Origin of the sequence: Allobosea sp. MMO-172, from assembly GCF_037147855.1 — a bacterium.
Classification (GTDB): domain Bacteria; phylum Pseudomonadota; class Alphaproteobacteria; order Rhizobiales; family Beijerinckiaceae; genus Allobosea.
This window is the reverse complement of the sequence record NZ_JBBCUM010000011.1, coordinates 57,045-172,387: the sequence shown is the minus strand read 5'-3', so window position 1 is coordinate 172,387 and position 115,343 is coordinate 57,045. Positions and strand designations below refer to the sequence as shown.

Annotated in this window: 99 protein-coding genes, 5 pseudogenes and 1 riboswitch (2 of these 105 cut by a window edge); of the genes and pseudogenes, 38 read left to right on the top strand and 66 right to left on the bottom strand. The window is 65.9% G+C overall.

The window, feature by feature from the left end; genetic code table 11:
• A protein-coding gene (locus WFK61_RS17435) for a hypothetical protein (protein ID WP_336813344.1) crosses the window boundary here: on the top strand, positions 1-525 show its end. 768 nt of this gene lie to the left of the window's left edge; the window shows 525 of its 1,293 coding nt (coding positions 769-1,293); the start codon falls outside the window, past its left edge; its stop codon occupies positions 523-525.
• On the opposite strand, the pseudogene WFK61_RS17430 reads toward WFK61_RS17435, so the two are convergent.
• Positions 486-1,031, bottom strand: a pseudogene (locus tag WFK61_RS17430) (IS3 family transposase); the annotation flags it as partial. The gene WFK61_RS17435 and the pseudogene WFK61_RS17430 overlap by 40 nt on opposite strands.
• Before the next feature lie 25 nt (positions 1,032-1,056).
• On the opposite strand from WFK61_RS17430, the gene WFK61_RS17425 reads away from it, so the two are divergent.
• Positions 1,057-1,329, top strand: coding sequence for a site-specific integrase (locus tag WFK61_RS17425; RefSeq protein ID WP_336813343.1), 273 nt, complete (start codon positions 1,057-1,059; stop codon positions 1,327-1,329).
• Positions 1,330-1,419: 90 nt separating this feature from the next.
• On the opposite strand, the pseudogene WFK61_RS17420 reads toward WFK61_RS17425, so the two are convergent.
• From WFK61_RS17420 to WFK61_RS17385, 8 genes and pseudogenes are all read right to left on the bottom strand, one after another.
• Positions 1,420-2,115, bottom strand: a pseudogene (locus WFK61_RS17420) (transposase); the annotation flags it as partial.
• Between the two features lie 73 nt (positions 2,116-2,188).
• Complete coding sequence (locus tag WFK61_RS17415; protein ID WP_336813342.1) at positions 2,189-3,400, bottom strand: pyridoxal phosphate-dependent aminotransferase; 1,212 nt, start codon at positions 3,398-3,400, stop codon at positions 2,189-2,191.
• A gap of 53 nt (positions 3,401-3,453) precedes the next feature.
• Positions 3,454-4,431, bottom strand: a complete 978-nt coding sequence (locus WFK61_RS17410) for a threonine/serine dehydratase family protein (protein WP_336813341.1) — start codon at positions 4,429-4,431, stop codon at positions 3,454-3,456.
• A 1-nt stretch (position 4,432) separates the two neighbouring features.
• Positions 4,433-5,161: an amino acid ABC transporter ATP-binding protein gene (locus tag WFK61_RS17405; RefSeq protein WP_336813377.1), complete on the bottom strand. Its 729-nt coding sequence runs from the start codon at positions 5,159-5,161 to the stop codon at positions 4,433-4,435.
• A gap of 56 nt (positions 5,162-5,217) precedes the next feature.
• On the bottom strand, positions 5,218-5,880 hold the full coding sequence (locus WFK61_RS17400) for an amino acid ABC transporter permease (protein WP_336813340.1): 663 nt from the start codon (positions 5,878-5,880) through the stop codon (positions 5,218-5,220).
• A gap of 3 nt (positions 5,881-5,883) precedes the next feature.
• Entirely contained in the window at positions 5,884-6,600 is a 717-nt protein-coding gene (locus tag WFK61_RS17395) for an amino acid ABC transporter permease (RefSeq protein ID WP_336813339.1), read from the bottom strand.
• Between the two features lie 43 nt (positions 6,601-6,643).
• Entirely contained in the window at positions 6,644-7,519 is an 876-nt protein-coding gene (locus tag WFK61_RS17390) for an amino acid ABC transporter substrate-binding protein (protein WP_336813338.1), read from the bottom strand.
• Positions 7,520-7,558: 39 nt separating this feature from the next.
• Positions 7,559-8,263: an HAD-IA family hydrolase gene (locus tag WFK61_RS17385; RefSeq protein ID WP_336813337.1), complete on the bottom strand. Its 705-nt coding sequence runs from the start codon at positions 8,261-8,263 to the stop codon at positions 7,559-7,561.
• Positions 8,264-8,467: 204 nt separating this feature from the next.
• Between WFK61_RS17385 and WFK61_RS17380 the strand changes: the two genes are divergently transcribed.
• A complete protein-coding gene (locus WFK61_RS17380) occupies positions 8,468-9,142 on the top strand; it encodes a GntR family transcriptional regulator (protein ID WP_336813336.1) in 675 nt (224 codons plus the stop codon).
• A gap of 111 nt (positions 9,143-9,253) precedes the next feature.
• Positions 9,254-10,024: an aspartate dehydrogenase domain-containing protein gene (locus WFK61_RS17375; RefSeq protein WP_336813335.1), complete on the top strand. Its 771-nt coding sequence runs from the start codon at positions 9,254-9,256 to the stop codon at positions 10,022-10,024.
• 203 nt (positions 10,025-10,227) lie between these two features.
• Here WFK61_RS17375 and WFK61_RS17370 read toward each other — a convergent pair whose 3' ends face one another.
• The 8 genes and pseudogenes from WFK61_RS17370 to WFK61_RS17335 all read right to left on the bottom strand — a co-directional run bounded on the left by WFK61_RS17370 (position 10,228) and on the right by WFK61_RS17335 (position 19,468).
• Positions 10,228-10,992 carry an aspartate/glutamate racemase family protein gene (locus WFK61_RS17370; RefSeq protein ID WP_336813334.1) on the bottom strand — a complete coding sequence of 255 codons (765 nt, stop codon included), beginning with the start codon at positions 10,990-10,992 and terminating at the stop codon, positions 10,228-10,230.
• Between the two features lie 16 nt (positions 10,993-11,008).
• Entirely contained in the window at positions 11,009-11,923 is a 915-nt protein-coding gene (locus tag WFK61_RS17365; RefSeq protein WP_336813333.1) for an N-carbamoyl-D-amino-acid hydrolase, read from the bottom strand.
• A gap of 28 nt (positions 11,924-11,951) precedes the next feature.
• A pseudogene (hydA, locus tag WFK61_RS17360) lies at positions 11,952-13,373 on the bottom strand (dihydropyrimidinase); the annotation flags it as partial.
• Between the two features lie 15 nt (positions 13,374-13,388).
• Positions 13,389-14,234 carry an ABC transporter permease gene (locus tag WFK61_RS17355; protein WP_442896318.1) on the bottom strand — a complete coding sequence of 282 codons (846 nt, stop codon included), beginning with the start codon at positions 14,232-14,234 and terminating at the stop codon, positions 13,389-13,391.
• Entirely contained in the window at positions 14,231-15,199 is a 969-nt protein-coding gene (locus tag WFK61_RS17350) for an ABC transporter permease (protein ID WP_336813375.1), read from the bottom strand. Before WFK61_RS17350 ends, WFK61_RS17355 begins: the two co-directional genes overlap by 4 nt.
• 26 nt (positions 15,200-15,225) lie before the next feature.
• Positions 15,226-16,845, bottom strand: coding sequence for an ABC transporter substrate-binding protein (locus WFK61_RS17345; protein WP_336813332.1), 1,620 nt, complete (start codon positions 16,843-16,845; stop codon positions 15,226-15,228).
• A 226-nt stretch (positions 16,846-17,071) separates the two neighbouring features.
• Positions 17,072-17,851, bottom strand: coding sequence for an FCD domain-containing protein (locus WFK61_RS17340; protein WP_336813331.1), 780 nt, complete (start codon positions 17,849-17,851; stop codon positions 17,072-17,074).
• Between the two features lie 186 nt (positions 17,852-18,037).
• A complete protein-coding gene (locus WFK61_RS17335) occupies positions 18,038-19,468 on the bottom strand; it encodes a chlorohydrolase family protein (protein WP_336813330.1) in 1,431 nt (476 codons plus the stop codon).
• Between the two features lie 254 nt (positions 19,469-19,722).
• Here WFK61_RS17335 and WFK61_RS17330 point away from each other — a divergent pair, with 254 nt between their 5' ends.
• A complete protein-coding gene (locus WFK61_RS17330) occupies positions 19,723-20,130 on the top strand; it encodes a hypothetical protein (RefSeq protein WP_336813329.1) in 408 nt (135 codons plus the stop codon).
• Between the two features lie 383 nt (positions 20,131-20,513).
• On the opposite strand, the gene WFK61_RS17325 is transcribed toward WFK61_RS17330, so the two are convergent.
• Together WFK61_RS17325 and WFK61_RS17320 are read right to left on the bottom strand one after the other, a co-directional pair.
• Positions 20,514-21,035, bottom strand: coding sequence for an invasion associated locus B family protein (locus tag WFK61_RS17325; RefSeq protein WP_336813328.1), 522 nt, complete (start codon positions 21,033-21,035; stop codon positions 20,514-20,516).
• A gap of 4 nt (positions 21,036-21,039) precedes the next feature.
• The gene (locus tag WFK61_RS17320; protein WP_336813327.1) at positions 21,040-24,423 is read right to left on the bottom strand and encodes an autotransporter outer membrane beta-barrel domain-containing protein; all 3,384 of its coding nucleotides are present in this window, start codon (positions 24,421-24,423) and stop codon (positions 21,040-21,042) included.
• A gap of 168 nt (positions 24,424-24,591) precedes the next feature.
• Between WFK61_RS17320 and WFK61_RS17315 the strand changes: the two genes are divergently transcribed.
• Positions 24,592-25,599: a helix-turn-helix domain-containing protein gene (locus WFK61_RS17315; RefSeq protein WP_336813326.1), complete on the top strand. Its 1,008-nt coding sequence runs from the start codon at positions 24,592-24,594 to the stop codon at positions 25,597-25,599.
• Positions 25,600-25,813: 214 nt separating this feature from the next.
• Here WFK61_RS17315 and WFK61_RS17310 read toward each other — a convergent pair.
• Both WFK61_RS17310 and WFK61_RS17305 read right to left on the bottom strand, forming a co-directional pair.
• A pseudogene (locus WFK61_RS17310) lies at positions 25,814-25,980 on the bottom strand (IS5/IS1182 family transposase); the annotation flags it as partial.
• Positions 25,981-26,464: 484 nt separating this feature from the next.
• On the bottom strand, positions 26,465-26,602 hold the full coding sequence (locus tag WFK61_RS17305) for a hypothetical protein (protein WP_336813325.1): 138 nt from the start codon (positions 26,600-26,602) through the stop codon (positions 26,465-26,467).
• 109 nt (positions 26,603-26,711) lie between these two features.
• On the opposite strand from WFK61_RS17305, the gene WFK61_RS17300 reads away from it, so the two are divergent.
• The 6 genes from WFK61_RS17300 to WFK61_RS17275 all read left to right on the top strand — a co-directional run bounded on the left by WFK61_RS17300 (position 26,712) and on the right by WFK61_RS17275 (position 32,005).
• Positions 26,712-27,479 (top strand): DeoR/GlpR family DNA-binding transcription regulator, encoded by a 768-nt coding sequence (locus tag WFK61_RS17300; RefSeq protein ID WP_336813324.1) that lies wholly within the window; start codon positions 26,712-26,714, stop codon positions 27,477-27,479.
• 115 nt (positions 27,480-27,594) lie between these two features.
• A complete protein-coding gene (phnD, locus tag WFK61_RS17295) occupies positions 27,595-28,584 on the top strand; it encodes a phosphate/phosphite/phosphonate ABC transporter substrate-binding protein (RefSeq protein ID WP_336813323.1) in 990 nt (329 codons plus the stop codon).
• 38 nt (positions 28,585-28,622) lie between these two features.
• Entirely contained in the window at positions 28,623-29,438 is an 816-nt protein-coding gene (gene phnC / locus WFK61_RS17290) for a phosphonate ABC transporter ATP-binding protein (RefSeq protein ID WP_336813374.1), read from the top strand.
• Positions 29,435-30,241: a phosphonate ABC transporter, permease protein PhnE gene (gene phnE, locus WFK61_RS17285; protein WP_336813322.1), complete on the top strand. Its 807-nt coding sequence runs from the start codon at positions 29,435-29,437 to the stop codon at positions 30,239-30,241. Before phnC ends, phnE (WFK61_RS17285) begins: the two co-directional genes overlap by 4 nt.
• Positions 30,238-31,068, top strand: coding sequence for a phosphonate ABC transporter, permease protein PhnE (gene phnE, locus WFK61_RS17280; RefSeq protein WP_336813321.1), 831 nt, complete (start codon positions 30,238-30,240; stop codon positions 31,066-31,068). Before phnE (WFK61_RS17285) ends, phnE (WFK61_RS17280) begins: the two co-directional genes overlap by 4 nt.
• A 31-nt stretch (positions 31,069-31,099) precedes the next feature.
• Entirely contained in the window at positions 31,100-32,005 is a 906-nt protein-coding gene (locus WFK61_RS17275; protein ID WP_336813320.1) for a TIGR01459 family HAD-type hydrolase, read from the top strand.
• A gap of 231 nt (positions 32,006-32,236) precedes the next feature.
• Here WFK61_RS17275 and WFK61_RS17270 read toward each other — a convergent pair whose 3' ends face one another.
• Positions 32,237-33,691, bottom strand: coding sequence for an aromatic amino acid ammonia-lyase (locus WFK61_RS17270; RefSeq protein ID WP_336813319.1), 1,455 nt, complete (start codon positions 33,689-33,691; stop codon positions 32,237-32,239).
• Positions 33,692-33,894: 203 nt separating this feature from the next.
• Here WFK61_RS17270 and WFK61_RS17265 point away from each other — a divergent pair, with 203 nt between their 5' ends.
• Positions 33,895-34,614 carry a GntR family transcriptional regulator gene (locus WFK61_RS17265; protein ID WP_336813318.1) on the top strand — a complete coding sequence of 240 codons (720 nt, stop codon included), beginning with the start codon at positions 33,895-33,897 and terminating at the stop codon, positions 34,612-34,614.
• A gap of 3 nt (positions 34,615-34,617) precedes the next feature.
• On the opposite strand, the gene WFK61_RS17260 is transcribed toward WFK61_RS17265, so the two are convergent.
• The 6 genes from WFK61_RS17260 to WFK61_RS17235 are packed head-to-tail and all read right to left on the bottom strand — an operon-like array spanning position 34,618 to position 39,527.
• Positions 34,618-35,397, bottom strand: coding sequence for an enoyl-CoA hydratase-related protein (locus WFK61_RS17260; RefSeq protein WP_336813317.1), 780 nt, complete (start codon positions 35,395-35,397; stop codon positions 34,618-34,620).
• A complete protein-coding gene (locus WFK61_RS17255; RefSeq protein ID WP_336813316.1) occupies positions 35,398-36,177 on the bottom strand; it encodes an enoyl-CoA hydratase/isomerase family protein in 780 nt (259 codons plus the stop codon).
• Between the two features lie 40 nt (positions 36,178-36,217).
• Positions 36,218-37,093: an amidohydrolase family protein gene (locus tag WFK61_RS17250; RefSeq protein WP_336813315.1), complete on the bottom strand. Its 876-nt coding sequence runs from the start codon at positions 37,091-37,093 to the stop codon at positions 36,218-36,220.
• A complete protein-coding gene (locus tag WFK61_RS17245; protein WP_336813314.1) occupies positions 37,086-37,700 on the bottom strand; it encodes a carboxymuconolactone decarboxylase family protein in 615 nt (204 codons plus the stop codon). The genes WFK61_RS17250 and WFK61_RS17245 overlap by 8 nt, the downstream gene beginning before the upstream one ends.
• An 11-nt stretch (positions 37,701-37,711) precedes the next feature.
• On the bottom strand, positions 37,712-38,917 hold the full coding sequence (locus tag WFK61_RS17240) for a CaiB/BaiF CoA transferase family protein (RefSeq protein WP_336813313.1): 1,206 nt from the start codon (positions 38,915-38,917) through the stop codon (positions 37,712-37,714).
• Positions 38,910-39,527 (bottom strand): glutathione S-transferase family protein, encoded by a 618-nt coding sequence (locus WFK61_RS17235; protein ID WP_336813373.1) that lies wholly within the window; start codon positions 39,525-39,527, stop codon positions 38,910-38,912. Before WFK61_RS17235 ends, WFK61_RS17240 begins: the two co-directional genes overlap by 8 nt.
• 256 nt (positions 39,528-39,783) lie before the next feature.
• On the opposite strand from WFK61_RS17235, the gene WFK61_RS17230 reads away from it, so the two are divergent.
• Positions 39,784-40,797 (top strand): amino acid ABC transporter substrate-binding protein, encoded by a 1,014-nt coding sequence (locus tag WFK61_RS17230; RefSeq protein ID WP_336813312.1) that lies wholly within the window; start codon positions 39,784-39,786, stop codon positions 40,795-40,797.
• Positions 40,798-40,942: 145 nt separating this feature from the next.
• Entirely contained in the window at positions 40,943-41,914 is a 972-nt protein-coding gene (locus WFK61_RS17225; protein ID WP_336813311.1) for a Bug family tripartite tricarboxylate transporter substrate binding protein, read from the top strand.
• A gap of 12 nt (positions 41,915-41,926) precedes the next feature.
• Here the strand turns inward: WFK61_RS17225 and WFK61_RS17220 are convergent, their stop codons facing one another.
• Positions 41,927-42,994 carry a mandelate racemase/muconate lactonizing enzyme family protein gene (locus WFK61_RS17220; RefSeq protein ID WP_336813310.1) on the bottom strand — a complete coding sequence of 356 codons (1,068 nt, stop codon included), beginning with the start codon at positions 42,992-42,994 and terminating at the stop codon, positions 41,927-41,929.
• 123 nt (positions 42,995-43,117) lie between these two features.
• On the opposite strand from WFK61_RS17220, the gene WFK61_RS17215 reads away from it, so the two are divergent.
• From WFK61_RS17215 to WFK61_RS17200, 4 genes are all read left to right on the top strand, one after another.
• On the top strand, positions 43,118-43,612 hold the full coding sequence (locus WFK61_RS17215; protein WP_336813309.1) for a tripartite tricarboxylate transporter TctB family protein: 495 nt from the start codon (positions 43,118-43,120) through the stop codon (positions 43,610-43,612).
• Positions 43,609-45,108, top strand: coding sequence for a tripartite tricarboxylate transporter permease (locus WFK61_RS17210; RefSeq protein ID WP_336813308.1), 1,500 nt, complete (start codon positions 43,609-43,611; stop codon positions 45,106-45,108). The genes WFK61_RS17215 and WFK61_RS17210 overlap by 4 nt, the downstream gene beginning before the upstream one ends.
• A gap of 135 nt (positions 45,109-45,243) precedes the next feature.
• Positions 45,244-45,873: a protocatechuate 3,4-dioxygenase subunit alpha gene (gene pcaG / locus WFK61_RS17205; protein WP_336813307.1), complete on the top strand. Its 630-nt coding sequence runs from the start codon at positions 45,244-45,246 to the stop codon at positions 45,871-45,873.
• A gap of 19 nt (positions 45,874-45,892) precedes the next feature.
• Positions 45,893-46,564, top strand: a complete 672-nt coding sequence (locus WFK61_RS17200; protein ID WP_336813306.1) for a dioxygenase family protein — start codon at positions 45,893-45,895, stop codon at positions 46,562-46,564.
• A 36-nt stretch (positions 46,565-46,600) separates the two neighbouring features.
• Here the strand turns inward: WFK61_RS17200 and WFK61_RS17195 are convergent, their stop codons facing one another.
• The 4 genes from WFK61_RS17195 to WFK61_RS17180 form a co-directional block, all read right to left on the bottom strand.
• Positions 46,601-47,473 (bottom strand): ABC transporter permease, encoded by an 873-nt coding sequence (locus WFK61_RS17195; protein WP_336813372.1) that lies wholly within the window; start codon positions 47,471-47,473, stop codon positions 46,601-46,603.
• Positions 47,474-47,485: 12 nt separating this feature from the next.
• Complete coding sequence (locus WFK61_RS17190; RefSeq protein WP_336813305.1) at positions 47,486-48,427, bottom strand: ABC transporter permease; 942 nt, start codon at positions 48,425-48,427, stop codon at positions 47,486-47,488.
• Between the two features lie 192 nt (positions 48,428-48,619).
• Positions 48,620-50,140: an ABC transporter substrate-binding protein gene (locus WFK61_RS17185; RefSeq protein WP_336813304.1), complete on the bottom strand. Its 1,521-nt coding sequence runs from the start codon at positions 50,138-50,140 to the stop codon at positions 48,620-48,622.
• 50 nt (positions 50,141-50,190) lie between these two features.
• The gene (locus WFK61_RS17180) at positions 50,191-52,020 is read right to left on the bottom strand and encodes a gamma-glutamyltransferase family protein (protein ID WP_336813303.1); all 1,830 of its coding nucleotides are present in this window, start codon (positions 52,018-52,020) and stop codon (positions 50,191-50,193) included.
• Positions 52,021-52,248: 228 nt separating this feature from the next.
• Here WFK61_RS17180 and WFK61_RS17175 point away from each other — a divergent pair, with 228 nt between their 5' ends.
• From WFK61_RS17175 to WFK61_RS17160, 4 genes are all read left to right on the top strand, one after another.
• Positions 52,249-52,941 (top strand): GntR family transcriptional regulator, encoded by a 693-nt coding sequence (locus tag WFK61_RS17175; protein ID WP_336813302.1) that lies wholly within the window; start codon positions 52,249-52,251, stop codon positions 52,939-52,941.
• Positions 52,942-52,955: 14 nt separating this feature from the next.
• Positions 52,956-53,375 carry an SgcJ/EcaC family oxidoreductase gene (locus WFK61_RS17170; RefSeq protein WP_336813301.1) on the top strand — a complete coding sequence of 140 codons (420 nt, stop codon included), beginning with the start codon at positions 52,956-52,958 and terminating at the stop codon, positions 53,373-53,375.
• Between the two features lie 257 nt (positions 53,376-53,632).
• Entirely contained in the window at positions 53,633-54,844 is a 1,212-nt protein-coding gene (locus WFK61_RS17165) for a M24 family metallopeptidase (RefSeq protein WP_336813300.1), read from the top strand.
• Positions 54,845-55,071: 227 nt separating this feature from the next.
• A complete protein-coding gene (locus tag WFK61_RS17160) occupies positions 55,072-55,632 on the top strand; it encodes a polysaccharide biosynthesis/export family protein (RefSeq protein WP_336813299.1) in 561 nt (186 codons plus the stop codon).
• A 25-nt stretch (positions 55,633-55,657) separates the two neighbouring features.
• Here the strand turns inward: WFK61_RS17160 and WFK61_RS17155 are convergent, their stop codons facing one another.
• The 4 genes from WFK61_RS17155 to WFK61_RS17140 are packed head-to-tail and all read right to left on the bottom strand — an operon-like array spanning position 55,658 to position 61,328.
• The gene (locus WFK61_RS17155; protein ID WP_442896322.1) at positions 55,658-57,826 is read right to left on the bottom strand and encodes a glycoside hydrolase; all 2,169 of its coding nucleotides are present in this window, start codon (positions 57,824-57,826) and stop codon (positions 55,658-55,660) included.
• 5 nt (positions 57,827-57,831) lie between these two features.
• Positions 57,832-58,830, bottom strand: a complete 999-nt coding sequence (locus WFK61_RS17150) for a glycosyltransferase family 2 protein (RefSeq protein WP_336813298.1) — start codon at positions 58,828-58,830, stop codon at positions 57,832-57,834.
• A 37-nt stretch (positions 58,831-58,867) separates the two neighbouring features.
• Complete coding sequence (locus WFK61_RS17145) at positions 58,868-60,016, bottom strand: GNAT family N-acetyltransferase (protein ID WP_442896317.1); 1,149 nt, start codon at positions 60,014-60,016, stop codon at positions 58,868-58,870.
• Positions 60,006-61,328: a lipopolysaccharide biosynthesis protein gene (locus WFK61_RS17140; protein WP_336813297.1), complete on the bottom strand. Its 1,323-nt coding sequence runs from the start codon at positions 61,326-61,328 to the stop codon at positions 60,006-60,008. Before WFK61_RS17140 ends, WFK61_RS17145 begins: the two co-directional genes overlap by 11 nt.
• A 181-nt stretch (positions 61,329-61,509) precedes the next feature.
• Between WFK61_RS17140 and WFK61_RS17135 the strand changes: the two genes are divergently transcribed.
• On the top strand, positions 61,510-62,235 hold the full coding sequence (locus WFK61_RS17135) for a N5-glutamine methyltransferase family protein (protein WP_336813296.1): 726 nt from the start codon (positions 61,510-61,512) through the stop codon (positions 62,233-62,235).
• On the top strand, positions 62,232-63,347 hold the full coding sequence (locus tag WFK61_RS17130) for a hypothetical protein (protein WP_336813295.1): 1,116 nt from the start codon (positions 62,232-62,234) through the stop codon (positions 63,345-63,347). The genes WFK61_RS17135 and WFK61_RS17130 overlap by 4 nt, the downstream gene beginning before the upstream one ends.
• Positions 63,348-63,392: 45 nt before the next feature.
• On the opposite strand, the gene nadE is transcribed toward WFK61_RS17130, so the two are convergent.
• From nadE to asnB, 4 genes are read right to left on the bottom strand one after another with little or no spacing between them, the layout of a single operon-like run.
• The gene (gene nadE, locus WFK61_RS17125; protein WP_336813294.1) at positions 63,393-64,400 is read right to left on the bottom strand and encodes an NAD(+) synthase; all 1,008 of its coding nucleotides are present in this window, start codon (positions 64,398-64,400) and stop codon (positions 63,393-63,395) included.
• Positions 64,397-65,944 carry a class I adenylate-forming enzyme family protein gene (locus WFK61_RS17120; protein WP_336813293.1) on the bottom strand — a complete coding sequence of 516 codons (1,548 nt, stop codon included), beginning with the start codon at positions 65,942-65,944 and terminating at the stop codon, positions 64,397-64,399. The genes nadE and WFK61_RS17120 overlap by 4 nt, the downstream gene beginning before the upstream one ends.
• Before the next feature lie 22 nt (positions 65,945-65,966).
• Complete coding sequence (locus WFK61_RS17115; protein ID WP_336813292.1) at positions 65,967-66,233, bottom strand: acyl carrier protein; 267 nt, start codon at positions 66,231-66,233, stop codon at positions 65,967-65,969.
• A gap of 24 nt (positions 66,234-66,257) precedes the next feature.
• Positions 66,258-68,195, bottom strand: a complete 1,938-nt coding sequence (asnB, locus tag WFK61_RS17110) for an asparagine synthase (glutamine-hydrolyzing) (protein ID WP_336813291.1) — start codon at positions 68,193-68,195, stop codon at positions 66,258-66,260.
• 460 nt (positions 68,196-68,655) lie between these two features.
• On the opposite strand from asnB, the gene WFK61_RS17105 reads away from it, so the two are divergent.
• From WFK61_RS17105 to WFK61_RS17080, 6 genes are all read left to right on the top strand, one after another.
• Positions 68,656-70,044: a GumC family protein gene (locus WFK61_RS17105; protein WP_336813290.1), complete on the top strand. Its 1,389-nt coding sequence runs from the start codon at positions 68,656-68,658 to the stop codon at positions 70,042-70,044.
• 14 nt (positions 70,045-70,058) lie between these two features.
• Positions 70,059-71,393 (top strand): O-antigen ligase family protein, encoded by a 1,335-nt coding sequence (locus WFK61_RS17100; protein ID WP_336813289.1) that lies wholly within the window; start codon positions 70,059-70,061, stop codon positions 71,391-71,393.
• Positions 71,386-72,156 carry a polysaccharide deacetylase family protein gene (locus tag WFK61_RS17095; protein WP_442896316.1) on the top strand — a complete coding sequence of 257 codons (771 nt, stop codon included), beginning with the start codon at positions 71,386-71,388 and terminating at the stop codon, positions 72,154-72,156. The genes WFK61_RS17100 and WFK61_RS17095 overlap by 8 nt, the downstream gene beginning before the upstream one ends.
• Positions 72,157-72,166: 10 nt before the next feature.
• Positions 72,167-73,408, top strand: a complete 1,242-nt coding sequence (locus WFK61_RS17090; RefSeq protein ID WP_336813288.1) for a glycosyltransferase family 4 protein — start codon at positions 72,167-72,169, stop codon at positions 73,406-73,408.
• A 250-nt stretch (positions 73,409-73,658) separates the two neighbouring features.
• Positions 73,659-74,828, top strand: coding sequence for a glycosyltransferase family 4 protein (locus tag WFK61_RS17085; protein ID WP_336813368.1), 1,170 nt, complete (start codon positions 73,659-73,661; stop codon positions 74,826-74,828).
• Positions 74,829-74,894: 66 nt separating this feature from the next.
• Positions 74,895-75,257 (top strand): VanZ family protein, encoded by a 363-nt coding sequence (locus WFK61_RS17080; RefSeq protein ID WP_336813287.1) that lies wholly within the window; start codon positions 74,895-74,897, stop codon positions 75,255-75,257.
• A 93-nt stretch (positions 75,258-75,350) separates the two neighbouring features.
• Here WFK61_RS17080 and WFK61_RS17075 read toward each other — a convergent pair whose 3' ends face one another.
• From WFK61_RS17075 to WFK61_RS17050, 6 genes are all read right to left on the bottom strand, one after another.
• Positions 75,351-76,259: a LysR family transcriptional regulator gene (locus WFK61_RS17075; protein WP_336813286.1), complete on the bottom strand. Its 909-nt coding sequence runs from the start codon at positions 76,257-76,259 to the stop codon at positions 75,351-75,353.
• A gap of 110 nt (positions 76,260-76,369) precedes the next feature.
• The gene (locus WFK61_RS17070) at positions 76,370-77,140 is read right to left on the bottom strand and encodes an ABC transporter ATP-binding protein (RefSeq protein WP_336813285.1); all 771 of its coding nucleotides are present in this window, start codon (positions 77,138-77,140) and stop codon (positions 76,370-76,372) included.
• Positions 77,137-78,000: an ABC transporter ATP-binding protein gene (locus WFK61_RS17065; protein ID WP_336813284.1), complete on the bottom strand. Its 864-nt coding sequence runs from the start codon at positions 77,998-78,000 to the stop codon at positions 77,137-77,139. The genes WFK61_RS17070 and WFK61_RS17065 overlap by 4 nt, the downstream gene beginning before the upstream one ends.
• Positions 78,001-78,011: 11 nt before the next feature.
• Entirely contained in the window at positions 78,012-78,929 is a 918-nt protein-coding gene (nikC, locus tag WFK61_RS17060) for a nickel transporter permease (protein WP_336813283.1), read from the bottom strand.
• The gene (locus WFK61_RS17055; RefSeq protein WP_336813367.1) at positions 78,926-79,939 is read right to left on the bottom strand and encodes an ABC transporter permease; all 1,014 of its coding nucleotides are present in this window, start codon (positions 79,937-79,939) and stop codon (positions 78,926-78,928) included. The genes nikC and WFK61_RS17055 overlap by 4 nt, the downstream gene beginning before the upstream one ends.
• Positions 79,940-79,990: 51 nt before the next feature.
• Positions 79,991-81,586 carry an ABC transporter substrate-binding protein gene (locus WFK61_RS17050; RefSeq protein WP_336813282.1) on the bottom strand — a complete coding sequence of 532 codons (1,596 nt, stop codon included), beginning with the start codon at positions 81,584-81,586 and terminating at the stop codon, positions 79,991-79,993.
• A gap of 246 nt (positions 81,587-81,832) precedes the next feature.
• On the opposite strand from WFK61_RS17050, the gene WFK61_RS17045 reads away from it, so the two are divergent.
• Positions 81,833-82,813, top strand: a complete 981-nt coding sequence (locus WFK61_RS17045; RefSeq protein ID WP_336813281.1) for an alpha/beta hydrolase family protein — start codon at positions 81,833-81,835, stop codon at positions 82,811-82,813.
• Between the two features lie 128 nt (positions 82,814-82,941).
• A riboswitch (glycine riboswitch) is annotated at positions 82,942-83,037 on the top strand.
• 134 nt (positions 83,038-83,171) lie between these two features.
• Complete coding sequence (locus WFK61_RS17040) at positions 83,172-84,431, top strand: D-amino acid dehydrogenase (RefSeq protein WP_336813280.1); 1,260 nt, start codon at positions 83,172-83,174, stop codon at positions 84,429-84,431.
• Positions 84,432-84,562: 131 nt separating this feature from the next.
• Here the strand turns inward: WFK61_RS17040 and WFK61_RS17035 are convergent, their stop codons facing one another.
• Entirely contained in the window at positions 84,563-85,750 is a 1,188-nt protein-coding gene (locus tag WFK61_RS17035) for an amidohydrolase (protein WP_336813279.1), read from the bottom strand.
• A gap of 288 nt (positions 85,751-86,038) precedes the next feature.
• Here WFK61_RS17035 and WFK61_RS17030 point away from each other — a divergent pair, with 288 nt between their 5' ends.
• A complete protein-coding gene (locus tag WFK61_RS17030; protein ID WP_336813278.1) occupies positions 86,039-87,388 on the top strand; it encodes a MalY/PatB family protein in 1,350 nt (449 codons plus the stop codon).
• Entirely contained in the window at positions 87,385-88,404 is a 1,020-nt protein-coding gene (locus WFK61_RS17025; RefSeq protein WP_336813277.1) for a LacI family DNA-binding transcriptional regulator, read from the top strand. The genes WFK61_RS17030 and WFK61_RS17025 overlap by 4 nt, the downstream gene beginning before the upstream one ends.
• Here the strand turns inward: WFK61_RS17025 and WFK61_RS17020 are convergent.
• The 9 genes from WFK61_RS17020 to WFK61_RS16980 all read right to left on the bottom strand — a co-directional run bounded on the left by WFK61_RS17020 (position 88,391) and on the right by WFK61_RS16980 (position 98,692).
• Positions 88,391-90,070 (bottom strand): metallophosphoesterase family protein, encoded by a 1,680-nt coding sequence (locus WFK61_RS17020; RefSeq protein ID WP_336813276.1) that lies wholly within the window; start codon positions 90,068-90,070, stop codon positions 88,391-88,393. The two genes, WFK61_RS17025 and WFK61_RS17020, sit on opposite strands and share 14 nt — an antisense overlap.
• Positions 90,067-90,684 carry a dual specificity protein phosphatase family protein gene (locus WFK61_RS17015; RefSeq protein WP_336813275.1) on the bottom strand — a complete coding sequence of 206 codons (618 nt, stop codon included), beginning with the start codon at positions 90,682-90,684 and terminating at the stop codon, positions 90,067-90,069. The genes WFK61_RS17020 and WFK61_RS17015 overlap by 4 nt, the downstream gene beginning before the upstream one ends.
• 17 nt (positions 90,685-90,701) lie before the next feature.
• A complete protein-coding gene (locus WFK61_RS17010; protein WP_336813274.1) occupies positions 90,702-91,535 on the bottom strand; it encodes an inositol monophosphatase family protein in 834 nt (277 codons plus the stop codon).
• A gap of 93 nt (positions 91,536-91,628) precedes the next feature.
• On the bottom strand, positions 91,629-92,495 hold the full coding sequence (locus WFK61_RS17005; protein ID WP_336813273.1) for an inositol monophosphatase family protein: 867 nt from the start codon (positions 92,493-92,495) through the stop codon (positions 91,629-91,631).
• Positions 92,482-93,288, bottom strand: coding sequence for an HAD family hydrolase (locus WFK61_RS17000; RefSeq protein WP_336813272.1), 807 nt, complete (start codon positions 93,286-93,288; stop codon positions 92,482-92,484). The genes WFK61_RS17005 and WFK61_RS17000 overlap by 14 nt, the downstream gene beginning before the upstream one ends.
• Positions 93,289-93,363: 75 nt before the next feature.
• Positions 93,364-94,506: an ABC transporter substrate-binding protein gene (locus WFK61_RS16995; protein ID WP_336813271.1), complete on the bottom strand. Its 1,143-nt coding sequence runs from the start codon at positions 94,504-94,506 to the stop codon at positions 93,364-93,366.
• Between the two features lie 48 nt (positions 94,507-94,554).
• Positions 94,555-95,688 (bottom strand): ABC transporter substrate-binding protein, encoded by a 1,134-nt coding sequence (locus WFK61_RS16990; protein ID WP_336813270.1) that lies wholly within the window; start codon positions 95,686-95,688, stop codon positions 94,555-94,557.
• A 22-nt stretch (positions 95,689-95,710) separates the two neighbouring features.
• Positions 95,711-96,835 (bottom strand): ABC transporter ATP-binding protein, encoded by a 1,125-nt coding sequence (locus WFK61_RS16985; RefSeq protein WP_336813269.1) that lies wholly within the window; start codon positions 96,833-96,835, stop codon positions 95,711-95,713.
• Between the two features lie 3 nt (positions 96,836-96,838).
• Entirely contained in the window at positions 96,839-98,692 is a 1,854-nt protein-coding gene (locus tag WFK61_RS16980; protein WP_336813268.1) for an ABC transporter permease, read from the bottom strand.
• 553 nt (positions 98,693-99,245) lie between these two features.
• On the opposite strand from WFK61_RS16980, the gene WFK61_RS16975 reads away from it, so the two are divergent.
• The 3 genes from WFK61_RS16975 (at position 99,246) to WFK61_RS16965 (ending at position 104,163) form a co-directional block, all read left to right on the top strand.
• Positions 99,246-100,262 (top strand): amino acid ABC transporter substrate-binding protein, encoded by a 1,017-nt coding sequence (locus WFK61_RS16975; RefSeq protein WP_336813366.1) that lies wholly within the window; start codon positions 99,246-99,248, stop codon positions 100,260-100,262.
• A 181-nt stretch (positions 100,263-100,443) separates the two neighbouring features.
• A complete protein-coding gene (locus WFK61_RS16970) occupies positions 100,444-102,792 on the top strand; it encodes a molybdopterin guanine dinucleotide-containing S/N-oxide reductase (RefSeq protein ID WP_336813267.1) in 2,349 nt (782 codons plus the stop codon).
• A 93-nt stretch (positions 102,793-102,885) separates the two neighbouring features.
• The gene (locus WFK61_RS16965; RefSeq protein WP_336813266.1) at positions 102,886-104,163 is read left to right on the top strand and encodes an NAD(P)/FAD-dependent oxidoreductase; all 1,278 of its coding nucleotides are present in this window, start codon (positions 102,886-102,888) and stop codon (positions 104,161-104,163) included.
• A gap of 24 nt (positions 104,164-104,187) precedes the next feature.
• Here the strand turns inward: WFK61_RS16965 and WFK61_RS16960 are convergent, their stop codons facing one another.
• From WFK61_RS16960 to WFK61_RS16920, 9 genes and pseudogenes are all read right to left on the bottom strand, one after another.
• A complete protein-coding gene (locus tag WFK61_RS16960; RefSeq protein ID WP_336813265.1) occupies positions 104,188-106,047 on the bottom strand; it encodes an ABC transporter ATP-binding protein in 1,860 nt (619 codons plus the stop codon).
• A 38-nt stretch (positions 106,048-106,085) separates the two neighbouring features.
• Complete coding sequence (locus WFK61_RS16955) at positions 106,086-107,825, bottom strand: ABC transporter ATP-binding protein/permease (RefSeq protein ID WP_336813264.1); 1,740 nt, start codon at positions 107,823-107,825, stop codon at positions 106,086-106,088.
• Complete coding sequence (locus WFK61_RS16950) at positions 107,822-108,715, bottom strand: ChaN family lipoprotein (RefSeq protein WP_336813263.1); 894 nt, start codon at positions 108,713-108,715, stop codon at positions 107,822-107,824. The genes WFK61_RS16955 and WFK61_RS16950 overlap by 4 nt, the downstream gene beginning before the upstream one ends.
• Positions 108,699-109,451, bottom strand: coding sequence for a ChuX/HutX family heme-like substrate-binding protein (locus WFK61_RS16945; RefSeq protein ID WP_336813262.1), 753 nt, complete (start codon positions 109,449-109,451; stop codon positions 108,699-108,701). The genes WFK61_RS16950 and WFK61_RS16945 overlap by 17 nt, the downstream gene beginning before the upstream one ends.
• A 90-nt stretch (positions 109,452-109,541) precedes the next feature.
• Positions 109,542-111,812, bottom strand: a complete 2,271-nt coding sequence (locus WFK61_RS16940) for a TonB-dependent hemoglobin/transferrin/lactoferrin family receptor (protein ID WP_336813261.1) — start codon at positions 111,810-111,812, stop codon at positions 109,542-109,544.
• Positions 111,813-112,054: 242 nt separating this feature from the next.
• Entirely contained in the window at positions 112,055-112,591 is a 537-nt protein-coding gene (locus WFK61_RS16935; RefSeq protein WP_336813260.1) for a chromate transporter, read from the bottom strand.
• A gap of 8 nt (positions 112,592-112,599) precedes the next feature.
• Positions 112,600-113,148, bottom strand: a complete 549-nt coding sequence (locus WFK61_RS16930; RefSeq protein ID WP_336813259.1) for a chromate transporter — start codon at positions 113,146-113,148, stop codon at positions 112,600-112,602.
• 312 nt (positions 113,149-113,460) lie between these two features.
• Positions 113,461-114,258: pseudogene (locus tag WFK61_RS16925) on the bottom strand (endonuclease/exonuclease/phosphatase family protein); the annotation flags it as partial.
• An 88-nt stretch (positions 114,259-114,346) separates the two neighbouring features.
• Positions 114,347-115,343: the 3' portion of a phospholipase D-like domain-containing protein gene (locus WFK61_RS16920; RefSeq protein ID WP_336813258.1), read on the bottom strand. 449 nt of this gene lie beyond the right edge of the window; the window shows 997 of its 1,446 coding nt (coding positions 450-1,446); its start codon lies beyond the right edge, outside the window; its stop codon occupies positions 114,347-114,349.

Below are 115,343 nucleotides of genomic sequence, written 5' to 3'. Positions count from 1 at the left end.
GAGGTCAGTGCAGAGGACGCACGGGATTGGAAGGACGTTCCTGTAACTCCCGAGCGCTCAGCCGTGGTCGTCAACGACATCTGGCTGCGAGCGTCGCGGGTCGTATTTGGCTGGGCGCTGGACAATAAGAGGGTCACCGCGAACCCCTTCGATGGAGTCCGTGTAGCCGTGCCGAAAGCAGCTCCGAAGGTCCGCGAGAGGGAGTTCATGGAGGAGGAGTGGAAGATCATTCTCCGGGGCACCTTGGCCAAGCCTCCTGCTCAGATGGCGCATTACAACGCTGCCGCCCGGCGCTGGGTCCCATGGCTTTGCGCCTATACGGGTAGCCGCCCCGGTGAGATGACGCAGCTGCGCGGCGATGATGTAAAGCGACATAAGGATGGCTTCTGGCTGATTAGGATCACCCCAGAGGCGGGCACTGTTAAGGGCGGTAAGGCGCGCACTGTTGAACCGCCCCGGGTTGGCCGGAGGTCGTTTGGTTTGAGTCAGGCTGCGATGGCTGGCTCGTCCAGCATCGTGCAATAGCGCTCCTCGGCCTCGGCCGGCGGGATGTTACCGATCGGTTCCAGCAGCCGGCGATGATTGAACCAGTCGACCCAGGTCGGCGTGGCGAACTCGACTGCCTCGGAGCTTCGCCAAGGTCCGCGCCGATGGATCAGTTCGGCCTTGTAGAGTCCGTTGATCGTCTCGGCGAGAGCGTTGTCGTAGCTGTCGCCGACGCTGCCGACGGAGGGCTCGATACCGGCCTCGGCGAGGCGCTCGGTATATCGAATGCTGACGTATTGCGAACCCCTGTCGGAATGATGCACGAGGCCACCGCGATGGACGGGCCGTCGCTCGTGCAGGGCCTGCTCCAGCGCGTCGAGCACGAAGCTGGCATGGGCCGTCCGCGACACCCTCCAACCAACGATCCGCCGAGCATAGGCGTCGATGACGAAGGCGACATAGACGAAGCCCGACCAGGTCGAGACGTAGGTGAAGTCCGAGACCCAGAGCCGGTTGGGCGCCGGCGCGTGGAACACCCGGTTGACATACACGGGTAGCCGCCCCGGCGAGATGACGCAGCTTCGCGGCGGTGATCTGATGAAGCACAAGGATGGGTACTGGCTCATCAAGATCACGCCGGAAGCGGGCACCGTGAAGGGCGGCAAGGCCCGTACCGTGCCGCTGCATGAGCATCTGATCGAGCAGGGCTTTGTTGAGTTCGTGAATAAGGCCGGTAATGGCCCCCTCTTCTACGACGCGGCCGCCCAGCGGGCGAAAACAGTGGACGTTACGGATCCCAAAAAGGCCCCTTGGGTGAAGTCGCGAGAGAAGCTGGCGGATTAGGTGCGCGACCTTGGCGTCAACGACCCGGCGATTTCCCCAAACCACGCCTGGCGGCACACGTTCAAGCGACAGGCGGCGCGCGCGAAGATTGGCGAGCACCCTGAAGCGACGACCGTCCGAGATCATGTCGGAGAGAAAATCGAGGCTCCAGCGCGCATTGGCCCGATCAGGCACGAGCATGGGCCTGCGCGTGCCCAGTGCCCGTTTGCGGCCGCCACGCCGGCGCACCTACAGCTTCTCTTCGCGATAGAGCCGTCGCAGCTTCTTCTGGTTCATCACGATGCCCTGGCGGTCCAGCATGATGTGGATCCTGCGATAGCCGAACCGCCGGCGCTCTCCTGCCACGGCCTTCATCGCCTCGCGCAACAGGGCATCGTCCGGCCGGGTGCTCGTGTAGCGCACCGTCGAGCGGTCGATCGTCAAGGCCAGGCACGCCCGACGCTGGCTCACCGCATGCACCGTGCAGGCATGAGCCACCGCCTTCCGCTTCGCATCGGGCGTCACCATTTTTTGCGGCGACATCCTTCAGGATCGCGTTGTCGAGCATCTGCTCGGCAAGCAGCTTATTCGCTACGCGGCCCTTCGGGTGAGGCGAGCGTTCTCGTCCTCGAGGGTCTTCAGCCGGCGCGCATCCGACACGTCCATCCCGCCATACTTCGCCTTGAACTTGTAGAAGGTCGCCGAGGAGATGCCGTGCTTGCGGCAGACATCCGCCGTCGCAGCTCCAGCCTCCTGCTCCTTCAGCATCCCGATGATCTGCCCTTCCGTGAACCGTGAGGGGCGCATCGTCCGTCTCCGCGAATGACGGACTCTACTCAAATATCGAGGAAGATCAGAGGCTCAGGTCACCACGCACTCACTAAGCCTTGTATCGTTCGACCATCTCGACGATCCGGCGCGCTGCGTCCACGGCGGCGCTCCGGTCCTGCGAGAAATTCAGGCGAATGCTGTGCGGATGCGGGCCAAACTCCGTTCCCGGCGTCACGATGACGTTCGCCTGCTGGCGAAGCAGCCGGACGAAATCGAGCGGTATGATGCGCAAGGCAGGCAGGGTCGGGAACACGTAGCTTCCGGCCTGCGGGCAACGGGTCGGAAAGCCTGCGGCTGTGAAGATCGCCAGCAGATCATCGCGAATGCGCTGATGTTCGCTCACCCGCTGCTCCATCCAGCCCGCCGGCTCGGCGAACCAGGAGCGCAGCACCGCCTGATTGTAGCCGGCAGCCCTGAGCGAGACGATCGCCTGCAGCTTCTCCATCCTGTCGACAATCGCCGGCGCGCCGAAGGCGACACCGAGGCGATAGCCGCTGAGCGATTCGGTCTTGGACGGGCCCATGATCGTTACGCACTGCTCGTCGGAAAGGCCGTTCGCACGGATATGCGTATAGCTTTCGCCGTCATAGCGCAGGCGGGAATAGAGCTGGTCAGCGACGACCGTGACGCCGTATCGCTTCGCCATATCGGTGATCCGACTGATCTCGCGCTGCGAGTAGACCGCTCCGGTTGGGTTGTTAGGGTTGGAGAAGACGAAGACCTTCGCGCCGGCGGCGAAGGCCGCCTCCAGTGCCGACAGGTCGAGGCCCGCCCCTTCGCCGCCACCGAGATAATCCATCGCTATAGGCATGACCTCGCCGCCGAGGAACTGCACCAGCTTGCGATTGGCGAAATAGTCCGGCTGGACGATCGCAACCTTGTCGTCTGCCGCGATGGTCGCAGCCATCGCCAGAAACAGCGCGCCCTGTGTGCCGGGCGTGACGATGATGCCGGCATCGGTCGAAACGGGGGCGCCAGTGAAGACCTCGAGCCGCTTCGCCAGTTCGGCGCGGATATCGGCCGAGCCGCGATACTCGGTATAGGCTTGGCGCCCGCCGATCCGCACAGCCTCCGCAAAATGCTCCATTGCGTCGGATGGCGGGGGGAAGGCGTCCACGTCGCCATGCGAGAAGTCGACCGCGCGGCCGGGCAGGGGCTCGCCGATCATCAGGGCGCGGATATCGGCATCTGAGCGCCGCACCTCCTGGCCGGGGGCATTGTCGGTCGAGAGGGCGGCAAATTTGCTGGCGAGCGAGGACATGGCGTTTCCTGTTGGGTTTGACGGAAGAAGCGATTGAGCGCGATCGGGCGCGCTTATCGAGGCGCGATCGCGCTGCGGAAAACCTCCGGCTCGACATTGCCGCCCGAGAGCATGACCACGGCGCGGCGTCCACGCAGAGCCTCGGGCCGCGCCAGCAGCGCCGCGAGCGCAACCGCCCCGCCGGGTTCAAGAACGAGGCGCAGATGTTCGAAGGCGAACCGGATGGCGGCGAGCACTTCCTCGTCCGAGGCGGTCAGCACCCGCGTCAGCTTGTGGCGATTGAACGCGAAGGGCAGTTCGGCCGGTGTCGGCGCCAGCAACGCGTCGCAGAGCGAGCCGGAAATGCGTTCGTTGACCTCGCGACGACCGCTTTCGAGCGAGCGCCTGGTATCGTCGAAGCCTTCAGGTTCGGCCGCCCAGAGCTCAGCCGGGCTGCTGACGGCCGCCATGGCAAGGCCGGTTCCGGCCGCGAGCCCACCGCCGCCGCAAGGCACGACGACAAGATCGACCTCGCCCTCGGCCTGCGTGGCAGCTTCGAGGAAAGCAGTGCCCTGGCCGGCGATGACGAAGCGGTCGTCGCCCGGCGGCACGATCGCGACCGGGGCCCGCGCGGCGATGCGTGCCGCGATCTCCTCGCGCGATTCCCGGCCGCGTTCGTAGAGCACGACCTCGCCCTCGTTCTCACGCACCTTGGCGATCTTGTTGGCGGGCGCATCGCTTGGCATGACGATGGTCGCGCGGATACCGAGCATGCGGCCCACCGTCGCCACGGCCTGGCCGTGATTGCCGGTCGAGTAGGCCACCACGCCACCCGGGAACTGTGCGCGATCCAGGCGATGGAGCCGGTTATAGGCGCCCCGGAATTTGAAAGCCCCGGAGCGCTGCAGGTTCTCGCATTTCAGCAGGATCTCGCCGCCGGTCAGGCGGTCGAGGGCGGGGGAGCGCAGCAGCGGCGTGCGCACCGCCACGGGTGCGAGGGCGCGCGCAGCGTCGAGGACGTCGTCGGGGTTGGGGCGGGGCAGGTCAGTCATGTCAGTGGGCCAGGATGCGCGAGAGGAAGAGGCGAGCGCGTTCCGAGGCTGGTTCGGCGAAGAAGCGCGCGGTTTCGGCGACCTCGACAATCTCGCCGCGATCCATGAAGACGACGCGGTCGGCGGCGGCCTTGGCGAAGCCCATCTCGTGAGTGACGACGACCATGGTCATGCCCTCGCGGGCGAGCTCGAGCATCACGGCCAGCACCTCGCCGATCATCTCCGGGTCGAGCGCCGAGGTCGGCTCGTCGAACAGCATCGCCACCGGGTCCATGGCGAGCGCCCGCACGATGGCGATGCGCTGCTGCTGACCGCCCGAAAGCTGCGCCGGATAGGCTGCTTCCTTGTCGGCGAGACCGACACGCCGGAGCAGGCTGCGCGCCTTCTCCACGGCTTCATTGTGGCTCCGCTTGAGCACGTGGATCTGCGCCAGGCAGATGTTCTCCAGTACAGTGAGATGCGGGTAGAGCTCGAAATGCTGGAACACCATGCCCACGCGCGAGCGGATTCTGGCGGCTGCCGCGGGCTTGGACGGGAGGTCCTCACCATCGATCACGATGCGTCCGGCCTGCACCGGCTCGATACCGTTGATGCATTTGACGAAGGTGCTTTTGCCCGAGCCCGACGGCCCGCAGATGACCACGACTTCGCCGCGCGTGACTCCGAGGCTGCAGTCCCGCAGAACCGGGACGTCGCCATAACTCTTGGACAATCCTTCGATCCGTATCATCTCGACCATGTCGTTCACGCTGTCCCGCGTTGCAGGGGAATGGGTCACCGGCGGCACTAGTGCGCGCGCTGCCGGTCACTGCTCAGGCGCTGCGCCAGGGCGCTGCCGGCGGTGCAGAGGGCGAAGTAGACGAGTGCGGCGAACACATAGAGCTCGACGATGCGGTTCTGGGTGTTTGCGATGATGCTGGCCGAGGTCATGAAGTCGTGGAGGGAGACGACATAGACCAGGGACGTATCCTGAAAGAGCACGACGCCCTGCGTGACCATCAGCGGCGCCATCTTGCGCAGCGCCTGCGGCAGCACCACGAGGCGGACCGTCTGGAGATAGGTCAGGCCCGAGGCCTGCGCGGCCTGCCATTGCCCCGGCCGGACGCTCTTCAGGCCGGCCCGAAGAATCTCGGAGTAATAGGCCCCCTCGAACATGACGAAGGCGATCAGCACCGAGTAGAGCGCTCCGACCGGCCGGCCGAGCAGGAGGGGCACCAGGAAGTAGAACCAGAAGATCACGAGGATCAGCGGGACGGCCCTGAAGCCGTTCACATAGAGCGCGGCCAGCATCGCCAGAACGCGGAAGCGCGAGAGGCGGACGATGGCAATGACCAGGCCCAGCACCAGGCCGCCGATCATGGCGACGGCGGTCAGCCCGAGGCTGAGGCCGAGGCCCTTCGCCAGGAAGGGTAAAGCGTCGAGAATGACCGAGATGTCGAAGCTGGACATTGCTCATCCCCTCGCGGCGGGGCCAGGGATCGATACCCTGCGCTCGATGACGGTCATCAGCGTCGTCACCGCCAGGGCGATCGCCATGTAGACGACGGTCGCGGCGGTGAAGGCCTCGAAGCCCTGATAGGTGAAGCTCTGAATCTGCTGGGTCTGCGCCGTCAGCTCATAGACGCCGATGGTCAGCGCGATGGAGGAGTTCTTGAAGATCGTCAGAAATTCCGAGGTCAGCGGCGGAACGACGATCCTGAAAGCCTGGGGCAGCAGGACGAGCCGATAGGCCTGTGCCGTGGACAGCCCCGAAGCTCGCGCCGCCATCGACTGGCCGCGGGGCACGGCAGCGATGCCGGCGGCGACCTGGACCGCGACGCGCGAGGCAGTGAACAACCCCAGCGCCACGATCGCCGTCACGATTTCAGGGTAGGGCAGCCCCCGCTTCAGCCATGTTCCCGCGGCCTTCGGCAGCAGCTCTGGCACCACGAAGAACCAGAGGAACATCTGCAGGAGCAGCGGCACGTTCCGGAACAGATTGATGTACGAGCCGGTGACGAAGCGCATCGCGCCGGAAGCGCCGCTGTGAAATATCCCGATCAGGGTTCCCAGGCCGAGGGCAATGGTCCAGGCGGCGATCGAGACCGCCAGCGTCATGGCGATGCCCTGGCCGAGCCACTCCAGATAGGGGGACTGGAAGAGGACGCCCCAATTCCATGCATAGTTCATGGCGTGCTCTTCCCCGCCCGGCCACCGAAACCGCCGACCCGCCTCACTCCGGGATTCCGATGGTCTGGAAGGTGGTCGCCAGCGACGCAGACAGCGGCACGCCGATCGGTTCGAACCAGGTACCGTAGATCCGGGCGAGCTCGCCGTCCCGCGCCAGCCGGGCGAGCGTCGCGTTCACGAGGGAGAGGAACACCGTGCTGTTCTTCTGAACGAGGAAGCCGTAGCTGTCGTAGGAGAGCGGCTTGCCGACGACCTCGTAATCAGCGGGCGCCGGCGCCTTGCTGCGAAGCCCGAACAGGAGGATGTCATCGGTCGAGAACGCGTCGACGCGGTCGGTCGATAGGGCGAGAAACCCTTCCGAATTGTCCCGAACCGGCACGATGCGGATGTTCAGCTTGTCGCGTTCGACGATGGATTTGATCAGGCGCTCGGGTACGGAGTTGATCGGCAGGGCGATCGACTTGCCCTTGAGGTCGGCGAGCTCGGTGATACCGGATTTCGACTTCACCAGGAACCGCGTCGAGGAGATGAAGAAGGGGCTCGAAAAGTCCACCTGGGCCTGGCGCCCGATCGTGTTGACCGCCGACTCGCAGGAGATGTCGACCGTGCCGTTGGCGACCAGCGGAATGCGGTTCTGCAGGTTGACCGGCACCCATTTGATCTCGAGTTCCGGCAGGCCGAGCGCCGTCTTCACCGTCGCCGCGACCCGGGTGCAGAGATCGGTCGAATAGCCGGTCGGCTTTCCCTGCGCGTCGATATAGGAGAACGGGATCGAGGCTTCGCGATAGCCGATCGAGATCGCCTTCTTCGCCTTGATCCGGTCGATTACGGCATCCGTCGCCTGCGCGCGCGCCGCCGACACCAGTCCCAGTGCCAGGCTGGCGCCAATAGCGGCCAGCCCCAAGATCCTGCCCTTCATGTCCCGCTCCCTTATCGTTGTCGGTTGATGTCGAAAGACTCAGGCGATGGCGTCGAGCAGCTCCGCGAGGCTCGACACCGTCAGGTCCGGCCTTGCCTCGGCCGCTCCTTCGCCGGACAGCCCAAGCAAGCGGTCCGGCCGATTGATCCAGGCCGATTTCAGCCCGAGCCTGTTGGCGGGCGTGATGTCGGCGCGTAGGCTCTGGCCGACATGCAGGACGCGCTGCCGCGGGACCCCGGCTGCATCGAGATCGGCGAGTGCCGTGGCGAAGTGCTCGTCGCTGGGCTTGTAGGCGCCGACGCGCTCGGCCGTGACGACGATGTCGAAGCGGATGTTCATCTTGGCGCAGGACGAGGCCAGTGAGGCGTTGTCGATGTTCGACAGCGCCCCGATCCTGGCGCGCGCCTGCAGCGCCTTCAGTCCGGCCTCAGTGTCGGCGTAGGCCGGCCAGTCGTGCGGCGTCCGCGAGAAGGCTTCGCGCCGGGCGGGGTCAACTGCAACGCCGTAATCGGCCGAGATCTTGTCGAAGCAGCGGCGCAGAACCTCGGGGTAGAGATGGGCCGGACGTTCCTTCTGGATCACAGCGCGGGCGCGGTCGAAGGACATGATCAGCTCGTCGCCGGTCGCGGTGACGCGCTGCTCGCCGGCCCAGATCTCCAGGAAGGCGACGATCGACGGCTCCCAGTCGATCAAGGTGCCGTAGACGTCGAAGGTGACGGCGTCGAAGTCGGACAAGCGAAGCATTGGAAACCCGTTCCATTCAGGCTGAGATAAATTAGCGATAATCGCTAAATGCACGCTCGTCAACCCCTGTGCCTGAGGCGCGAACCTGCAATCACAAGAGGGCTGCTAGCCGTTATGGCCAGCAATTGACTTATGGGGGTACCTCGATGAAAAGGTGGGTGTCGACCCTTTCAAATCGCTAATATTGAACAAGGCGGACGCCGTTTGGACCACCTGAACATCGCGGGCCCGGCATCGCTCCGGGACAGCCGGTCGGCCGCCACGGTCGTCGCCGACGACTTGCGCGCCGCAATCCTCCGCAACCGGCTGCCGGGCGGCGAGCGGCTGCGGCAGGACGCAATCGCCACGCAGTTCGGGGTGAGCCAGATGATCGTTCGCGAGGCCTTCAAGCAGCTCGTCGGCGAGGGCTTCCTCACGGCCGAACCGCGCCGCGGTGTCGCCGTCGCCGTCATGAGCCGGGACGAGGCCTGGGAGATCAGCCAGCTCCGCGCGCTGCTTGAATGCCAGGCGCTCCGCTGGGCGATCCCGAACATGGTCCGCGCCGATTTCATCGGCGCCGCGAAGGTGTTGGACGAGCTCGACACGGCCGGTGCGGTCGACGCCAAGATTCTGCTGAACGGCCGCTTCCACCAGGTTCTCTACGCACCGGCCAGGCGCCCGCGAACCCTGGAGATGATCGAGACGCTGCGGATGAACTTCGAGCGCTATCTGCGCTACACTTGGGAGCAGACGCATCATCTCGAGCAGTCCCAGGCCGAGCATCGCAGCATTCTGACGCTCTGCGAGATGCGCGACGTCGAGCGGGCTTGCGACCTCCTGCGAAAGCATGTTCTCGCGACAGGCGATCTCCTCGTCGATAGCCTCACGCCAAAGGCCTAGAACCGCCGGATGGGCAGTGGTGCTTCTTCGAAGATATTATTATCGTTAATCGCTAGAGTAAGGGGCCGCTCACCGAGCTGCTCCTTAGGATCTGGGACAGGGAATAGGCGCATGAATTACCAGCGGGTCGGCATTATCGGAGCCGGTGTTATCGGGCAGGCGATCTTCGACGTCATCGTCACTCAAGGCCTCGCCGCAGTTGACTACGTCCTGGTCGATGACCGCTTTGCAGCGCCGGCCGGCGTGCAGCAGCTGCGCGAACATCTCACGACCGATGTCCAGCGCGCGCTCGCGGCGCCCACGGACCTGGTCATCGAGGCGGCCCATCCCGATGTCATCACCCGATTGGGCGCGGAGCTGCTCGCGAAAGGCGACCTCTGCGCCTTCAGCTCGTCAGCGCTGGCTGATGTGTCGGTCGAGACCGCCGTCAGGCGAGCCGCCGCGACCGCCGGGACCCGTCTCCTGATTCCGCATGGAGCGGTTCTCGCGCTCGATGGGCTCAGCGACGGGCGCGATGCGATCGAGCAGGTCATTGTGACCACGACGAAAAACGGGGCGAGCCTGGGCACGGACACCAGTGCTCGCGGCGTGCTCTTCGAGGGTTCGACGCGGGACGCCTGCGCCCGCTTTCCGCGCAATGTGAACGTGCATGCCGCCCTGGCCATTGCCGGGATCGGCTTCGACCGCACCTGCAGCATCGTCGTGGCCGATCCCGAGACGCGAAAGATGCGCCACCGGATCCAGGTATTCGGTCAGGGCTTCGAGTGGGACATCTCGGTCAGCTCGACCACACTCGGGGGCGTTTCCGGAGCCTATACGCCAAAATCGGCCGTCGGATCGATTCAACGCATCTTCGGCTTCCATCCTGTAGCAGCTTGTTGAGACCAACAGGACCAACCGCGGTCAAGCGCTATGAGCGGAACCTCGCTCCTCCCCTGAAAGCGGACCTGCCACCCGAGGAGAATGGCGGCCAGGTCCGAGGATGGGCCCGCATGCGCGGCTGGCTAACTTGAAGATCACCATCAACCCTGACGGAGCGCCGATTACTCGCTCGCATTGCGATGTCTTCGCCGTCTCCGACAGCATCAAGGACAAGGCTGTCGCGCTGGATCTATCTGCGAAGGCTGAAAGCGGGTGAGTTCGCCGATATAGGGTTTCGCGATCGGATAGGCATAGCCGCCGCTGCGGCTCGTCGACAGCTGCAGGTCGACCAGCCCTTCCAGGATTTTGACGCCGCAGGCCACACCATCCACGACAGGCACGCCAAGTTCGCGCGCTAGTGGGTCAACGAGGTCGGCCATGCCGGCACAGCCGAGAACGATGCAATCCGCCTTGTCCTCGGCAATGGCCAGGCGGCATTCCGCCAGGATGACGGACGCTGCGTCCTTCCCTTCGGTTTCGAGATCGAGCACAGCAAGCTCCGTCGTGCGCACGCTGCGGCAGGCATGGTCCATGCCGTAGGCGCGCACGAGATGCTCGATGATGATCCGGCTGCGATGCTGCGTGGCGACGATCGAGAAGCCGCCGCTGACGAAGGAGGCCATGTGCATCGCCGCCTCGGCGATACCGACGACCGGGCCGTTTGCAATCTCGCGCGCAGCGCGCAGGCCGGGATCGTCGAAGCAGGCGATGAGATAGCCATCGCAGCCCTCAACCGCACCCTTGCGAACCTCGTCGAGTACGCCGAGCGCACTGATCGCCTCGTCATAATGCCCTTCGATCGAGACAGGGCCCATGCTTGGGCTCACGGCCAGAACTTCCGTCCCCGGCCGGGCGACCGCCGCGGCCGCCTCGCCGATCTTGCGCGTCATCGACAACGTGGTGTTGGGGTTGATGACCTTGAGCTTCATCTCGTGCCTCCCCTGCCTACTCGGCCGCGATCAGGGCGTAGTTCTTCGGCTGCCGGTGCTGCGCGAAGTTGAAGATGTGGTCGCGGATCTCGCGGCAACGCTCAAAATCGGCTGTGGCGGTGATGACCTCGTCCTCCAGCGTCGTCGTCACGGCGGCAAGCTCGCCGGTCGGCGCGACGATGCAGGAATGGCCGAGCAGCATGCAGCCTTCCTCCACGCCGGTCTTGCCCGCCGCGGCGGTCCAGGCGCCGTTCTGATAGGCTCCGGCCTGCATCGAGAGCAGATGATGGAAGGAGCTGAGCTGGTCGTGCTGCGGCACTGGTGGGTTGTGCAGCGGCGTGTTGTAGCCGCCGCAGATCAGCTCGGCGCCCTTCAGCCCCATCACGCGCCAGGTCTCCGGCCAACGCCGGTCGTTGCAGATGAACATACCGAGCTTGAACGCATCGACATCGTAGACCGGGAAGCCGAGATCGCCCGGTTCGAAATAGCGCTTCTCCAGGTGCTGGAACGGCCGGTAGGCTTCATGGTCCTTGTGCCCCGGCAGATGGACCTTGCGGTACTTGCCGGCGATGCGCCCGCGCTTGTCGACGGCGATCGCCGTGTTGAAGCGGCGTTTGCGCCCGCCCTCGGTTACGAGCTCCGCGAAGCCGATATTGAAGCCGATGCCGAGCTCTGCCGCCACTTCGAACAGGGCACGTGTCGCTGGACCCGGCATCTCGGTCTCGTAGAAGGAATCGAGCTCGGCTTCGTCGTCGATGAGCCAGCGTGGAAAGAAGGTGGTGAAGGCGAGTTCCGGGAAGACGACGAAATCGGCATTCCGCGCTGCCGCCTGCTTCAGCATGTCGATGAGCCGCGCCACGACGCGCTCGCGGCTGTCGCTGCGTTGGATCGGCCCCTGCTGGGCGACCGCTAGAATGATCTTGCCGGGCATGGCCCTTCTCCTTTTCAAATGATCCGTTTCAGCGCAGGGCGGCATTGCCGCGCGGCTGGTAGCGTGCACGTTTGAGGAAAAGGCCTTCTCCCGGCGCGCCGACATAGTCGCGGTTCTCGACGATCACCTTGCCGCGCAGCAGCACGGTGCGCGGCAGGCCCTTCACCTGGCGCCCCTCGTAGGAGGAATAGTCCATGGCATTGTGCATGGCCGATTGGGTGATCGTCATCGCGGCTTCCGGGTCCCAGATCACGATGTCGGCGTCTGAACCGACCGCGATGGTGCCTTTCCGCGGAAACAGGCCGAAGATCTGGGCCGGGCGGGTCGCGACGAGGTCGACGAATTCTGTCAAGCCGATCCGCCCCTCGTTGACGCCCTGATAGACCAGCATCATCCGCTCCTCGACGCCCGGGGCACCGTTCGGGATTTTGCGGAAATCGTCCTTGCCGAGAACTTTGTGGCGCCCGAAGGACCAGGAGCAATGGTCCGAGGAGACCGTTTCCAGAACCCGGTCGGCCAGTGCGTCCCAGAGCAATTCCTGATCGGCAACGCTGCGGGCCGGCGGTGTGAAGACGAATTTGGCGCCCTCGAAATCCGGCCGGTCGAGATCGTCCTTGGTCAGGTAGAGATATTGCGTGCAGGTCTCGGCGATGGCGTCGACGCCGCGCCGCTTCGCTCGCAGCAGTTCGTCGAGTGCTTCGGCGCAGGTGAGGTGAACGATATAGATCGAGGTGCCGACGATCTCGGCAAGTGCAATGGCACGCGCAGTCGCCTCGGCCTCGACGCGCGGTGGCCGGCTCAGCGCGTGGTAGAGCGGGGCGGTCTTGCCCTCGGCGACGAATTTGTCGCGCAGATAGTCGGCGGCGTCGCCGTTCTCGGCATGGACCATGACCAGCGCGCCGCTCCGCTTGGCCTGCTCCAGCGCCTTCAACATAACGGTGTCGTCGATCATGACGTCGCCGCGATAGGCCATGAACAGCTTGAACGAGGGGATACCGCGCTCCGGCAGGGTCGCCAGCTCCGCGAAAACGGCTTCGTTCATATCGGTGACGATGATGTGGTAGCCGTAGTCTACCGCCGCCTTGCCGGCTGCCCTTGCATCCCAATCGGCGATCGCATCGGAGAGACTGCCGCCTCGCTTCTGCGCACAGAAATCGATGATCGTGGTCGTGCCGCCGCAGGCGGCTGCGATCGTGCCCGAGCGGAAATCGTCGGCGGAGCGCCGCTCGCCTTCGCCCGCGTCGACATGCGTGTGAACGTCGACACCGCCCGGCATGACATAGCAGCCGGCAGCGTCGATCTCCCGCGTCGCGGGCGGGAAGCTGCCGCCGATCTGCACGATCCGGCCATCGGCGATCCCGATATCGGCCCTTGAGAGGCCGGCCGCGCTGACGACCGTCCCGTTGCGGATGATCACATCCATGGCGCCGCTTCCCTTTCGCGTTTGTTGTTGTCCGCGCCCGGTTCAGCGGTTGCGCAGCTTTGGATTGAAGGCGTCGTTCAGGCCCTCGCCGATCAGGTTGATGGCGAGCACCGTGAGCAGGATGGCGATGCCGGGAATCGCGGTGAGGTACCAGGCGGTGCGCAACTGGTCGCGCCCGGCGCCGATCATCGTGCCCCAGCTCATCACATTGGGATCGCCGAGCCCGAGAAAGGCCAGAGAGGACTCGGTCAGGATCGCGCTCGCCACCATGATCGAGGCGGTGACGATCACTGGCGAGAGCGTGTTCGGCAGGATCTGGCGGAAGATGATCCGGATATCGCTCATGCCGATCGAACGGCAGGCCAGCACGAAATCGCGCTCGCGCATGGTCATGAACTCGACCCGGACAAGGCGCGCCACCGGCGGCCAGGAGACCAGCGAGATGGCGAGGATGATGGTGACGAGAGAGGGGTGGAGCAGGGTTACGATGACGATCGTCAGCAGGAAGGGCGGCACCGTCTGGAAGGATTCGGTGCAGCGCATCAGGATGTCGTCGACCCTGCCGCCGTGATAGCCGGCGAAGGCGCCGGCGACGATTCCGAGGAACAGGGCGGCCAGCGTGGCGGCGATGCCGATGCTGAGCGAGACCCGGGCGCCATGGAAGATGCCGGCGGCGAGATCGCGCCCCAGCGAATCGGAGCCGAGCGGGAAGCCGGCTTCCTCGCCCGGCCACAACATCGGGCGGGTCACCATCGACCAGGGATCTTCGGGAAAGACCAGCGGCGCCAGCAGCGCCATGGCGAGGATCGCGGCCAGCAGCACGCAGCCCAGGACGGTCGTCCAGCGCTGGCAGAAGGCGCGAAGGAACTTGCTGCGCAGGAGCGTCACGACAGGGTGATCCTTGGGTCGACCAGCGCATAGACGATGTCGACGACGATGTTCATGACGAGAACCAGCACGCAGCTCATCACCAGCACGCCCATCAGCAGGTTGAAGTCGCGCTGGAAGATCGCCTCCGAAGCCAGCCGGCCGAGCCCCGGCCAGGCGAAGACGGTCTCGATCAGCACGGCTCCGCCGATGATCGAGCCGACCTGCAGGCCGACCATGGTGACGATCGGCAGGAGTGCGTTGCGGAAGACATGCCGCCACGCGACAGAGCCGTCGGACAGCCCCTTTGCCTGCGCGGTGCGAACATAGTCGGAGTTCTGGACCTCCAGCATCGAGGCCCGCATCAGCCGGGTATAGATCGCGACGTAGAACAGCGAGAGCGCCGCGCTCGGCATCACGGCATGGCGCGCGACGTCGAGGATGCGCTCCCAGGTCGAAAGGCGCGCGCCCAGCGTGATCATGCCTCCAGTTGGAAACCAGCCGAGCTGGACCGAGAACAACACGATCATCATCAGCGCGATCCAGAAGATCGGTGTCGCGTAGAACAGCAGCGCCGCGAGCGAGATGACGTTGTCGATCGGCCGGTTGACGTTGCGCGCGGCGGTGACGCCGAGCAGGATGCCGGCGCCGACAGCCGTCGTGATGCTGATGCCGAGCAGCAGCAGGGTCGGCGGCAGCCGTTCGAGTATGAGCTGGAACACGGGCTGGTTCGTCCGCAGCGACACGCCCAGGTCGAAGCTCAGGATGTTCAGCGCGTATTTGTAGAACTGGACGATCAGCGGTTGGTCCAGCCCGAGCTGCTGGCGCAGTTGCGCGAGATACTCGGGGGTGGCGGCCCCCGCTTCCCCCGCAAGGACGTCGACGACGTCCCCGGGGGCGCTGTGGAGCAGCACGAACAGCAGGGAGATGATGACGAGCATGGTCAGCACGCTCTGCATCAATCGCCTTGCCACGAAGCGGGGCAGGTTCGACACGCCTGGTTCCGATCGCGCTATTCGGCGAGCCAGGCTGTGGCGAGATTGCCGTAGGCGCCGTCAGGCCCCACCGTCGGGTTGCGCAGCTTCTTGTTGTAGACGGTGGTGAAGCTGAACTCGAACAGGTTCATGATCGGCAGGTCTTCGGCGATCGTCCGCTGCGCCTGCGCGAACAGGGCCTTGCGCTTGGCGAGGTCGTTCTCCTCGCGCGCCCGCTCCCAGACCTTGTCCAGCTCGGGATTGCTGTAGCCGGAGGCGTTGGCGAAGGCGACGCCCTTGCGGATGTTCGGGGCATAGTAGAGGCGCTGCACGCCGGCCGACGGATCGGCGAACATGAAGATGAAATTGATGGCCAGGTTGAAATCGTAGTCGGTATAGACCCGGCGCAGGAAGGTCGGATTGTCCGAGGAGCGGATTTCGACTTCGATGCCGATCCGTGCCAGGCTCTGCTTCAGGTATTCGGCCATGCGCGAGAACTCGGGCGAGGGCGCAAGCTCCGTCGTCAGCTTGAAGCGCGGCGCCGAGCCCTTGCGCGGGAAGCCCGCCTCGTCGAGCAGGGCGTTCGCCTTCTTCAGATCCTGATCGTAAAGGGGCACGCCGTCGGTCGTATAGAAGGGCGAGTCCGAGGTGAGCGGGCCGGTCGCGATCTTGCCGTAGCCGTAGAGGATGTTGTCGAGGATGAACTTGCGGTCGAGCGCATGCATGATCGCCTGGCGCACGCGCTTGTCCTTGAGGTATTCGTTGCGTGTGTTCACCTCGATCAGCGCCATCGGCGCGAACATCTGGTAGCCCTCCGTCGTCACGGCCAGCTCGGGCTTGGCCAGGAGGCGCTTGAGATCGGACGGCGCGACCGGATTGAACTGCCCCAGATGCGCCTCGCCGGCCTCCACGGCCGCCGCGCGGGAGCCGCCTTCCGGCATCACCTTGACGATGACCTGATCGAGATAGGGCAGGCCCTCCTGCCAGTAGTTCGGATTGCGCTCCAGGCGGACATACTGGCCGCGCTGCCACTCCTTGAAGACGAAGGGACCTGTGCCGACAGGCGCGTTATTGGCCGGGTTGGTGCGGATATCCGTGTTCTCGTAAAGGTGCTTCGGGATGACCTGCGCGTCCCAGTTGCCCAGCATCGAGAGCAGGAACGGCACCGGCTTGGAGAGCTTCACCACCACGGTCATGGCGTCCGGCGTCTCGACGCCAGCGAGGTTCGACCAAGTCACGCCGCTGCGTGGATGCAGCTTGCTCCACACTTCCGAGATCGAGAAGGCGACATCGGCCGCGCTGAACGGCTTGCCGTCGTGCCATTTCACGCCCTCGCGCAGCTTGAACGTATAGGTCAGGCCGTCGGGGCTGACCGTCCAGCTCGTCGCCAGCGCCGGAATCGGCTGCTGTTTCGCGTCATAGGCGACAAGGCCCTCCATGATCTTGCTGGAGACGAGCACGATCGGCGTCGAGGGGTTGAAGGCGGCGGTCAGCATCGCCGGCTCCCAGTTCTGCACGACATTGAGGATGCCGCCGCGCCGCGGGGTTTCCTGAGCCAGAGCTGCACCTGCTCCCGGCAAGCCCGTCGCCAACGCCACCGCGGCCGCGCTGCCCAGCAGCGCGCGGCGCGTGATCGAACCCGTCCCGCTTCTCGTCATCACCGATCTCCCCTTTGTGATGGTCAGTCATGTGAAATGACGACCACATACAATCATCATTGATGATGATTGTATGTTTGGCAAGGAGCGAATGCAGGTGGCCGGAGCGCAGCGGAAGCCGGTAGCGCAGCAGGGACGTGTCCGGGCGCAGCCAGCGTCAGGCCGCCCTTTGACATGCGTTATTGCAGGGGGAGCATCGCCGGCCGGCGGGGCGATTATCGGCCGGTCAGCCGCTGATCGGCATGGAATCGCGATAGCTGCGGACGATGGTGATCAGCTTGTCCAGGTGCCGGCGCATCGCATGCTCCGCCTCCGCCGCGTCGCGCTCGCGGATCGCCTCGGCGATGCGGGGGTGGTCGAGCGCCATGCTCATCGCGGTGCCGGTATCGTCTGCAATGCGATCGAGCAGCTTGGCGAGCGGATCATGCCGTGGATCGAGCAGCATCATCGTCATCGCGGCGAGCATCTCGTTGTGGGAATAGCGGGAGATCAGCTCGTGGAAGCTATGGGCAGGCGCAGGCACGGCGCGACTGCTCGTCTCGACGCAATCGACATGGTGCGCCGCCGTAGCAACGATGGCTGCGATCTCCGCATCCGTCGCGCGCTGGGCCGCCAGCCCGGCCGCCTCGATCTCGACCGCGCGGCGCACGTGCAGAAGGTCGATCAGCTGATCGATGGTACTGCCGCCAGCGGCAGCCGTGACGCGGGCGCCGTGGGCGGCGAGGCTGCCATTCTGCACGAGCTCTGCCAGCCGGTCCTCGCCCTGCCGGGTCAGAACGCGTCCGCGCTTGCCGAGTGAACGGGTATGGCCGAGTTCGTCGAGTTGCCGGAGATAGCGACCGGCTGTCGCTTCCGCGACGTCGATACCGGCGTTGCGGAAGGCTGCGGCGAGGCTGAGCGCCCCGGACGGCCCCTCCGAATCCGCCAGCAGCCGCAGCGCGATCAATTGCATGCGCTCTTCCAGCGGAAGATTCGCATCCGAAACCACGCCGATATCACTGCTCATCGTCTGATCCACCGCCCGGCAATGGATGCCGGTCCCCGCATCGTGCGGCGCTCTGCAGCATGGACATCCCCAAACCATCGTCATGCCGCCTGCATAGCCAAATTGACACGCTGCGTGAATGTCCCTGCGGAATCATTGTGGCACGGCGGGCCTTGAGCCTGCCGTGCCCTGCGCGATGCCTGCTCTTCAGGGCTTGAACGCCGGGAAGCTTTCCGGCGAAAGCTGGTCGATCGAGCGCTTGGCCCAGTCGCCTTTGGGCGTGCCGGCCCACATCTTCTCAGCCGCGGCCTGAACCTCGGCGGCGAGTTTGGGCATGTCGACATTGGGAATGTGCCGTTCGCGCATGATCCATTCGCCATCGACGATCGAGCTGTTCAACTCCTCGGCCTGCGCGGAGTAGACGATGTTGCGGATCGGGTCGCGCACCGGGGTCATGAACATGCTGCGGCCCTCCCAGAGCAGCATGTCGGCCTTGGCGCCGACCGAGATCCGGCCGAGATCGTCGCGTCCAAGCGCCTTGGCGCCGTTGAGCGTGGCAGCGTTGAAGACGTCCGCTGCCGTCGCGACCTCGGTGCGCCGATCGACGATCTTGCTGACGACCGCGGTCCAGCGCATCGCCTCGATCATGCTCTGTGGGCAGGTATCGGTCGCGATCGTCATGTTGACGCCGCGGGCGAGGTAGCGCGCGAAGCTCTCCATGGCGATGCCGCGCCGGGCGAAGACCCAGACCGCATGGGCAACATTGGTGCCGGTATCGGCGAGGATGCCGATGTCATCGGCGTGGTAATTCGTCCAGGAGGTGCCGCCCGGCATAATGGCATGGCCGAGGATGACGTCGGGGCCGAGGAAGCCGAGCTTGTTCAGCCATTCGATCGGCGTGCAGCCGTGGCGGCGCGTCATCTCGATGAATTCCGGCACGGATTGCGAGACGTGCAGCGCTAGCGGCACCTTCATGTCCGTCGCGGCGGCGCGGGTGCGCTTCAGCATGGCCTCGGAGGTGGTGTCGACCTGATAGGGCGTCAGGAAGCCCTTGATGCGGCCGTTCATCATGCCGTCATGCTTCTCGATGAACTGCACGGCCTTCTCGAACCCGTCCTGGCCGTCATCGTCCAGCCAGGTGTATTTCACCGTCTTGCCATCGTCGGTGTACCAGCGGCCGGAGCGATGGCCCTGACCGACATAGGCGCGCAAGCCTGCCCCGCCGGCCATCCTGACTGTATCCTCGCCATAACCGCCGATCTCCATGATCGTGGTCGTGCCGGTCCGGATCAGCTCCGGCACGGAGAAGGCGATGCAGGCGCGGCGCATGTCGTCGGTGATCGAAACGTCGCGCGCGATCAGGAACTCGAACAGACCCGACAGATAGAAGGATCGGGGCCCGCGATCCTCGACATAGCTTTTGTCGAGCGGAGATTCGCTCAGGTGTGCGTGGGTGTTGATGAAGCCCGGTGTGACGATCTTCTCCGGCGCATCGACGACCTCGTCGACCTCGCCTTCGAAGCTCTTGCCGACATGGATGATCCTGTCGTTCTCCCACACGACCACGCCGTCGCGGAGGTGGCGATGGCCTCCGTTCTGAAAAGCGATGATGTGGCCAGCCTTGATCATTCTGCGCATGCGTCGTCCCTCCCGATGCCGAGCCATCGGCTCTGTCGTTTCAGTAGCGCAATGGATAATCATCATCAATAATGATTAAGGATGGTCAGCCCTGTGGAGCGCGCGCGATGCCGGCAGATGCCGCCCGGAGTCTGATGCAGCTACGTCAAACCGGCCGGACCATGCAGCCGATCACCGATCTCCCCTAAGAGATCGGCTATACGGTCCAGCGTGAGGTCGCCGAGGCCCTTGGCGAAACCGTTGGCGGCTGGAAGGTGGCGCTCGGCCCCGGCGGCGTGCCGATCGGAGCGCCGCTTCTGGCCCCGACCATCTATGGCAACGGCGCCCGTCTCGATCTTCCGGCCAGTGACTTCATCCAGATCGAGACCGAGCTCGCGCTCTGCCTGGCCAGGGACCTCACGCCGTGGGCCACCCCCTATACGCGCCAGTGCATTGTGGCGGCGATCGCGTCCGTCAGTTCGGCCTTCGAGATCGTCATCCCGCGTGCTGGCGAGCCACCCGAGATCCCCTTTGGTTTCTATCTTGCCGATTATCTCGGCAACGGCGCCACGGTCATCGGCCCTCTATCTCTTGGACACCTCCGCCGCAAGGATGCAGGGCCCAGCTCTGGCTCTATGAAGCGCGCAGCGCGACGGGAGAACCCCCGCAGATCGATCCGCTAGCTTCGCTCCTTGCCTATGCTAACGGCCAATCGGACCAGATGGGCGGTTTGCGCGCAGGGCAGATCGTCATCACCGGCGCGATCACGAAGCCGCATCTACTGAGAAAGGCCAGATCTGCACGCGGGCAAGTCGACGAGCTATGTTCGGTGAACTTTTTTCGACCAGAGTTGCCGTCAACAAACGGATTGGCTCGCCCGACAACTTGAGGCATGCGTGCCTCGGTGACCGATAAAGTTAGAGCGACTACGACCGTTTCGCGCCATTTCCTGACATGCGGCTAATGCCGTAAAGCAGGCACTCAGCGCACGCCCTAAAGCGCGCCCGCGAAGTGGGTCCGCGGGGGCAGCCCCAAAGGTTTGTTGCCCTTATAGCTTCGATTGTCCTCATCGCGACAGCGCCGCCACGCGGTCGAGCGCGGCGCCGAAGCCGCGCAGAGAAATCGAGAGCGGCAAGGCGGCACCGCCATCGGCGGTGGCCTTGATTTTGAGGGCCGTGCTGGCACGAAGCGCCGTCACCGTCGAGGCGTCGAAACTGATATTGACGAGACAGCCGGCGGGCACGCAGGTCCGCAGGCGCATTGGCGGCATCGCCGGTTTGTCGTCGATCTGGAAGGTGACGCCGGCATCGAGCGCCAGCCCGAGAGGCAAAGCGAGCGTGCCAGTGACCGTATTGCCGGCCGGCGCGTTCAGTTCGATCGCGAGCACGCGCTGGCCGTTCTGCTGATTTTGCTGCTGCAAGAGGGCGCAGCGTTTGGCGTTGTCCGCGACCTGACAGGCGACACGCCAGTCCTGATAGGCTTCCTGAAGGGAAGTGGCCCCGCCGGGAAGCGCCGGGGCCTGTTGGGCCTGAGCCGGGAAGGCGGCCAGGGAGGCAACTGCGAGCGCCGTGAAAAGCCTGAGCTTCACTTCTTTAGAACCTGACATTGAAGTTTGCGCGAACGGACTGGTCGATGGTGTTGCCGCCATATTGCCCGCCATAAGAGATGCCGAGAGTGGCGTTCCTGGTAATGGCGACGTCCAGTCCGACATCCAGCACCAGCGCATCCTTCGCGATCGGCACGCCCGCGACAGTGAAGGGCGAGCCGCCGGCCAACGCAAAAGTGGCGAGCGGCGTGGTGTCGCCGAAGGCGTGACGCCAGCCGAGCGTGCTGCGCAGTGTTGCCGTTATCGTGCCGAGATCGAAATCGGTCGAGGCGTGCAGGCCGAGCGTCGTGAAGGTGACGCCCGTTCTGGCGCTGTTGCTGCTCAAGGCCGCAGCGCCACCGTTCTCCGCGAAACCACCGGTGCTGAGGTTCACATAGGCCAAGTTGGCAAACGGCTCGAAGCCGAATCTGCCGGCACGGATGCCATAGCCCAGTTCGCCGAAGACCTGTGCCGTGCCGGCGCGATAGTCACCCTTCAGGCTGTCACCGAAGCCGGGGAACGCCACGCTGCGGCTGGTCGTGATGTCGTGCCACGTATAGGCCGCACCCGTGCGGAAGCCGAGGTTGCCCCATTGCGTGCCGGCATAGAGGCCGAGATGATAGTTGTCGCTCGAACCCGATGAGGCGCGGTCACGCACGTTGAAGGTGGTGCGGCTGTATCCCGCCATCATGCCGAGCCGCCAGGTGTCGAAGATCGGGGCGTCGCCGCCGATCAGGAAGCCGCCGGTCGAGCGCGAGAGGCGCGCAGCGTTGCCGTCGCCGTTCGTGAAGCCCCAGCCACCGAAGCCCTGCCCCCAGAGCGCAAAGCGGTCGGTCGTCGGAGCGACGGCGATCGCCCCCGAACCGAGCGATGCGAAGGCGGCATAGCCCGTCTTGCCATCGGCCGGGTCGGCATAGGCCATGACCGGCGCACGCGAGGCGCCGACCGCGCCGAAGGCAGCGCGGATGCGGTTCGTCGCAGCATCGCGCACGAAATGGCTGTCCTCGATCAGTGCCGTGGTCGCCGAGGCGTGGACCTCGCCCGAGAGCTGATCGAATGCGTTCCGGGCTGTGGCATCGGTTGGAAGGGCGAGGATGGCGTTGTAGAGCGCATTGCCGGTGAAGAGCGGATTGCCGCCCGAAATGCTCTGGATGCCGTAGGCCGCGGCCTTCTGATTGCGGGTCGCGCCGGCGTCGGCGAAGTCGCGCATCCTCGATAGATCGAGATAGGCGTTGTTGGCGTCATAGCTGGCGGTAACGCCGACAAAGGCCGAGATCGGACCGACAACGAAGGTTCCGGTGAGGCCGCCGGTGGTCGTCAGAACCGTATAACGCGCGAGCGCCATGCCGGAGGCCGAGATATCGAGCGTTGCGCCGCTGATATTGGCGGCGCCGGTGACGGTGATGCGGTCGGAGGCGCCGGTGCCATCGATCTGTGCGGCAAACCGCGAACCGGCGACCATGGCCAGATTGCCCTGCACCGAGAGCGTGCCGATGCCACCGTTGCCGGGCGCGATCGTGCCGCCCGCGTTGACGCTGGTGTTGCCGATCGTGCCGATGCCGGCAACCGTTCCGTTGATCGTCAGCATCTGCGACGAGGCGATCGTGCCGTTGACCGCGAGCGTTGCGCCGCTGTCCACATTGGTCGGGCCGGTATAACTGTGCACGCCATCGAGCGTCAGCGTGCCGCCGGCCAGCGTCAGCCCCTGCCGGCCCGCGCCGCCGTCGCGGATCAGGCCGGAAAAGGATGAGTGTCCGGCGGTCGAACCATCGATGGTCAGGACGCTGTCGGCAGCGCCGCCATTCTCGATGATACCCGAACCGGCCGACAGACTCCGGACGGCGCCGACCACCGTGCTGTAACCGTTGAGCCGCAACCTACCGCCGGGACCGCTATATCGATTGTCGAAATTGACCGTCACGCCCTTGGTCAGGGCATTACCGGCCAGCACATTGAGCACGCTGGCTTCGCTGAAATACTGCGTCCCGCCGCTAACCGCATTGGCGGCCGAAGCGTTGAGCGCGCTGGTGCCCCAGAAATACTGTGTTCCGCCATTGACGGCATTGGCGGCAGAGGCGTTCAGCGAACTGGTGTTGTTGAAATCCTGCATCCCGCCGCTGACGGCATTGGCGGCCGAAGCATTGAGTGCGCTGGTGCCCCAGAAATACTGCTCCCCGCCGCTGACTGCATTGGCGGCAGAGGCGTTCAGCGCGCTGCTGTCGAGGAAATTCTGCGTCCCGCCGCTGACGGCGTTGGCAGCCGAGGCGTTCAGCGCGCTGGTGTCGCCGAAATTCTGCGTCCCGCCGCTGACGGCGTTGGCAGCCGAAGCGTTCAGCGCGCTGGTGTTGTAGAAATTCTGCGTCCCGCCGCTGACGGCATTGGCAGCCGAAGCGTTGAGTACGCTGGAGTCGATGAAAAACTGCGTCCCACCGCTGACAGCATTGGCGGCCGAGGCGTTGAGCGTGCTGGTGCTGTAGAAATATTGCGTCCCGCCGCTGACGGCATTGGCGGCAGAGGCGTTGAGCGCGCTGGTATCGTAGAAATCCTGCTGCCCGCCGCTGACGGCATGGGCGGCCGAGGCGTTGAGTGCGCTGGTGGCGTTGAAATTCTGCCTCCCACCGCTGACGGCGTTGGCGGCCGAGGCGTTGAGTGCGCTGCTCTCCCAGAAGTACTGCGTCCCGCCGCTGACGGCGTTGGCGGCCGAGGCCTTCAGCGCGCTGGTGTCGAAGAAAATCTGCGACCCGCCGCTGACGGCATTGGCGGCGGAGGCATTGAGCTTGCTGCCGTCGTAGAAATACTGCGTCCCGCCGCTGACGGCATTGGCGGCCGAGGCGTTCAGCGCGCTGGTGTTGTTGAAATTCTGCGTCCCGCCGCTGACGGCATTGACGGACGAGGCGTTGAGCGCGCTGCTGGTGTAGAAATTCTGCGTCCCGCCGCTGACGGCATTGGCGGACGAGGCGTTCAGCGCGCTGGTGTCGAGGAAGATCTGCCACCCGCCGCTGACGGCATCGGCAGTCGAGGCGTCGAGCGTGCTGCTGGTGTAGAAATACTGATACCCGCCGCTGAAGGCATTGGCGGCAGAGGCGCTGAGTGCGCTGGTGTTGTAGAAATACTGCCTCCCACCGCTGACGGCATTGGCGGCAGAGGCGTTGAGTGTGCTGGCGCTGTAGAAATACTGCTCTCCGCCGCTGACGGCATCAGCGGCCGAGGCGTTGAGCGCGCTGGTGTCGTAGAAAAGCTGCGTCCCGCCGGCAAATGGGCCACTCGTCGTCTGGTTGCCGGTGAAGGTCTGCGCGGCAGCTTCCGATCCCGGGCAGATGGCCGCAACTCCAGCCAGCGCCGTGCTCCCGAGCAGAAGGGAGATGCGGCTCTTGCCACGTCTGTTATTCAAGATCCTCGCCCCCGCACCGTAGCCAGCCACTTGAGAAATAAAGGCAACGCGCAGCTTGCGATCGGCGCAGGGGCTCTTTTTCTTCGGCCCACGGGCTCATCTCATGGTGAGCCGGCCTGTCATGATGCGGGCAGTTGAAAGCGGCTTGGGGACGATTTAAACGAAGACATGGAGGACAGGCTTCTATTATCGACAAAATCCGTCGAGCCGGATTTGCGCAGCGATTACTGGCGCGAGATGGTTGCCCCGTTTTTCGATGCCCAGCCGACAGAAAGTACGCGCAACACCCATCTGGAAGGATCGATCGACGTACGTTTTATTGCCGGACTGATCGTCTCCCGCACGACCTTCAGTGCCCAGCATCTTAACCGAAGCCGGCGCCTGATCCTGAGGAGTGAGATGAGCGATTTCTACATGCTCGAACTCTTCACGGCGGTGAACGGAAAGATGGATTGCCAGGGGCACACGATGACCATCGAAGATGGCGATGTCTGCCTTCTGGATCTTGGCCGGGCTTTTACAAGTCAGTTTTCTGCTGGTTCAGGGCTGCCCCTTGTCTTGCCGCGCGCGCCGCTGGATCGGGCGCTGGCCGGCCGGCCCCTGGACGGCCTCGTCCTCAAGGCCGGTCTGCCGGTCACCCAGCTGATTTCCGATCTGATCTTGAGTCTGGAGCGCTTGCCATCCATGGGCATCGCGGTTGCGCTGGCCATCGAGGAGGCGGTCACGACGCTGCTCGTCTCCGTGATTGCTGGCCGGACGATCGACGAGCTGCCGGAGGATCCGGTGCTGAGCCGGGTATTCCGCCAGCGTGTCCTGCAATTCATCGATGCGAACCTGCACCGCCCGGACCTCGATCTGGCCCTTCTCATGCAGCAGTTCCGGGTGTCGCGCGCCCATCTCTACCGGATGTTCGCCGGGGACGGTGGGGTGCGGGCCGTCATCCGCGACAGGCGGCTGAATGCCGCCTACCGCCAGCTCCTTTCGCACCGAGGCAAGACCGGTTCGATCACCGGCATCGCCCACAAACTGGGTTTTTCCAGCAGCAATCAGTTCTTGCGGGCTTTCCGCGATCAGTTTGGCGTGACGCCGAGCGAGGTTCGGGATGAGGGCATGTCGATTGCGTCTGGCGAGGCGGAACGCGGTTTCCAGGCCTATCTTCGCAAAGTGAAGCGATAGCCTGGATGTTCAGTCCCGGCAGGGCCATGTCTTGCTGGTCTTGCCGGCCTTCGCAATGATGGCGGCGATCCGCTGCCATGCCAAAGCCAAGCCGCAGCCCCTAAAAATAAGAATCTCCACAAGGCGCAAAACGGGCACTTGATCCGCTGGCCAGTTCAGGAAACCCGCCGCATTGCAAACCCGTCTGGCCCAACGGCGTATCGAACCCGCACATGTCGATGGCGCGCCTTGCAATGCGGTGCTTGATACCTCTGCTGGTGCAAGCCTTGCGGCAATGCGGGAAGTCGTAGCCCTTGTCGGCATGCAGCTTGTCAGGCCGTTTGCGCGGGGCCCCTTGCCTTGGCGGATGACCGGCACGGCATCAAGCAAGGGCGCAAGCATTGCCATACAGACGCGGCGAGCGTTAGGCCAACGTTACCGTCGACCGCTTCCTCAAAAAACGGCTTCAGGTCGATATCCCAGACGAGGCACGCCGGAAAATCTGGATGTGGCTGGCAGCCAACAACGCATCCCTTGGTATCCAACGCCCTCGTTGATGCCGAAGGCCACCCGATCCGGCTGCCGACAACCGGACCTTACCGATGTCGGAAACGGGCCAGCTTCGGAAGTCAGGCAGTTCGAGCTGGCCGGGTTTAGGCTTAGGGTAGAACAAAAATTACATCGTTATTTCAATTATATAAGTGTTCGCAGTTTTATCTTGAATGGCGCGCCAATACTTGATATTTATCGATGATTGCCCGTTTTTAGCTTGCTTGAAGCCGGCTTTAGGCTCGCTTTGGTGCAGCACGAATCCAGCCTCGACGCTCGGCCTTCGAAGGCGTGATGGTCAGCGCCATGTCCGCCGGCCGATCACCGTATTCGTCGATTAATCGGCTTCCGCTTCGATCAAGGCGGCGGGCGAGGCCGGCATCTCCGCATCATCGTCACGGGCTGAAGAAGGGGCGATGCGACCGTCGCTGATGTCGCACGCGCCGGGCGCTTCTGCCGAGGACCAGTGCTGCATTCATATAACACCGCGCTGAGGCCTGGGGCAGGCGGGCTTGGCCCCCGCCTATATTCGCTGCTTTACTGAGTTCCGGAATCGCGCTCCGCCCCGTTGCTGATGGATCAATATGCCGCCGCTCGGCCTTACGTCTCGCCAGAAGCAGATTCTCGCCGCTGTGCAGGAGGTCGGCTTCACGACGATCGAGAGTTTGGCAACCCGCTTCGAGGTGTCGCCCCAGACCGTCAGACGCGAAATCATTCGCTTGCAGGAACAGAATTATCTGCAGCGCTTCCATGGCGGCGCCGGCCTCGCGTCAGGCGGCATTCGCTCGGCCTATGCGCAGAAACTCACCATTTCAACCAAGGGCAAGCAGCAGATCGGAGCGGCTCTGGCGGAGATCGTGCCGGCAGGCGCTTCCGTGTTCCTCGACGTAGGTACCACTGTCGAAGCTGCTGCCCGTGCATTGTTAGGCAAGCCAGGGCTGCGCGTCGTCACGGCGAGTGTTTCGGTCGCGCAAATCTTCTGCCAGGGCGGCGTCTTCGAAGTCGTGGTCACAGGCGGAACCACGCGCGGCGCCAATGGCTCCCTTGTTGGCCAGCAGGCCATCAAGGTGATTGCCGGTTTCCGCTTCGACTATGCCATTCTCGGTGCCGGCGGCTTCGACGACGATGGCGCGCCGATGGATTTCGATCTCGAGAAGATCGCCGTTCGTCAGGCGGCGATGGCGCGGTCTCGCCAGACCGTGGTGCTTGCGGACCACAGCAAGTTCGGCCAGGTCGGCACGGCGAGGATCGCCGAACCCGGCATGGTCGATATGTTCGTCGTCGATGCCGAACCGACCGAGCAATTGCGCGAAAGCTGGCGCAAGAGCGGCAGCCGCTGGCTTGTCGCATAGGCGGATAGAGGTAACTGCGTAGCCGGCAACCCTTGTAACGCTGATCGATATTGATCAGGATGGAAGAAATTATGCGCGAGCGCTGATCAAAAGCGCCGCTTCCGGGGAGGTTGCCATGCTGCGTGCCAAGATCGCGTCCCTTTGCCTGCTTGCTCTCGGTGTCGGGCTTGCCGGACCGGCCCAGGCGCAGGATTGCGCCAATCGCGGGACGCTCGATGCCCGCTATTGCGACGCCAATCGCGACCTGCTCGCCGATACGCCGGCCGATGCGTCCAAGCAGAAGGACCCGGACACGCTGATCTTCTCCTACACGCCGGTGGAGGACCCGTCGGTCTACGAGAACGTCTTCGCCGATTTCCTGGCTCATCTCAGCAAGACGACCGGCAAGAAGATCAAATGGTTCGGCGCCGAATCCTATGCCGCGCAGGTCGAGGCGATGCGCTCGGGCCGTCTCCATATCGCCGGCGTCGCCAGCGGGCCGACGCCTTTCGCGGTCAATCTCGCCGGCTTCGTGCCGATCGTCGCGATGGCCAAGAAGGACGATTCGATCGGCTATACGCTGCAATTGATCGTGCCGAAGGATTCTCCGATCAAGACCATCGCCGATCTCAAGGGCAAGCGCGTCGCCCACGTCGCGCCATCCTCGAACTCAGGCGATACCGCGCCGCGCATCCTGTTCAAGGAGAAGGGCATCGTGCCCGGCAAGGACTACGAGGTCCTCTATTCCGGCAAGCACGACAACTCGATCATGGGCGTGGTCAACAAGGACTACGACGCCGCGCCGGTCGCCTCCAGCGTGGTCGAGCGCATGGCCGACCGCGGCATGTTCAAGCGCGACGATATCCGCATCGTCTATGAATCGAGCCCGTTTCCGCGCACGGCCTTCGGCATCGCCCATGACCTGAAGCCGGAACTGCAGGCCAAGATCAAGCAGGCTTTCCTGAGCTTCGATTTCCTCAATTCGGCGCTCGCCAAGGAGTTCAAGGACACCAAGGGCTTCAAGGAGCTGAGCTACAAGGACGCCTGGGGCGACATCATCCTGATCCAGAGCAATAGCGGCATCACCTATACCCAGGATGGCCTCTCGAAGCTGAAGGGCGATTGATGTCTGCTGTTTCGGGGGCTTCGGCCGGCGGCGCTCCGCTGCTGGCCGTCGCGGGGCTGACCAAGGTCTATCCGACCGGCAAGAAGGCTTTGGGTGGCGTCGATGTCGTCATCGACCGGCCGCAGCTCGTTGCCGTGATCGGCTCGTCCGGTGCCGGCAAGAGCACCTTCATCCGCTGCATCAACCGGCTGGTCGAGCCGACCGCCGGCAGTGTGCGGCTCAACGGCGAGGATATCGTCGCGCTCGACCGCAAGGGCCTGCGTGCCGCGCGGCGCCGGATCGGCATGATCTTCCAGGAATACAACCTAGTCGAGCGGCTGAGCGTGATGCAGAACGTGCTCTCGGGGCGGCTCGGCTATACCGGTCTCTTCGCCTCGCTGCGCTATCGTTTTCCGCCCGAGGATATCCAGGCTGCCTTCGCACTGCTCGATCGCGTCGGGCTCGACGGCTATCATAACCAGCGGGCGGATGCGCTCTCCGGCGGCCAGCGCCAGCGCGTCGGCATCGCGCGCGCCCTGATGCAGCGGCCGGACCTGCTGCTGCTCGACGAGCCGACCGCCAGCCTCGATCCCAAGACCTCGCGCCAGATCATGCGGTTGGTGCGCGAGCTCGTGGCCGAACGCCAGACCCCGGCGATCATCAATATTCACGACGTCGCGCTCGCCCGCGCCCATGCCGACCGCATCATCGGCATGAAGGACGGGCTGATCGTGTTCGACGCCGAGGCCTCGGCTCTGACCGATGCGGCGCTGACCCGGATCTATGGCGAGGAAGACTGGTCGGCCCCGCATGACGAGGACGACGAAGCTCCCACACCGGCTACAACGATGGCTCCCGTCGGCGCGCTGTCATGACCACGGCCGTCGCCTCCTATCCGAGCCGCTGGCGCGCGCCGAGCATCTTCGGCAGCCCCAGCCGCAGGCTCGCCTTCTGGGCCTTGGTCTGCGCCTATCTGGTCTGGTCGCTCTCGACGCTCAATGTCGATACGGCCCGCATCCTCGCCGGCCTGCCGCGCGCCTGGACGATCCTGGCGCGGATGGTCCCGCCTGATTTCGGCCGCTGGGAGCTGCTGCTCACCGGCATGGTCGAGAGCGTGCAGATCGCGATCGCCGCGACGATCATCGGCGCGGTGCTGTCGATCCCGATCGGTATCGCGGCTGCGGCCAATCTCTCGCCGCGCCCGCTCTACCTGTTGGCGCGCGCCTTCATCGTCACCGGCCGGACCTTCCACGAGGTCATCATTGCGATCTTCTTCGTGAAGCTGTTCGGTTTCGGCCCCGTCGCCGGCCTGCTGACGCTCGCCTTCTCCTCGGCGATCTTCCTCGGCAAGATGCTGGCCGAGGATATCGAGAACATGAAGCCCGGCCCGGTCGAGGCGATCCGTGCGACCGGCGCGAGCTTCGGCCAGACCTTCTTCTACGCGGTGGTGCCGCAGGTTCTGGTCAAGACGCTGGGCGTGCTGATCTATCGGCTCGATTCCAATCTCCGGCATTCAACCGTGATCGGCATCGTCGGTGCCGGCGGCATCGGCCAGACGCTCTCGGCCTCGTTCTCGCGCTATGATTTCGACTTCGCCAGCGCGATCCTGCTGACGATCGCGGCGATGGTCGCCTTCGGCGAATGGTTCAGCGACTGGGCCCGGCGGAGGCTGAGATGACCGCGCACCAGCTTCCGCAAGGCCGCACGCCGAAGCGCAGCTATCCCGACCATTGGGAACGCTATTCGCTGCGCGAGCGCATCGTGCAGTGGGTCTGGCTCGGCGGCATCGCGATCGCCGCTGCCTGGTCGGTCTCGGCGCTCGACATCGAATGGGCCTTCTTCGCCGATGCGCATGAGCAGGCGGCCGACCTGATCTCGCGGATGTGGCCACCACGCTGGACCTATCTGCCGCGCATCGTCCAGCCGCTGATCGAGACGCTGCATATCGCGACGCTTGGCACGATGATCGCCATCGTCTTCGCCCTGCCGGTCGCTTTCCTCGCCGCGCGCAACACCACCTACAACCAGGCGACCTGGCTGATCGGCCGTGCCATGCTGGTACTGTCGCGCTCGATCAATACGGTGATCTGGGGTCTCCTCTTCGTCGCGATTTTCGGGCCGGGGCCGGTCGCCGGCATCTGCGCGGTCGCGGCGCGCTCGGTCGGCTTCATCGCCAAGCTCGTCGCCGAGGCGATCGAAGAGGTCGATGCCGGCCAGATCGAGGCCGTCGAATCGACCGGGGCCAGCACCTTGCAGGTCTATGGCGTCGCCATCCTGCCGCAGATCCTGCCCGTGCTGATCGGCACCTCGATCTATCGCTGGGACATCAATGTGCGCGAGTCGAGTGTGCTCGGGTTCGTCGGCGCCGGCGGCATCGGGCTGCTGCTCTACGCCTCGATCAACCAGTTCGCCTGGTCGCAGGCGATCGTGATCCTGATCGCCATTCTCGGCATCGTCATCATCAGCGAGGCGCTTTCTGCCTATGTCCGTTCTCGCATCGTCTGATCTGCCTCGGCAGACATGCTTCCTGGAGGGCATGGCCCAGCTGGCCGGGCGCTATGACGGTTTCCTGCTGGACCAGTGGGGGGTGCTGCACGACGGCGCTGTCGCTCATGACGGAGCCGTGGCCTGCCTTGAAGCGCTGCGCGCAGCCGGAAAACGCGTCATCATCCTCTCGAATTCGGGACGCGGAGGCAGCGAGAACGAAGCGATTCTCGCTAGCATGGGCTTTCAGCGCGGCCTCTACGATGTCGTTGTTTCCGCGGGCGATGATGCCCGCGATGCGCTGCTGAAGCGCGACGAGCCCGCTTATCGCGATCTGGGGCTGCGTTGTCTGCCGCTCACGCGCCCCGGCGAGGAGCATCTGGCCGGCGGCCTGGGCCTCGCGCTTGTGGAAACCCCCGAGCAGGCCGATTTCCTCTTTACGCTTAGCATCGATGCCGAGAGGCAATCCGTCAGCGGGTGGCGGCCCCTGCTGGAACGCGCCCTGCGGCTGGGCCTGCCGATGATTTGCGCGAACCCGGATCGCCAGCGTGTCCATCCGGGCGGGCGCCTGCTCGAGGCGCCCGGCGCAGTCGCACTCGCCTATGAGCGGATGGGCGGGACGGTGCATTATCACGGCAAGCCGGAAGCCCGCATCTATCGCACGTGCCTGCAGCGGCTGGGATTGCCGCCCGGTCGTCTGCTCGCGATCGGAGATTCGCTCGAACACGACGTTGCTGGCGCGGCGCGCGCCGGTGTGGATTGCCTCTTCATCGCGGGAGGCATTCATCGTGACGAGTTGAGCTGGAACGAGGGTAATCAGGCGTTTCAGCGGAGCTGCAACGCCCTGTTCGCCCGCAACACCGATGCGCCGCAATATTGCCTGCCGACATTCGCCTGGGAGCCAGGCGGGGGAACCAAGAGCAGTTCCATCGGCTCGTTCGGGTCGGCAACGCCATGACGGAATATTCGCAACGGTGACGCCCAGAGGGCGCCTATGACGGCGCGTCGCAATGTCGGGAGCAACGTCAAGCGCGCCGAGGTCCAACGGCGGGGCATCGGGATTGGCCGCCTTGCGCCGCTTCCGAAGGTTGGCTGAACTCCCGACAATGGACACGCCCTTGCGGCGAATTCAGGCCTTGCGTCGCCGCTCGGGGGCTTGCGATGCACCGGCCCAAGGCAGAGGCGCGCGTCAGGCTAGTCCAATCAAGCGGGCGATCTCGGCCTCATTCGCGGCGAGGTGGTCCATCATTTGCCCGGCGTGAGGCACACGCTGCCCGGCACCTGCATAGGGAATGGCGCGCCTGACGAAGGCGAATAGCTCGGAGGTCACGGCGCCGAGCGGCTTGACCTTGCGCATATCCACGGCCTGCGCCGCCACCATGAGCTCCATGCCGAAGATCGAGCGGCAGAGCGCGGCCAGCTCCGCCGTGCGCCGCGCCGCGAGGCCAGCCATGCTGGCGCGATCGAGATTGCCGTTCGAATGGCTCGAACTCGCAAGCTCATTCACCACCGGGGCGCCGAGGAGCCGGGCCTCCGACGTGATCGACTTGTGAAACTGCGCGAGGCCGTTGAAGCCCGGCAAGCCGACGCCATCCTCCTCGATCAGGCCGACGCTCAAGCCCGACCAGAAGGAATCGGCCTGCTTGGCCAGCCGCTCCGTCGAGCTGGTCACGACCGGCACCATCGCAAGCCGGGCGGTATCCAGCGCCATCGCCAGCGCCACCATGTCGAAATTGGCGACCGAGACCAATTGGCGCTGCTCGATCGCCACGATCGGATTGTTCTGGCTCGCGCTCAGTTCGACGGCGAGCTGCCTGCCTGCAAAGGCGAGGCTGTCCGCGGCGTTGCCGTGAATCAGTGGCAGCGAGCGGAAGCTCAGCGGGTCCTGGAGATGACGCGGCCCGCCGGGCTGCATCAGGTAGCTGCCGGCGAGATAGGTGCGGATCGCGCGGCCATGGCGCAGCACGCCGTCGAAGGGGCGCGAATTCAGCGCGGCCTCCGAAACGATCGAGGGATTGGCCGCGAAGCCTTCCATGCTGAACGCACCTGCCAGGGTGGCGAAATCGAGCATGTGCGAGAGGTCGTGGAAGGCAAGCGCCGCCGTGCCGATCGAGAGTGCGCTGGAATTCAGCAGCGCGAGCGCCTCTCCGGCCGCGAATTCATGGTCCTTGTAGAGGTCCAGCGCCAGATCCGCGATCGGCGACATGTCGCTCTGGCCCATCGAACCCCAGAGATGGACGTCGATGCGGCGATCGGTGTTCAGCGCCTCGACCAACATCTCGGCCATCACCGGCCGAACGCCGAGATAACCCGTCGCCATGCTGTTGAGCAGGACGACCATCATCGCCCGCACCGTCTCGCGCGAGGCGAGGGGGCCGTGCCCCATGTTATGGGTCAGAAGCAGGCGGCGGTTGAATTCGGGAATCCGGTCGGGAGCAAGCATGGTGCCGGTCTTGGCGCCGACGCTGCTGGTGACGCCATAGATCTTCTCGCCCTTGCGGACGACCTCGTCGACGACCCCGCGCGCCTGGCCGATGCGTCCCATCGCCTCTGGCGCAAGAACCACGCGCGCTCCGAACCGGGCGGCTTGGACGATCCCCGCCGGGTCCAGGGTCCGGCCGGAAATCTCGACGATGGCCTGCATGATGATCGGTCCCGGGGTTTGGCGGCAATCTGCAATCGGGTCGCGCAGCGCCGCAGAACCGATCAATAAAAGGACAATAATCTAGTTCATTGAATTAATGATGTGCCTGCGGCTCGTCAACAGCCGGCCGTTGCGGTAGCCTGCGGATCGTCGCAGGTCAGATTGGGAGCCGCATGATCGTCCGCAGCGTTTCATCAAAGCCGTTGGATTTCAAAAGATCCGGCATTTCCCGCTATCACCAGCTCGCCACCCTGTTCCGGCGCCGGATCGAGGCCGGGCAATGGCAGGTTGGGGAACAGATTCCGACCGTCGACGAACTCGCCACCGAATGCGGCGTGGCGCGGGCGACGATCCGCCAGGCGCTGGACCTGCTGGAAGACGAGGAGCTGATCGAGCGCTATCGCGCCCGCGGCACCTTCGTGCGCCGGCGGCCGGCCGAGAATCTGTGGTGTGCCGTCGGGACGGATTGGTCGGGCCTGCTGCGCCCGAGCTATGACGCGACGATCGAGATATTGCATGACGAGGCCGACAGGGCCCTGCATGGCTTCGAGGGGCAGATCGGAACGCTTGCCCCTTCCTATCGGCATGTCCGGCGCCGGCATTGGCGGCATGGCCAGCCTTTCCTTCTGGCGGATCTCCATATCGACGAGCGGCTTCGTGATCGCATGTCCCAGCGCGACCTCGAATCGAAGACGGCTCTGCGGCTGGTCTCCGAAGTCGAGGGTGTCGAGATCATGGATGCCCGCCAGACGCTGACCATCGGCACGGCCGATATCGAGACCAGCGAGGCGCTCGGGATTTCTCTGGATTCGCCGGTCGCCTTCGTTCATCGGCAAGCCCTCGATCAGGACGGCATGCTGATCCTCGACGCGAAGGGCATCTATCGCGGGGATGTCGTCAAGTTCGACGTCAAGCTGCGCTAGATATCAGCGCCCTTCGAACCGGGGCGGGCGCTTCTCCAGAAAGGCGCGCATGCCTTCCTTCTGGTCCCTGGTGTCGAAAAGCTGGACGAAGGCCTTGCGCTCCAGCGCGAGCGCCGTCTCCAGGGGCACGTCCTGCCCGAGCTGCACGACGTCCTTGATCGCCTGGACCGCCAGCGGCGGCATCGCTGCCACCGTGCTTGCCAATGCCAGGGCGCGATCAAGGGCGCTGCCATCCGGCACGACCTCCGAGAGCAGCCCGGCCTGGAAAGCCTCAGTCGCGGTCAAGGTCTCGCCCGTCAGGGCGAGCTTCATGGTGCGGTATTTGCCGATGGTGCGCAGGAGGCGCTGCGTGCCGCCGGCGCCGGGCATGACGCCGACGCGGATTTCCGGCTGGCCGAAGCGTGCGCTTTCGCCGGCGACGATCATGTCGCAGCACAGCGCCGTCTCGCAGCCGCCACCCAAGGCATAGCCCTCGACGGCCGCGATCAGGATCTTCGGGCAGTGCCGCAGCACCGTGAACATCCGGTCGGTCGCCAGCGCCTGATGCTGGGCCGGGCCCATCGGCTCCATCTCGGCGATATCGGTGCCGGCGATGAAGTAGCCGCCGGCCCCGGTCAGGACGATGACGCGCACGCTCGCATCGGCCTCGAGTGCAAGGACCGCGTCGGCAATGCGTGCCTTGATATCGAGGTTGAGCGCGTTGCGGCGCTCCGGACGGTTCAGCGTGATGACCGCGACACCATCGGAAGCGTGGTGCCGGGTGACAGGTTCGGACGAGGTCATCTAGCCGCCCCCGAAGACCGGCTTGCGCTTCTCGGCAAAGGCGCGCTGCGCCTCCTTGGTGTCCTCGGATGAGGCCAAGGCAACGGTCTGCGACTGCTCGAAACGATAGCCGTCGCGCAGTTCGAGACCCTCTGTGACGTTGAACGACCGCTTGGCGGCCTGGACCGCCGAAGGGCTCTTCGACGCGATCTCGCGCGCGATCTCCTGGGCCAATCCGAGCAGGCGCTCGGCCGGCACGCAATCCGAGGCGACGCCCATCCGGTAGAGCTCGGCGCCGCGCACCCGGCGCGCGGTGTAGATCAGCAACCGCGCATCGGATTCCCGGAAGAACCGCCTGACATGGCTGACGCCACCGGCCAGCCCGACATCGACCTCGGTCATGGCGAAGAATCCCTCTTCCGCCACGAGGATGATGTCGCAGCACAAGGCCAGCACGCAGCCCGCGCCGATGGCCGCGCCGTTGACGGCTGCGATGACCGGCTTGGCGCATTCCATCACGGTGTCGAAGGAGGCGCGCACGAGGCGGTTATGGCGCGGATAGGCGCCGGCTTCCTCCGCGAGACCGGGCCGCTCCTTCAGGTCGGCCCCTGCCGAGAAGGTCTTGCCGGCGCCGGTCAGCACGATCGCCCTTACATCGGTGCGGTCGCTGAGGCTGTCGAAGACAGCGACGATCTCTTGCCGGAACTGGCGGTTCTGCGCGTTCACCGGGGGGCGGTCGATCGTCACCGTCGCGACGAAATCGCTGACGCTGACCGTCAGGCATTCCAGGGCGTCAGCCATCTCAAACTCCATATCGTAGCGGTGCGGCTTCGCGCCGGCGTCAGAATCCGTAGAGCGTACGGGGATTGTCGACGAGGATACGCCGTCGCTGCTCGGCATCCGGAACCCAGTCGGCGAACAGGTCGAGCAGGTGGCCGATATCGGGAGTTCGCTCGGCCAGGCGCAGATGCGGCCAATCAGAGCCCCAGATCATCCGCTCGGGGTTCGCCGCGATCAGCGCATCATGGAACGGCCGGGCATCGGCATAATCCGGCAGGTCCTGGGAGATGCGGCACAGGACGAGCTTGATCCAGAGCCAGCCTTCCCGAAGCGCTGCGAGAATCGCGTTGAAGGCGGGATCGCCCAGCCCGCGCGCGATCTGGAGGCCGGCCATGTGGTCGAGCACGATCGGAATGCCGCTGCTGCGATAGAGCGGCAGATTCGCGGCATGCCGGTCTATTCCCGCCCAGACCTCGGCATGCCAGCCTCGCGCCCGCATGCCGGGCGCCACGGCGGGGAGGGTGTCTGTGCCGACCGAGCCTGGGAAAGGGCCGGTTCCGCCCGGCACCGTCATGTCGTTGAACCGCAGGCCGCAGATACCTGCTGTATGCCAGCTGTCGAGATCGGACGGAGGCACCCGTTCGCTTGCCGCTGCAATCCCTCGCAAACGGCCGTTCGCGGAGGACAGGGCATCGAGGATCGGCGCAGGGTCTTCGCCATAGGCGCCGGGCTGGACGAGGACGCCGCGGGACAGGCCGATGCGGTCCAGCATGTCGCGATGCGCCTGCGCCGGAGCGAGCGGCGCCGCGTAATGCATCTGGTGGGACACCGGAAAGCGCTCATAAGGCCCGAAGACATGCGCATGGCAGTCGCACGCCCCTGCAGGCAATGCCCATCCGGGCGCATGATGTGACCGTGGTGCGACCGTTTCAGTCACGGCTGCTCGCCTCGTCCGGGCGGGTGGAAGCCGGCAGGCATGTCGGCCCGTCCTGTAAGCGGGGGAGAGGAGGAGAGGCTCCGTCCGGCAGCGGGATGCCGTGGGCGTTCAGCGTCATCGACACCATCGTGTAATAGCCGATCACGCCGGTGAGCTCGACGGCGCCGCGCGGCCCCCATCTCTCGACGACCGCGGCATGCACGGCATCGGGAACCGTGCCGGCCTGCAGAAGCAGGCGGGCATAGTCATAGATCTCCTGCTCTTCATCCTCGGCGAAGACCGGCGCCTGGCCGAGCCGGATGGCCTCGATGCAGGCGGCGTCGAGGCCCGCGACCTTCGCCGCTTCGGCATGGATGTAGAATTCCAGCTGACTGTTCCAGTGGCGCCCGACGACGATGATGGCGAGTTCGTTGAGCTTCGCGGGCAGCAGCGTCGAGTAGCGCAGGAATTCGCCGAGCCTGGACCAGCGCGTGGCGAGTTCCGGGCTGTGGATCACGGCCCGCAGCGGCCCGACCAGCCGCCCGCGCGGCCCGGAGATGACCTCGTCATAGACCTTGCGCTGATCGGCGGTGAGTTCATCGACGGCCGGTAGGTGAAGGCGCCCCATTCTGTCTTCCATCAAGCTTGTTCGGCCAGGCCGATATCGCGAAGAATCTCGTCGGTATGCTCCCCGAGCAAAGGCGGGGGACGGTCGAACGAGAGCGGCTCGTTCTCGAAATTCAGCGGGCTCACGACCTGCGGAACTTTGCCGGCCAGCGGATGCGGCAGGTTACGCAGCATGCCGCGGTGCCTGACCTGAGGGTCGTCGAAGACCTCGGGGACCGTGTTGATCGGGGCGCAGGGGACGCCGACCGCATCGAGCGCCGCAATCAGAGCGTCGCGATTGAAGCGGCCGAAAGCAGCGCGCAGCAACGGGTCGAGCAGGCCGTGATTGGTCACGCGCGCCGGGTTGGTGGCGAAGCGCGCATCCTGCGCCCATTGCGCCTCGCCCAGAGCCTCGCAGAGCTTGGCGAACTGCCCGTCATTGCCGACGGCGAGGACGATGAAGCCGTCGGCGCAGGGGAAAACATCCTGAGGCTGGATATTCGGGTGACGATTGCCGCCGCGCACCGGCGCGCGGCCCGAAACCAGCCAGTTCATCGCCTGGTTGGCGAGGAATCCGGTCTGAACGTCCAGCATGGCGAGGTCGATATTGTCGCCCTTGCCGGTCTCGTTGCGCCTGACCAGGGCCGCGAGCACGCCGACGGCCGTGTACATGCCGGTCATGATGTCGACGATGGGAACGCCGACCTTCTGGGGTCCAGCGCCCGGCATGCCCTCGCGCTCGCCGGTGACGCTCATCAGGCCGCCCATGGCCTGGATCGCGAAATCATAGGCCGCGGCCGATCTGCGCGGGCCGCTCTGGCCGAAGCCGGTCACCGAGGCGAAGATCAGCCGGGGATTGATCGCCTTGAGCGCCGCGTAGTCGAGGCCGTAACGGGAGAGCGTCCCGACCTTGTAGTTCTCGACGACGATATCGCTCCTGGCGGCCAGCCGGCGGATGATATCCTGCCCTTTCGCGCTGGTGATATCGACGGTGATCGAGCGCTTCCCGCGATTGACCGAGAGGTAATAGCCGGCCTCGCTGGTCGGGTTGCCGGCCTCGTCCTTGAGGTAGGGCGGCCCCCAAGCCCGCGTGTCGTCGCCGGCCTCGGGACGCTCGACCTTGATCACGTCGGCGCCGAGATCGGCGAGGATCTGGGTCGCCCACGGGCCGGCCATGATCCGGCTGAGATCGAGGACGCGGACATGGCTGAGGGGGCCTTGGCGCTGGGTCTCAGCCATCGTCGCGGACCTCCGTCGCGATGGCCGAGGGGCGCTGGCGGAAGGCGTCATGCCATGGCGCCAGCCGGGGATGGCTCGCCCGCCAGTCCAGATCCTCGAAGCGGAAATCCAGATAGGACAGGCAGCAGCCGAGCGCGATCCCCGAAAGCTGCAGCGGCCCGGATGTGATCGGGCCGGCTTCATCCTCGAACCGCGCGAGGGTGGCCGATGTCTTGGTTGCGAAGCTCGACAGCCATTCCGCCGTCTGCTTCTCGGCGGGCTTGTTGCGCTCGTTGCGCCAGAGGATGAGCAGGTCGAGAAAGCCGGTCGCCAGCGCATGCCGGCTCAGCTCGCGCCAGCGCTCCGCCCCCGCGGCAGGAATGATGACGCCGCCACCGGCCAGTGAATCGAGATATTCGCAGATCACCCCGGAATCGATCAGCGCCGAGCCGTCGGCCAGCACCAGGGTTGGGATCTTGCTCAGCGGATTGTCGGGCAACAGGTCCGGATTCGGCTTCGTCATCTGGACGACCGTGCGCCGCAGCGTCAGTCGATCGGTCAGGCCCAGCTCATGCGCAGCCACCATCACTTTCCGCACGAAAGGCGATCGTGGCGACCAGTGAAGTGTCATATCGCCCATTGCTCGCTCCCGGTTCGATCGGCGCAAATCTATTAGTTCAGTTTTATGGCCTATAACAACCTGGCGCTGGCCTGTCGAGCGCGGTGGCGTATCGAGTTGGTGGCGCGGGCAGGGGATAAGCCCTCGGATCACGCAGATGCGCGCGGCGGTAAGGCTCTCAGGCGCGGCTGGCGATGCGGTTGACGGTTGCGTATTGCGTCAATAGGCTAGTCTTATGTCCTTTTAAAAAGATAATCGGGAGGAAACGATGAAGGCAATCCATGCTGCTTTCGCGGCAGCGGCGATCATGGGGACGGCTGCAACGGCGCAGGCCGGTACGCTCGAGAAGGTCAAGGAGCGGGGTGAGCTGATCTGCGGGACGAGCCCGGGCGTTCCCGGCTTCTCGCTGCCGAATGCGCAAGGACAATGGGGCGGGCTCGATGTGGACCTGTGCCGCGCCGTTGCCGCGACGGTCCTGGGCGATGCCAAGAAGGTCAAATACATCTCGCTGAATCCGAAGGACCGCTTCGCGGTCGTGCAATCCGGCGAGGTCGACGTGCTCTCGCGCCAGACGACATGGTCGCTGTCGCGCGACACGACGCTCGGCCTGTCCTTCTCGGCGATCACCTATTTCGACGGCCAGGCGCTGATGGTCAAAAAATCCATGGGCATCAAATCCGCGAAGGATTTGGGCGGCGCGACGGTCTGCGTCCAGGGCGGCACGACGACCGAACTGAACATTGCCGATTTCTTCCAGAAGAATGGCCTGAAATACGAGCCGGTTAGCTTCGCTTCAGGCGATGAGGCGATCAAGGCCTTCGAGACTGGTCGTTGCGACGTCTTCACCACCGATGCATCGGCGCTCTACGCCTATCGCCTGAAGGTCGCCAATGGGCAGGATTTCGTCATCCTGCCGGAGCTCATCTCGAAGGAGCCGCTGGGGCCGGCTGTTCGCCGCGGTGACGAAGCCTGGGCCAATATCGTCCGCTGGGCGCATTACGCGATGGTCAATGCCGAGGAACTGGGCCTCACCTCGGCCAATGTCGACGAGCGAGCGAAATCGACCAATCCAGAGATCAAGCGCTTCCTCGGCATCGACGGCAATCTCGGCGAGGGCCTCGGGCTAACCAAGGACTGGGCCTATCGGATCGTCAAGCAGGTCGGCAATTACGGGGAGAGCTACGAAAAGTACCTCGGACCGGCGTCGCCGCTGAGCATCCCGCGCGGCGCCAACAATCTCTGGTCGAAGGGTGGCCTGCAATATGCCCCGCCGGTCCGCTGACAGGCGCGCCGCTTCCTGAAGCGCCCTGCAAACGCAGGGCGCGATCGCGCTTTCGCGCCCGGTGGGGACCGGGCGCTGCGTCGAGCCGGGCGCCAAGCCAGCCCGGCCGATCCAAGAACGACAACAACAGAAGGGGAGAGATGAAATGAGAGCGTTGAGCCTGAAATTCCTGGCGGTCATTGCCGCCCTGCTGGGCACCGCCGCGACGGAGGCCGTCGCCCAGGGCTACCCGACGAAGCCTGTCCGCATGATCGTCCCCTTCGCGCCGGGCGGACGGGTCGAGGCCGTCGCGCGCCTGATCGCGGATGCCCTCAGCAAGGATCTGGGCCAGCCTTTCCTGGTCGAGAGCCGCCCTGGTGCCGGCGGCGCGACGGGCGCGGATTTCGTCGCGAAGGCGCAGCCCGACGGCCATACGCTGCTGCTCTGCTCGGCCGGCGTGCTGTCGATCCTGCCCAATGTCGACAAGAAGCTGCCCTATGATCCCGTCAAGGATTTCACGCCCGTGGCGCGGCTCATCGAAGGCTTCACCTTCATCGGCGCCTATCCCGGCCTGCCGGCCAAGTCGATCGCCGAACTCGTGGCGCTCGCGAAGCAGAAGCCGAACAGCATCGGCTACGCCTCCAGCGGCGTCGGGACCTACAGCCATCTCGCTGGCGAACTCGTCAGCATCGCCTCCGGCGCTGCGCTCAAGCATGTTCCTTATCGCGGCAGCGGCCCGGCCCTGAACGATATCGTCGCGGGGCATATCCCGCTGATGATCGGCGGCGAACTCGGCGAGCTCGCCAAGGCCGGCAAGATTCGCATCCTCGCCACCACCAACGAGAAGCGCTCGCCGGAATTCCCGGATGTGCCGACGATGAAGGAGAGCGGCTTTCCGCAGTTCGTCGCGCATTCCTGGGTTGGCCTCGTCGGGCCGGCAAAGATGCCCGCAAACGTTGCCGACAAGCTGAACGTGACGCTCGCACGCGTCATGGCCGATCCCGCGACGCAGGAGAAACTGCGCGGGCTGGGCGGCGAGCCGGCCTATCAGCCGGCGGCCGATTTCGGAAAGACGGTGGCGCAGGATCGCGACATCTATGCCGAGATCATCGCCAAGGCCGGTCTCAAATTCGATTGAGCCGCCGGCCCTTCACCCGTTGAACACGAGCCCCGTGCCGACACCCTCCGGCACGGCGACCGTCCCTGCTTCCAGATGCAGCCCCGAGAAAAGGTCGTTGTCCAGCAGCGCCATCTCGGAAAACTCATGCGGAAAGCGCGGGGGCGGCAGGCTCGCCGCCAGATGCAGCGTATGGGCATGGACGATGCTCGAACCGAAGACCGCGCCGAAGCGGAAATCGACATTCGCGGCGCGGCAGATCGCGATCGCCTGCGCGGTGCGGCTCGGGCCGCCGTGATTGAGGATGCGCAGATTGATCGAGGCGACATGGCCTGCCTCGACGATCCGCAGGATCGATTGCAGGTCCTGGGCGCTCTCATCCGCCTCGACGGGAATGTCGAGCGCGGAGGCCACGGCGATCAGGCTCTTGAAGTCGCGGGCGGAGGTGGGCTGCTCGACGAGTTCCAGGCCATAGCGTGCCATGGCGTTGATGGTGCGGACCGCCAGCTTGGGCGAGTAGGACTCGTTGGCGTCGATCATCAGCGCGATATCCTGCCCGACCGCCGCGCGCACATCGCGGACGCGTGCGATATCGAGCTCCGGCTCGCCGGAAACCTTGACCTTCAGGTGCCTGAAGCCGGCCTCCGCCAGCTCCACGGCAACTTCCGCCATGCGCTGTGGCGATTTCAGGGGGATGATCCGGGTGTTGGCGAAGCGCTCCTGCCGCTTGCCGCCATACAAATCGTGCAACGGCACGCCGAGCGCACGGGCGCGCAGATCGAGCAAGGCGCACTCGATTCCGGCCTTGACCGGCAGGGCGCCATGCAGCCGTCGGTCCAGCCCGTCCATGATGGCGCCGATCGCGGTCTCGTCCTGTCCGGCCAGGCCCTCGCAGAGATAGTCGAAGCTCGCCTTGACCACGGCGAGGGGCTCCGTCCAGGGCGGCATCGCGCGGATATAGCCGTAGCCTTCCACGCCCCGCTCGTCCGTTATGACGATGGCAAAGCCCCGTATCCCCGCGAGCGGCCCCTGCGCAAAGCGCCATTCGGGGTCGGTGAGCCGCTGGTCGATCGCGACCGTCCTGATTGTCTGGATGGGCATCCCGCCTCCCGAACGTTCCACACCGTGCATATGCCATCGGCCGGCTTGCTTGCCTAGCAATAGTATATAAAACTAGTCTATAGGCATAATGAGCGCGCGCGCCTTTTCCGGAAGCGAGAGGTCATGCAGGAGCAGAACGAAGCCGCCCCGCAAGGCCCGGTGCAATCCGGCCCGGAAGCGGCGAATGCGGGGAGCGATCTCGCAGCCGGGCTGATGTTCGGTGCATTGGGGCTCGCGGCTCTCTTCATCGGTCGCAGCTATCCCGCCGGGAGTTCGCTGGACATGGGGCCGGGTTACATCCCGCGCGCCGTTGCGGTGGGTCTGCTCGGGATCGGGCTCCTGCTCGCCATCAAGGGCGCGGCATGGCGCCCGAGGCGGTGGCCGGCTTTTCCGGTGCGCGCGGCGATCGGCGTCAGCCTGGCGATCGTCCTGTTCGGCGTGCTGATCGAACGAGCCGGCCTGTTCGTCGCCTGCCTCGCCTGCGTCCTGGCTGCGGCGCTCGGCGATCCGCAGGCGCGCTGGCGTGAAGTTCCGCTGGTCGCAGTCGTCTTCGCGGGCTTTGCCGCCGTGCTGTTCGGCTATGTCCTCAGGCTGTCGGTTCAGGTCTGGCCGCTGTGAGCGACATCGTCTCCTCCATCGCCGGCGGGCTGGCCGTCGCGGCGACGCCGCTCAATCTCTGGTACTGCTTCCTCGGCGCCTTGATCGGGACGCTGATCGGCGTCCTGCCGGGCCTGGGGCCGATCGCCACCATGGCGATGCTGCTGCCGCTGACCTATTACCTTGAGCCGACCGGCGCCCTGATCATGCTGGCCGGCATCTATTACGGGGCGCAATACGGTGGCTCGACCACCGCCATCCTGATGCGCTTGCCCGGAGAGTCGTCCTCCGTCGTCACCTGCCTCGACGGCTACGAGATGGCGCGCAGGGGCAGGGCGGGCACGGCGCTTGCCACCGCGGCGCTCTCCTCCTTCCTGGCAGGCACGATCACGACCTTGCTGATCGCCTTCTTCAGCCCCGCCCTGACGGCGGCGGCGCAGCGCTTCGGGCCGGCCGAATATTTCTGCCTGATGGTTCTCGGCCTGATCGCCGCCATCGTCTTCGCGCAAGGATCGCTGCTGAAATCGATCGGGATGATCCTGCTCGGGCTGCTGCTCGGATCGGTCGGGGCGGACGTCAATACCGGCCTCGATCGCTTCACCTTCGGCGTCAACGAATTGCGGGACGGCATCGGCATCGCGGCATTGTCGATGGGGGTCTTCGGCATCGCCGAGGTCGTGCTCAACCTGGCGCGGCCGCAGGAGGAGGGCGGACGAACCCAGCCGGTTTCGGCCCTGCGCCTCACCGCCGAAGACTGGCGCCGGGCCTGGCCGGCAGCCCTGCGGGGCACGGGCATCGGCGCCGTGCTCGGCATCCTCCCGGGCGGCAGCGCGATGCTGGCGTCCTTCGCCGCCTATTCGACGGAGAAGAAGCTGTCTTCGTCGCCCGAGCAGTTCGGCCACGGCGCGATCGAAGGCGTGGCCGGCCCGGAGGCCGCCAACAATGCCGGCGCGCAGGCTTCGTTCATTCCGATGCTGGCGCTCGGGATTCCCAGCAATTCGGTCATGGCGATGATGGCCGGAGCGATGCTGATCCACGGCATCGCGCCCAGCCCGAACCTGTCCGTGGCGCAGCCCACGCTGTTCTGGGGGCTGATCGCATCGATGTGGGTCGGCAACCTGATGCTGCTCGTCATCAACCTGCCGCTGATCGGCCTGTGGGTTCGGCTGCTGCAGGTGCCTTACCGCCTGATGTTCCCGGCGATCCTGCTGTTCTGCTGCATCGGCATCTACTCGGTGAACATGAGCGTCTTCGAAGTCGTGATGCTGGCTGGCTTCGGCCTGGCCGGCATCGTGCTCACCCTTCTGGATTGTCCGCTTGCCCCGCTGGTGCTCGCTTTCATCCTGGGGCCGGCCATGGAAGAGAACCTGCGCCGTGCGATGCTGATCTCGGGCGGCGATGTTCAGATCTTCGCGAGCCCGATCTGCGTGGCTCTCCTCGTTGCCACGGCCGCATTGCTCGTGATGATCCTCGTCCCATCGTTCAGGCGCACACGATCGAGGATGGTCGATGCGTAGCGACAAGCGCATGCACGGGGCGGAAACGCCTGCCGATCCAGCCCGCTTTCCGAAAAGGCGGCAGGCTGCTTCGGAGGCTTTGGATCATCGCCGGAACGGCGAAGGGCTGCTTCCGCCCGCATTGGAGACAACGACATGACCAGCCCGTCATTCGCGACCCGTCGCCTGGCCCCTCTCGCGGAGGACACGGTCGGTCCCTACTATCCCTATTCCTTCATCGACGGCGACCGGAGCGACCTGACGCGCCTCCATCACGGGCTCAGCGTGGGGCCGCAGGGCAGGCCGATCATCCTGCGGGGGCGTCTTCTCGATTGCGAGGGACAGCCGGTCGACGACGCGCTGCTGGAGTTCTGGCAGGCCAACACGGCCGGAGTCCTGCGGGGGCCGGGCATGCCGGACCACCCCCAGCTCGACCCGTATTTCGACGGGTACGGCCGGCTGATCACGACCCTGGAGCCGTTCGCCTTCAAGACCATCAAGCCGGGCGCGATCGCTGCCGGACAAGGCATGGGCGCCCGCGCGCCACATATCACGCTGACGATCTTCTCCGACGGGATCACCCGGCTGGTCACGCAGATCTTCTTCGACGACGAACCCGAAGCGAACGCGCGCGACCCCCTGCTCGAAAGCCTGCCGGCCGAGCTGCGCGACCGGCTCGTCGCCAGACTGACGTCCTCCCCGAGCGACGGTCCTGCGATCTACGAGATCGCGATCGTGATGCGCGGTGAGGGCGAGACCCCATTCTTCGACGATCTTTCGAGCTGACGAACGGCGGAGCAAGCGCATGATCATGAACCGAGGGCGCCTGATGCTGTCCGGACCGACCGACGGGGCAGCGGAACGGCGCGTGCCGATCGAACGCCTGCATCTCATCCCCCAGGCGGCACGCCTGAGCTTCGTTCCATGGGCCGCCGACCTGCCGGGGCTCAAGCTCGGCGAGAACGACCTGACTCGCATCGCGCCCGGCCGTCCGCAGGCCGAAGGCGAGGTCATCGAGATTTCAGGCCATGTCTTCGACGAGTTTGGACGCCCCGTCCGCAATACGCTGGTGGAGATCTGGAACGCCAACAGATGGGGGCGCTACACCCATGTGAAGGACCCCGTCCGGGAACGCCTCGATCCGAACTTCCTCGGCTTCGGCCGGACGATGACCGACGATCAGGGGCGCTACCGCTTCCGCACGATCCGGCCCGGCTCCTATCTGGCGCGCCCCGACATCGATCGCTGGCGGCCATCCCATGTCCATGTCTCGGTCCGTGGCGGCTCGGCCCGCCTGATCGCGCAGATGTATTTCGAAGGCGATCCCCATCTCGCCCGCGACCCGATGTTCATTCTGCTTGGCGAGGCACAGCAGCGACATTTCGGGCAGGCCGCCGGGAAGGGCGTCGACGGCGAGGCCCTGTATCGGTGGGACATCGTGATCGGCGGGCGCAACACCAGCTATTTCGAGAGCTGAGCGCGCCACAGAGGGGGCCTGATGAGATCGCGGCGCTCAGCGCGACCGCGGGTCAAGGGCGTCGCGAAGGCCGTCGCCGAGCAGGTTGAACGACAGCACCGTCGCGAAAATGGCGATGCCGGGCCAGAGCGCCATCCAGGGCGCGTTGCTGAGGAAGCGCTGGGCCGAGTTCAGCATCGAGCCCCAGGATGGCGCCGGCGGCTGCAAGCCCAGGCCGAGAAAGGACATGCTGGCTTCCGCGATGATCGCCATCGCGATGGTCAGCGTCGCCTGGACCATCAACTGCGGCAGGATGTTCGGCAGGATATGCCGCGCTGCGACGCGCCATTGCGGATTGCCCATGGCCCGTGCCGCCTCGACATAGTCCTCGCCCTTGATCGACAGGACCTGGCCGCGCGTCAGGCGGATGAAGAACGGCGTGGCGGTGATGCCGATAGCCAGCATCGCATTTGTCAGGCTCGGCCCCAGGAAGGCGGCAAGCGCGATCGCGAGGATCAGGAACGGGCAAGCCAGCATCGCGTCGGTGAAGCGGCTGATGAAGCCATCGACGAAGCCGCCGAGAAAGCCGGCAGCGAGCCCGAGCGGCACGCCGATCGCCATGGCGATGCCGACCGAGGTCAGGCCGGCCATCAGTGAGGCCCGGGCCCCCCAGATGATGCGCGACAGCATGTCCCGGCCGGCCTCGTCGGTTCCGAGCCAATGCGCCGCAGACGGGGCCTTGCGCACGGCCGTCCAGCTCTGCGCGGTCGGGTCATAGGGTGCCAGCAGGGGCGCGAATACGGCCACGAACACCATGAACAGCACGACCGCGAGCCCGACCAGCGCGCTCTTGCGTTTCGACAGGCGGCGCCACAGACGGCCCTGGAAGAAATTCGCCACGGGATTGGCCGAGGATTTGATGTCCATCATCGTCGACACAGGTCAGCTTCTCAATCTCGGGTTGACGAGGATGTATCCGATATCGGCCAGCAGATTGAGGATGATGTAGAACAGCGAGGTCACGAGAACGACGCCCTGCACCACCGGGTAATCGCGGGTGAAGACCGCATCGACGATCAGCTTGCCGAAGCCCGGGATCGTGAAGATCTGCTCGGTCAGGACAGCGCCGGACAAGAGCGCTCCGAATTCCAGCGCGCCCAGCGTGATGATCGGCGTCAGCGCGTTGCGCATCGCGTGCTTGAACACCACGGTCCATTCGTTGAGACCCTTGGCGCGCGCGGTGCGGACATAGTCGCTGCTGAGAGCCTGCAGCATCGCGCCGCGGGTGTGGCGCATGATCACGCCGGCGATCCCGGTGCCGAGCACGAAGGCCGGCATGATCGTGGTGGCAAGGTTCATCTTCAGATCCTCCCAGGGGCTGACGAAGCCGGAAGCCGGCAGCCAGCCGAGATAGACCGAGAAGAACAGGATGAGCAGGATGCCGAGCCAGAAATTCGGCACGGAAATGCCGGCGAGCGAGGCGATATTGGTGGCGTAGTCGACGGCGGTGTTCTGGCGCAGGGCCGAGATGACACCAGCAACGATGCCGACCGTGAGCGCGATGCAGATACCCATGACGGCGAGCTGGAGCGTCACAGGCAGCTTGAGCAGGATAAGGTCGAGTACGGGGCGGTTATGGCGCATGGATTCGCCGAGATCGCCGGTCGCCACGCCTTTCAGCCAGTAGAGGTACTGCACGACCAGGGGCTGATCGAGATGGTACTGGGCGCGGATGGCGGCGAGCGTCGCTTCGTCCGGGTTCTCGCCGGCGAGCACCAGCGCCGGATCGCCCGGCAGGAGATGCTGCAGCGAAAAGATGATGATCGACAGCAGGAGGACCGTCGGGACGAGCTGCGCGAGGCGGCGGGCGATCAGTGTCGGCATGGTTCAACCGCCTGTCACGCTCAAGCCCGGCCGGGTGGCCAAGGCTTCGAGAACCGGGCGTTGCCTCTCGAGCGTGGGTTTGTGTGTCTCTTGGATGGCGCGATGCGCGGCCCCGTCATGGCTCCGGGCGCGGATGCGCCTGGAGCCTGGACCGATCGGGGAGGGGATGCTCATCGCTGCCCTGGTGCCGGCTTACTTCTTCCGGCTGACATTGGTCAGGCGGATGATGCCGTCCGGCGCCGGCTTGAACCCGGTCAGCGCCGAGTTGTGCGCGAAGATCCACTGCGAGTGGTAGAGATAGACGATCGGCAGGTCCTTCAGCAGGATCGCGACGGCCTTGGCGTATTCGGCCTTGCGCGCCTCGACATCGCCGAGCGAGCGGGCTTTCGCGAGGATCGCGTCGAGCTGCTCGTTGCAGTACTTGGCATCGTTCGTCGCGGCGCCGCAGGAGAGCATCGGCGTGACGTTCAGGTCGGGATCGACGCGGCCGCTCCAGCCGACGAGGTGGGACTGGAATTTGCCCTGGCGGGCGATGTCGAGCAGCGTCATCAGCTCGGTCGGCTTGATCGAGACCTTGATGCCGATCTCCTGCACCATCGCCTGGATGAGCTGCGCGACCTGCTGGCGCTCGGCATCGGTGGGGACGAGCAATTCGAGGTCGACCGATTTCACGCCGGCCTCGGCCATCTTCTTCTTCGCAGCCTCAAGGTCACGGGCCGGAACCGGGAATGCCTTGTCGTAGAACGGGCTGGATGGCGGGAATGGCTGGTTGCCGGTGCTGGCCTGTCCGTCAAAGACGACGTTGCTGATCGCCTGACGGTCGATCGCGAGGCTGAAGGCCTGGCGGATCGCGGCCTTCTTGCCGGCGTCGAGATTGGCGCCGTCGCCGCCGATGCTGAAGGTGATGCCGTAATAGCCGAGGCCGACGACCGGATCGACGGCGAGCGCCTTGTCCTTCTTGACCGCATCGACATCCGTCGCGGCGAGGCGTTCGATCATGTCGAGCTGGCCGGAGCGCAGGTTCAGCAGGCGGACATTGGAATCCGGCATGCCGCGATAGATCAGGCGGTCGAAATGATACTTCGCCGCGTCGTAGTACTGCGGGAATTTCTCGAGAACGATGCGGTCCTGGACGACGCGCTCCAGGAACTTGTAGGGGCCGGAGCAGACCGGCGCATCGGTGAACTTGTCGCCGAGTTTGGCGCCGGCGGCCGGGCTGATGATCATGCCGGCGCGATCGCTGAGGGCGGCGAGCAGCGGAACGGACGGCTCCTTGAGGCTGATCTTGACGGTCGCCGCATCGGCGGCTTCGACGCTCTTGATCGCGCTGATCTCGGCCTTGCGGCGCGAGATGCCGGACGTGAGCGCACGCTCCAGATTGTACTTGATCGCTGCGGCATCCACGGGCGTGCCGTCATGGAAGACGGCGCCCTTGCGCAGCTTCAGCGTCAGCACGGTGCTGTCCGGGCTCCATTCCCAGCTTTCCGCCAGCATCGGGATGATTTTGCCGGTCTCGTCGATATCGACGATCTTGTCGCAGAGCGACTGCAGGACGTGGCGGCCGACGAAGCTCCAGTTGGACACCGGATCGAGCGTATCCGGATCGTCCTGCAGGCCGATCTTCAATACGGACTGCGCCATGGCGGGAGCCGCCGTTGCCGCGAGGGCGCCAAGCGCCAGGCTGGTAGCGAGTGCAAGAAAAGCTGGTTTCATCGGTGTTCCCCTTTTCTGTCGTTTTTCTGTCGTTTTGGCCGGCTGCCCGCTCAGCGGGCGACCGCGTAACCCTGAACCCCGCGCGGATTGGCGCCGGCCTTGATCAACTGCACGTCGCCGTCCATTTCGCGCGCGACCGCCGAGAGGCGCCCTTCGGACCATGCGTCTCCGACCGTGATCTTGTGCCCTCGCGCCGCGAGACCCTCGCGGACCGCTTCCGGGAAGCGGGATTCGAGCGTCACGGCGCCATAGCTGATTTCGCGCGGCCAGAAGGAGGAGGCGAGATGGTCCGTGTGGAAGGACGGGGCGTCGATCGCTTCCTGCAGATTCATGCCCTTGTGGAGGTGGCGCAGCAGCATGATGAGCTGCCATTGATCCTGCTGGTCGCCGCCGGGCGTGCCGAACGCCATATAGGGCTTTCCGTCGCGATAGACGGTCGACGGCGTCAATGTCGTGCGCGGACGCTTCGACGGCGCCAGGGTCGAGTTCAAGCCCTCTTCGAGCCAGAACATCTGCGCGCGCGTCGTCAGGCTGAAGCCGAGGCCGGGAATGACGGGGCTCGACTGGAACCAGCCGCCGGACGGCGTCGCGGAGACCATGTTGCCCCAGCGGTCGACGGCGCTGACCTGCACGGTGTCGCCGCGCTGCGCGCCTTCGCGGGTCAGCGCCGGCTCGCCCTGCTTGTCATTCGGCAGCTTGACCTCGCGGACGGTCGGCTCGCCGCCGCCGAGGCCGGGCTGCGCGATCGTACCGACCTTGCGCAGCGGCGGCAGGTTGGGGTTGCGGCCATCGGGCGTACCGGGCAGCACCTCCATGGACGCCGTTCCGGTGATCAGCGCCCGCCGGATATCGGCATAGCCCGAAGACAGGAGCGCCTTGATCGGCACGTCGGAGTTGTCGCCGTACCAGGAATCGCGATCGGCCATCGCGAGCTTGGCCGTCTCGACGACGAGATGCACGAAATCGGCGCTCATCGGGTCGAGATCGGCGATATCGGTGCCCTTGAGGATCTGCAGCATCTGCAGCAGGACGGGCCCCTGGGACCACGGCCCGCATTTGAAGACCTCATAGTCGCCATAGGTCACGGAGACCGGCTTCTCGACCAGCGGCTTGTAGTCGGCCATGTCCTGCGCGGTGATCAGGCCCTTGTGGTGGCGGCCCGAAACGTCCCAGACCTCCTGCGTCGCGCAGAATTCCTCGATCTGCTCGGCGACCGGGCCACGATACCAGAAGTCGAGCGCGGCATCGATGCGTGCTTCCCGGTTCTTGCCGGATTTCGCGTGGTCGAGGATTTGCTGGTAGAGCGCAGCAACCTGCGGATTGCGGAACAGCTTGCCGGATTGCGGCGCGACGCCGCCCGGCAGATAGAGCTCAGCCGAGCTCGGCCAATGGGTTTCGAAAAGCTCCCGCATTTCCCCGATCGTCCGGGCGATGCGCGGCACCAGCGGATGGCCCGTGCGGGCGTAATAGATCGCCGGCGCCAGCACGTCTTCCAGCTCGGCCGTGCCGTAGTCGCGCAACAGGGTGAGCCAGGCACCGAAGGCGCCGGGAATGCAGGCGGCCAGCAGGCCGGTGCCCGGAATGATGTCGAGGCCGAGGCCCTTGAAATAGGCGACTGTCGCCCTGGACGGCGAGGGGCCCTGGCCGGAGATCACGATCGGCGTGTCGGCACCGGCCGGCGTGACGATGATCGGGACCTCGCCGGCGGGGCCGTTGAGGTGCGGCTCGACGATCTGCAGCACGAAGCCGGTGGCAACCGCGGCGTCGAAGGCTGTGTGTCCCTTCTCGAGGATGGACATGCCGACGGTCGAGGCGAGCCAATGCGTCGAGGATACCGCCCCGAATGTGCCCCTGAGTTCCGGCCGCGTCGTGAATGTCATGGCAGTTCCTCAACTCCAGCCTTGTCCAGCCGCCCGAAAAGGTGCCGGAAAGGCCGGGGATCGCGCGAAAGAGAGTTAGGCAGGCCTCGGGAAGCCGCGCTGCGTGGCAGATGCAGCGACACCTTCTTGTATATTGTTTGTCCACAATGCAATAGGATTGTGTAATCTTCGGACGCGATCGCGACGGTGGTCTCTGGAAGGGTCGACATGCGGGCAGGGGAGTGATCGATGTCGGAGATTTCTGCCGCTATCCGGAAAAGTCGCAGCGATTTCATAGCTGAACAGCTGGAAGAGGCTGTCATCAACGGCGCGTTTCCAGCGGGCGCGCGGTTCGACGAGGCATCGATCGCCCTGCAGTTCGGCGTGTCACGCACACCTGTCCGCGAAGCATTGCATATCCTGTGCGGGCGAGGACTGGCCGAGCGCGAGCCCTATAAGGGCGTGGTCGTGACGCAGATTTCCGCCGAGCGCATCGACGAGATGTTCGAGGCCATGGCCGAGCTCGAAGCGACATGCGGCCGGCTGGCCTCGCATCGGATGACGATGAGCGAGCGCGGCGCGCTGGAAAGCCTGCACCGCCAGATGAACGTGCTCGCCGAACAGGGCGACAACGATGGCTACAACGACTTCAACACGCGTTTCCACAACCTCCTGTTCCAGGGCAGCCATAACAGCGACCTGATCGCGGCAGCCCAGACCCTGCGTCTGAAGCTGGCGCCGTTCCGCAAGTTCCAGCTCAAGGACAAGGGCCGCATCAAGCAGTCCTGCCGCGAGCACCAGCAGATCGTCGATGCGATTCTGGACCAGGACGCCAAGGCTGCGGAAAACGCGTTGCGCCGCCATCTCGTCTCGGCTGCCCAGGAGGTCCTCCTCAAGCGGCAGCGTCAGGAAGACGATGCCGTCGCCAAAGCCACCCCCTGAAAGGCTGCCCAGCAATGTCCGATGCGATTGAAGTCGATGCCATCCGCGCGGTGATCGCCACCATGCAGGCGGCCTGGAATCGTGGCGACTTCCACGGCTACATGGCGGGGTTCGCCAATCCCGATGTCGTCTTCGTTTCGCGCGGGCGCATCCAGAAGGACTGGCAGGCGACCCTGGACCACTACATCGCCGATTATGGCGGCGCGCCCGGCTCTCAGGGGCAGCTCGCCTTCAGCAATATCCGCGTCGAGATGCTGGCGCCGGACGCTGCCCAGTTGATCAGCGACTTCAGGCTGGAGCGCGCAGCCGGCAACCAGACCGGCGTCAACACTCGCCTGATGCGCAAGCGCGACGACAAATGGATCATCGCGCTCAATCACGTTTCGCAGATCGAAACCGATCATCCTGCTCAGAAGGGCCCGGCCCGGGGCTGAACTTATGAGCCGAGCCATGTCTCGCGGTATCGGCCAGCCTCAAAGCTCTCATCACGGCGGCCCTGTCCTTGGACCTGTTTCGTGGCGATGTGAAGGACGCGCTCGATCCAGGCCCGCGCCGACCTGATCTGTGACGGCGCACGAAGCAGCGCATGACAATATGAGTGTTCGGCGAGGCGCCGGCGCTCCTCCGGGAACAACGAGCCAGCCAAAGCCGGACGATCGTCCGAGAACCGACTGAAAAGAGGATAGCGATCATGACAATTGGAGTGGGCGGTTCAAGCTTCGAAGCCGAACTCGCTGGGCTCGAAGCGATCGGCGGTGGCGTCGAGCCGATCGCGGTCAGCGAATTCAAGGCCCGCATCGGGAAGGTGCAGCGCCTCCTGCGCGAGCAGGGCCTGCAAGGCCTCTATCTCGATACCTCGGTCAATCTGCTCTATTTTACGGGTATCCAGCTCAAGCCCTCCGAGCGGCTGCATGGCGCTGTGATCCCGGCCGAAGGCGAGATCGTCTATCTCAGCCCGGCCTTCGAGGAGCCCAAGACGCGCGAATACATGCAGTTCGGCGATGATGTGCGCTGCTGGGAAGAGCATGAGGACCCGACCGCGCTCGTCGTGGAGACGATCCGCAGCCTCGGCTACGAAAGCGGTTCGATCGCGCTCGACCCGGACACCCCGTTCTACACCGTGGACGGGCTGCGCAAGGCGGGCAATCGCTTCGACTTCACCAATGGCGCTGCCATCGCCGCAGCCTGTCGCCAGGTGAAGTCCGCAGGTGAGATCGCCCTGATCCAGCGGGCCATGGACGTGACCATGGCGGTTCACCGTGCTGCCGCGCGCACGCTGCGCGTCGGCCTGACGACGACGGAACTGGTCGAGTTCCTCGACCGCGCGCATCGCAAGTTCGGCCTCGGCCTGACATTCGGAGCTGCGCAATTCGGCGAAGCGACCGCCTATCCCCACGGCGTTCCCTATCCGCAGACGCTCGCCGATGGCGACATGGTCCTCATCGATATGGGCACCAAGCTCGGCGGCTACCACTCGGACATCACTCGCACCTATGTCTTCGGCGAGCCGACCGAACGCCAGCGCGAGATCTGGAATCTCGAAAAGCGGGCGCAATTGGCCGGTTTTCAGGCAGCCGTGCTGGGGGCTCCCTGCGAGGCCGTCGATCAGGCGGCGCGCGGCGTGATCGAGGCGGCCGGATTCGGCCCCGGCTACAAGGTGCCGGGCCTGCCGCATCGCACGGGGCATGGTCTCGGTCTCGCGATTCACGAGGAGCCGTTCATGGTCAAGGGCAGCCGCACCGCGCTGGCGCCCGGGATGTGCTTCTCGGTCGAGCCGATGATGTGCATCTACGGTGAATTCGGCGTTCGCCTGGAGGATATCGCTTACATGACTGAAGCCGGTGCGCGGTGGTTCACCCAGCCGGCTCACAGCGTCGATGATCCCTTCGGCTACGAAGCCTGATCGATCGCCCGCGCGTCGTCGTGGCCAACCCCTGACCCTTGCTCAAAGGCGGCCGGTTGGACGAGGCCGATCGGATGCGGCAATCCGGGTCTATCGCGTCGAATCGTCGTGGATCGGGGAGACTTGCTGTTCGCTGTCTCTCCATCGCCGCTGACCCGGTACGTTCCCCTCCCGCTACTCGCTCATCGACAGCAGAAAGGTGCCGCAGTGACCGGGGTAAGCCAGTGATGAGTCGACGCCTCGCCTCTCTCGCCTTGGCCGCCGCCATGATGGCGGGCGCCTGCGCGCCCCGCCATCCGGCGCCGGACTATGCGCTCGCCGAGCCGGCCGGGCCCTACAGGCTCGCCAGCGGCGACCGGCTGCGCGTCATCGTCTTCGGCCAGGACAATCTCTCGAACATCTACGCTGTCGATGGCGCGGGGCGCATCGCCATGCCCCTGATCGGCTCGATCGAGGCGCAGGGACGCACGACGCAGCAGCTCGCCCAGGCGATCGAGGCCAAGCTGCGCGGCGGCTATCTCCGCGAGCCCAAGGTCTCGGTCGAGATCGATACCTACCGGCCGTTCTTCGTGCTCGGCGAAGTCACCAATTCCGGCCAGTTCCCTTTCGTGAACGGCATGACCGTGCAGACGGCCGTCGCCATCGCCGGCGGCTTCACCCCGCGCGGCCAGCGCTCCTCCGCCGAAGTGACGCGCCAGATCGAAGGGCAGACCGTGACCGTGTCCGTGCCGATCACCTATCCGGTCCAGCCAGGTGACACCATCGTCATCAAGGAACGTTGGTTCTGAGATCGCGCAGGTGGGCGCGGCGGCTTCAGTCCTTCAACTCCAGCAGGAAATAAGTGGTCGGCCCGCTCGGCAGGTCGTTGCTGAGGCGGAAGGCGACGGGGCCGGTGCCGCTGGCGGCCGGCGGCTTGACGCTGCCGTCGAGGCCGACGGGCGAGAGCTGCCATTGCCGGGTGCTGCGGGCCAGCTTGATATCGACATGTCCCTTGCGGATCAGGACAGGCAGCTTGCCGAAATCCTCGATGATCTTCTCGTCCCGGTCGCGGAAGATCATCCCGGTATTGCGGGCGTCGGTCGCGAAGATCACCAGGAAGCGATTGCCCTTGGCCAGTGAGGCCGGCTTGTCGAGCGAGGAGATCGCGATCAGCCCATCGCCCTGCGCGCCCTCGACGCTGAGGGTCTTGAGCGTGACCGGCAGGCTCGCCGCGTCAAAGGCGACGGCCTCGCTGGCCGGTGTCGTCAGGCGCAATTGCCGGTCGCGGCGGTTCAGGACGATCTCGCCGGTATCGCTCTGGAAGAGACCGGCCGCCAGCTTCGTCGCGTTCTCTGCCGGGAGCATCCTGCTGGCTCTCAGCTTCTCGACGATCGCCTCGGGCTGGTTCGCATCGCGTGGCTGGAGCACGGCGATCCGGTCGCCGATGCGGTCCGCCGCTTCGAGGCCGATCCGGCCGAGCAGGGCGAGTTCCGTCAGGCGCTCCGGCTCGCGCGCCTGCATGTCGGGGCCAAGATCAGCCTCGCCGCGCACCGCGAAGGGGATGGTGAGGCGCGATGCCGCCACATCGCCGCGCCGGAACAGCAGGGCGGAGAGCGTTTCCCCCGCGCGCGCGACCGGATCGAGCGCAATCGCATAGGGCAGCATGGCGCGCTTGTGCGGATAGGGTTCGCCATAGGAGAGGGCGATCGGGCCATGCGCGTGCCGGCAGAGCGCATCCCAGCCCTGCAGCGCCGCATAGGCCGGGAATACCAGGCCGCCCTCGTAGCGATAGCGGTTCCAGAACAGATGGTCGTATTCGCTGATGACGAAGGGCTTGCCGAGCCAGCGCGCCGCCGCGGCCATGCGCATCGAATTGGCGGCATCGCCGAGCGAGCTCTGCTGGAGGAGCTTGCTCCCCGGCGCATAGCCACTGGCCCAGTCGTGATAGGTGTTCATCGTCACGACATCGAGCCCGCGCCGGCTGAGCGCGGTCTGCACCGTCGGCCAGTTGTTGTAGGTGCTGATCAGCCCTTTGTAGCCGAAGCCGCGCAGCGTCTCGCTCATCCTTGCGGCGGACTTGGTCTCGATCTCCGTGAAGAAGGCCTGCAGGTCGCGCAGGCGGGGGCTGTCGGCATAGCGGTCCGCCGGCAGCCGGATCGAGCCGTTCTCCAGCTTCTCGGTCCAGCCGAGCCCGCCCCAGGCCTTGGCGAGCGCGGCGCTGGAAGGATAGCGCTGCTGCAGCCAGCTGTTGAACGGGGCCGCGAACATCGGGTCATAGGGCGCCTTGCCCGGCCGATCATGGACGACGCTCTCGAACTCGAGGCTGTTCTCGTTGACGAGGATCACCAGCGCGAGAGCATCGTCATGGATCGGCGCGACGCCGGTATAGGGATTGACGCGGGTGAAGAACTTTTCGGTGAACTGCCTCCAATGCGCGAAGGCCGTGTCGTCGAGATGCAAAGCGAGCTTGAGAGTGCCGCCCGGATCCCAGCGATCGTCATGGCCGCCATAGGCTCCGCGCCAGGAGGAGAGCCCGTCGATCATCCAGTGGATGCCGTTCCGCTTTAGCGCCGCCAGAAGATAGTGGATGCGGTCGAGCGTCTCCGGGTCGAAGTCGAAATCCTTCTTCCGGCCGAACATCAGGCTGCCGTCGATGAAATGCAGGCGTGCCAGATTGTAGCCGTGCAATGCCAGCTGCCTGACATATCGATCGGCATTGGCGCGGTCGGGGAAGCCGCCGGAAGCCGGGCTCCAGGCCAGGGAGGCGCAGGACAGGCGCGCCGGCTCCCCCGGTGCATTCGCATAGGCGAGCCGGCCATCGGCGTTGGCGATCAGGCGCCGGCCGGGCTCGATCTTCGCGTTCGGCAGAATGGCGGAGAAATCCAGCGGGCTGCCGGCGCGCAGCTCCAGTGAAATCTCGCGCACGGGCAGCCATTCCGCGGGCTGCGCCTGCGCGCCCGTCCAGCCGAGCGCTGCCGAGAGCACCAGCGCAAGCCGCAGCAGCCGCATCATCGGTCACCTCCTATGACGCGACTTTCGATCGGAGCATCTGGTTTCAGGCGCTGGCGCAGGAAGCCCGCGGGCAGCGCTGCCGCGTGGAAGAACCAGGCGACAACGGTATATAGCCCCATGCCCAGCCCGCCCTTGCGCCAGCTCATCAGCGCTACGATTCCGGCGAGCAGGGCGAGGACCAGCCCGAGAGCGAGCCCCTTCTGCGGCAGGAACAGCAGGAGTCCGATCGAGAGCGCCCACCAGAGATAGACTGCCCCCCAAAGCCGAAGCTCCGGCAGTTCGCGCAGGAGCTGGAGGAAATACGGCTTCCCAAGCGAGGCACGGAGCAATTCGCCGATGCCGTGGAGATACTTGTTCCTCCAGCGCCGCATCAACAACGTGTACGAGTTTAGCGTATGTCCGAAATGCTGGACGAAGCGCCGGTCCAGCCTGTGGAGTTGCCAGCCGGCATCGCGCAGGCGGATGCCGAGGTCGAACTCCTCATAGCCGTGCAGGTTGCGGTCCGAGAGATAGCCGGCCTGCTCGATCGCACTGCGCTGGTAAAGGCCTCCGCCATTCATCCGGTCGATCGCCCCGATCCGGTTTTCCGGCGCGTGCCGCTGCACGCGACGGGCATATTCGAGATTGGCGGTCTGCATCTCCTCGACATGCCCGGTGACCCCCGCGACCGTGGGGTTGGTTTCCAGGAAGCGGATTGCGTCACCGAGGAAGCCAGGGTCGAGCAGCATGTCGCCGTCCAGCAGGCAGAGGTAATCGCCGTGCGAATGCTGGAAGCCGAGCTGCGGCCCGATCCCGCAGCTCGGGCGCGCGGGCGGCACGATCTGGGCGATTACCACCGGGTAGCGCGAGGCGATCTCGACGGTGCGGTCGGAAGAGCCGCTATCGGCGATGACCACCTCGCCCTGCACCTCGCCGAGCGCCGCCAGGGCGCTCTCGATGGTCGCGGCGATGCGCTTTTCCTCATTCAGCGTCTTGATGATGATCGAAACGGCCAATCCGGTCTCCGGTATCGATACGAACTGCGCGTGAGCGTCAGAAGTCGGTGAGCAACCGGCTCCAGCTCTCCGAGGCCAGTCCGCCGATATAGATGTCGTTGCGCAGCGCAGCCTCCTTGATGTCGGCATGGCGCGTCACCAGGCAGAAATAGCCGCGATGCTTGAATGAAAGCCGGCGCTGCCGCGAGATCGCGTTCATCATGAAGGGCTGCGCGATGCCTCTGGCCCGTGCGTAGCCTTCGGCATCCAGATGCGAAAACATCTGGCCGATCATCTCGAATTCACGGCCAGCTTCACAGAACACGTTCAGTACCGTCGCTTCGCGCTTGCTCTTGCCGAAGAAGAGGAAGGCGCCGATCGTGCGGCCGCTCTCGTCGATGACGCTGCGAAACTGCAGCGTACCGAGGCGGCTGTTGAGTGCAGCCACCTCGTGCAGCCAATCGAATTCCCGCCTCGACCAGGTCGGGCGGATCGCGAAACGCTCCGTCATCGGGCCGATGCAGGCGAAGAACGCATCCGCGCTCGCTTCGATCGTGCGGCAGCCCGATGGTGTGGGTGGGACCAGCGACGGCCTGCGTCGGCGCAGCGCGGCATCGAGCCGCCCCAACAGGTTGAGGACGGGACGGGAGCGCAAGGCGGGGAGATGCCGGCTGCAGTTGATGGCAGCGGCCGAAAGCGGCCGGAAGGAACGATGCCATTCAAGGCTCTGGATCGGCAGGACGATACCGCCCCCGGCTACCCAATGATCGGCACTGACCGGAGAGGAGTTGTCCGAGAAGCACATGTCCTGCCGTGCGGCACGCATGTGTCGCGCCAGGCGGGCGGCCCCGGCCGCGCCTTCGGCCCCGTCGGCCATGAAGGCACAGAGGAGGCGCGCCATGATCGGGCGACCATGCACGCTGAATTCCATCGGGACGGCGAGAATCGCGCTGGCGACGCCATTCTCGCCCTCATGCACCATGCTTCCGTTCTCCGGCCGATAATGCGGACTGCCGAAGAAGACCGTTTCCAGATAGGGGGCAAGCTCGGGCGCGACCTTGTCGCTATTGCGGAACGCCTTGCTGAACAGCCGGGCGACAGTCGGAATATCGCTGCGCTTCATCGGCCGAACGCCATAGGGGCGGGCCGGCGCCTCGCCGCCGGAAGCGCTGGAGCGTTGCAGATCGGGTTGCAGCTCAGCGTCCATGTACGATCCCGGTATCGGGCTCCTGCGCGACGGCCCGCTCACGGTCCCGGTGTACGATCCTGGTCAGTGCGGTCCAGGCCGCGGCGACCATCCCGATCTCGATGACGTAGAACGAGACGAAGGTTCCGGTCGGCGGCGCATACCAGGTCGCGGCTCCTGCGAGGGCGGCGCCCAGCACGCTTCCGAGCCCCATCACTGCGGCGCGCGTCGGGTGATGGCCCGAGGCCCCCAGCGCTTCCACCGCCACGGCCCAGATCGCCAGCGGGATGACCGCCCAGCAGAGGATCCTGACGAAGGAGACGAGCGAGACGTAGTCCCGGCCGAAGAGGAAGGGCAGGATCGGGGCCAGCACGAAAACCGTCACAGCGGCGGCGATGCTGATCAATGTCGCGGCGACGAGAACCTTGCGAACGCGCGGCATGGCATGTTGCAGGCCTTCCGCCGTCGCCCTGGCCGAGCCGGGGTAGACTAGGCGGTTGAGAGCCTCGACCGAGAGATAGCTGCTTTCCAGCATGCGCCGGGCAACGCTATAGCTCGCGACGATCTCGGCGGTGGCGACCAGGCTGAGCATGAGCAGGTCGGCATTCTGGCGCACCGCCCGCAGGATGAAGGGAACGCTGAAATAGAGGCCGAGCGGCAGCTCTTCGCGCACGAGCCGGTATTCCGGGCGGCCGAGCCGGCGCAGGGCATGCCAGCAGACGAGGGCGACGAGGACATGGCAGACGAATTGCCAGAGCGCCCAGGAAGCAACGCTGGCGACGCCGAAAACGAGGCAGGCGAGGACGGCGGCGGCGGTCCGCGCCAGAGCGAAGCCGACGACGACGATGTTGGCCGAGGCGAAATCGGAATGCGCGATGAAGATCTGCTCGGCCAGCACGATGACGCGCACCAGCAGGATGTTCGTCACCAGCATCAGCATGATCACGGCGGCATTCGTCGCAGGATCGGGGGACAGCGTGAAGAAGAAGGGCAACACGACCGCGCCGATCAGGATCAGGGCCGCGCCGCTCGCCGCAGTCAGGATCATGTTATGGCCGAGCATGGCCGGGTACATCGCCCGGTCGCGCGCGACCCGGCGCACGAGGCATTCCATCGCGCCCAGCCCGCACATATGGACGGCGATGTTCGAGATCGCGGTGATCGCGACGAACAGGCTGAATTCGTGAACGCCGAGAAACCGGGCCAGGATCGCGAAAGTGAGGAGCTGCGCGGCCGAGCTGATGATCAGGCTGCCGCCCGAGGCGGCATAGGAGACAAGCATCGGCAGCAGAGCTCCGCGCAGGCCCGATCCTCTTGCATTGCCCGGAGCCATCCTCTCCCGCCTTCGAAATCGACCGACCGGGGCCGCCATGCTGGAACTAACATCGACCGGGTATCAGTAGAACGCAAAAATAAGGGCGCAGTTAACACCGGCGGGCCTGTTTCAGCAGGTGTTTACCGGAATGTCGCTAGCGTGCGGCGTGATCATCCGACCAGTGCGGGAAGGAGCCCCGATGACGGGCAGAGCAGTCGATCCTGCGGGCCAGAGCGGGCCTCGCATGCAGCGCTTCATGAGCATCGAACTGGAACTCGCTCCCGACGTCCTCGTGCCCCGGCAGGAGACGGAGCTGCTCGGGGCGTGCGCTGTCGAGCGCCTGCGCGAGGGCCCGTCCGGGCCGTCGGTGGTGGACATGTGCTGCGGCTCCGGCAATCTCGCCTTGGCGATCGCAGCCGAAATCCCGTCCGCCCGCATCTGGGGAGCGGATCTGACCGACGGCACGGTGGCGCTCGCCCGTCGCAATGCCGAGCGTCTCGGCGTGCAGGATCGGGTGTCCATCCGCCAGGGCGATCTGTTCGATGCCTTGGCGGGTGAGGGGCTGGCCGGCACGCTCGACATGATCGTCTGCAATCCACCTTATATCTCGACCGCACGCCTGGAGGGCGAGAGCGCGCATCTGCTTGCGGCCGAGCCGCGCGAGGCCTTCGATGGCGGGCCCTATGGCATCTCGATCCATCAGCGCGTGATCCGCGACGCCGTCGACTTCCTGAAGCCGGGAGGCTGGCTGCTGTTCGAGTTCGGAGAGGGCCAGGATCGCCAGGCCGCGGCGCTGATCGCGCGGGCCAAGGCCTATGAGCCCGTGCGTTTCGCGACGAACGAGGCTGGCACGCCGCGGGTCGCGCTGGTCCGCAAGCTGGCCGCCGCACCGGCGCCCGGCGAGATGGCGGGGCGGCCGGCATGAGTCTGGTCCGTCCCCTGGAGGGCGCCGATATTCCGGCGGTCGCGGGGCTGTTCCAACGGGTGTTCCGGAACAGCGATGCGGCGCCACCGGCGGCGCTCATCGCCTATCTGCGACGACATTATCTCGAAGCGCCGGGCTGCGATCCCGAGATCGGGCCGTTGGTCCATGTTTCCGGCGAGGGTGAGATTTCCGGCTTCATCGGCGTCAACGCGCTGCCGATGAGCCATGAGGGCCGCAAGCTGAGAGCCGCGATCTGCGGTTCGCTGATGGTCGAGCGTCGGGGCAGCGATCCGATGGCCGGTGCCAGGCTGCTGAAGACCTTTCTGGCCGGGCCGCAGGACTTGTCCTTCAGCGAGACGGCGAGCGAGGTCTCGGCGCAGATGTGGGTCAGGCTGCGTGGCGTGGCGCTGCCGCAATACAGCCTCGACTGGGTCCGTACCATCCGGCCCGCAGCCTTCATGCTCGCGCTGGCATCCGAGCGGGTCGGCGCGGCGCGCTTGCTCTCTCCGCTCGCGGGGGGCGTCGACCGCCTCTGGCGCCGGAAGATGCAGGAGAATGAGCTGCGCTGGTCCGGCGTGCCGGAGGGCTGGACCGTCAAGGGCGGCCTCAAGGTCGCCGAGATCGACCGACAGGGCTTTGCTGCCCTTTTCGAGCCGCTGACGCGGCAATTCGCGCTCCGTCCGGACTGGGGCGCCGAGCAGCTCGCCCACATCATGGCCGAGGCGGGCAGCAAGCCAGAACAGGGCGACGCGGTATTCGCCTCGGTCCTCACGCCCGGCGGCGCGCCGATCGGTGCCTTCTTCTACCATCTCCGCCCTGGCGGGATCGCGCGCGTCCTGCAGATTCTGACCGCTCCGGGGCAGGCGGGGCCTGTGATCGACTGCCTGATCGGGCATGCGGCGCGGCGCGGCGCGGTCGGCCTGCGCGGCCGCACGCAACCGGCCCTGCTCGAGGCGATGCTGGGGCGCCGCATCGCCTTCACCCATCTTGCCTCGACCGTGGTGCATGCCCGCGAGCAGGAGCTCGTGGATGCCTTCCTCGCCGGTCGGGGCTTCTTCAACGGGCTGGCGGGCGAGAACTGGAGCCGGCTGGTCGGCGGGGGCTTCGAGTAAGGCGCGGAGCCGGCGCGAAGATCACGCACGCCGGCATTGCCGGTTTCAGCCGGCGATTTCCGCCACCGGTTCAACCAGTTGCGGTTCGAGATGCAGATAGCGCGTCGCCCGCCGCTTGGCGGCGATATCGGCAAAGACGCGCTCGACCTCGACCGTGCTCAGCTTCGCGGCGGCAGCGACCTGCTCGGCCGGGAGGCCGTTGTTGAGGCCGTAAAGGCACAGGTCCATGCGGTCATAGGGCAGGGAGAAGTAGAACTCCTCCTGCGTCTGTTCGAGCGAAAAGGTATCGGTCGTCGGCGGCCGGCGGCGGATCTCCTCGGGAATGCCGAGATCGGCGGCGAGCGCATAGACCTGGCTTTTGTAGAGATGCGCGATCGGCTTAACATCCGCCGCGCCGTCTCCGTTCTTCACGAAGAAACCCTGGTCGTATTCGAGCCGGTTCGGCGTGCCGAGCACGGCGAAGTTCAGCCGGTCGGCATGGTAGTACTCGACCTGCTTGCGGGTGCGCTGCTTCATGTTGGTGGCGGCGACGATGCCGAGATAGACTGCAGGCGGCATGCGCAGCTTGGTTCGATTGCCCTGCGGATCTTCGACCACCAGCGAGGAGATGTTGTAGCCCTCGCTCGCGAGCGCGTTGGCGATCACGATCTTCGAGCCCCAGCCGGGGCCGTATTCCGGCACAAGCTCGCGGATGAAGCTGTCGCGCCGCTCATAGCAGCCCATCGCCTGCAGCGTCGGCCCGATATCCTCGACCACTGCGGCGACGCCGAACGTCTCGGCGACGAGCCGGCCGAGCCTGAGGCTCTCGGGGTCGGAATCGTTCTCCGGCATGAACAGGCAGAACACGTTCTTGGCGCCGACCGCGCGCACCGCCAGTGCGACCGAGACACTGGAATCGATGCCGCCGGACAGGCCGAGCACCAGCCCACGCTTGCGCATGCCGCGCAATTGCGCGCGCAGGCCGGCGACGATCCGCTCGATCTCGGCCGCGCCGTCGATCTTCAGCGTCTCCGCCGAGAAGGCCAGGTTTTCAGGGGCAGGGGCGCTGTTCATTGGGCAGTTCCAAGCGTCTCGGCGGCCAGCCTGCGGCTGACCTTGCCGGTATCGGTCTTCGGCAGTTCGCTGCGGAATTCCACGACCTTCGGCACCATGAAGTCCTCGAGATGGGCGGCGCAGTGGCGGATGATGTCGCGCTCGCTCAGGCTCTCGTCCGAGCGGACCACAAGCGCTGCGATGGCATGGCCGAGCACCGGGTCGGCGACGCCCATCACCACGGCCTCGGCAATGCCGGGATGGGCATGCAGGACGGTCTCGACCTCCTTGGGGGCGACCTTCTCGCCGCGCGTCTTGATGATGTCGTCCTTGCGGCCGACGAAGTAGAGAAAGCCGTCCTCGTCGGTGCGGAAGAGGTCGCCGGTATGCAGCCGCTTCTCCCACGGGTTCGGCCCCGGGCGCAGCATCTGCGTGGTCGCGGCGTCGTTGCGCCAGTAGCCCTGCATGACATGCGGGCCACGGATGACGAGCTCGCCGGCGACGCCGGGCGGCACGCGGTTGCCTTCGTCGTCGACGACAAGGGCTTCGGTGTTGGGAATGGCGATCCCGACCGAGCCCGGCCGGCGGTCGAGCTCTTCCGGCGGCAGATAGGTGCAGCGCTTGCACTCGGTCAGGCCGTACATCGAATAGAGCCGCACCCCGGGGAGCAGCTCGCGCAACCGGGCGATATGGACCGGAGGCAGCGCCGCTGCGGTGTTCGAGATATAGCGCAGGCTCGGCAGGAAGCCCGGCTCGAGATCGCGCATCTGCAGGATCAGCGCGGCCATCGTCGGCACCAGCGGGAAGCCGGTGACCTTCTCTGTCCGGATGCGCTCGAAGATCGCCTGCGGGAAGGCGAAGGAATTTTCGAGGACGAGGGTCGCGCCGAGCCGCATCGCCATCAGCAGCTGGTAGAGCCCGTAATCGAAGGCCAGCGGCAGCACGTTCAGGATGATGTCGTCCGGCGTGTTGCGCAGATAGGTGGTGATCGACTCCGCCGCCGCGTCGATGTTGCGGTGGGTCATCATCACGCCCTTGGGCCGGCCGGTCGAGCCCGAGGTGTAGATCAGCATGGCGAGATCGATATCGATCCCGCCATGAGCCACCGGGATGGGCTCTGCCGTGAGGCAGGCTTCGAAGTCTGCGGCCCCTTCGATCACCCGGCCGGGCGCGGCCTGCGTCGAGACGATGAAGAGCGGGCGCTCCGCGCTCGCCGCGCGCGCCTGCGTCACCACCGGCATCAGCCGCGCCTGGGTCAGGACTGCGGCGGCTTCGCAATCGTCGATGATATAGGCGAGCTTGTCGGCCTTGGTGGAGGCATTGATCGGGCTGAAGGTCGCGCCGGCCTTCAGGATCGCGAAGATCGAGACCGCCGCTTCCCAGCAATTGTCCATGAAGACGAGCACGCGGTCGCCGCGCTTCACCCCGTTGGCGGCGAGCGTGGCTGCGAGCCGGCTGGAGAGATCATCCAGCTCGGCATAGGCCAGCCGCTTCCGGCCGGTGACCAGCGCGATCTTGGCACCGTGCGCCCTGGCGCTGTTGGTGACGAAGTGCTCGACCCGCATGTGCTCGGTATCCGCCTGCTCGTTACGCTGTCGCGGGTGTCGCGGTCTTCGAGGCGATGAAGGCCGTGATGCGCGCGAGGGAATCGAGATTGGCCGGCATGATGTCGGCATCGGCGACGGTGATGCCGTAGCGATCCTCGATGAAGGCGACGAGCTCAAGCACGCCGGTGGAATCGATGATGCCGTTCTCGATCAGCGAGTCCGTGTCGGCGAGCGGGTTGCTGGTGTCGCCGAACAGAAAGTTCTCGATGACGAAGGCCTTCACCGCGTCCTTGATCGTATCGGTCATGTCCGTTCCTTTCTGAAGATTGGGTCAGGCGGCTTTCGAGCTGTGGCTGTCGGCGCCGGTGAAGGTCTTGAGCCAGAGCTGCGTCGACAGGATGCCGACGAAGGCCGCATTGTCGCGGAAGCCGGAGGAGGGGCGCGTGCGACATTTCTCGTGCAGCTTCGCCACCGCCTTCGGATTGAAGAGTCCGCTCGCCGCAATCGCGGTCTCGCCGAGCGCAGCCTCGACATAGTCGGCGGCACCGGCCCCGACGAAGGAGGCGCTGTCGGGCGCGCGATAGGGCTGCTTGCTGCGCCTGCCGATCGAGGGCGGCAGCAGATCCTTGGTCGCCTCGCGCAGGATGTGCTTTTCGACCAGCCCCTTCAGCTTCATCTCGGGCGGCAGGCCGGAGGCGAACTCCACCAGCTGATGGTCGAGGAAGGGGAAGCGGCCTTCGATGCCATGGGCCATCGCCATGCGGTCGCCCTGGCTGGAGAGAATGTAGCCGGGCAGCAGGAAACGGGCTTCGAGATACTGCGCCTGATGCAATGGATGCCAGCGCGCGAACCTTTCCGGCAGGCGCGAGACGAGCTCGTCGGCCGCGTCGTAATTCGCGAGCCTGGCCCGCAACTCGCCCGAGAAGAAGAGCTTCGTCGCCGCCGTGCCATCGAGGCGGGGCCGGTGCGAGTACAGGGGATCGTTGAGGGAGTGGCCGCTCGCGCCGAAGAAGGAAGCGAGATACTCCGCCGATTGCTGCCGCAGCCCCGGCAGATAGGGGTAGAGCTTGCGGAAGAGATGCGGCCTGATGCGGGAACCCGGCTGGCGCGCGCAGAAGCGGCGGACCCGGCTCTCCTTGAAGATATCGTAGCCGGCAAAGACTTCGTCAGCGCCCTCGCCGGTCAGCACCACTTTCAGCCCGGCCTCGCGCACCAGCCCGGAGAGCTTGAACAGCGGGGCAGGGGCCGTTCGGATGATCGGCCGCTCGGTGAAGCGGATGACATCGGGGAAAACCGCGGCGATATCGCCATCGCGGCAGGCGACGACGCTGTGCTGCGTGCCGAGCGCATGCGCCATCTCCTGCTGGAATTGGCTCTCGTCGTGCTCGGCACTGTCGAAGGTGACGGAGAAGGTCCTGAGCCCGCCGGGAACCATGCCGGCGGCGAGCGCCGAGGTGATCGAGGAATCGAGCCCGCCCGAGAGATAGGAGCCGACCGGCACGTCCGCCCGCATGCGGATGCGGGTCGCCTCGGTCAGCAGCGCGCGCAGCTCCTCGGCGGCCTCGCGCTCGCATCTGTGCCGGGACGGAGCGTCGTGGTCGGGATAGTCCAGGCTCCAGTAGGGCCGCGTCGAGACGCTGCCATCCTGCACGATCATCAGGCTCGCCGGTTCGAGCTCGCTGATATCGCGGAAGGCCGTGCGGGGCACGATCGGAGCCCAGAGCGTGAAGATCTGATCGAGGGCGACGGGGTCGAGCTCCGCGCTCACCCCAGGCACCTGCAGGAGCGCCTTGACCTCGGAGGCGAAGTAGAAGCGCTCGCCCTGGCGCGTGTAGAACAGCGGCCGTACGCCCATCCGGTCGCGAGCGAGGAACATGCGGTGGCGGCGCGCATCCCAGATCGCGAAGGCGAAATCACCGTTCAGCCGCGAGAGGCAGTCCTCGCCCATCTCGTCATAGAGATGCAGGATCACTTCGGTGTCGCTTGCGGTCCGGAAGCGGCGGCCCTTGGCCTGCAGTTCGTCGCGCAGCTCGACATAGTTGAAGATTTCGCCGTTGAAGGCGATCGTCAGTTCGCCGCTCGCATCCGACATCGGTTGCTGGCCGTCGCCGAGGCCGACGATGGAAAGCCGGGCGTGGCCGAGGCCGGCGTTCGGCGTTGCGAAGAAGCCCTGCGCGTCGGGACCGCGATGGGCGATCGCGGCCGTCATCCTTTCAAGCAGGTGTTTCCCATCCCGGCCGGGGCCGAAATAGCCGACAAAACCACACATACCGAAATGTTTCCGAAAATTCGGCCAGTTCTGCTTTGACTTATAGCCATCTGGAGGCCGTCAGGCGTTAACGACGCCGAATATTCACGGGGATGGTAAATTTGGAATGCCGGCGAGCACTGGCCTAGGCTGCAAGTGACAGCTCTGGCCGGTCGAAATCTAGTATCCGGGCCGCGATGAATGCAGGCGGATGGGCTGCGATGACATCGTGGACGCAGCCGCGATCCTCACGGCTCCAGCACTGGATTAACGCAATGTTCAGAGCGGTATGCCTAGCTCTAGGGCAGAGTTGCGGGGGGCAGGTGCGTCGCTTCCGTGGTGAGGCGCGTACAGAGGGTGAAGCGTAATGTACGGGCCGAAGGAGTCGGAGCAGCGTCAGACGCCTCGACCCGTCGGCCAGAGTCGCGGCGCCCGCACGTCCGCCGATTTCGTGGTTGCTGCAGACGGCACGGCGGTTGCGGTGAAAAGCCCGCTCGCGCGCATCGGCCAACTCGGCGGGGTCGGGGTCGATGACATTTTCGCCTGGCTCCGTGGCGGCATCGGCTGGATCATCGGCACGATCGTTCTGTGCCTGATCGGCGCTCTGCTCTATGCCGCGGTGACGCCGCCCCGCTTCACCGTCTACACCGATATCCTGATCGACCCATCGAACCTCAATGTGGTGCGGGACGACGTCTTCACCTCCAATCCGCAGCGCGACGCGCAGCTCCTGGAAGTCGAGAGCAAGCTCAGGGTCCTGACCTCGCGCAACGTGTTGTCGCGGGTGATCGACAGGCTCAACCTCGCCAGTGATCCCGAATTCGTCAAACCGGGTCTGCTGGCGCCGCTCTGGAACCTGATGTCGCCGGGGGAGGTCGCCCGCGACAACCGGCTGACCGTGATGCGCGCCTTGTCGGAGCGCGTCGATGCGCGGCGCGAGGAGCGTTCCTTCGTCGTGTCGATGCGGTTCTGGGCCGAGGATCCCGAAAGGGCGGTGACGATCTCGAACGCCATTGTCGATGCCTTCGAGGCGGAGCTTTTCCAATCCTCCGCCGAAAGCGCCGGCCGGGTGGTCAAGAACCTCAACAATCGACTGGACGAACTGCGCCGCAACGTCACGGAGGCGGAGCAGCGCGTCGAGGATTTCCGCCGTTCGAAAGGGCTGCAGCTGAACAATGGCGAGCCTGTCAGCGCCCGGCTTTCGAGCGAGCTCAATACCCAGGTGCTCGACGCCCAGCAGCGCTTCATCCAGGCCGAGACACGCTACCGGCAGATGAGCGCGGCGATCGCCGAACGGCGGGTCACCAGCGCGGCGATCTTCGATTCCGCGACCATGGTCAGCCTGCGGGCGCAGTTCAACCAGCTCCAGCAGCAGATCGGCTCGATCAGGGCGACATTCGGCGCGAGGCACCCGCAGATGGTCACGGCGCAGTCCGAGCAGCAGGCGGTCGAGGCCGCTCTGGCGCGCGAGGCGCGGCGCATCCTCGACGGGGCGAGGGCTGAGTTCGAGCGCGAGCGCTCCAATCTCGCGTCGCTGCGCGGCAAGGCGAATGACGAGAAATCGAACGTTTTCAGCGACAATGAGGAGCAGGTCCAGCTGCGCGATCTCCAGCGCGATGCGCGTGCCAAGGCCGCGCTCTACGAGACCCATCTCGCGCGGACGCAACAGATCGGCGAGCGCCAGCAGATCGACACCAGCAATGTTCGCGTGATCTCGCGGCCGCTGCCGCCGAAGGCGCGCAGCTGGCCGCCGCGCACGCTGATCCTGCTCGGCGCGGCCGGCTTCCTCGGCCTCCTGCTCGGGATCACGATCGCCCTGGCCCGCGGCGCGTGGCGCTATCTGCGCGATCCGCTGCCGGCGGGCGCCTGAAGGCACCGCAGGCCATGCGGGAGGTCGCCTATCGAAGGGATGGCGGAGCGGAGAGGTTCAGGGCCTATCTCGGCCCCCTCCTGTTCATGGCTGTCTTCCTGTTTTCCTGGATCACGCTCAGCCCCTTCGTCGATATTTCGGGCGAGGCCGTTCTCGACCAGTCGGCGCGGGCATCGAGCCTGCTGAACCAGCTCGTCTCGCTCGGGCTCTTCGCCGCTTTGCTTGGTTTCGGTCTATCGCACCCGCTGCGCGGCATCATCTTTCAGCCCCATGCTTTGCTCGGGTTGATATTCCTGTGGCTCGGCTTCGTCTCGACCGTCCTGTCCAGCTATCCCTTCCAGGGTATCAAGGGCATGGTGCTGGCCATCATCGCCATCGTGAACGCCAGCGTCTTCCTGCTGCTGCCGCGATCGGAGAGGCAGTTCGCGAAGCTGCTCGGCCTGGGGTGTCTCACCGTCCTGGCCGTTTCCTATTTCGGCATCCTGTTCAAGCCGGACCTGTCGATCCATCAGACCTCCACGGTGCTCGAGCCGATGAATGCCGGACTGTGGCGCGGCCATTTCCGGCACAAGAACGACGCCGCCGTGGCTATGGTCGTCATGGTGCTCTTCGGGCTCTTCGCCATGAAGGTATGGTCCCGCCTGGCGGGGGCGGCGATCGTCGGCCTGGCGTTCTTCTTCCTGCTCAATACCGGAGGAAAGACATCGACGGCGATGCTTCCGGCGGTGCTGGTCGTGGCCTGGCTCTTCGAAAGGGTGCGCGTCCTGCGTATTCCGATCGTCATCGGAGGCATCGCGTTCTTCAACCTTTTCGCCGTGGGGTCGGCGGTCATCCGGCCGCTCGGCGAGTTCGTTTCGGAGCTCGGCATCGACGCGACCTTCACGAACCGGGCTGACATCTGGCGCTTGGCGTTCGGGGCGATCGCCGAGCGGCCCCTGACGGGCTACGGCATGAAGGGCTTCTGGCAGACCTCGCAGCTGGTCAATAGCGGCGGCGAGATCGAGACCTGGGCGGTAGCGGCCTCCCACGCGCATAATTCCTATCTTGAGATGATCCTGATGATGGGGGTGCCGGGCCTGCTGCTGACGCTGGTCTGGCTGGTTGTCCTGCCGCTCTATCAGATCTCGCGCATCGATTCCGCGAACGCGCATAGCGACCTCACCCGCCTGTTCGTCAGGATCTGGCTGTATGTCCTGGCCCATGCCTGCCTGGAGAGCCTGTTCTTCGAGGGATCCAACCCACTCTGGCTGACCTTCCTGATCGCGATCTACGGCCTCTCCCTACAAACCTCCGCCGGGCTGCTGCCGGAGCCGGGCGCCAAGCCGCAAGGGGCCGTCGCACATGCCTAGCCTGATCGAGAATATTCAGAGGCATGGCGGGCTCGCGGATCGGCTGACGAACCGGCTGATCTGGAAGTTCGCCGGTGCGCGCCGGGCGCTGGCGACCGATGTCCCGCTGGTCTCCTTCACCTTCGATGACGTGCCGGACAGCGCGCTCGATCAAGGCGCAGCGATCCTCGAAAGGCACGGCGCGCGCGGCACCTTCTACATCGCCGGGGGGCTTGCCGGGCAGGTCGAGCCCGAGCGGGTTCTGATCGCGCCAGAGGGCTGCCGGGAGCTCGCCGAGCGGGGCCACGAGGTCGGCTGCCACACCTTCTCGCATCGCCGGATCCGCGACATGTCCCGGCGCGAGCTGCCACGCGATCTCGACCGCAATGCCGCCTATCTCGCGGGCGCCGGCGTCGCGCCGCCGCCGGCCAATTTCGCCTTTCCCTACAATGCCGCCTGGCCGCTGGCGCGGCCGGAGTTCCGCCGCCGTTTCCGCAGCTGCCGCGGTGCCGGCGAGGCGATCAACCGCGGGCTCGTCGATCCTCTCATGCTCAAGGCGGTCGAGATCCGCCAGCCGGAGGCGCAGGCGCGCGCCCTGACGCGCTGGATCGACGACGTGGCCGAGACGCCGGGCTGGCTCGTGTTCTTCACGCACGACATCGCGGCGCGCCCGACGGCCCATGGTTGCACGCCCGAGACCTTCGACCGGCTGGTCGCGCATGCGGTCGATCGTGGCTGCATCGTGCTGCCCGTCGATCGCGCGCTCGACCGGCTCGGCTGGTAGGGAGGCCGCAGTGTCGCGTTCGCAACCGGCGGGAAAGCGCCTGCTGGCGATCAACAACTACTTTTATCGCCGCGGCGGCGCGGAAGCGGTCTTCTTCGACCATATGGCGATGTTCGCGCAAATCGGCTGGGACGTCGTTCCCTTCGCCATGCAGCACGAGAACAACGTTCCTTCGCCCTGGTCCGACTATTTCGTCTCCGAGATCGAATATGGCCAGCGGACGAGCCCGCTGCGCAAGGTCGTGCAGGCAGCCAGCGTGATCTATTCCGTCGAAGCCCAGCGCAACCTCGCCAGGCTGATCGCGCAGGCGCGCCCCTCGGTCGCACATGCCCACAACGTCTATCACCATCTCTCGCCCGCGATCTTCTCCACCCTGAAGGACGCCGGCATTCCCGTCGTGATGACGGCGCATGACCTGAAGCTCGCGTGCCCGTCCTACAAGATGCTGCGCGCGGGCAAGGTCTGCGAGGATTGCCGGGGCGGGCGAATCTACAACGTCCTGCGCCATCGCTGCGTCAAAGCCTCGGTCCCGCTCAGCGGGCTGGTGCTGGTCGAGACGATGGTGCACCGGGCTCTCGGGCTCTATCGCGACAAACTCGACCGGGTCGTCGTGCCCAGCCGCTTCTATCTGGAGAAGCTGGTGGAGTGGGGCTGGCCGCGCGAGAAGCTGGTCTACATTCCCAATTTCGTCGATGTGGAGACCTATCGGTCCGACTGGGAGGAGGGCGATTACGTCGTCTTTGCCGGGCGGCTCGCACCGGAAAAGGGGCTGGCGACGCTGATCCGGGCGGCAGCGCGCGCGAACCAGCGGTTGATCCTGGCCGGAACCGGCCCGGAGGAGGAGGCGCTCCGCGAGCTGGCGATCCAGACCGGCGCGAACGCGCATTTCGTCGGACATCTTTCGGGGCAGGAGTTGCACCGCCTGATCGGGCAGTCGCGCGCGCTGGTTCTGCCCTCAGAATGGTACGAGAACGCGCCGATCAGCATCCTCGAAGCCTATGCTCTCGGGCGGCCGGTGATCGGGGCCGCGATCGGCGGCATTCCGGAGATGGTCCGGGATGGGCAGACCGGGCTGCTCTTCGCTTCCGGGGATGTCGAGGACCTCGCCCGCAAGCTGTCCGATCTCACGGCGCTGACGACCGCCCGCCGGGCGGAGATGGGGCGTGCGGGCCGTGAATGGATCGCCTCGGAATTCTCCGCCGCTGCCTATCGCGACCGGACGCTCGCGCTCTACGAGGCGCTCGGCAGCTGAGCTGGGGCAGCGATCGGGCCATAAAGGTTAACAATTGGAAGGCGCCGCAGCAGTGCGAGTTGCTTGTCGCTGAGTCGGCGATCTTTGGATATCTTCTTGTCTCTGGGGGTAAGGTTTCTCGGCCGCAGTCTTTTCTCGGCTCTTGGGGAAACCTTTCGGAGTCATTCAGAGGCATGTACGAGGCCTGCAAATTTGCAGCGTTGCTCCCGGTTCGACCGGAAGACGGCAGCCGGGGGCTATCGTGACCAATGTGCCTGTCGAGGCGCCCCTCGGCCAATGCGCTGCCACCGCCGTGAAGAGCGAGCCGCGCAGGCATATCGTCTTTCTGGGGCTGCGCGGCATCCCGAATGTCCAGGGTGGCGTCGAGAAGCATGTCGAGATGCTCGCCGGCGAGTTGTCGTCAGCCGGCTGGGATGTCGATGTCATCGGTCGCAGCCGCTACCTGTCGCATGCCGGCGCGAAGACGTGGAACGGCATTCGCATCCTGCCGCTCTGGGCGCCGCGCAAGATGGCGCTCGAAGCGATCGTGCACACTTTCCTCGGCGTCTGGGTCGCGGCCTGGCGCCGGCCGGATATCCTGCACATCCATGCGGTCGGGCCGGCCTTGTTCGTGCCCCTGGCCCGGCTGTTCGGGTTGCGGATCGTCGTCACTCATCACGGCTATGATTACGAGCGCCAGAAATGGGGCGGTTTCGCCCGCTGCGTGCTGAAGCTCGGCGAATATTTCGGCATGCGCCTGTCGCACGGCCGGATCGCGGTCTCAAACGAGGTGGCACGGACCATGGCCTCGCGCCATGGCGCAGTCGTCGCCTTCGTGCCGAACGGCGTCACCATTCCGCGGAACGCGGCGGAGACGGGCATTCTCGGCGAGTTCGGCCTGCGGTCGAAACGCTATGTGCTGCTGGCGGCGCGCTTCGTGCCCGAGAAGCGGCAGATCGACCTGATCAAAGCCTTCGCGAAGGGCGCCGACCCCGATTTCCAGCTGGTCCTGGCCGGCGGCGCGGAGTTCGAGACGCCGTATTCCCGCGAGGTGAGGGCGCTGGCGGCGAGCGTGCCCGGCGTCGTGCTGACCGGCTTCCAGACCGGAGACAGGTTGGCCGATCTCTTCGCCAACGCCGCTCTTTTCGTGCTGCCGTCGAGCCATGAGGGCATGCCGATCGCGCTGCTCGAGGCGATGGGGTACGGGCTGCCGGTGCTCGCCAGCGACATCGTCGCGAACAAGGAGCTCGGCCTGCCGGCCGAGGACTACTTCCCGCTCGGCGACATCGACGCTCTCGCGAAGGCGATGACCGCCAAGCTGGCGAATCCGCTCAGCGAGGAGCAAGCCCGCGCCCAGGCGCTGCAGGTCGAGCAGGCCTATAGCTGGCCGAGCGTCGCCCAGAAGACTCTCCAGGTCTATCGTTCCACCCTACCGCACTAGTTTGCTTGCCTCAGGCCGGCGGGCGCGCGACAAGGTCGGCTCGCGGTAGCCGGAGACGAGCGGACTATGAATCCAAGAGCGCTTTTGCCCGTCCTGCCCTGGCTGCTGCTCGCCTTCATCGTCTTCGCCACCCTGTCTTCGCTCGAGATGCGCCCGCGAATCGGCCATGCCGTTCATCTCGAACGCTTCGGCGCTTTCGGGCTCCTGGGCTTCCTGTTCGCGACGGTCTATCCGAGGCGGATCGTGGCCGTATTGCTGTTCGTCGTGGCGATCGCGATCGGGCTGGAGTTCCTCCAGTTGCTCTCGCCGAGTCGGCACGCCCGCCTGGCCGATCTGCTGGTCAAGCTGACCGGTGGTGTCTGCGGCGTCGCTATCAGCTGGTTGGTGATGAGATGGCTGACGGGGCGTCGAAGCCGACTGCCGCGTTAGACCTGACGAGCACGTTCCGCGTCACCAACGAGGGCGGTTGCCACCGGCTGGGCCAGCGCGCGCAGATGGGCGCCACAGGTCGGCAGCCGCTGGTCAAGCTGGGGCGCTGCCCATCTCGCGAGCCTCTGCCGTGACGATGTCCCAGAATTGCTCCACCACCGGGCGGGAGTTCGACAGGGACCGGTAGAGCCTGATGTCGACCGTCAGGTCCCAGCTCGGATCGGCAGCGCGCACGAGTTGCCCGCCGGCGAGGTCGAGCCGCACGATGCTCTCGGGTATCCAGGCCAAGCCCCAGCCGGCCAGCGCCATCGCCTTCAGGCCTTCGGACATCGTGTTCTCGTGGATGGTGACGCGTTCGAGCGGCCTGCTCGCGAACAGATCGGCCAGTGCGTGGCTGAAGAACGATCCGGTTCCATAAGCAAGATGGCGCGCCGGCGCCGCTCCCGGTTCGATCCGATGGATGGGGCGGCCGTTCGCATCGGGAGCCGAGACGGGGATCACCCGTTCGTCGCCCAGGCGCGCATGCGTGATGTCGCTGTCGCCGATGAAGATCGGGACCGCGCTGTGCGAGTACATCAGGAGGAAATCGCTGCCGCCTTCCCGCAGCAGCGTCACGAGCGAGTCGATCCCGTTGTTGTCGGCACTCACCCGGGTCCGCAATCCGCCGCAGCGCGGTTCGATGCGCCGCAGCCATTGTGGGAAGAAGGTCAGCGACAAGGTGTGAAGCGCGGCGAAGGACAGGGTATTGGCGCGCAGGCCCTGCTTCTCCCGCAGATTGTCCCTGGCGCGCAGCAGGTCCTGCAGCAGCTCCTGTGCCGTGGCGCGAAAGCTCTCACCGGCTGCGGTCAGCCGGACGGGGTAGGTGGCCCGGTCGATCAGGGGCAAGCCGACCCAATCCTCGAGCTGACGGATGCGGCGGCTGAAAGCCGACTGGGTCACATGGCGTTCGGCCGCGGAGCGGGAGAAGCTGGCCGTGCTCGCCAGGCTGAGGAAATCCTCCAACCATTTGACCTCCATCGCTTCTCTCCGGTTTCGTCAGGGGATGGCAGCACGCTGCGACGTCCCGCGACAGTGCCTCGCCGGCATCGCCCCCTTCCGCCAATGCAAGCGGGCTAGTCCGAATCGAGGCTGACCAGCGCTCGATCATAGCCCGCGCTGGCAGCGATCAACCTTTGCGTGTAGCCGCTCCGGGCACGGCCGGACATCAGGTCGGCAACGCTCAGCTCCTCGACCAGCTTGCCCTGGTTCATCACTGCTAGGCGGTTGCAAAGATTCGCGACCACCGCAAGATCGTGGCTGACGAGGACGCAGGTCAGGCCTTGCTCGACCTGGATGTCGCGGATCAGGTTGAGGACTTCGGCCTGGACGGAGACGTCGAGCGCCGAGGTCGGTTCGTCGAGGAAGAGGATGCGCGGCTCGAGGATCAGCGCGCGGGCGATCGCCACGCGCTGGCGCTGGCCCCCCGAGAGCTGGTGCGGGTAGCGGAAGCGGAAGCTCTCGCCGAGGCCGACCTGCGCGAGGACACGGGAGACGCGCGCGCCGATATCAGGGATGCCGTGTACCAGCAGCGGCTCGGACAGGATGGTGTTGACCGTGTGCCGGGGATGCAGGGAGCCGTACGGGTCCTGGAACACCATCTGGGCCATCCGGTAGAAGGCGAGGTCGCGCAACGGCCCGACCGGCTTTCCGTTGACCCTGATCGTGCCCGACCATTGCCGGTTGAGGCCGCACAGGCAGCGCAGGATCGTCGTCTTGCCGCAGCCGGATTCGCCTACGAGCCCGTAGACGGTCGCTTCCGGGATCGTGAAGGAGACATCGTCGACGGCGATGGTCTGGGTTTCATCCGCGCCGAAGGCGACGCGCAACTGGCTGACTTCGATCATGCTTCCGCCGGAATGGGTTCGTCGCGCCAGGAAGGGTCGCGCTCCAGCACCCGCAGGCGCTTGTGGCCGTCTTCGAGCCGAGGCAGCGAGGCCAGCAGGCCGCGCGTATAGGGGTGCTTTGCCTGGTGAAGCTCGGCGGCGGGGCAACGCTCGACGATGCGCCCGGCATACATGATCAGCACCTCGTCGCAGAAGCTCGAGACGAGATTGAGGTCATGGCTGATGAACATCAGGCCGATACCGCGCGTCGTCACGAGGTCGTCGAGAATGGCCAGGACCTGAAGCCGGACGGTAACGTCGAGCGCCGAGGTCGGCTCGTCGGCGATGATGAGTTCGGGTTCGGGGATCAGCATCATCGCGATCATGATGCGCTGGCCCATGCCGCCCGAAACCTCGTGCGGATAGAGCGAGAAAACGCGCCGTGGATCGCGAATGCGGACGGCCGCGAGCATCTCCAGCGCCCGCTCCTCCGCCTCGGCCCTGGAAGCGCGGTGATGGACACGAAAGGCCTCGGCGATCTGGTGTCCGACCCGCATGACCGGATTGAGCGAGTATTTCGGGTCCTGCAGGATCATCGAGATACGCTTGCCGCGGATGCCCAGCATCTCGCTTTCGCTGAGGCTCGCCAGATCCGTGTCTCCGAGCTTCATCGACTTGACGGTCGAGGTCGCTCCGCCGGGTAGCAGCTTGAGGATGGCCCGCCCGGTCATCGACTTCCCGGAACCGGATTCGCCGACGATGCCGACCTTGTTGCGGCCGATGGCGAAGCTGATGCCGCGCACGGCTTCCACGGTGCCGCGTGGCGTGGGGAAGCCGACGCGCAGATCCTCGACGGTGAGGATGGGGCTGTTCGAAGTCATTGCCGTCTCCCTCAGCTGCGCGGGTTGAGCATGTCGCGCAACCCGTCGCCGAACAGGTTGAAGGCGAGGCTGACGATCAGGATGGCGAGGCCCGGCATGGCGGCGAGATACCAGTGCTCGAGCAGATATTGCCGGGCGGTCGAGAGCATCGCGCCCCATTCCGGCGTCGGCGGTTGCGCGCCGAGGCCGAGGAAACCGAGGCCCGCCGCCGTCAGCGCGACGCTGGCCATGCTCAGCGTCACCCGCACGACGACCGAGGGCAGGCACATCGGCATGACGTGTCGGAAGATGATCCGCGGCGTCGAGGCGCCCATGACGCGGACGGCATCGACATAGTCGCTGGAGCGGATCGTCAGCGTCTCGGCCCGGGCGAGACGTGCGATACCCGGCCAGGACGAGAGCGCGATCGCGATGATCGCATTGTCGAGGCTGGGACCGAGCGCAGAGACGAAGGCCAAAGCCAGGATCAGGCTCGGGAAGGACAGGAAGATATCCGTGATCCGCATCAGCAGGGCTTCGACCCAGCCACCGAGATAGCCGGCGGTCGTGCCGATGCACAGGCCGATCGGCCCGACGATCACGGCGACGAGGCCGACGATGTAGAGCGTGGTCCGGGCGCCGTAGACGATGCGGCTGAAGACGTCCCGGCCGAGCTCGTCGGTTCCAAGCCAATGCGCCGCGCTCGGGCGCTGGAGCCGCTCGGCCAAGACCTGCTCGAAGGGCGAGTGGGTGGCGATCCACGGCGCCAGCAGGGCGACGAGCCCGAGCGCCAGCAGGACGACGAGGCCGATCACCGCGAGCGGATTCGCGGCCAGGCGCAGCCAGGCGAGGTAACAGCTCTGCGACCAGGCCTGGAAGCCGGATTCCGGCGCCTCGGCGAGTAGCCAGGATCGGAATGTGGCGTCGCGTTCGAAAGATTGAACCGTCATCGGGTGCGCGGGTCCAGGAAGCGATAGAGGAGGTCGGTGATCAGGTTCAGGCAGATGAAGACGAGCCCGACGATCAGGGTGCAGGCGAGCACGGCGTTCATGTCGCCGATCATCAGCGCGGTGGTCAGGTACTGGCCGAAGCCGGGCCAGGCGAAGACCGTCTCGGTCAGCACCGCGCCTTCGAGCAGGCCGCCATAGGAGATCGCGACGATGGTCGCGAGCTGGACCAGTACGTTGCGGAAGGCATGGCCCCAGACCACGCGGCGCCGCGACAAGCCTTTGACCCGCGCCGTGGTCACATATTCCTGCCCGAGCTGGTCGAGCATGAAGCTGCGGGTCATGCGGCTGATATAGGCCATCGAGGAATAGCCGAGCAGGAGCGCCGGTAGGATGATGTGCCTGAACGCGCTGACGAAGACGTCCCAGTCGCCGGCCAGCAGGGAATCGACCAGCAGCATGCCCGTCCGCCGCGGCACGGCGTCGAGGTAGAAGATATCGACCCGCCCGGAACCGCCGACCCAGCCGAGCCAGGCATAGAAGATGATCAGCCCCATCAGGCCGAGCCAGAAGATCGGGACCGAGTGTCCGACGAGCGACAGCAGGCGCACGGCATGGTCGATCGGGCGCCCCCGATAGACTGCGGCCGCAACGCCGAAGGGAATGCCGAAGCCGCAGCCGATGATGATGGCGACGGTGGCAAGCTCGACGGTCGCCGGGATGACGTGCCTGAGATCGTCGGCGACGGCATTGCCGGTGAAGATCGCCCGCCCGAAATTCCCGCTCAGCATGTCGCGCAGGAACAGGCCGAACTGGACATAGAGCGGTTGGTCGAGCCCCAGCCTGGCGCGCACGGTCTCGTAGACGCTGGCATCGGCCTTCTCGCCGACCACCGCGGCGATCGGATCGAAGGGCAGCACGCGGCCGATGAAGAAGGTCAGGGCCAACAGGCCGAGCAAGGTGAGCGCGATGGAGAGGCTGCCGCGCAGGATGGGCAGCACCCGGCGCGGCAGGCGCGCGCGGACAGGTCGCCGCGGCGCGAGATCGGTCAGGGAGCTCACGGCTCAATCCTTCTGGATCGTGTCGTAGAACAGCTCTGCGCCGTTGTAGTCGAAGCGCTTGACCCGCTTGTGCAAGGCCATCGCGCCGAGCCGCTGGAAGATGCCGATGATCGGCGATTCCTGCATATGGCGGCGCTGCAGCTCGGCATAGAGCGCCGTGCGCTTGGCGGGATCGCGCTCGCGCTGGGCGGTTTCGACCTGTTCCTTGAACCAGGCGCCCGGCGCCCAGGCAGCACGCCAGGCGAGGAAATTGGTGGCCTTGGCGGCGTCGCTATTGTCGGGGTTGTAGGCCATCCGCAGGGCCATGTCGTTGGCGTCGGGATAGTCGTAGTCGTAGACCGCCATCAGCATCTGGAAGTCGCGGCTACGCATCAGCGTGTAGAGCTGGGCCGTCGCCATGGTCCGGACCTCCAGCGTTACGCCGGCCTTCGCGGCGTTCTGCTGCAGGTTCTGGGCGAGGTCCGGGAACGGGTAGTTCGTCATCGTCAGGATGGTCTTCTTGAACCCGTCGCCATAGCCCGCCTCGGCGAGCAAGGACTTCGCCTTGGCGATGTCGAGCCGATAGGGATCCTCCCCCTTCGGCAGCGCCCCGAACACGCCGGCCGGCACGAAGCTCTGGCGGATCTCGGCGCGCCCTTTCTGGACCGTCTCGCTCAGGCCCTGATAGTCAATCAGGTAGCGGAAGGCCTCGATGACCTTCGGATTGGTAAGGATCGGGTCCTTTTGGTTGAGCGCGAGATAGACGCTGTCGAGCCGCGGCTTGAACTGGAAGCGCAGGTCGGGATTGGCGACCATCGCCGCCAGGGACGAGGCTTCGACCGATTTGGCGTAGTCGATGTCGTTCTTCTCAAGCAGCAGCCTCTGCGCGCCCGGCTCCGGCACATGCCGCACGATGATCCGCTTCATCGCGGGCGCGCCGCTCCAGAACTTCGGATAACCCTCCAGGATCACGACTTCCTGGGCTCTGAGGGTGTTCAGGCGGTAGGGGCCGTAGCAGGCGACATTGGTGTTCAGCCAACCGGCGCCGAGATCGCCGTCCTTCTCATGCGCCATCACCGCATCGGCATCGAGCGCAGACCCGAGACGGTGATTGGTGAAGGCGAAGGGTGTGACCGACGGCGCGAGGTCCTTCGTCAGGGTAAGGACGAGGGTGTGATCGTCCGGCGTCGCGATCTGGTCCGGCGAATTCAGACCCCAGTCGCGCATCAGGCTGGCGGTGACGAGGTTCAGCTTCATCGACCGACGCATCGACCAGGCGATGCTTGCGGACGTCACCGGCTTGCCCGAGGCGAAGACCATGCCGCGCCGGATCGAGAAGGTCCATGTCTTGCCGTCCGGGGAGCTGGACCATGTCTCGGCGAGACCGGCGACGACCTTCGACGGGTCCTGATGGTCGAGCGAGAGCAGCGGCGTGCACATCTGACGCAGCAATTCATTAGGGAACGACTCGTTGGCTGCGGCCGGATCGAAGGTGATGAAGGTCGTCAGATCGCTCGCCATGACGAAGACGTCCTTGGGTGTCGCGGCCTGTCCCGTGGTCACGGCAGAGCCGAACAGGACCGCGCCTGCCAGAGCGGCGCGAGCTGATCTGATCAACATATCGGATATCCCTCCCATGCGGATCGAGATCGGCATGGGCCGCTTCGATCACGATATTATTGGGAGGAGGATGTTGTCGGTTGCCGAAATCATCAAGCATAAGATTATGCTTTAAATGCATAATAAGGGCATTTTTCTGAATAGATTTAGATATATAATATATAGCGTCGCTGTTCAGTAACATCACTTGACTCGAATTCATCAAAATACTTATTTCAGGAAAATCAACGGGGGTGGATTGCAGATATGTCTCTCTTCGCATCGGGCGTCGTCTCTATCTGCGACTGGATGGTTCCGCTGAAGTACGCCGCTGCCGCCTCTGTTCTGGCGCTAGGCTTGATACCCTCGGCACAGGCGGAGCCGGCCAATCCCTGGGAGGCTGTCGAGAATCCGCAGCCGGGGCGGCTATCGGTCGATCGCGAACGCGCTGGCGAGCAGGCCTGGTTCGTCCCCGTGGGCAAGGACGGGCAGGGCGCGGACATCCTCCTGCCGACGCGCGTCCTCGTTCCATCGGGTTCCGGTCCGTTCCCGCTTGCGATCGTCAGCCACGGCTCGCCTGCAAACGCTGCCGCGCGCAAGACGATGGCGCCTCCCGAATATCGGGCGGGCGCGGACTGGCTGCTGTCACGCGGCTATATGGTCGTGCTGCCCCTGCGCCGCGGCTACGGACCACGCGGAGGCACCTGGGCCGAGGCCTATGGTCCCTGCAGCAGGCCCGATTACGTCGGCGGCGGGCTCGCGACGGCGGATGACATCCAGAATGTCGCGCGCTATTTTGCAGCACTCGATACGGTCAGGGCGGACCGCATCCTGCTGGTGGGCCAGTCGGCCGGAGGCTGGGGTTCCCTGGCTGCTGCGAGCCGCGCTCCCGCGGGCGTGCGAGCGGTGATCAATTTCGCCGGTGGTCGCGGCGGCTATGCCGGCGGCAAGCCGAACCACAATTGTTCGCCGGACAGCCTGGTCGAGGCGGCAGCGACCTTCGGCCGTTCGTCGAAGATCCCGACCTTGTGGATTTATACGCAGAACGACCGCTTCTTCGACGGCGCCCTGACGTCCCGGATGGCGCAGGCCTACCAGTCGGCCGGGGGAGATGCCGAATATCACCTGCTGGCGCCGTTCGGCGAAGACGGGCACAGGTTGTTCCCGACCGCGGAAGGCCGTACGGTCTGGCAGCCCCATGCCGACCGCTTCCTTGATCGCATCGCGGGATTGGGTACAAAGCCCTGACGTCCAGGTGCGGAGTGCAGGCCAGCCGGCCCAGCCTCTGACCCGAGTGAGGAGAACTTGAGGGAAACGGCCAGCTCCGGGAAGGATATGCTCTCGCGGGCCGGCAGACCGGAACAGCATCGCAATCACGAAATTTCGCGGGAGAGATCGTCTCGGTCATCCGAGAAGGCGCCGACGGAGCAACCGCCCCGGAAACTCTCAGGCAAAAGAACCGCACCTGAATTGAAACTCTGAAAAGCGGAGCAACAGCTCCCGCCGACGGTGTAAGCCCGCTGCTCAATGACGAGCGCGATCGAAGCTCTCAGGCCAATGACAGAGGGGGCGCCACATCCGCAGGGATTGCGGAAGGAGCGCTTTCTTGTCGACTGAAAACACCAATATCGCCGTGATCGGCGCCGGGATCACCGGCATCACCACCGCCTACAACCTGCTGAAACGCGGCTGCCGGGTCACCGTGTTCGAGCGGCATCCCTATGCCGCGATGGAGACCTCGTTCGCCAATGGCGGCCAGCTCTCCGCCTCGAATGCCGAGGTCTGGAACAGCTGGGCGACGATGCTGAAGGGCATCCGGTGGATGTTCACGCCCGGGGCGCCGCTGCTCGTCGGGCCGCGGCCGGGATGGCACAAGCTCTCCTGGATGGCAGAATTCGTCGCCGCCATCCCGCGCTATGAGGAAAACACGATCACGACGGCTCGCCTCGCGATGGAGGCGCGGCATCACCTGCGAACGATCGCGGACGAGGAAGGCATCGCCTTCGACTGCGAGGAGCGCGGAATCCTGCACGTCTATCGTGGCAGGAAGGATTTCGAGGCAGCCGCGCGGGTGACCTCCCTTCTGGCCAGGGCCGGGCTGGAGCGAAGGGCCGTGACACCGCAGGAAATCCGAGCCATCGAACCGGCGCTGCACGGCGATTTCCATGGCGGATTCTACACGCCTTCGGACTTCACCGGCGATATCCATAAATTCACGAGCGGCTTGTCGCGTGCCTGCGAGAGGCTAGGCGCCGAAATGCGGTTCGGCGTCGATGTCCTCTCGATCACGCCCGGGGCAGGCTCGGTCGAGATCGGCTTCATTCAGGCCGGAGCGGAACCTTCTTCACGGGAGGCGCAGGTCTCAACCTTCGACTCGATCGTGATCTGCGGCGGCGTCGGCTCGCGTCAGCTGGCCGCGAAGGCCGGCGACCGGATGAATGTCTATCCGGTCAAGGGCTATTCCATCACGGTGGAGTTGCCGGAGAAGGCCGATCAGGATGCCGCGCCCTGGACCAGCCTGCTCGACGATCAGGCCAAGATCGTCACCAGCCGCCTGGGAGCGACGCGCTTCCGCGTCGCCGGGACAGCCGAGTTCAACGGCTACAACAAGGATATCCGGGCCGCGCGCATTGAGCCTCTGATCGCCTGGTGTCGACGGCACTTCCCGCGGATGAGCATGCGCCAGGTCGTCCCCTGGGCCGGCTTGAGGCCGATGATGCCGGACATGGTGCCGCGCGTCATGCACGGCCGAAATCCGCGGGTCTTCTACAATACCGGGCACGGCCACCTTGGCTGGACATTGTCGGCGGCCACGGCTGACGCCCTCGCGGCGTTGATCACACAGCGTCCCAACAGCCTTTCGTAAATCGCGCCTCGGTGCGGGCCTGTCGACCTGATCGCCGGCCCGCACCTTGTTCCAAAACCTGCCCGCCGGCTTGTGCCCGCATTCCGGTGCCGGCGGTTCGTCGATGCCGGAATGCGCGCGTTTCGCGGCCTTCAGTCGACCCATTGTCCGTCGCGGGCGACAATGCGGCCGTTCTTCACGACCAGGGCGCGCTTCGGCCTGTCCACGACGATCTGGGCGAGGTTTTCGCCCGGGATGAGGACGAGGCTGCCCTCGCAGCCGGCCTCCAGGCCGTGGCCCTTGAGCTCGAGCAGGTCGGCGCCGCGACGTGTGCCCATGCCCAGGCATTCGATCAGCTTGTCGTCGGTCCGGCTGCCGGTCCGGTAGGCGAGCAGCCAGCAGCGCTCCAGCATGTCGCCGTTGCCATGCGGGTTCCAGGTGTCGCGCAGCGAATCCGAGGCGATGGCGCATTTCACGCCGCGCCGTGCCAGCTCGAACATCGGCGGGAACACGTTCGCGCCGGGGACCGCCGAGATGATGCCGATGCGCGCCTCGACCACCATGTCGATCATGCGCTCGACCTTGTCGCGCTGAGAATCGCCCAGACAGAACGCGTGGCTGACGACGACGCGCCCCTGCATGCCGAGCGCCTTCGTCCGCTCGACGATCAGCCCCATCTCGAACAGGCCGAGATCGCCAGCCTCGTGCAGATGGATGTCGATCTTGGCGCCCTTGCGGCTGGCGATGTCGAAGATCGTGTCGAGATGGCCCTTCGGGTCGCCGTCGATGCCGCCCGGATCGATGCCGCCGATCACCGACGCGCCTTCGTCGAGCGCCGCCTCCATCAGCTCGGCCGTGCCCGGATCGATCATCATGCCGGTCTGCGGGAAGGCGACGAGCTCCAGCCCGACGGCGTGCTTCGTCTTCTCCCAGGCTGCGAGGACGCCGTGCAGGTTGTCCAGCTTGTACTCGGTCGAGATGTCGATATGGCTGCGAATATGCGTCGAGCCCATCGCGACGCATTGGCGCATGAGATTGCCGGCACGCTCCGGGACGCCCCAGGGCAGGGTCCTGCGGATCTCGACCTCGTTGTCGATCATCTCGCGCAGGGTGCGGGGAACGTTGATGCCGTGCCAGGGCAGGCCCCAGAGGATCTTGTCGAGATGCACATGCGGCTCGACGAAGGGCGCGATCGCGATCGCATTGGCGCCGTCATGCACCGGCACCCCGGGCTCGCGCGGCAGGTTCGGCCCGACGGCGGCGATCCGGCCGCCCTTGATCAGGATATCGGATGTCGTCTTCGCGTCCGGGCGGACATTGGTGACCAGAAGGTCGGTCATTTCGGCTCCTGAGTTAAGGCATCGATCGCTGGCGTGACAATCGCCGGGAAAGCTGCGCGCAGCCTATCTGCTGCACGCGAATCCGGAGTGCTCCAAAACGGGCAATGACCTTTTCCTCGCGCGCAATGGCGGTATCCCGCAAGCCTGCGGTCTTCCTGCCGCGAGAGCCTGATCGGCGGCTTTGAGGAATGCGCTTGTCGAGCCGCTGCATTGCATCGGGCAGTGGCTGTGTTCTCCCGTGAGACCTGCTAGGGGAAGGATATTCTCCGTCTTAGCCGGCAGGGCCCCATGCAGCTTTCTCCCAATTTCGACGAGCGGATCGATCGCCGCGGCACCCACTCGGCCAAATGGGACAAGATGGAGACCGTCTATGGCGTGCCGGCCGATGGCGGCATCGCGATGTGGGTCGCGGACATGGATTTCCGTCCGCCGGCCTGCGTGCAGGGCGCGCTCGACGGCATGAACGCCCATGGCATCTACGGCTATTTCGGCGATGACCGCGCCTATCTTGCTGCGATCCGCTGGTGGATGCTCAACCGGCACGGCTGGGAGGTCTCGCCCGACTCCGTCTTCACCACCCACGGCCTGGTGAACGGCACCGCGCTCTGCGTCGAGGCCTACACGAAGCCCGGCGATGGCGTCGTGCTGATGACGCCGGTCTACCACGCCTTCGCGCGCATCGTGATCGCGTCGGGCCGTCAAGTCGTCGAATGCCCGCTGGCGCTGGAAGAGGGCCGCTATGTCCTCGACATTCCCGCCTGGGACGCTGCGATGACCGGCAAGGAGCGCATGCTGATCCTGTGCTCGCCGCATAATCCGGGCGGCCGCGTCTGGACGCGCGACGAACTGCGCGCGATCGCCGATTTCTGCAAGCGCCACGACCTCGTCCTGGTCTCCGACGAGATCCACCACGATCTCGTGATGCCCGGCCAGAAGCATACGGTGATGCCGGTCGCGGCGCCTGAGATCATGGACCGACTGGTGATGATGACCGCCACCACCAAGACCTTCAACATCGCCGGCGCCCATATCGGCAACGTCATCATTCCCGACGCGCGGCTGCGTGACCTGTTCCGCGGGCGCATGGACGCGCTCGGCATCTCCCCGAACTCCTTCGGCATGGCGATGGCGACCGCCGCCTACAGCCCGGAAGGCGCGGCCTGGGTCGATGCGCTCAACCTCTATCTCGACGGCAACCGCCGCATCTTCGATGCCGGCATCGACGCGATTCCCGGCGTACGCTCGATGCCGCTGGAATCGACCTATCTCGCCTGGGCGGATTTTTCCGGGACGGGCATGGAACCGGCCGAATTCACCGCCCGCGTCGAGAAGCAGGCGAAGATCGCGATCAATCACGGCCCGACTTTCGGCAAGGGCGGCGAGAGCTTCCTGCGCTTCAATCTGGCGACGCCGCGCGGTGGTCGTGGAAGCGGTCGATCGCCTGAAGCTCGCTTTCGCCGACCTGCAATAGGGGCGGGCGGCCTTAGTCCGGCCGGCAGGGGCGCAAGCTTCGCCCTTGCACGCGCGGGACATCCGCAATTGCAAGGCGCTCGTTCCTCTCCTAAGACCTTTCCGCAGCGGCATTTGCACGTTTGTGCCGTGATGCACATTCCGTGCACGATCGTGGAGGGACGATGACGGGAGCGAAGCGGGGCCGGTCTTTCGTCAGCGCCCAGCAGGTCGCGGAACTCGCGGGCGTTTCGCGCTCGGCGGTGTCGCGGACCTTCACGGAAGGCGCCAGCGTCTCCGAGGCGACGCGCGAGCGGGTGCTGGAGGCCGCGCAGTCGCTCGGCTACCACGTCAACCATCTGGCGCGCGGCCTGATCAACGAATCCAGCGGCATCGTCTGCCTGATCGCGGGCGACGTCGCGACGCCCTACCAGTCGCGCATGCTCGACGCGATCTCGCGCCGCCTGCAGGCGATCAATCAGGTCGCCATGCTGATCAACACCTCGGGCGATGGCGAGAGCGTCGCCAAGGCCTTGCGCCAGACGCTGAACTATCGCGCCCAGGCGACGATCGTGCTGTCCGGTGCGCCGCCGGCCGCGCTGATCGAGACCTGCGTCGCCAGCGGCCAGCATGTCATCCTGATCAACCGCGACGACCCCGTGACCGGGCCCGAGAACATCGTCGTCGACAATGTCGCCGCGGCCGGCGAGGCCTTCCACATGCTGCGCCGGGCCGGCTGCTCGCGTATCGCCGTGGTGTCCTCGCTCGCCGGCACGCCCAGCATCGTCGGGCGCGAGGAGGCGTTTCGGCAGGCCGCCGCCGCAGAGGGCCTAGAGGTCACCGTCGCGCGGACCGGGCCGACGGCCTATGCCTCCGGCTACGAGGCCGCGCGCCAGCTGCTGGCGCGTTCCGACCGGCCGGACGCGGCCTTCTGCGTCACGGATCTGCTCGCCTGCGGCTTCCTCGACGGCGCGCGCACCGAGTTCGGCATGGCGGTGCCGGACGAACTCTGCGTCGTCGGCTTCGACGATATCGAGCAGGCCGGCTGGGCCTCCTACGGACTGACCACCTTCCGCCAGCCGATCGACCAGATGGCCGACCATATCATCGCGAAGCTCGCGGCCGGGGAGCCGGGCGTCAGCGCCCCGACGATCACGACGTTTCCGGTCACGCCGGTCTGGCGCCGGACGGTCAGGCCGAAGTGAAGCGATCCTCGACCGCGCCGGTTGCGAGGTCGATCGAGAAATGCCGAGAGGGCAAGCTCGCAAGATAGCTTTCGAGGATGGCGAGGAAGCTCGCGATGCGCGCCTGCACGCTCGTCGCCGGCCAGTGGCCGGCCCGGTAGCGCGCTGCCAGAGCCCGATAGGCATCGAGCCGCTCGGGCGCGATGAAATCGAGCGCGACATGCCGGCCCTTGCGCAGCCTGTACCAGTCCACCACCAGCTCGAAGAAGGGCAGGGCTTCCGGGTCGGCGGCCTCCGGCATCACGTCTGCGGGTGCGAGCGGCGCGGCGATCCCTGCCAGCCGGTCGAGATCGGCCAGCGTCAGGCGCGGCACCAGTGCGGCGAGATCGGCCGGCCATTCCTTCGGCAGGTAGCGGCGGCGCACCATCTCGGCGAGATGGGTGCTGAGGAAGGCGCCATGGCTCGTGGTGGAGGCGATGCCGCCATCGTCCTCGCCGGTCAGCCGTGCCTCGGCCTTGTAGAGATCGAAGGCGAGATCGAAGCCCGGCACCTCGGACAGCACCACCGTCTCCACGTCGAGGTGCTCCTTCGCCACGGTTGCGATCTTGTAGGCCGGCGGGAAGCCGACCATTGAGGGAACCGCGATATTGATCAGCCAGTCGTCGCCGCTCGACACGCACGCCGTGTCGTTGATGTGGAGATGGCCGCTGAAATGGATGCGCAGGCCGGTTGCGGCTGCGGCCTCGGCCGTGGCGGCGGTCGGCGCGCGGCGGACGAAGGAGGTGTCGCCGAGCAGGCGCGCTTCGTCGGCGGTGGTGCCGTTCAACGGGTCGAGCACCGGATAATGCGAGAAGGCGAGCAGCGTCTTGCCAAGCGCCTCCGCGCGCGCCGCGACGTCACGCATCCAGGCCAGCACGAAGGGCTTGTTGCGCGGCATCGCGTTCCAGCCGGCATCGGTGCTGTCGATATAGCTCTTCTCCAGCGCCGGATCGCGGTCGCCGTCACGCGGCTCGAAGACATTGGCATCGATCGAGAGCACCCAGAGGCCCTCGACCGGCTCGACCAGATAGGAGCTGTCGATCATGCGCCGGACGGTGCCGCCATCGGCCGAGCGGATTTCGAAGCTGCGGGCCGATAGCGCATCGTCCGGCCCGAACGGGCTTTCCCAATGCAGATGCCACGGCCGGCGGAAGAAGCCGAGCTCGGCCATGGCAGGGATGGCGCTGTCATAGCCGCCGCAATGCATGTCGGGGCTGACGATACGGGCCGTCGAGTCTCCGGCGTCGGCCTCGGGGTCGCTGGTCACCAGCACATGGCTGCCATCGGCATCGAGGAAGCGCTTCGACTGGTGCCGGCCATGGATGGCGTAGAGGTCGTGATTGCCGGGCGTGGCGAGGAAGCGCAGGCCATGGCGGGCGCTGTAGTCCTGCAGCACGGCCGTCGCTGCCGCCATCGTCGAGCGCTGGCCGTCATCGGTGAGATCGCCGACGAGGATGACCAGCTCGATGCCGCGCGCCACGATGTCGTCGAGCAGGGCAGGGAGCGCCGGGTAGCTCTCGTTGAACACCCGCGTGGAAGCGACGGTATCGGCGAGGCTGCGCACGGCGGAGAGCGGCGCATGCGGGTGGCCTGCCCGATAGGTCACGTTATGAAAGTGCGGGTCGGCGATGACGGCGATGCGGGTCATGCCGGCATTGGCTCCTGCGCCGCGTCGATACGGCGGATCCAGTCGGCGGCGCGGGCTGCCGCTGCGGCGAGCATCGGTTTCGGCGTCTCGTGCCATTCGTCGGGCCTGAGTTCGCGCTTCTCCCGGACATGGGCATAGGCGGCCTCGAGCGTCGGATAGACCTCCGGCATCTCGACATGCAGGAACAGGCCGACCAGCGCGACCGAGCGGCTGCGGCCGGCGCGGCAATTGACGAGCACGTTGCCGCGTTCGCGCAAGGGATAGGTCGGCCGGTTCGGCAGGACCTGCGCGAAGGCGCCGCGCAGCACGTAGAACCCGCCGAGCATCATGGTCTCGGGATTGCCGTCGCCATCGACGAGGCCGATCTTGTAGTAACGCAGTGCCCCGCCGCCATAGAGGCTGCCGGGCGGCGTGTCCGGGAACGGCTTTACGGCATAGTTAATATCGAGATTGACGGCGCAATTGACGACGGTGGTGATGCCGTGGCGCTTCAGCAATTCGATATCGCCGGCCGCCTCCATGCCGCCGATATAGAGCTCGACGCCATAGGGCGTGACATTCGGCTCGATCAGGCTCAGGGGCGGGCGCTCGTAGCGCGGGCTGTCGTCATGCATCGCGGGATAGCCTGTCGTCACGGTTCGAGCGGGATGCCGGTCGCTGCGCTCATGCCGCTGGCGATGCCGGGCGCTGCGGCGAGAACGCCGCCACCTTTAGCCAGCCCGTCGAGCGCGAGGAAGGGGCCGACGCGGCCGCCGGCCTCGCGGACGAGCAGGAGCCCGGCGAGGCAATCCCACGGATTCATATGCAGCTCGGCATAACCGTCCGAGCGGCCATCGGCGACATAGGCGAGGCCGAGCGCGCCCGAGGCCGCACGTCGGACATTCGCGCCGCGCTCGAGCAGGTCCGAGAGCACGGCGAGATAGGTCGCGTTGGGCAGGCGGTTCGACCAGCCGAGCTCGACGCAGGCGGCTGTGTAGGCGCTGGTGCGGGAGACCCGGATCGGCCGGTCGTTCAGCGTCGCGCCATGGTCGCGGCGGGCGAAATGCAGTTCGTCGAGCGCGGGATTGTAGATCGCGCCGATCTCGATCTCGCCGTCGGCGACGAAGGCGATCGAGATGCAGAAATGCGGGATCGCGCGGGCGAAATTGGCCGTGCCGTCGATGGGATCGACGACCCAGACATGGCCCTCGACGGTGCCGCCGGTCTCCTCGCCGAGAAAGCCGTCCGCGGGAAAACTCTCGGCCAATCGCGCCTTGATATGGCGCTCCACCGCCGTGTCGGTCTCGGTCAGGAAATCCTGCGGCCCCTTCATGCCGATCCCGGCATCCGGCCCGGCGGCGGCGCGGGCGGCAAAGCCTTCGCGGGCGATCTCGCCGGCGGAGCGCGCAAGCGCCACGCAGAAGGCGGCACGCGCGTCGAGATCGAGCGCGGCGGCAGGGGCAAGCAGGGCGGAGCTGGGCGTCATGGCCGGGTTTCCCGAAGGCGAAGGGCCCGATCGGGCCATGGTGATTTGCACAGCTGTGCAGAAAGCGTCAACATCCCTCGCTCGCAATCGTCCTCAGGCGACTGCGGCGCGGGGCTGAACGGCGGCCTTGGCGATGCGCGTGGTCGAGATCGCCTCGGCGACGCCCTGAAGCGTGGGATAATCCGCGCCCGCGCCGGTCGCGACATAGCCGGGGCAGAACAGTTCCGACGCATCCGCGCCGGGCTTGCCGAGCGTGAAGCCGCGATAGTGTCCGCCGGACTGGCGCAGGATCAGGATCGCCGCCGCCACATCCCAGGCGTTGACGCCGAAGCCTGCCGCGGCATCGACCCAACCGGCCGCGACATGGGCGATGCTGAGCGCGGCGCTGCCTGGCCGGCGCAGGGTCGAGAACGTCTCGGTCAAGCGCGCGAAGCGGTCGAGCGCGACCTCGCGCCCGTCGAGCCGGAAATCGCGCGCCACAGGGTAGCCGGTGATCAGCGTGGCATGCTGCTCGTCGGGCACGGCGTTCGAACGCATCGGTTCGCCATTGCACCAGGCACCCGAGAGATCGGCCGAGAACAGCGTGTCGGCGACGGGGTCGAGGATCGCGCCCGCGACGATCTCGCCGTCCACGACGGCGCCGACCGAGATGCACCAGAAGGCGAGGCCGCGCGCGAAATTGGCCGTGCCGTCGATCGGGTCGACATACCATTTGATCCGGCCGGAGCCGCTGGCGCCAGCTTCCTCGCCGACGACCTCGGAATCCGGCACTTCGGCCAGCAGGAAGGCACGGATCGCCGCCTCGCTCTCGCGGTCATGGCGCGTCACAACGTCATGGCGGTCGACCTTGAAATCGACCGCCATGGTCGAGCGGAAGGCGGCGAGCAGGGCAGGTTGCACCAGCCGCGTGGCGCGCTCGGCGACAGCGCGCAGCTTGGCGGATTGATCAGGCGGCATCATCGGCTACTCCGGCGCAGGCGTGTTCGAACAGGGTGAGGAGGCCGGCAGGATCGGCAACGACCGCGTCCGGCGTCAGGCCTTCGAGTGCGTAAGGCTTGTCGTAGGTGCCGCTGGCTTCCATCAGGATGACGCCGCCGACGCCCGCGCGGCGGCCGCAGAGCACGTCGCGGTCGAAATTGTCGCCGACATACCAGGCCTCGGCCGGCTCGATCCCGAGCGCACGCGTGGCAAGCCAGATCATTTCGGGATTGGGCTTGCGGATCCGGACGGCATCGCTGTGGATCTCGACGGCGAAGCGTTGGCGCAGGCCATGCTCTTCCAGGAAATCGAGATGGACCTGTCCGGCAAGCGCATTGCTGACGATGCCGACGGGCACTGTCTCGCGATCGCAGGCGTCGAGCAGCTGGGTCAGGCCACGGCGCAAGGTGCGCTTGCTGCGCAGATGGCCCATCGCCTCGCAGAGTTCGCGCGCCCGGCGCGTGACGGCGCCGCGCGCCGCTACAGGCCAGTCGGCCGCGACGAAATCGCTCCAGAACTCTTCCTGGTCCAGCTCGCGCGGCGAGAAGAGCCGCGACATCGCGTTCTTCCAGTGCTTGTCGGCAAGGCTGCCGGCGGCGATGTCGGCCACGATCCTCGCTGGTCGAAGTGCCGGTACCCCGGCTTCCGCGAGCACCTCCGTGACACGCGCGGCAAGAGCGGCCTCCCAGCCCGGCACCTTGTCGGTCTCGACGATGACGCCGCCGAAATCGAGCAGGAGCGCACGCGGGCGCCGCAGGGAGGCGGATGCAGTCATGGCGGTCTTCATAGGTCCGGGTAGTGGGCAGGAGAGGGCGCGCCGGGTTCTCGCGGCGCGCCTTCGGTTGGCGGCTTATTTCTTGTAGGCGGAGCGCCAGAGGTCCTGCCAATCCTGCCGCCGGTCCCAGTCATCGAGGCCCGACTTGGCATTAAAGGGCAGCAGGCGGTCGAGCACCGCGGAGAGGCCCGACGGCTCGTCATCCGGCAGCTTGATCTCCGGATTGGTCGGCACCTTGCCATCGACGACCTGCGGCATGATGCCTTCCGGCGTCAGGATGTAGTTGATGAAGAGCTTGGCGGCGTTGGGGCTCTTGGTCTTCGTCGCGATCATCGCGAGCTTGGTGTAGGACCAGGCCGGCCAGGGCGAGAAGCTCTCGCACAGCCCGAGCTTGTAGCCCTTGTCCTTGTTGTCGCGGAACTTGGCGGATGACATGAAGCCGAAGAAGGGTTCCTTCTGGCCGGGCGCGCCGACCGCTTCCGAGATGCGCTCGTCCGTGTCGGAGACGAGCGGCGCGTTGGCAGCGAAGGCCTTGACCCAGGCGGCGGTGGCGCTCTCCTCGCTGGTCTTCAGCGCCTTGCCGTAAAGGTCCTTGTAGGCCTTGGCGACGGCGGCGTCGTGATGCGTCGCCATCTGGTTGATGAAGTCGTTGAAATTGCTGCGCGAGAGCGGGTCGAAATAGGCGACCCGGCGCTTCCACTGCGGCTCGGTCAATTGCCACATATTGGTGACCGGGCAGGTCTTGTAGACCTCCGTGTTATAGGCCCAGACCGTGGCGTTGATGCTGATCGCCAGGGGATTGCGATAGAGTTCCGGAATCTTGGCCGCCTTGTCCTCCGGCAGGAAGCTGTAGACGAACTTCTCCGGGAGAAGCTGGGCCAACGCGGCCGGCGTGTCGGTCAGCAGGACGACGTCGCCCTTGACGTTGTTGGCCTGCGCCTCGCGGATGATCATCTCGAGCTGGCTGGTGGCGGAGACCTTCACGCCGGTCGCCTTCAGCCCGTATTTGGCCGAGAACGACTTGGCCATGTCCACGATCTTGCCGGTGCTGTCATAGATCGTGATCGGCGGCTCGTTGCGCGCCGCTGCGAGCGCGGCGGCCTCGTCGAAGGGCACGACGCCCTGCGCGGCGGCGGGGCCGGCCAGCGCCGCTGTCAGCAGGCCGGCGATCAGCCCGGCCAAGGCTCGCGGACGCGATGGTAGACGATGCTGTGTCATGTCGCTCTCCCCTGGTTGTTTCCCGGCCTCATCGGGCCGCTTCCCGTCTTATTTCTTGTAGTTGAGCCGCCAGAAATCCTGCCAGTCCTGGCGCTTGTCGGCGTCGTCGCCGGCGGTAGTGGCGTTGAAGGTCATGAGCTGGCCGAGCACGCCGCCGACGCCCGAGGGCTCGTCGGCCGGCATGGCGATCTTGGCATTGGTCGGAATCTTGCCGTCGACGATCTGCGGCGCGATGCCCTCGGCCGTCATCAGGTAATGGATGAAGAGCTTGGCAGTCGCCGGGCTCTTGGTGCCCTTCGCGATCAGGCCCAGGCCCGGATATGTGAAGCCGGCGAAGGGCTTGAGATCCCGGCAGATGCCGAGCTTCAGGTTGGCGGTGAGGTTGTCGCGGTATTTCGCGGTCGAGACCAGCGCGAAGAACGGCTTGGCCTGGTTGGCGGCGCCGGCGGCCTCCGCGACCGTGCCGCTATCGCCCATCATCGGCGCGTTCCGGGCATAGGCCTTCACCCAGGCGGCGGTGGCGCTGGCCTCCGTCGTCTTCAGCTCCTTGCCGTAGAGGTCCTTGTAGGCCTTGGCCATGGCCGCATCGTGATGCGTCGCCATCTGGTTGAACCAGTCGGCGTAGAGCGGCTTGTCGTAGATATCGAGCATCGCGACCCGGCCCTTCCATTCGGGCTCGGTCAATTGCCAGATATTGGTGACCGGGCAGGTCTTGTAGGCGGCCGTGTTGTACGTCCAAACATGCGGATCGGTGACGATGACGAGCGGCTTGCGCATCGCCTCGGGCACGTCCGGCGCGATATCGGGTGGCACCCAGCTCTCGACGATGCCCTGCGGCAGCAGCTCGGTCATTGCGGTCGAGACGTCGATGGCGACGCTGACATCGCCGATCACGTTGCTGGCGCGGGCCTCGCGCACGAGCAGGTCGGCCTGCGTCGCTTCGTTGACCTTCTTGCCCGTGGCCTTCAGGCCGTATTTCTCCGAGAAGGCCTTCGCGGTCTCGACGATCTTGCCAGTGACTGCATAGACGGTGATCGGCTTCTCCGTCTTGGCCGCCGCGATCAGCGCGTTCAGGTCGAAGCGCTCCGCCTGCTGTGCGGCCGCAGGCGACAGGCCGGCCACCAGCGCTAGCGCTGCGGCCGATGTCGCGAGGCGGAGCCGGGCGGGAATGCTTGACGTCATGGGCATCTCCTTCGGTTCGGCGTCAGTGGCGACGGGCAGGGCGCAGCGCCTGGTCGGCCGCGGCTGAGCGGTTGCCCGCCTTGTCGAAGACGTGCAGCGCGCGCGGCTCGACCCAGAAACTCACGGTCTCGCCCTGTTCGATCGCAGGCATCTCATGCGTGGTCTGGAACAGCTTGCCGCCCGGCACGGTCAATTCGACGATCCAGCTCCCGCCGGTCGGCAGGATGCCGGTGACCTCGGCCTTGCCGGAAAAAGCGCCTTCAGGTGCCGTTCCCGTCGTGATCTTCAGCGCCTCCGGCCGGATGCCGACCGAACCAGCCTCCGCAACCCCGCCGGGGAAGGCTGCAAGCCATTGGCCGGCGCTGGCGGCGAGCGGCGTCGGCGCATCGTCCAATTCCAGGATGTTGATCGGCGGATTGCCGACGAACTGGGCGACGAAGCGGTTGGCCGGCCGGTCGTAGATGTCGTTGGGCGTGCCGACCTGCTGCAGATGTCCTTCGCTCATCACTGCGATGGTGGTCGCCAGCGTCATCGCCTCCCACTGGTCATGGGTGACGAAGACGATCGTAGTCTTGAATTCGCGGTGCAGGCGCTTGAGTTCGGCGCGCATTTCGAGGCGCAGCGCTGCGTCGAGATTGGAGAGCGGCTCGTCGAGCAGCAGCACCTCGGGATTGACCGCGAGCATGCGGGCGAGCGCGACGCGCTGCTGCTGCCCGCCCGAGAGCTGCGACGGGTAGCGGTCGCGGTATTTCTCGATGCCGAGCGTGCTCATCACGCGCTGGACCCGCTCCTCGCGCTCGGCCTTGGGCACCTTGCGCAGGCGCAGGCCGAAATCGGTGTTGCGCTCGATCGTCAGATGCGGCCAGAGCGCGTAGCTCTGGAAGACCAGCCCCATCTCGCGCTTCTCCGGCGGCACGAAGATGCCGGCGCCGACGCTGTCGACCATCCGCGCGCCGACCTGGATCTCGCCGGCGCTGAGGTTCTCCAGCCCCGCGATCATGCGCAGCGTCGTGGTCTTGCCGCATCCGGACGGCCCGAGCAGGCACATGAATTCGCCGTCGCCGATTTCGAGGTCGAGGCCGGAGACGGCATTCGCCCCCGCAACCCCGTAGTTCTTCGCGACGCCGCGCAGGTTGATCCTGGGCATGGTTCAGTTCCCTAGTCCTTGCGCGAGATTGGATTTGGTCAGCTTCTGGCCGGCGAGCGTGCCGAAATAGGAGATCGCGGCGATGATCAGCACCACGGCATTGGCCGCCTGGGTGTAGTGGTAGTCGATCAGGCGCAGCGAATAGGTGGTGAGCACGTCGGTGCCGGGCACCGCGAGCACGACGAACAGGCTCAGGCCCTTGATGCCGGAGATGAAGGGCAGCAGAATTCCGGTGGTCAGCGCGCCCTTCTGGATCGGGATGACGATAGCGATGAGGCGGCGGAACCAGCCGGCGCCCGCGATCTGCGCGGCTTCCTCCGGGTCCTTGCCGAGCTGCATCATCGCCGCGACGCCGGCCCGCGAGGCATAGGGCATCTGGTCGGCGATGAGCGCGAGCATCAGGATCGCGGCCGTTCCGTAGAGCGCGGGGATCGGCCCGCGCGGCACCGCGAAGAGCGAGAGATAGGCGGCGGCGAAGGCGATGCCCGGCACCAGATAGGGCATGAAGGTGACCTGGCGCAGGAAGGCGGCGAGCGGGCGGATCGGCGTGCGCGCCACGACATAGCCGACGAGCAGGCCGAGCACGCCCGAGGTCACCGAGGCGACGCCGACGATCGACAGGCTGTTCCAGGCCGCCCGCCAGAGGTCGGGGGTGAACAGGATGCCGCTCTTCAGCGCGACGGTGTTGAGGTCGCGGCCGATCCAGTAGTCGAGGGTGAAATTGTCCGGCGCGAAATTGCCGGGCTGGCGCATCACGGTCGAGAGCGCGAGCGTCAGCAGCGGCAGCCCGACGCTGAAGGCGAACATCAGGGCGGCGAAGCCGGTGGCCGGCCAGCGCAGGATGCCGAGCGGGCTCAATCGGCTCATCGAGCCCTTGGAGCCGATTGTGACGAAGCGGCGCGCTTCCTTGAGCAGCCTTGCGTCGATCATCAGCGTGATGACGCCGATCAGCATGATCGAGCCGGCGAGCACCGCTGCGACGCCGGACTGGCGCGATGAGATGCTGCGATAGAGCGAAGTCGCGAGCACGTCGAAATCGACCGGCAGGCCGAGCACATAGGCGACGCCGAATTCGCCGAGGCATTTCGCGAAGATCAGCACCATCGCCGAGAGCAGCGCCGGCTGCATCAGCGGCAGGATGATCTGGCGCGCGACGGTGAGGCGGTTCGCGCCGAGGATGCGAGCAGAATCCTCCAGCTGGCTGTCGAAACGGCGCAGCGCATTGCCGAACAGCAGGATCACGAAGGGCGAGTAATGCAGCGCCAGGATGATGGTGATCGGCAGCCGGCCATAGGCGAGCCAGTCCGGCGGCGTCAGGCCCATCGCCTCCAGCCAGCCCGGCTGGCCGCCGACGGTGCGGTTCTTGAACAGCGTCGTCCAGGCGAGAGCGAAGGTCCAGGCCGGCAGCATGTAGGGCACGATCAGCGCCGTCGCGAACCAGCGCCGGCCGAACATGTCGGTGCGGCTGAGCAGCCAGGCAAGCACTCCGCCGATGATCATTGCGAGCGCAATGGCGCTGGCCGCCACCGTCAGCGTGTTGGCCAAGGGCCCCCAGAACAGGTCGCGGGCGACGCGCGAGGTGAAGGCGCGCTCCAGATAATAGGTGGTGAAGTCGCCGGCGCTCGCCCGCAGACGGCGCTCGTCGCCGAACTGCACGCGCACGGCGTCGAACAGGATCGACAGCACCGGCATGACGATTAGGTAGGTGAAGAGCCCGGCGAGCAGCAGGCCGATGAAGGTGGTCGGCCCGTTCAGCGCGACCTTCGCACGATAGCGCAGGGCATTCAGCCGGCTGCCGCTGCTCGGGATCGATGCGGGCACCGGGCCGGCGCTACGGGCGATCGGGGAACTGCTCATCGTTTCACGCCGCTCTGCCGGCAGGGCGTGATAGGGTCATCGTATTGCACGCGTGTGCGCCGCGCTGGACAGTAAGCCCTTCGACCATTCCGTTTCCTCCGTGCCCTCCGGCTGGGCCGGCAGGCTTCGTCTTGTCGGGGCGGGTCAAGGAAAATGGTCCTTGCCGCCCGCTTCCGCCGTTTCTCGGCGGTTTCGTGCCGTGCGCTGATGAGCCGGCTTCCCATTGGTCCACGGTGGGCAGGCGAATGTCAACGGGTTTCGTCAAGTTTTCGCACACCTGTGCAATCGCTCCATAATCCGGCAACCGCGGCATATTCTGCCGGAATTGGTCGGGTTCGATGCGAACGCCGCCCCCTAGGGGCACGCATTCGATCAGCTGTGCGGGCATCGCATGCAATCGGCGGCGTGTACGGGGAGGACACGGGGAGGCGGGCTTGCGGTGGCCGGCTGTCGATCGGCCCGCCGCTGAAGAAGCCGTGCCCACGCGTGCTGACGATTGACGGGAGCCGGGCCGCGTGGAACATCGTCGGCACTACTGTCATCTGGGGATGGAATTATGAAGTTGACCCTGGCGCTTGCCGCTGCTGTCGTCTGCACCGTTTCGGTGTCGGCGCAAGCACAGACCCTGAAAACCATTCAGTCGCGCGGTGTGCTGAATTGCGGCACCGGCGCGAATCTCGCCGGCTTCGCCGTTCCCGATGCGAATGGCGTCCTGACCGGCATCAATGCCGATTACTGCCGGGCGCTGACCGCGGCCATCTTCGGCGACAAGTCCAAGGTGAAGTTCATCCAGCTTCCCTCGAAGGACCGGATCACGGCGCTTCAGTCGGGCGAGACCGATCTCATCGCCGCCACGACGACCTGGACGATGAGCCGCGACACCACGCTCGGCCAGAACTTCCGCGCGACCTATTACTATGACGGCCAGGGCTTCATGGTGAAGAAGTCGCTGAACATCAAATCGGCGAAGGAGCTCAGCGGCGCCTCGATCTGCATCCAGCAGGGCACCACGACCGAGCTCAACACCGCGGACTATTTCCGCAAGAACAACATGAAGTTCGAGCCGGTGACCTTCGCCACCAACAACGAGGCGACCGAGGCCTATGAGAGCGGCCGCTGCGACGCTTTCACCACGGATGCGTCCGGCCTCTATTCCGAGCGCATGCGCTTCAAGTCGCCGGGCGACCATATCGTGCTGCCGGAGACGATCTCGAAGGAGCCGCTCGGCTACGTCACCCGCCACGGCGACGACCAGTGGTTCGACATCGTCACCTGGGTCCATTTCGCCCAGATCACGGCCGAGGAGCTCGGCGTGACCCAGGCGAATGTCGACGAGCTGCGCGAGAAGTCGGACAATCCCGAGATCAAGCGCCTGCTCGGCAAGGAAGGCACCTTCGGCGAGGCGCTCGGCCTCAAGAACGACTGGGCCTATAACGCCATCAAGGCGGCCGGCAATTACGGCGAGATGTTCGAGCGCAATCTCGGCAAGGGCTCGCTCCTCAAGATCGAGCGCGGCCAGAACGCGCTCTGGAGCAATGGCGGCCTGCAGTACGCGGCGCCGATCCGCTAAGCATCGGGCCATTCGTCCGCTGGCATGAAGAAGGGCCCGGCTGCTCGTTCAGCCGGGCCCTTCCTGCATTCTGGCCAAGCGTGCGGCGCTTGCCGGCAATCCGCGAAAACCCCTTGCGATCGGCAGCGGACAAGGGGAATGAGGAAGGGCTGTTCAAGTCCGAAAGGTGAGGGTGAAGGCGATGGCGGCTCCGATCGTTCCGGCAGGCGAAGCTGTGACCGAAAGCGAGGCGTTTCGCCCGCATACCTCGCATTGGGGCGTGTTCTCGGCCCGCATGAAGGAAGGGCAGCTCGAGGTCCGTCCGCATGAGGGCGACCCCGATCCCAACGAGATCATCCAGAATTTCCCGGCGGCGCTACGCCATCGCGCCCGCATCGCCCAGCCCATGGTCCGGCGCGGCTGGCTGGAGAACGGCCCCGGTCCCGACGATCGCCGTGGCCGCGACGAATACGTGCCGATGTCCTGGTCGGCCGTGCTCGACAAGCTCGCCGGCGAACTGCGCCGCGTGCGTGACAACCATGGCCCCGGCGCGATCTTCGGCGGCTCCTATGGCTGGGCCAGCGCCGGGCGCTTCCACCATGCCCAGAGCCAGATTCACCGCTTCCTCAACACCTCGACCGGCGGCTATGTGAAGTCGGTCAACAGCTATTCCTCGGGCGCGTCCTCCGTCCTCGTGCCGCATATCATCGGCGATTACGAGGATCTGGTGAAGCGCAACGTCTCCTGGGAGCAGATCGCCGACCATAGCGAGATCGTGCTCGCCTTCGGCGGCATGGCCTTGAAGAACAGCATGGTCGCCGGCGGCGGCACCAGCCGCCATGTCGAGCGCGGCGCGATGGAGCGGGCGCAGGAGCGCGGCTGCGAATTCGTGCTGGTCAGCCCGCTGCGCAGCGACCTGCCGGCTGAAGCCCGTGCAGACTGGGTCGCGAACAAGCCCGGCAGCGACACGGCGCTGATGCTGGCGCTGGTCCATACGCTCGTCGTCAACGGCCTGCACGACCGCGCTTTCCTTGATCGCTACACGGTCGGCTGGCCGGTCTTCGAACGCTACCTGCTGGGTGAGAGCGACGGCCAGCCCAAGGACGCGGCCTGGGCCGCTCCGATCGCCGGCCTACCGGCCGAGGAGATCGTCGCGCTGGCCAAGCGCCTCCACGGCAAGCGCGCGCTCGTCGTCGTCGCCCACGCCCTGCAGCGCGCCACCCATGGCGAGCAGCCGGTCTGGATGGGCATGGTGCTCGCGGCGGCACTCGGCCAGATCGGCCTGCCCGGCGGCGGCTATGGCTACGGCCTTGGCGCGATCGCCTATTACGGCCGGCGCTACAATGCCGTGCCGATGCCGACCTTCTCGCAGGGGCGGAACCCGATCAGCGACTACATCCCGGTCGCGCGCATCTCCGACATGCTGCTCAATCCGGGCACGACCTATCGCTATAACGGCCAGACCCGGACCTATCCCGAGATCAAGCTGGTCTACTGGGCCGGCGGCAACCCGTTCCATCACCATCAGGACCTGAACCGCCTGCGCGAGGCCTTCGCCCGTATCGACACGCTGGTCGTGCACGAACTCGCCTGGACCGCGACCGCCCGCCACGCCGATATCGTGCTGCCTTGCACGATGACGCTGGAGCGCGAGGATATCGGCGGCAACCCCAACGACCCGCTGCTGGTGCCGATGCACCCGGTGGTCGCGCCCTATGGCGAGGCGCGCGACGATTATGCGATCTTCGCCGATCTCGCCGAGCGGCTCGGCACGGGCGAGGCCTTCACCGAGGGCCGCACCGCCCGGCAATGGCTGGAGCATCTCTACGAGCCGACCCGCACGGCTTTGGCGGCGAAGGGCCTGCCGGCGCCGAGCTTCGCCGAGTTCTGGGCGGGCGAGGGCTTCGACCTGCCGCAGCAGCCCGACGATGGCGGCAAGCTGCGCGCCTTCCGTGCCGATCCGGCAGCCGCGCCCCTGCCGACGCCATCAGGCAAGCTTGAAATCTTCTCGGAGACCATCGCCGGCTTCGGCGAGGCCGATTGCCCCGGCCATCCGACCTGGCTCGGTGCCAGCAATGTGCCGGACGAGGCCAATCCCTATGTGCTCGTCGCCAACCAGCCGCGGACCCGTCTGCACAGCCAGTTCGATTTCGGCGGTCATAGCAGCGACGCCAAGCATCGCGGCCGCGAGGTCGCGCACATGCATCCGGACGATGCGGCGCTGCGCGGCATTGCCGATGGCGACATCATCCGGCTCTCGAACGAGCGCGGCGCCTGCCTCGCGGCTGTCCATGTCACCGATGGTATCCGCAAGGGCGTGATCCAGCTGCCGACCGGCGCCTGGTACGATCCTGCCGATCCGAACGAGGACAAGCCGCTCTGCGTCCACGGCAATCCGAACGTGCTGACCCGCGATATCGGCACCTCGGCTTTGGCGCAGGGCTGCACCGGCCAGCTCACCACGGTGCAGGTCGCGCGCTTCGACGGCAACCTGCCGCCGATCCAGGCCTTCGACCCGCCGGGCTCGCGCTCCGCACAAGCCGCCGAGTAAGCCTCGATAGTCGCGAACCGCAGCCGAGGAAACCGGTGGCGGATCGCGCAAGCCGACAACGACACAACCCGCCGCCTGCCTCCGCGAGACCGCATGTCCTCCTATATCGATACCTATTACCGCCGCACGCTTGCGACCGAGGAGAGCTACGCGCCGGCCGAAGGCACGCTGAAGACGGATATCTGCATCGTCGGCGGCGGCCTCGCTGGCCTGACCGCCGCGCTCGATCTCGCCCGTGCCGGCCGCTCCGTCCTGCTGCTGGAGGCCGAGCGTGTCGCCTGGGGCGCGTCTGGCCGCAATGGCGGCTTCGTCAGCCCGGGCTATGCGACCTCGCTCGCCGCGATCGAGCGCCAGACCGGCCGCGAGCAGGCCGACGAACTCTATCGCCTGACGATGGAAGGCGTCGAAATCGTCCGCGGCAATATCGAAAGCCTCGCCATCACCGAGGCCGCGCCGTCGCCCGGCATCATGAAGGTCGTGCGCTATGATGGCGGAGCCGGGCTTCAGGCGGTGCGCGACACGCAGGAGAAGCGCTTCGGCCGCAAGCTCCGCTATCTCGGCCGCGACGAGACCCGCGCGCTCCTGAACTCGCCGAAATACCACGCCTCGCTGACGGCCGATGATTCCTTCCATTTCCACCCGCTGAACTATGCCCGTGCGCTCGCCCGCGAGATCGTCCGGCTGGGCGGCAAGATTCACGAGGGTTCGCCGGTCATCTCCTGCGAACTCGACGGGGCGGTGAAGCAGCTGAAGACGGTGAAGGCGACGATCGAGGCCGATCAGGTGCTGTTCACGACCGGCGGCTATACCGGCGGCGTGCTGCCGGCGCTGCGGCGCGCCTATATCCCGATCGCGACCTATGTGCTGCTGACCGAGGCCGCGCCGGAACTGATCCGCTCCGCGATCCGCATCGGCACCGGCGTCGGCGACGACCGGCGCGCCGGCGACTATTACCGCACCGTCGAAGGCGGCTCGCGCATCCTCTGGGGCGGGCGCATCACCACGCGCACGACCGAGCCCAGCGACGTCGCCGCGATCCTGCGCCACGAGATGGTCACGACCTATCCGCAGCTCGCCGGACTGAAGGTCGAGGCCGCATGGTCGGGCCTGATGTCCTATGCCCGCCACCTCATGCCGCAGATCGGCCAGTATCGGCCGGGCGTCTGGTACTGCACCGCCTTCGGCGGCCACGGCATGAACACGACGGCCATCGGCGGCACCGTCATCGCCGAGGCGATCCGCGGCGCCAGCGACCGCTACAAGCTGTTCGCGCCCTTCGGTCTGGTCTGGAACGGCGGCCCGTTCGGCACGGCGGCCGTCCAGCTTACTTATTGGAGCTATCAGGCGGCCGACCTGATCCGCGGGCGGTAATCGCCTACAAGACGGCTGCCGGACCTACTGGAACCCGGCAGCCTGCAGCTTGAACAGCTCCGCATAGCGGCCGTCCTGCGCCATCAATTCGGCATGGCTGCCCTGTTCAAGGATGGCGCCGCCTTCCAGCACGAGGATGCGGTCGGCCATGCGCACCGTCGAGAAGCGGTGCGAGATCAGCAGGGATGTCTTGCCGGCGCTGAGATGGCGGAAGCGCTCGAAGATCTCCGCCTCGGCGCGGGCATCGAGCGCGGCGGTCGGCTCGTCGAGGATCAGGAGCTCGGCATCGCGGAAATAGGCGCGGGCGATGGCGACCTTCTGCCACTGCCCTCCCGAGAGGTCGAGCCCGCTCTGGAATCCAAGTCCGAGCATCTGGTCGTAAGCCTCTGGCAGACCAGCGATTACGGGATCGGCCAGGCTCTTGCGCGCAGCCTCGACGATCGCCGGCCGCTCACCGATGCGCGCCACCCGGCCGACGCCGATATTCTCCGAGGCCGTCAGGTTGTAGCGCATGAAATCCTGGAAGATCGCGCCGACATGCTCGCGCAGCGCCGGCAGCGGGATATCGCGGATATCGATGCCGTCGATCAGGATGCGGCCTTCGTCGGGCTCGTAGAGTCGGGTCAGCAACTTGACGATCGTGGTCTTGCCGGCGCCGTTTTCGCCGACGAGCGCCAGCGTCTCGCCGGCCGGCAGGGCGAAGCTGAGATGGCGCAAGGCCCAGTCCGGCTTGCCCGGATAGCGGAAGCCGACATCATCGAAGGTCACGCCTTCCCGGAGAGGCGCGGGAAAGGCCCGGGGATGCGCTGGAGGCACCACGGTCGAACGCATGTCGAGGAAGGCATAGAGATCGCGGAGATACTGCGCTTGCGAGGTGATCTGCGAGAGGCCGACGATCAGCCCTTCGAACAGCCCGTTGAGCCGCATCAGCGAGCCCGCCAGGAAAGTGAGGTCGCCGATGCTGAGTTCGCCCGTGAGCGCCCGCCACGCGACGACCGCATAGGCTGCGTAATAGGCGAGCGCGCCGATCGCGCCCGACAGGCTGCTCCAGGCCGCGCGCCGTACCGCCAGCCGACGATTGGTGGCGATGATGCGCTCCGCGACCTCCCGCAACAGGCCGGCGATATAGCTGCCCAGGCCGAACAGCTTCACCTCTTTCGCCGCATGCGTGGAGGAGCCGACATGCTGGAGGTAGTTGAGGCGCCGCCGTTCCGGGATCAGAGCCGTCGCCGCCTCATATTGCCGGGCATTGAAATGGGCCTCGACCAGCAAGGTCGGCAGCAGGGCGGCGAGCAGCAGCACGATCAGCCAGGGCACGAAGAACACGAGGCCGGCCAGCAGGGCGAGCAGTGTCACCGCATTCTGGAGCTGCGTGAGGAGATTGGTCACCAGCTGATAGCCGAGCATCGTCGCGGCATTGGCGCGCTGCAGCTTGTCCTGAGCGGCGCTGCCTTCGATATCCCGGAGATCGAGTTCGGCGGCGCGTTCGACGAGCTGCGCGCCCATCGCGAAGCCATGGCGCTCGGATAGCAGGCCTTCGACCAGCGTCCCCAGCCGGTTGAGAGCGTTGCCGCCGGCGACCAGCAGGAATTCCAGCAGGATCCAGCTGGCCAATGCCGAGGCCCGGCCGCTCTCCAGCCAGTCGGACAGGGCAGGGCCGGGAGCCGGCGTCCGCGTCTGGAGCACGATCTCGTCGATGATCAGCTTGCCGACGAACAGCATCGCCGGCGGCTGGAGCGCGCGCAGCAGGCGCAAGGCGGCAATTGCCGCGAAGAGGCGCGGGCTGGTCTGCCACAGCGAGCGCAGCAGCCGCGGGACGTCCTGCCACAGCGACAACCGCCGCCGGAGCGCGGCGGCGGCCTCGGAAAGCGAGGGGATGGCCATCAGGAGGCCGGCGAAACGGGAAGGCGACTCATCTCCGGTCAGCTTACCGGCTCGGGCTGCGCGAGGGCAGTGGCGGGGGCTGCCTCTGGCCGTCGTGCCTGCCTGAGCTCGATCATCTGGAGCGAGCCCAGCCCTTGCGGCGCGCGATGCGCGATCAGGACCAGCGTGCTGTCAGGCAGGGATTGGCGCAATGCAGCCAGCAATTGCGCTTCGGTCTCCACGTCGAGCGCGCTCGTCGCTTCGTCGAGCACCAGCCAGTCGGGCGCCTGCAACAGCGCGCGCGCCAGTGCGAAGCGCTGCTGTTCGCCGCCCGAGAGGCCGCGCCGCTTGTCCGTCCAGCCGTCCTCGTCGAGCGACCAGAGTTCCTCCAGCCCGACGGTGGCGAGCGTCCGGCGCAAGGTCGCGTCGTCGACGGCCTCCGGCGATTGCGGGTAGGCCAGCGCGGAACGCAAGCTGCCGAGCGGCAGATAGGGTTGCTGCGGCAGGACGAGGATGCGTCCTTCCGGCCGCTCGATCCGGCCCTCGCCATGCGTCCAGAGCCCGGCGATCGCCTTCGCCAGCGTGCTCTTGCCATGGCCGGAGGGGGCGGCGAGCCAATAACTGCCGCCGGCTTCCAGCTTGATATCCGGGACTGGCGCGAGGTGTTGCCCCGCGGGTGTAGCGAGCACGACGTCGCGCAGCCGCAGCTCGGCTTCCTCCGCCTTGTGCAGGGCAGGGCCGCGAGCCAGCGTGGCCGCGTTCTCGGCGGCCCGCATGAAATGGGACAGACGGCTTGCAGCCGCGGCGAGATCGGTGAGGTCGCGATAGGAGAAGACGAACCAGGACAGCGTCGTCACCACGTTCTGGAAGGCCGAGCCGATCTGCATCAGACCGCCGAAGGTGACACGCCCGGCGAGAAAGGCCGGCAGCGCCAGGAAGAGCGGAATGCGCAGCACGGTCTGGAAATAGGGGCGGGTGAAGAAGCCGAGGATCAGCTCGCGATTGGCGAGCTTCTGCCAGTTCCGGGCGATCGCGCCGAAGCGTTCGCGGAACAGCCGCTGCTCCGCCGGCTCGCCATCGGCCAGCGCCACGCCCTCGACATGCTCGCGCAGGCGCACCAGCGAGAAGCGGAAATCGGCCTCGCGCTTCTGCTGCTCGACCGTCAGCGCCTTCAGCGGGCGGCCGAGGCCATGCGTGATGAAGGTTGCGATGGCGACATAGAGCGGCGCAGCCCAGACCATGTAGCGCGGGATTTCGATGGAATGGCCGAACAGGCTGAAGGACAGCGCGAAGGTCGAGAGCGACCACAGGATCGAAACATAGGTCACCAGAGCGACGATGTTCGTGGCGAGCTCCAACCCCTCGATCGTGAGCTTCTCGACGAAGATGCGGCAATCCTCGGCGATGCGCTGGTCGGGATTGTCGAGCCCGTGATCGGTGCGTTCGCGCAGGTGCCAATAGGCTTTCCCCGCCAGCCAGCGATCCAGCGCGGCTTCGGTCAGCGCCCGCCGCCAGCGGATCTGCAGCATCTTGCGCAGATAGGCGCTGGCGAGGTGGATGCAGACGCTGATCGCGATCAACCCGAAGAAGATCGCGATCTGCCTGAGCGCGCCGTCGACATCGAGCTTCTGCAGGGCGTTGTAGAAATCCGCGGTCCAGGCGATCAGGCGCACGCCGACCTGCACCCCGGCGAGGCCGAGCCCGAAGATCATCAGGAAGTAGAGCGCGCCGATCTTGCCGCCCGGCCCGGCGATGCAGAGCCGGGTCAGTCCGATGATCTGGGAGAGCACGGCCCTCATGACGCCGCTCGCGGCGTCCGTCGCGATTGTGGCGGCTCGGGCGTGTCGAGCCGGAACAACGCCTCGGCGATGCCGGCCAGAGGCTCCACTTCGGGCGCGGCATCGGTTGCCGGCAGCAGGACCGCGACATCCTCGACGCCGAGATCGCGGAGCTGGAACGGCGTGCCATGGCCATATTCGAGATGACCGCGCCCGATGATGCCGACGACCAGCGGATCGTCGGTCGCCTCAACGAGATGATCGGCGATGCGGCAAGCGAAGGAGCGATCCCAGCATTGCTGCGCCCGTATGAAGCGATCGAAGCGCTCCGGCGCCATCGCCTCCGGCTTGGCCGATCCGCTGAACCGGCCGGTTATCGCGGCGAGATAGGCGCGGTAGCCTTCGGTCGCCGGAGCAGACGGCGTGACGCCGTCGCGCTCCTCGACCGGGATTGCTTCCCAGCCGACCTGTCCGACCCGCGTGACCAGCGGGCGGTGGCAGTTCAGCGCCAGCATCTTCACCCGCTGCTGCCGGCAGAAATGGAACAGGGGCAGGTAGAGCTCGGGATCGAAGCCCCAGACCTGTGCCCATTCGCTGCGCTCGAGGAAGGTCGCGGTGTCCATCTCGCCCGCGACCCAGGCATCGAGCACCGGCTGGATGCGCAGCGGGAACATCTCGAAGCCCACCGCCATCTGCGGCCGCAGCAGGTGCAGGCAGGTCGTGACATGCAATTGCCAGCGATGGATCTCGGCGACGTCATGCGTCTCGCCGAGCAGGACGACGCGCTTGCGCGCCATCGCCTGCATCAGCTCGCCCTGCGCCAGCAGCCTGCCCGTGTCCGGGCAGAGCCATGTCGCGCGCGGATGGGCGAAGCTCGCGCCCGCCGGTGCCGGTTCAGCCGTTGACGACATCGACGTCCGGAACCTCTGCGAAGGCGGCTGCCGGGCCGCGCAGGACGAGGCCGAAGCCCTTGCCGTCGCTGTCGCGGGCTTCGAGTGCCACGGTCCCCGCGCTGTCCGTCCGGGTCCAGCCGGAGACCGCGCCGGCCTTGAGATGCAGGTGGAAATCGCCCTGCATGATGTTGACGAAGCCCATGGCCGGCTTCGGCTCGGGCAGGACGCCCTGCCAATGCTGGAACAGCCCGGCGCGCTCGACATCGATCGCGATCGCCTCGCCGGAGGCCAGGATCGCCGCGAAGCTGCGGGCACCGAGATCGTCTTCTGGCACATCGGCCGAGCCGCCGCTGCCGGGCGCCTCGCGCTGGAGCGGCTCCAGCTTCTCGCCGGCGCCGAACGGCTCCAGCGCCTTGTCGAAGGGCTCCAGCCCGTCGAGCCCGATCAGGCTGAACAGGGTCTCGCCGGATGCGTCCTGGCATTCCAGCCGCGGCAGCACGCGCTCGCGCATCTTGCTGGTCCGGTCGGCGACGATGCTGATGACCGTGCCGAGGTCGATGCGGCTGTCGTGGAAGGCGCCGGAGAGACGGGCCTCGTTGCCGGCGATGGTCACGGTCTCGACCGCGCCCATCCGTTCATGGGTCGCGCCGCCGGAGCGGGTACTGAGCATGACGCGCCCCATGGCAGGCAGGCTCTGCAGGATCTCGGCCGGTGCTTGCGCGAGCTTTTCGCGCGGATTGGTCTCGTTGCTCATGATGGTCTCCAAAAGGGTTGCGACGCCCCGGGGTCTCGACCGGGGCGCCGCTGATCCGCCGGGCCTCGCGCCGCGGCGTCTCGAACAGGGTCAGAACTCGACGGAAGCGGAAAGCTTGAAGACGCGCCCCGGTGCCGTCTGCAGTTCCAGCGGGTTGACCGCGGCGACACAGCTGCTTGGGGTGCTGCAGACAGGGGTGGTGTTCGTGTAGCTGGTTCCGCCGACGATGTTGGCGAAGTAGCGCCTGTCGAAGATGTTCTCGACGCCGCCGCGCACCGTGATCATCGAGGTCGGCTTCCAGTTCAGGTAGGCGTCGAACACGGTGTATCCGCCCGGCTTGAAAGCGGTCGACGAGCTCGCCCGGTTCGCGCCGCCAGCGAAGGTGCCGATCACCTCGGCTTCTAGGCCGTATTCCGGCATCAGGTACTTGATTCCGGTCACCGCCTTGAACGGGTTGGTGTCGAACGCCGTCTTGGGTGCGCCTGCGGAAGTCCGCTGCTTGCCGTACTGGTAGCTGAGCGACACATTGGCCAGCCAGCGATCATGGAAACGCCATTCTCCCGAGGCCTCTATGCCGGATATCTCGACCTGCGACAGGTTCCGGTACGTATAATCGGTGGTGCCGGGGATGTTGTAGAAGCTCTGGATGAAGTCCTTGTAGCGGGCATTGAAGACACCCACGGAGAACCAGCCGTCGGAGAATTTGCCGCGCAGGCCAGCCTCGAACGAGCGCACTTTCTCAGGCCTGAGGTCGGGGTTCGGGATCGTGCTGAAGCTCACCGAAGGCGATGAGGTATAAAGCTGCTCGGCCGTCGGCATCTTGAAGCCTTCGGCATAGCGGCCATAGAGCGAATAGGTTTCGTCCAGCTTGAATATGGTGCCGATCTGCGGAACGAAACGATGCGCGTCGAGCTGGCGCGGCTCCTTGCCGGGGATGATGGAATAGGACGAGTCGATGCGCGGATCGATCTTATAGTTGGCGTAGCGGACGCCAGGCGTGATGGTCCAGCGGCCGTTCAGCAGCTCGATCTCGTCCTGCAGGTAGAAGTCGTAGCGGGTCGTCGTCGCGTCCGCGAAATTGGATGGGGTGCTGAACGTCGCGACCCCGGTCGCCAGATTCCTCACATCGTCCCGGCGCGTGTAATCCGTGCGGGTGATGTCACCCTGGAAGCCGTATGTCAGGCGATGGAAGGTCGGGCCCAGCGCAAAGCTCGATTTGGCCTGGATGTCGAGCTGCGAGAACTGCTCCTCGAACTTGAGCAGGCTGTGCGTGTGGCGGAGCTGGCCGTTTGCGAGCGTCTGCAGGCGGTCGCTGATGAAAGTCCGCTTCTGCGGGGAGAAGGACGCCTGCCAACGCAGTGAATCGAGGAAGGGCGCCCGGACCTCCCAGTCATGCTCGATGGCGATCCGCTGGCGGCTCTTCTCCTGATTGCGGATATAGGCGCCGTTGCGGATGCCGGAGCTTACGGTGTTGAAGTCGTAGAGCTGGTTGACCCTGGTATCATTGTCGAAATACTCGCCCGTCAGTTTGATCGTGTGGTCGGGCGAAGGCTTGATGACGATCTTGCCGAAGGCGTTCCAGACATCGATGTCGAGCGGGTTAAGCCGGTTGCAGGGCAGGTAGCGCATCGTCGGCACCTGACAGCCCCAGCGGCCGCCATCTGCGCGAGCTCGGCCGAGCCTGGCCTCCTCCGCCGAACGATGGCTGACGCCGGCGATCACCTCGAAAGCGGGCGAGAAGCTATAGGCGCCGATGGCCGTCTTGACGAAGGATCGATCGAGGCTGTCGTAGCTCGATTGCAGGCGCGCCGCATAAGGCTTGTCGGTTCTGCCCTTGAGAAGATCTTGCGGATCGAGCGTGCGATAGGCGACGATGCCGCCGAGCGCGTCGGCACCCCAGAGCACTGAACCCGGCCCGCGGATGATCTCGACGCTTTTCATGAAGGACAGATCGACGAAGTCGCGGGTGCCGTCCCCCTGACGCTCGATCACGCGCGCGCCGTCTACCTGAATCTTGACGCGATTGCCGCCGACGCCGCGGATGTTGAAACCGCCGAAGCTACCGGTGGGATCGGCTCCGGTCGTCTGGCGATTCACGGAAATACCGGGTTGGTAGCGAATCAGGTCCTGCATGTCGCGGACGATGCGTTCGTCCAGATCCTGCCGCGTGATGACGCTCACCGTGCCGGGAACATCCAGAACCTGCTTCTCGCCGCGCGACGCGGTGACCGTGATCTGGTCGAGCGAGATCGTTTGCTCGCCGGTGTTTCCATTGGCTTGCGGAGTCTGCGCCTGAGCCACCGAAAGGGCGGTCGTCGACAGCAATGCCGCCAGGAAAGCCAGCTTAGAATTATTATTCATCACGTAACCCCAGTCCCATATCTGGGGCGTCTAATAGTTTCGTGAAAAGATTCGCAAGTTGATTCTTTATGAGTCGATAATATAATAATTGATACAATTCAAATCTGAATGTTCTATATAATATAATTATTGTAGAATGCGGCTTTGTAAAGCCATTTATGGACGATTAGCGCGTTATATTGTTCGATATATGTAGGCGCGCTTGCGCGGCCGCCGTCAGGTTTCGATGTGACGAAAGGTGTTTAGATCAGCGCCAGCAGATGCAGCCCGACGAAGCAGCCGGCGCCGCCTGCGATCAGCAGGAGCGGATTGACCGGCGTGAGCATCAGCAGGGCGGTCGAGGCCAGCGCGATCCCTCGGCCGAGCCAGCCGCTGTCGAGCGACTGGATCAGCACATAGCTCGCGGCCAGGATCATCCCCGCCGCGACCGGCCGCAGGCCCTTCTCGAGCGCGCGCAGCAGCCTTGCTCCCTCATAGCGCGACCAGATATGGGCGACCCCGTAGATCAGGAAGGCGGTCGGCCCGAAGATGCCAGCGGTGGCTGCGACCGCGCCCCAGAAGCCGGCGATCTGCCAGCCGATCAGCGTCGCCAGCAGCGAGCCGGGCCCCGGTGCCAGCCGCGCGATTGCGAAGGCGTCGACGAACTGCGCGGCACTCATCCACTGATGCACCTCGACGATCTGGCGATGTATGTCGGCGATGGCGCTCTGGCCGCCGCCGATCGTCACCAGCGAGAGCGGCAGGAAGACGAGCAGGATGCTGAAGGGCAGGGATTGCATCCGTTCACTCAGCCGTCGCGATAGGTCACGGCGACGCTGAGCGAGCCGAAGCCTAGCACCGTCCAGAGCAGCGGCCATTTCAGGATCGCGACCGCGACGAAGGTCGCGGCCATGATCGCGAGTGGGAATACCCGGCGCGGCACGCGCCTTGCTGCGGTCAGCCCCATCGCCAGCGACAGGCCGATCGCCGCGGCGGCCGCGCCGCTGAGCGCGACATGGCTGAGTTCGTAGCCGGCGAGCGAAGCGAAAGCGCTACCGATCAGCACGATGACGAAGGCGGCCGGCACGACGATGCCGAGCCAGGAGGCGATGGCGCCGTTGCGCCCGCCGAGCCTGAAGCCGATCCAGATCGCCATGTTGGTAACGTTGACGCCGGGCAAAGCCTGCGCGACCGAGAGCCCGTTGAGGAAATCCTCCTCGCTCATCAGGCGCCGCCGCTGCACGAATTCCCGGAGCATCCAGCCGCTCAGGCCGCCGCCGAAGCTGGTCAGCCCGATCCTTGCGAAGATCAGGAAGAGTTGCAGCGCGCTCGGGCGCTCGGCCAAGGCATCCGGCATCTGATTCTGCGCCCTGAGACGGCTTATGAAACCAGAAAGCAGGCTTCGCCGGGATTGGCCAGCGCCGGATGCCGATCTTCAGCGCGTCGGAGCGTCCGGCCGCCGCAAGGTGCGCCGGACGGCGCGCTTCAGCTGGTCGCCGGCCTTGCGCACGAGTTCGCGATTGCTGCCGCGGCGGCCCTTGCCGGATGTCAGGGCGGCCAGCGGCAAGGGCGCTTCCTTGTCCCGCGCCGCTGCCGTTCCGGAGGAGGTCGCTTCCGCCGGCACGAGCATGAGCTCGGGCGCACGCACCGGCAGCGCCGCCATCGCCGGATCGACGAAGGCCTTGATCGGCAGATGGTCGGAGGCGACGCGCGCCAGCGGGGTGTCGTGGACCGCGACCTCCGACAGGATTTCCGGGCGGTTGGCGATGATGCGGTCGAGCGCCAGCAGGGGCAGCCCGGCCGGGAAGCTCGGCACCGGGACCGGCATCGCGCCGAAGGCGGCATCGAGCGCGCTCAGCGCCGAGCGCCCGCCGAGCCGCCATTCGTTGAGATCGCCGAGCAGAAGGGTAGGGCGCTCGTCCCGGCTGCGCATCAGTTCGATGATCATGCGGGCCTGCTGCGAACGCGACCGCCTGAGCAGGCCGAGATGAGCGGCGACGATCCTGAGCGCCGCGCCGCTTTCGAGGTCGATATCGACGACGAGCGCGCCGCGCGGTTCCAGCCCCGGCAGCGCGACCTGATGGACGTCGCGCACCAACCCCTGCCGGAACAGCACGACATTGCCGTGCCAGCCATGGGCGGCGGCGTTGGCGCTCTCGACGGGAACCGGGACGAGCCCGGTCTCCTCCTTCAGCCGGGCGAGGTCGAGCAGGCCGTGGCGGGCGCCGAAGCGCTTGTCGGCCTCCTGCAGGGCGATGACATCCGGCGCGATCTCGCGGATTACCTGCGCGATCCGGCCGGGGTCGAAGCGGCCGTCGATGCCGACGCATTTATGGACGTTGTAGGACGCGACCAGCGTGCCGCCGGAACGCCCGCTCTCGCCGGCCGGCGCGGCGCCGGGGCGGTTCTTGCGCTGGCGCAGCGAGGCGATGATGCTGGCGGGCAGGCTCTGGCTCTTCTTCTGCATCGCTCCGCCGGCTCGTGCTCCGGACCCGCTATGGCTGGACGGGTAACGGCTTGGGCATCCATGGCGTCAGGGATATGACCGCCTTGGCTCAGAGATAGGGCGAGCCGAGCCAGATCAGCCTGTCGATCAGACGCATGACATAGGGCCGGGCGCGCAGGCCGGCAAGCGTGACCGGGGTCGCAGTGGCCATCACCGTCTCGATCCGGCGCTCGATCGCGCGGGCGAAGCCATGGTCGAGGACTTCGAGATCGATCTCGAAATTCAGGCGCAGCGAGCGGGGATCGAGATTGGAGGAGCCGACATAGGCCCAGCTGCCGTCGATGGCGAGGAGCTTGGAATGGTCGAAGGCGCCGGTGGAGCGCCAGATCCGGCAGTAATTCTTCAGCATCTGGTCGAATTGCGCGGTCATGGCGCGGTCGACCAGAACGAGATTGTTGACCGAGGGCACGACGATATCGATGGCGACGCCGCGGCGTGCGGCCGTGACGATCGCGCTGATCAGTTCCTGATCCGGCAGGAAATAGGGCGACATGATCCGCACGGAATCGCGCGCCACCGACAGCGCCCCGATCAAGAGCTTGTGATTGGTTTCCAGATAGGAATCCGGTCCCGTCGGCACCGCGCGCGCCAGCACCGGCATGCCGCCGCGCGCCATGACCGGAATCTCCCAGGCGGGGCCGGACAGCGATTCGCCGGTGGCGAAGCACCAGTCCTCGGCGGCGACCGCGAAGAGATCGGCGACCACCGGGCCCTCGACGCGGAAATGCGTGTCATGGGCGAAGGCATCCCCGGCGAATTCGCGGGTGAAGCCCTCGCGGATGTTCATCCCGCCCATGAAGCCGACCGTGCCGTCGACGACGATGATCTTTCGGTGCGTCCTGAGATTGGCATAGGGCAGCCTCAGGCCCACGATGATGTTGCCGTTGAAGACATCGACCGCGACCCCGCCCTCACGCAGATGCCCGGCGATGCTCGGCACCGAATAGCGAGCGCCGACCGCATCGATCAGCACGCGCACCGCGACGCCGCGCCGATGCGCGTCGATCAGCGCGTCGGCGATGCGCAGGCCGAGCGGATCGCGGTCG

Coding starts and splice junctions, on each gene's coding strand:
- WFK61_RS17035 (WP_336813279.1), bottom strand. CDS start 85,750: ATGACCGACCTTCTGGTCACCAATGTCCGCCCGGACGCGAAGACGACA.
- WFK61_RS17240 (WP_336813313.1), bottom strand. CDS start 38,917: ATGGCTGAGACCCAGCGCCAAGGCCCCCTCAGCCATGTCCGCGTCCTC.
- WFK61_RS17095 (WP_442896316.1), top strand. CDS start 71,386: ATGCCTAGCCTGATCGAGAATATTCAGAGGCATGGCGGGCTCGCGGAT.
- WFK61_RS16990 (WP_336813270.1), bottom strand. CDS start 95,688: ATGACGTCAAGCATTCCCGCCCGGCTCCGCCTCGCGACATCGGCCGCA.
- WFK61_RS16985 (WP_336813269.1), bottom strand. CDS start 96,835: ATGCCCAGGATCAACCTGCGCGGCGTCGCGAAGAACTACGGGGTTGCG.
- WFK61_RS17165 (WP_336813300.1), top strand. CDS start 53,633: ATGACAATTGGAGTGGGCGGTTCAAGCTTCGAAGCCGAACTCGCTGGG.
- WFK61_RS16965 (WP_336813266.1), top strand. CDS start 102,886: ATGTCCTCCTATATCGATACCTATTACCGCCGCACGCTTGCGACCGAG.
- WFK61_RS17190 (WP_336813305.1), bottom strand. CDS start 48,427: ATGCCGACACTGATCGCCCGCCGCCTCGCGCAGCTCGTCCCGACGGTC.
- WFK61_RS17400 (WP_336813340.1), bottom strand. CDS start 5,880: ATGTCCAGCTTCGACATCTCGGTCATTCTCGACGCTTTACCCTTCCTG.
- WFK61_RS17175 (WP_336813302.1), top strand. CDS start 52,249: ATGTCGGAGATTTCTGCCGCTATCCGGAAAAGTCGCAGCGATTTCATA.
- phnE (WP_336813321.1), top strand. CDS start 30,238: ATGACCGCGCACCAGCTTCCGCAAGGCCGCACGCCGAAGCGCAGCTAT.
- WFK61_RS17170 (WP_336813301.1), top strand. CDS start 52,956: ATGTCCGATGCGATTGAAGTCGATGCCATCCGCGCGGTGATCGCCACC.
- WFK61_RS17185 (WP_336813304.1), bottom strand. CDS start 50,140: ATGAAACCAGCTTTTCTTGCACTCGCTACCAGCCTGGCGCTTGGCGCC.
- WFK61_RS16955 (WP_336813264.1), bottom strand. CDS start 107,825: ATGAGGGCCGTGCTCTCCCAGATCATCGGACTGACCCGGCTCTGCATC.
- WFK61_RS17140 (WP_336813297.1), bottom strand. CDS start 61,328: ATGGCTCCGGGCAATGCAAGAGGATCGGGCCTGCGCGGAGCTCTGCTG.
- WFK61_RS17245 (WP_336813314.1), bottom strand. CDS start 37,700: ATGGGGCGCCTTCACCTACCGGCCGTCGATGAACTCACCGCCGATCAG.
- WFK61_RS17370 (WP_336813334.1), bottom strand. CDS start 10,992: ATGAAGCTCAAGGTCATCAACCCCAACACCACGTTGTCGATGACGCGC.
- phnD (WP_336813323.1), top strand. CDS start 27,595: ATGCTGCGTGCCAAGATCGCGTCCCTTTGCCTGCTTGCTCTCGGTGTC.
- WFK61_RS16995 (WP_336813271.1), bottom strand. CDS start 94,506: ATGACACAGCATCGTCTACCATCGCGTCCGCGAGCCTTGGCCGGGCTG.
- WFK61_RS16940 (WP_336813261.1), bottom strand. CDS start 111,812: ATGAATAATAATTCTAAGCTGGCTTTCCTGGCGGCATTGCTGTCGACG.
- WFK61_RS16950 (WP_336813263.1), bottom strand. CDS start 108,715: ATGTCGTCAACGGCTGAACCGGCACCGGCGGGCGCGAGCTTCGCCCAT.
- WFK61_RS17180 (WP_336813303.1), bottom strand. CDS start 52,020: ATGACATTCACGACGCGGCCGGAACTCAGGGGCACATTCGGGGCGGTA.
- WFK61_RS17425 (WP_336813343.1), top strand. CDS start 1,057: ATGACGCAGCTTCGCGGCGGTGATCTGATGAAGCACAAGGATGGGTAC.
- WFK61_RS17115 (WP_336813292.1), bottom strand. CDS start 66,233: ATGACCGATACGATCAAGGACGCGGTGAAGGCCTTCGTCATCGAGAAC.
- WFK61_RS17340 (WP_336813331.1), bottom strand. CDS start 17,851: ATGAGCAGTGATATCGGCGTGGTTTCGGATGCGAATCTTCCGCTGGAA.
- WFK61_RS17215 (WP_336813309.1), top strand. CDS start 43,118: ATGCAGGAGCAGAACGAAGCCGCCCCGCAAGGCCCGGTGCAATCCGGC.
- pcaG (WP_336813307.1), top strand. CDS start 45,244: ATGACCAGCCCGTCATTCGCGACCCGTCGCCTGGCCCCTCTCGCGGAG.
- WFK61_RS17305 (WP_336813325.1), bottom strand. CDS start 26,602: ATGCAGCACTGGTCCTCGGCAGAAGCGCCCGGCGCGTGCGACATCAGC.
- WFK61_RS17200 (WP_336813306.1), top strand. CDS start 45,893: ATGATCATGAACCGAGGGCGCCTGATGCTGTCCGGACCGACCGACGGG.
- WFK61_RS17135 (WP_336813296.1), top strand. CDS start 61,510: ATGACGGGCAGAGCAGTCGATCCTGCGGGCCAGAGCGGGCCTCGCATG.
- WFK61_RS17045 (WP_336813281.1), top strand. CDS start 81,833: ATGTCTCTCTTCGCATCGGGCGTCGTCTCTATCTGCGACTGGATGGTT.
- WFK61_RS17395 (WP_336813339.1), bottom strand. CDS start 6,600: ATGAACTATGCATGGAATTGGGGCGTCCTCTTCCAGTCCCCCTATCTG.
- WFK61_RS17145 (WP_442896317.1), bottom strand. CDS start 60,016: ATGGACGCTGAGCTGCAACCCGATCTGCAACGCTCCAGCGCTTCCGGC.
- WFK61_RS17335 (WP_336813330.1), bottom strand. CDS start 19,468: ATGCGCAGAATGATCAAGGCTGGCCACATCATCGCTTTTCAGAACGGA.
- WFK61_RS17025 (WP_336813277.1), top strand. CDS start 87,385: ATGACGGGAGCGAAGCGGGGCCGGTCTTTCGTCAGCGCCCAGCAGGTC.
- WFK61_RS17300 (WP_336813324.1), top strand. CDS start 26,712: ATGCCGCCGCTCGGCCTTACGTCTCGCCAGAAGCAGATTCTCGCCGCT.
- WFK61_RS17195 (WP_336813372.1), bottom strand. CDS start 47,473: ATGATGGACATCAAATCCTCGGCCAATCCCGTGGCGAATTTCTTCCAG.
- WFK61_RS17415 (WP_336813342.1), bottom strand. CDS start 3,400: ATGTCCTCGCTCGCCAGCAAATTTGCCGCCCTCTCGACCGACAATGCC.
- WFK61_RS17220 (WP_336813310.1), bottom strand. CDS start 42,994: ATGCCCATCCAGACAATCAGGACGGTCGCGATCGACCAGCGGCTCACC.
- WFK61_RS17065 (WP_336813284.1), bottom strand. CDS start 78,000: ATGACTTCGAACAGCCCCATCCTCACCGTCGAGGATCTGCGCGTCGGC.
- WFK61_RS17070 (WP_336813285.1), bottom strand. CDS start 77,140: ATGATCGAAGTCAGCCAGTTGCGCGTCGCCTTCGGCGCGGATGAAACC.
- WFK61_RS16930 (WP_336813259.1), bottom strand. CDS start 113,148: ATGCCGGATGCCTTGGCCGAGCGCCCGAGCGCGCTGCAACTCTTCCTG.
- WFK61_RS17405 (WP_336813377.1), bottom strand. CDS start 5,161: ATGATACGGATCGAAGGATTGTCCAAGAGTTATGGCGACGTCCCGGTT.
- WFK61_RS17050 (WP_336813282.1), bottom strand. CDS start 81,586: ATGTTGATCAGATCAGCTCGCGCCGCTCTGGCAGGCGCGGTCCTGTTC.
- WFK61_RS17160 (WP_336813299.1), top strand. CDS start 55,072: ATGAGTCGACGCCTCGCCTCTCTCGCCTTGGCCGCCGCCATGATGGCG.
- WFK61_RS17020 (WP_336813276.1), bottom strand. CDS start 90,070: ATGACCCGCATCGCCGTCATCGCCGACCCGCACTTTCATAACGTGACC.
- WFK61_RS17030 (WP_336813278.1), top strand. CDS start 86,039: ATGCAGCTTTCTCCCAATTTCGACGAGCGGATCGATCGCCGCGGCACC.
- WFK61_RS17315 (WP_336813326.1), top strand. CDS start 24,592: ATGGAGGACAGGCTTCTATTATCGACAAAATCCGTCGAGCCGGATTTG.
- WFK61_RS17345 (WP_336813332.1), bottom strand. CDS start 16,845: ATGACGAGAAGCGGGACGGGTTCGATCACGCGCCGCGCGCTGCTGGGC.
- nikC (WP_336813283.1), bottom strand. CDS start 78,929: ATGACGGTTCAATCTTTCGAACGCGACGCCACATTCCGATCCTGGCTA.
- WFK61_RS17015 (WP_336813275.1), bottom strand. CDS start 90,684: ATGCATGACGACAGCCCGCGCTACGAGCGCCCGCCCCTGAGCCTGATC.
- WFK61_RS17410 (WP_336813341.1), bottom strand. CDS start 4,431: ATGACTGACCTGCCCCGCCCCAACCCCGACGACGTCCTCGACGCTGCG.
- WFK61_RS16970 (WP_336813267.1), top strand. CDS start 100,444: ATGGCGGCTCCGATCGTTCCGGCAGGCGAAGCTGTGACCGAAAGCGAG.
- asnB (WP_336813291.1), bottom strand. CDS start 68,195: ATGTGTGGTTTTGTCGGCTATTTCGGCCCCGGCCGGGATGGGAAACAC.
- WFK61_RS17120 (WP_336813293.1), bottom strand. CDS start 65,944: ATGCGGGTCGAGCACTTCGTCACCAACAGCGCCAGGGCGCACGGTGCC.
- WFK61_RS17010 (WP_336813274.1), bottom strand. CDS start 91,535: ATGACGCCCAGCTCCGCCCTGCTTGCCCCTGCCGCCGCGCTCGATCTC.
- WFK61_RS17225 (WP_336813311.1), top strand. CDS start 40,943: ATGAGAGCGTTGAGCCTGAAATTCCTGGCGGTCATTGCCGCCCTGCTG.
- WFK61_RS17130 (WP_336813295.1), top strand. CDS start 62,232: ATGAGTCTGGTCCGTCCCCTGGAGGGCGCCGATATTCCGGCGGTCGCG.
- WFK61_RS17230 (WP_336813312.1), top strand. CDS start 39,784: ATGAAGGCAATCCATGCTGCTTTCGCGGCAGCGGCGATCATGGGGACG.
- WFK61_RS16945 (WP_336813262.1), bottom strand. CDS start 109,451: ATGAGCAACGAGACCAATCCGCGCGAAAAGCTCGCGCAAGCACCGGCC.
- WFK61_RS17005 (WP_336813273.1), bottom strand. CDS start 92,495: ATGATGCCGCCTGATCAATCCGCCAAGCTGCGCGCTGTCGCCGAGCGC.
- WFK61_RS16935 (WP_336813260.1), bottom strand. CDS start 112,591: ATGCAATCCCTGCCCTTCAGCATCCTGCTCGTCTTCCTGCCGCTCTCG.
- WFK61_RS17100 (WP_336813289.1), top strand. CDS start 70,059: ATGCGGGAGGTCGCCTATCGAAGGGATGGCGGAGCGGAGAGGTTCAGG.
- WFK61_RS17080 (WP_336813287.1), top strand. CDS start 74,895: ATGAATCCAAGAGCGCTTTTGCCCGTCCTGCCCTGGCTGCTGCTCGCC.
- WFK61_RS17000 (WP_336813272.1), bottom strand. CDS start 93,288: ATGACTGCATCCGCCTCCCTGCGGCGCCCGCGTGCGCTCCTGCTCGAT.
- WFK61_RS17255 (WP_336813316.1), bottom strand. CDS start 36,177: ATGGCTGACGCCCTGGAATGCCTGACGGTCAGCGTCAGCGATTTCGTC.
- WFK61_RS17275 (WP_336813320.1), top strand. CDS start 31,100: ATGGCCCAGCTGGCCGGGCGCTATGACGGTTTCCTGCTGGACCAGTGG.
- WFK61_RS17235 (WP_336813373.1), bottom strand. CDS start 39,527: ATGACACTTCACTGGTCGCCACGATCGCCTTTCGTGCGGAAAGTGATG.
- WFK61_RS17365 (WP_336813333.1), bottom strand. CDS start 11,923: ATGCCCGGCAAGATCATTCTAGCGGTCGCCCAGCAGGGGCCGATCCAA.
- nadE (WP_336813294.1), bottom strand. CDS start 64,400: ATGAACAGCGCCCCTGCCCCTGAAAACCTGGCCTTCTCGGCGGAGACG.
- WFK61_RS17375 (WP_336813335.1), top strand. CDS start 9,254: ATGAATTACCAGCGGGTCGGCATTATCGGAGCCGGTGTTATCGGGCAG.
- WFK61_RS17385 (WP_336813337.1), bottom strand. CDS start 8,263: ATGCTTCGCTTGTCCGACTTCGACGCCGTCACCTTCGACGTCTACGGC.
- WFK61_RS17260 (WP_336813317.1), bottom strand. CDS start 35,397: ATGACCTCGTCCGAACCTGTCACCCGGCACCACGCTTCCGATGGTGTC.
- WFK61_RS16980 (WP_336813268.1), bottom strand. CDS start 98,692: ATGAGCAGTTCCCCGATCGCCCGTAGCGCCGGCCCGGTGCCCGCATCG.
- WFK61_RS17270 (WP_336813319.1), bottom strand. CDS start 33,691: ATGCAGGCCATCGTCGAGATTTCCGGCCGGACCCTGGACCCGGCGGGG.
- WFK61_RS16960 (WP_336813265.1), bottom strand. CDS start 106,047: ATGGCCATCCCCTCGCTTTCCGAGGCCGCCGCCGCGCTCCGGCGGCGG.
- phnE (WP_336813322.1), top strand. CDS start 29,435: ATGACCACGGCCGTCGCCTCCTATCCGAGCCGCTGGCGCGCGCCGAGC.
- WFK61_RS17390 (WP_336813338.1), bottom strand. CDS start 7,519: ATGAAGGGCAGGATCTTGGGGCTGGCCGCTATTGGCGCCAGCCTGGCA.